119 protein-coding genes and 1 tRNA gene (2 of these 120 running past the window's edge) are annotated in these 115343 nt (G+C 31.4%); 48 read left to right on the forward strand and 72 right to left on the reverse strand.

Going from position 1 to position 115343, the window contains the following annotated elements:
• The 12 genes from C8269_RS02190 to C8269_RS02245 form a co-directional block, all read left to right on the forward strand.
• Positions 1–325, forward strand: the 3' end of a protein-coding gene (locus C8269_RS02190) for a RelA/SpoT family protein (protein WP_106460221.1). 1856 nt of this gene lie to the left of the window's left edge; 325 of the gene's 2181 nt are visible here — the last part of the coding sequence; its start codon lies beyond the left edge, outside the window; the stop codon is at positions 323–325.
• A complete protein-coding gene (gene dtd, locus C8269_RS02195; protein ID WP_106460222.1) occupies positions 325–774 on the forward strand; it encodes a D-aminoacyl-tRNA deacylase in 450 nt (149 codons plus the stop codon). Before C8269_RS02190 ends, dtd begins: the two co-directional genes overlap by 1 nt.
• On the forward strand, positions 774–1376 hold the full coding sequence (locus tag C8269_RS02200) for an MBL fold metallo-hydrolase (RefSeq protein ID WP_106460223.1): 603 nt from the start codon (positions 774–776) through the stop codon (positions 1374–1376). Before dtd ends, C8269_RS02200 begins: the two co-directional genes overlap by 1 nt.
• An 11-nt stretch (positions 1377–1387) precedes the next feature.
• Positions 1388–3136 carry an aspartate--tRNA ligase gene (gene aspS / locus C8269_RS02205; protein WP_106460224.1) on the forward strand — a complete coding sequence of 583 codons (1749 nt, stop codon included), beginning with the start codon at positions 1388–1390 and terminating at the stop codon, positions 3134–3136.
• A 12-nt stretch (positions 3137–3148) separates the two neighbouring features.
• The gene (locus C8269_RS02210) at positions 3149–3556 is read left to right on the forward strand and encodes a SoxR reducing system RseC family protein (protein WP_234025818.1); all 408 of its coding nucleotides are present in this window, start codon (positions 3149–3151) and stop codon (positions 3554–3556) included.
• 43 nt (positions 3557–3599) lie between these two features.
• On the forward strand, positions 3600–4919 hold the full coding sequence (gene der, locus C8269_RS02215) for a ribosome biogenesis GTPase Der (RefSeq protein WP_106460226.1): 1320 nt from the start codon (positions 3600–3602) through the stop codon (positions 4917–4919).
• A complete protein-coding gene (plsY, locus tag C8269_RS02220; RefSeq protein WP_106460227.1) occupies positions 4916–5494 on the forward strand; it encodes a glycerol-3-phosphate 1-O-acyltransferase PlsY in 579 nt (192 codons plus the stop codon). The genes der and plsY overlap by 4 nt, the downstream gene beginning before the upstream one ends.
• Before the next feature lie 8 nt (positions 5495–5502).
• Entirely contained in the window at positions 5503–6486 is a 984-nt protein-coding gene (locus tag C8269_RS02225) for an NAD(P)H-dependent glycerol-3-phosphate dehydrogenase (RefSeq protein WP_106460228.1), read from the forward strand.
• A gap of 66 nt (positions 6487–6552) precedes the next feature.
• Positions 6553–7113, forward strand: a complete 561-nt coding sequence (locus C8269_RS02230; RefSeq protein ID WP_106460229.1) for a cell division protein SepF — start codon at positions 6553–6555, stop codon at positions 7111–7113.
• A gap of 93 nt (positions 7114–7206) precedes the next feature.
• Entirely contained in the window at positions 7207–7908 is a 702-nt protein-coding gene (locus tag C8269_RS02235; protein ID WP_321161872.1) for a YlmH/Sll1252 family protein, read from the forward strand.
• Positions 7905–8345, forward strand: a complete 441-nt coding sequence (lspA, locus tag C8269_RS02240) for a signal peptidase II (RefSeq protein ID WP_106460231.1) — start codon at positions 7905–7907, stop codon at positions 8343–8345. Before C8269_RS02235 ends, lspA begins: the two co-directional genes overlap by 4 nt.
• The gene (locus C8269_RS02245; protein WP_410035497.1) at positions 8332–9027 is read left to right on the forward strand and encodes a uracil-DNA glycosylase; all 696 of its coding nucleotides are present in this window, start codon (positions 8332–8334) and stop codon (positions 9025–9027) included. The genes lspA and C8269_RS02245 overlap by 14 nt, the downstream gene beginning before the upstream one ends.
• Here the strand turns inward: C8269_RS02245 and C8269_RS02250 are convergent.
• A complete protein-coding gene (locus tag C8269_RS02250; RefSeq protein ID WP_106460232.1) occupies positions 9022–9936 on the reverse strand; it encodes a ribonuclease H-like domain-containing protein in 915 nt (304 codons plus the stop codon). The genes C8269_RS02245 and C8269_RS02250 overlap by 6 nt on opposite strands.
• A gap of 68 nt (positions 9937–10004) precedes the next feature.
• Between C8269_RS02250 and C8269_RS02255 the strand changes: the two genes are divergently transcribed.
• The 20 genes from C8269_RS02255 (at position 10005) to C8269_RS02350 (ending at position 24943) form a co-directional block, all read left to right on the forward strand.
• Positions 10005–11114, forward strand: a complete 1110-nt coding sequence (locus C8269_RS02255) for a cysteine desulfurase family protein (RefSeq protein WP_106460233.1) — start codon at positions 10005–10007, stop codon at positions 11112–11114.
• Positions 11114–12277: a tRNA uracil 4-sulfurtransferase ThiI gene (thiI, locus tag C8269_RS02260; protein WP_106460234.1), complete on the forward strand. Its 1164-nt coding sequence runs from the start codon at positions 11114–11116 to the stop codon at positions 12275–12277. Before C8269_RS02255 ends, thiI begins: the two co-directional genes overlap by 1 nt.
• Positions 12278–12375: 98 nt before the next feature.
• The gene (rplU, locus tag C8269_RS02265; protein WP_106460235.1) at positions 12376–12687 is read left to right on the forward strand and encodes a 50S ribosomal protein L21; all 312 of its coding nucleotides are present in this window, start codon (positions 12376–12378) and stop codon (positions 12685–12687) included.
• Entirely contained in the window at positions 12687–13004 is a 318-nt protein-coding gene (locus C8269_RS02270; protein ID WP_106460236.1) for a ribosomal-processing cysteine protease Prp, read from the forward strand. Before rplU ends, C8269_RS02270 begins: the two co-directional genes overlap by 1 nt.
• Complete coding sequence (gene rpmA, locus C8269_RS02275; RefSeq protein WP_072537410.1) at positions 13001–13282, forward strand: 50S ribosomal protein L27; 282 nt, start codon at positions 13001–13003, stop codon at positions 13280–13282. The genes C8269_RS02270 and rpmA overlap by 4 nt, the downstream gene beginning before the upstream one ends.
• Positions 13283–13335: 53 nt before the next feature.
• On the forward strand, positions 13336–14616 hold the full coding sequence (gene obgE / locus C8269_RS02280) for a GTPase ObgE (RefSeq protein ID WP_106460237.1): 1281 nt from the start codon (positions 13336–13338) through the stop codon (positions 14614–14616).
• Positions 14617–14624: 8 nt separating this feature from the next.
• Positions 14625–14909, forward strand: coding sequence for a ribosome assembly RNA-binding protein YhbY (gene yhbY / locus C8269_RS02285; protein WP_106460238.1), 285 nt, complete (start codon positions 14625–14627; stop codon positions 14907–14909).
• Positions 14909–15505, forward strand: coding sequence for a nicotinate (nicotinamide) nucleotide adenylyltransferase (gene nadD, locus C8269_RS02290; RefSeq protein ID WP_106460239.1), 597 nt, complete (start codon positions 14909–14911; stop codon positions 15503–15505). The genes yhbY and nadD overlap by 1 nt, the downstream gene beginning before the upstream one ends.
• Positions 15498–16082, forward strand: coding sequence for a bis(5'-nucleosyl)-tetraphosphatase (symmetrical) YqeK (gene yqeK / locus C8269_RS02295; RefSeq protein ID WP_106460240.1), 585 nt, complete (start codon positions 15498–15500; stop codon positions 16080–16082). The genes nadD and yqeK overlap by 8 nt, the downstream gene beginning before the upstream one ends.
• Entirely contained in the window at positions 16057–16365 is a 309-nt protein-coding gene (gene rsfS / locus C8269_RS02300) for a ribosome silencing factor (protein ID WP_106460241.1), read from the forward strand. The genes yqeK and rsfS overlap by 26 nt, the downstream gene beginning before the upstream one ends.
• 24 nt (positions 16366–16389) lie before the next feature.
• The gene (locus tag C8269_RS02305; RefSeq protein WP_106460242.1) at positions 16390–17037 is read left to right on the forward strand and encodes a DUF655 domain-containing protein; all 648 of its coding nucleotides are present in this window, start codon (positions 16390–16392) and stop codon (positions 17035–17037) included.
• A gap of 8 nt (positions 17038–17045) precedes the next feature.
• Positions 17046–17447, forward strand: a complete 402-nt coding sequence (locus tag C8269_RS02310) for an RrF2 family transcriptional regulator (protein WP_106460243.1) — start codon at positions 17046–17048, stop codon at positions 17445–17447.
• Between the two features lie 9 nt (positions 17448–17456).
• Positions 17457–20075 (forward strand): alanine--tRNA ligase, encoded by a 2619-nt coding sequence (gene alaS / locus C8269_RS02315; protein WP_106460244.1) that lies wholly within the window; start codon positions 17457–17459, stop codon positions 20073–20075.
• A gap of 4 nt (positions 20076–20079) precedes the next feature.
• Positions 20080–20340, forward strand: coding sequence for an IreB family regulatory phosphoprotein (locus C8269_RS02320; RefSeq protein ID WP_106460245.1), 261 nt, complete (start codon positions 20080–20082; stop codon positions 20338–20340).
• Entirely contained in the window at positions 20333–20752 is a 420-nt protein-coding gene (gene ruvX / locus C8269_RS02325) for a Holliday junction resolvase RuvX (RefSeq protein ID WP_106460246.1), read from the forward strand. The genes C8269_RS02320 and ruvX overlap by 8 nt, the downstream gene beginning before the upstream one ends.
• Positions 20745–20987: a DUF1292 domain-containing protein gene (locus C8269_RS02330; RefSeq protein ID WP_106460247.1), complete on the forward strand. Its 243-nt coding sequence runs from the start codon at positions 20745–20747 to the stop codon at positions 20985–20987. Before ruvX ends, C8269_RS02330 begins: the two co-directional genes overlap by 8 nt.
• On the forward strand, positions 20977–21417 hold the full coding sequence (locus C8269_RS02335) for a Fur family transcriptional regulator (protein WP_106460248.1): 441 nt from the start codon (positions 20977–20979) through the stop codon (positions 21415–21417). The genes C8269_RS02330 and C8269_RS02335 overlap by 11 nt, the downstream gene beginning before the upstream one ends.
• On the forward strand, positions 21417–23093 hold the full coding sequence (locus C8269_RS02340; protein ID WP_106460249.1) for a ribonuclease J: 1677 nt from the start codon (positions 21417–21419) through the stop codon (positions 23091–23093). The genes C8269_RS02335 and C8269_RS02340 overlap by 1 nt, the downstream gene beginning before the upstream one ends.
• Entirely contained in the window at positions 23080–23706 is a 627-nt protein-coding gene (locus C8269_RS02345) for an O-methyltransferase (RefSeq protein ID WP_106460250.1), read from the forward strand. The genes C8269_RS02340 and C8269_RS02345 overlap by 14 nt, the downstream gene beginning before the upstream one ends.
• 1 nt (position 23707) lies before the next feature.
• Positions 23708–24943 (forward strand): peptidase U32 family protein, encoded by a 1236-nt coding sequence (locus tag C8269_RS02350; RefSeq protein ID WP_106460251.1) that lies wholly within the window; start codon positions 23708–23710, stop codon positions 24941–24943.
• A gap of 74 nt (positions 24944–25017) precedes the next feature.
• On the opposite strand, the gene C8269_RS02355 is transcribed toward C8269_RS02350, so the two are convergent.
• Entirely contained in the window at positions 25018–25248 is a 231-nt protein-coding gene (locus C8269_RS02355; protein WP_199792143.1) for an elastin-binding protein EbpS, read from the reverse strand.
• A gap of 80 nt (positions 25249–25328) precedes the next feature.
• Positions 25329–26549 carry a peptidase T gene (gene pepT / locus C8269_RS02360; RefSeq protein ID WP_106460253.1) on the reverse strand — a complete coding sequence of 407 codons (1221 nt, stop codon included), beginning with the start codon at positions 26547–26549 and terminating at the stop codon, positions 25329–25331.
• A 78-nt stretch (positions 26550–26627) separates the two neighbouring features.
• Here pepT and dut point away from each other — a divergent pair, with 78 nt between their 5' ends.
• The 6 genes from dut (at position 26628) to C8269_RS02390 (ending at position 34236) form a co-directional block, all read left to right on the forward strand.
• Entirely contained in the window at positions 26628–27053 is a 426-nt protein-coding gene (gene dut, locus C8269_RS02365; protein ID WP_106460254.1) for a dUTP diphosphatase, read from the forward strand.
• The gene (locus C8269_RS02370; protein WP_106460255.1) at positions 27053–27583 is read left to right on the forward strand and encodes a hypothetical protein; all 531 of its coding nucleotides are present in this window, start codon (positions 27053–27055) and stop codon (positions 27581–27583) included. Before dut ends, C8269_RS02370 begins: the two co-directional genes overlap by 1 nt.
• A gap of 64 nt (positions 27584–27647) precedes the next feature.
• On the forward strand, positions 27648–30257 hold the full coding sequence (gene mutS, locus C8269_RS02375) for a DNA mismatch repair protein MutS (RefSeq protein WP_106460256.1): 2610 nt from the start codon (positions 27648–27650) through the stop codon (positions 30255–30257).
• On the forward strand, positions 30257–32035 hold the full coding sequence (gene mutL, locus C8269_RS02380) for a DNA mismatch repair endonuclease MutL (protein ID WP_199792144.1): 1779 nt from the start codon (positions 30257–30259) through the stop codon (positions 32033–32035). Before mutS ends, mutL begins: the two co-directional genes overlap by 1 nt.
• Positions 32025–32969: a tRNA (adenosine(37)-N6)-dimethylallyltransferase MiaA gene (gene miaA / locus C8269_RS02385; protein ID WP_106460258.1), complete on the forward strand. Its 945-nt coding sequence runs from the start codon at positions 32025–32027 to the stop codon at positions 32967–32969. Before mutL ends, miaA begins: the two co-directional genes overlap by 11 nt.
• The gene (locus tag C8269_RS02390) at positions 32959–34236 is read left to right on the forward strand and encodes a methionine gamma-lyase family protein (protein ID WP_106460259.1); all 1278 of its coding nucleotides are present in this window, start codon (positions 32959–32961) and stop codon (positions 34234–34236) included. The genes miaA and C8269_RS02390 overlap by 11 nt, the downstream gene beginning before the upstream one ends.
• A gap of 44 nt (positions 34237–34280) precedes the next feature.
• On the opposite strand, the gene C8269_RS02395 is transcribed toward C8269_RS02390, so the two are convergent.
• The 12 genes from C8269_RS02395 to gmk form a co-directional block, all read right to left on the reverse strand.
• The gene (locus C8269_RS02395) at positions 34281–35270 is read right to left on the reverse strand and encodes a tyrosine recombinase XerC (RefSeq protein WP_106460260.1); all 990 of its coding nucleotides are present in this window, start codon (positions 35268–35270) and stop codon (positions 34281–34283) included.
• Positions 35271–35724: 454 nt separating this feature from the next.
• The gene (rny, locus tag C8269_RS02400; protein WP_106460261.1) at positions 35725–37281 is read right to left on the reverse strand and encodes a ribonuclease Y; all 1557 of its coding nucleotides are present in this window, start codon (positions 37279–37281) and stop codon (positions 35725–35727) included.
• A 102-nt stretch (positions 37282–37383) separates the two neighbouring features.
• Positions 37384–37911, reverse strand: coding sequence for a serine O-acetyltransferase EpsC (gene epsC / locus C8269_RS02405; protein WP_106460262.1), 528 nt, complete (start codon positions 37909–37911; stop codon positions 37384–37386).
• Positions 37898–38815 (reverse strand): cysteine synthase A, encoded by a 918-nt coding sequence (gene cysK / locus C8269_RS02410; RefSeq protein WP_106460263.1) that lies wholly within the window; start codon positions 38813–38815, stop codon positions 37898–37900. Before cysK ends, epsC begins: the two co-directional genes overlap by 14 nt.
• A gap of 136 nt (positions 38816–38951) precedes the next feature.
• A complete protein-coding gene (gene nhaC / locus C8269_RS02415) occupies positions 38952–40490 on the reverse strand; it encodes a Na+/H+ antiporter NhaC (protein WP_106460264.1) in 1539 nt (512 codons plus the stop codon).
• A 263-nt stretch (positions 40491–40753) separates the two neighbouring features.
• Positions 40754–41422 carry a translation elongation factor Ts gene (tsf, locus tag C8269_RS02420; RefSeq protein ID WP_106460265.1) on the reverse strand — a complete coding sequence of 223 codons (669 nt, stop codon included), beginning with the start codon at positions 41420–41422 and terminating at the stop codon, positions 40754–40756.
• A 14-nt stretch (positions 41423–41436) separates the two neighbouring features.
• Positions 41437–42276 carry a 30S ribosomal protein S2 gene (gene rpsB / locus C8269_RS02425; RefSeq protein ID WP_106460266.1) on the reverse strand — a complete coding sequence of 280 codons (840 nt, stop codon included), beginning with the start codon at positions 42274–42276 and terminating at the stop codon, positions 41437–41439.
• A gap of 129 nt (positions 42277–42405) precedes the next feature.
• Positions 42406–43656, reverse strand: a complete 1251-nt coding sequence (gene ftsY, locus C8269_RS02430) for a signal recognition particle-docking protein FtsY (RefSeq protein WP_106460267.1) — start codon at positions 43654–43656, stop codon at positions 42406–42408.
• Positions 43657–43665: 9 nt separating this feature from the next.
• A complete protein-coding gene (gene priA, locus C8269_RS02435; protein WP_106460268.1) occupies positions 43666–46032 on the reverse strand; it encodes a primosomal protein N' in 2367 nt (788 codons plus the stop codon).
• 4 nt (positions 46033–46036) lie between these two features.
• Positions 46037–47209 carry a bifunctional phosphopantothenoylcysteine decarboxylase/phosphopantothenate--cysteine ligase CoaBC gene (coaBC, locus tag C8269_RS02440; protein WP_106461114.1) on the reverse strand — a complete coding sequence of 391 codons (1173 nt, stop codon included), beginning with the start codon at positions 47207–47209 and terminating at the stop codon, positions 46037–46039.
• A gap of 1 nt (position 47210) precedes the next feature.
• Positions 47211–47402, reverse strand: coding sequence for a DNA-directed RNA polymerase subunit omega (gene rpoZ / locus C8269_RS02445; protein WP_106460269.1), 192 nt, complete (start codon positions 47400–47402; stop codon positions 47211–47213).
• Complete coding sequence (gmk, locus tag C8269_RS02450) at positions 47402–48001, reverse strand: guanylate kinase (RefSeq protein WP_106460270.1); 600 nt, start codon at positions 47999–48001, stop codon at positions 47402–47404. Before gmk ends, rpoZ begins: the two co-directional genes overlap by 1 nt.
• 90 nt (positions 48002–48091) lie before the next feature.
• Here gmk and C8269_RS02455 point away from each other — a divergent pair, with 90 nt between their 5' ends.
• Entirely contained in the window at positions 48092–49837 is a 1746-nt protein-coding gene (locus C8269_RS02455) for an Rqc2 family fibronectin-binding protein (RefSeq protein ID WP_106460271.1), read from the forward strand.
• Positions 49838–49887: 50 nt separating this feature from the next.
• Here C8269_RS02455 and C8269_RS02460 read toward each other — a convergent pair whose 3' ends face one another.
• From C8269_RS02460 to rpiB, 9 genes are all read right to left on the reverse strand, one after another.
• Entirely contained in the window at positions 49888–50163 is a 276-nt protein-coding gene (locus C8269_RS02460) for an HU family DNA-binding protein (protein WP_106460272.1), read from the reverse strand.
• A gap of 82 nt (positions 50164–50245) precedes the next feature.
• The gene (locus C8269_RS02465; protein WP_106460273.1) at positions 50246–51154 is read right to left on the reverse strand and encodes a SurA N-terminal domain-containing protein; all 909 of its coding nucleotides are present in this window, start codon (positions 51152–51154) and stop codon (positions 50246–50248) included.
• Positions 51126–52208: a peptidylprolyl isomerase gene (locus C8269_RS02470; protein WP_106460274.1), complete on the reverse strand. Its 1083-nt coding sequence runs from the start codon at positions 52206–52208 to the stop codon at positions 51126–51128. Before C8269_RS02470 ends, C8269_RS02465 begins: the two co-directional genes overlap by 29 nt.
• Complete coding sequence (gene mfd, locus C8269_RS02475; RefSeq protein ID WP_106460275.1) at positions 52209–55700, reverse strand: transcription-repair coupling factor; 3492 nt, start codon at positions 55698–55700, stop codon at positions 52209–52211.
• Entirely contained in the window at positions 55693–56280 is a 588-nt protein-coding gene (gene pth / locus C8269_RS02480) for an aminoacyl-tRNA hydrolase (protein ID WP_106460276.1), read from the reverse strand. Before pth ends, mfd begins: the two co-directional genes overlap by 8 nt.
• Positions 56280–57263, reverse strand: coding sequence for a ribose-phosphate diphosphokinase (locus tag C8269_RS02485; RefSeq protein ID WP_106460277.1), 984 nt, complete (start codon positions 57261–57263; stop codon positions 56280–56282). Before C8269_RS02485 ends, pth begins: the two co-directional genes overlap by 1 nt.
• Before the next feature lie 2 nt (positions 57264–57265).
• On the reverse strand, positions 57266–58651 hold the full coding sequence (gene glmU, locus C8269_RS02490) for a bifunctional UDP-N-acetylglucosamine diphosphorylase/glucosamine-1-phosphate N-acetyltransferase GlmU (protein ID WP_106460278.1): 1386 nt from the start codon (positions 58649–58651) through the stop codon (positions 57266–57268).
• Between the two features lie 2 nt (positions 58652–58653).
• Positions 58654–59373 carry a purine-nucleoside phosphorylase gene (gene deoD, locus C8269_RS02495; RefSeq protein WP_106460279.1) on the reverse strand — a complete coding sequence of 240 codons (720 nt, stop codon included), beginning with the start codon at positions 59371–59373 and terminating at the stop codon, positions 58654–58656.
• A 41-nt stretch (positions 59374–59414) separates the two neighbouring features.
• A complete protein-coding gene (gene rpiB, locus C8269_RS02500) occupies positions 59415–59858 on the reverse strand; it encodes a ribose 5-phosphate isomerase B (protein ID WP_106460280.1) in 444 nt (147 codons plus the stop codon).
• A 144-nt stretch (positions 59859–60002) separates the two neighbouring features.
• On the opposite strand from rpiB, the gene murC reads away from it, so the two are divergent.
• Positions 60003–61400, forward strand: coding sequence for a UDP-N-acetylmuramate--L-alanine ligase (gene murC / locus C8269_RS02505; protein ID WP_106460281.1), 1398 nt, complete (start codon positions 60003–60005; stop codon positions 61398–61400).
• Between the two features lie 75 nt (positions 61401–61475).
• Here the strand turns inward: murC and C8269_RS02510 are convergent, their stop codons facing one another.
• Genes C8269_RS02510 through C8269_RS02570 form a run of 13 tightly spaced genes read right to left on the reverse strand, consistent with a single transcriptional unit; the run spans position 61476 to position 75353 of the window.
• Positions 61476–61826: a type II toxin-antitoxin system PemK/MazF family toxin gene (locus C8269_RS02510; RefSeq protein ID WP_106460282.1), complete on the reverse strand. Its 351-nt coding sequence runs from the start codon at positions 61824–61826 to the stop codon at positions 61476–61478.
• Positions 61816–62925: an alanine racemase gene (gene alr, locus C8269_RS02515; protein WP_106460283.1), complete on the reverse strand. Its 1110-nt coding sequence runs from the start codon at positions 62923–62925 to the stop codon at positions 61816–61818. The genes C8269_RS02510 and alr overlap by 11 nt, the downstream gene beginning before the upstream one ends.
• Before the next feature lie 2 nt (positions 62926–62927).
• Entirely contained in the window at positions 62928–64106 is a 1179-nt protein-coding gene (locus C8269_RS02520) for an NAD(P)H-hydrate dehydratase (RefSeq protein WP_106460284.1), read from the reverse strand.
• On the reverse strand, positions 64106–65368 hold the full coding sequence (locus C8269_RS02525; RefSeq protein WP_106460285.1) for an amidohydrolase family protein: 1263 nt from the start codon (positions 65366–65368) through the stop codon (positions 64106–64108). The genes C8269_RS02520 and C8269_RS02525 overlap by 1 nt, the downstream gene beginning before the upstream one ends.
• 29 nt (positions 65369–65397) lie before the next feature.
• Entirely contained in the window at positions 65398–66816 is a 1419-nt protein-coding gene (gene gatB, locus C8269_RS02530) for an Asp-tRNA(Asn)/Glu-tRNA(Gln) amidotransferase subunit GatB (RefSeq protein ID WP_106460286.1), read from the reverse strand.
• The gene (locus tag C8269_RS02535; protein ID WP_106460287.1) at positions 66806–68218 is read right to left on the reverse strand and encodes an amidase family protein; all 1413 of its coding nucleotides are present in this window, start codon (positions 68216–68218) and stop codon (positions 66806–66808) included. The genes gatB and C8269_RS02535 overlap by 11 nt, the downstream gene beginning before the upstream one ends.
• An 8-nt stretch (positions 68219–68226) precedes the next feature.
• The gene (gene gatC, locus C8269_RS02540) at positions 68227–68505 is read right to left on the reverse strand and encodes an Asp-tRNA(Asn)/Glu-tRNA(Gln) amidotransferase subunit GatC (protein ID WP_106460288.1); all 279 of its coding nucleotides are present in this window, start codon (positions 68503–68505) and stop codon (positions 68227–68229) included.
• A gap of 1 nt (position 68506) precedes the next feature.
• Entirely contained in the window at positions 68507–70507 is a 2001-nt protein-coding gene (gene ligA, locus C8269_RS02545) for an NAD-dependent DNA ligase LigA (RefSeq protein WP_106460289.1), read from the reverse strand.
• A gap of 2 nt (positions 70508–70509) precedes the next feature.
• Complete coding sequence (locus tag C8269_RS02550) at positions 70510–72705, reverse strand: ATP-dependent helicase (protein ID WP_106460290.1); 2196 nt, start codon at positions 72703–72705, stop codon at positions 70510–70512.
• Positions 72706–72758: 53 nt separating this feature from the next.
• Positions 72759–73073, reverse strand: coding sequence for a YerC/YecD family TrpR-related protein (locus C8269_RS02555; protein ID WP_106461115.1), 315 nt, complete (start codon positions 73071–73073; stop codon positions 72759–72761).
• The gene (locus C8269_RS02560; RefSeq protein WP_199792176.1) at positions 73048–73713 is read right to left on the reverse strand and encodes a type 1 glutamine amidotransferase; all 666 of its coding nucleotides are present in this window, start codon (positions 73711–73713) and stop codon (positions 73048–73050) included. The genes C8269_RS02555 and C8269_RS02560 overlap by 26 nt, the downstream gene beginning before the upstream one ends.
• Before the next feature lie 11 nt (positions 73714–73724).
• The gene (locus tag C8269_RS02565; protein ID WP_106460292.1) at positions 73725–75047 is read right to left on the reverse strand and encodes a Mur ligase family protein; all 1323 of its coding nucleotides are present in this window, start codon (positions 75045–75047) and stop codon (positions 73725–73727) included.
• A 36-nt stretch (positions 75048–75083) separates the two neighbouring features.
• On the reverse strand, positions 75084–75353 hold the full coding sequence (locus tag C8269_RS02570) for an acylphosphatase (protein WP_106460293.1): 270 nt from the start codon (positions 75351–75353) through the stop codon (positions 75084–75086).
• A gap of 89 nt (positions 75354–75442) precedes the next feature.
• On the opposite strand from C8269_RS02570, the gene C8269_RS02575 reads away from it, so the two are divergent.
• The 3 genes from C8269_RS02575 to C8269_RS02585 are packed head-to-tail and all read left to right on the forward strand — an operon-like array spanning position 75443 to position 78718.
• On the forward strand, positions 75443–77974 hold the full coding sequence (locus C8269_RS02575) for a heavy metal translocating P-type ATPase (protein ID WP_106460294.1): 2532 nt from the start codon (positions 75443–75445) through the stop codon (positions 77972–77974).
• Entirely contained in the window at positions 77975–78250 is a 276-nt protein-coding gene (locus C8269_RS02580) for a metal-sensing transcriptional repressor (RefSeq protein ID WP_106460295.1), read from the forward strand.
• A 54-nt stretch (positions 78251–78304) separates the two neighbouring features.
• The gene (locus C8269_RS02585) at positions 78305–78718 is read left to right on the forward strand and encodes an Asp23/Gls24 family envelope stress response protein (protein WP_199792145.1); all 414 of its coding nucleotides are present in this window, start codon (positions 78305–78307) and stop codon (positions 78716–78718) included.
• A gap of 42 nt (positions 78719–78760) precedes the next feature.
• Here C8269_RS02585 and C8269_RS02590 read toward each other — a convergent pair whose 3' ends face one another.
• Positions 78761–79261, reverse strand: a complete 501-nt coding sequence (locus C8269_RS02590) for a QueT transporter family protein (RefSeq protein ID WP_106460297.1) — start codon at positions 79259–79261, stop codon at positions 78761–78763.
• Positions 79262–79529: 268 nt separating this feature from the next.
• On the opposite strand from C8269_RS02590, the gene C8269_RS02595 reads away from it, so the two are divergent.
• From C8269_RS02595 to C8269_RS02605, 3 genes are all read left to right on the forward strand, one after another.
• Positions 79530–80405: a C39 family peptidase gene (locus tag C8269_RS02595; RefSeq protein WP_106460298.1), complete on the forward strand. Its 876-nt coding sequence runs from the start codon at positions 79530–79532 to the stop codon at positions 80403–80405.
• Between the two features lie 49 nt (positions 80406–80454).
• Positions 80455–80530 (forward strand) — tRNA-Lys (locus C8269_RS02600).
• Positions 80531–80657: 127 nt separating this feature from the next.
• Positions 80658–81395 carry an ECF transporter S component gene (locus C8269_RS02605; RefSeq protein ID WP_106460299.1) on the forward strand — a complete coding sequence of 246 codons (738 nt, stop codon included), beginning with the start codon at positions 80658–80660 and terminating at the stop codon, positions 81393–81395.
• 72 nt (positions 81396–81467) lie between these two features.
• On the opposite strand, the gene C8269_RS02610 is transcribed toward C8269_RS02605, so the two are convergent.
• The 14 genes from C8269_RS02610 to nth form a co-directional block, all read right to left on the reverse strand.
• Positions 81468–81770 (reverse strand): DUF4298 domain-containing protein, encoded by a 303-nt coding sequence (locus C8269_RS02610; RefSeq protein ID WP_106460300.1) that lies wholly within the window; start codon positions 81768–81770, stop codon positions 81468–81470.
• Entirely contained in the window at positions 81760–82689 is a 930-nt protein-coding gene (locus C8269_RS02615; protein WP_106460301.1) for a serine hydrolase domain-containing protein, read from the reverse strand. Before C8269_RS02615 ends, C8269_RS02610 begins: the two co-directional genes overlap by 11 nt.
• Before the next feature lie 139 nt (positions 82690–82828).
• On the reverse strand, positions 82829–83263 hold the full coding sequence (locus C8269_RS02620) for a GNAT family N-acetyltransferase (protein ID WP_106460302.1): 435 nt from the start codon (positions 83261–83263) through the stop codon (positions 82829–82831).
• A 7-nt stretch (positions 83264–83270) separates the two neighbouring features.
• Positions 83271–83714, reverse strand: coding sequence for an SsrA-binding protein SmpB (gene smpB, locus C8269_RS02625; protein ID WP_106460303.1), 444 nt, complete (start codon positions 83712–83714; stop codon positions 83271–83273).
• On the reverse strand, positions 83695–85812 hold the full coding sequence (gene rnr / locus C8269_RS02630; RefSeq protein WP_106460304.1) for a ribonuclease R: 2118 nt from the start codon (positions 85810–85812) through the stop codon (positions 83695–83697). The genes smpB and rnr overlap by 20 nt, the downstream gene beginning before the upstream one ends.
• A 51-nt stretch (positions 85813–85863) precedes the next feature.
• A complete protein-coding gene (gene secG / locus C8269_RS02635) occupies positions 85864–86091 on the reverse strand; it encodes a preprotein translocase subunit SecG (RefSeq protein ID WP_106460305.1) in 228 nt (75 codons plus the stop codon).
• Between the two features lie 106 nt (positions 86092–86197).
• On the reverse strand, positions 86198–87490 hold the full coding sequence (gene eno / locus C8269_RS02640) for a phosphopyruvate hydratase (RefSeq protein WP_106460306.1): 1293 nt from the start codon (positions 87488–87490) through the stop codon (positions 86198–86200).
• A 42-nt stretch (positions 87491–87532) separates the two neighbouring features.
• Positions 87533–88285 carry a triose-phosphate isomerase gene (gene tpiA, locus C8269_RS02645; RefSeq protein ID WP_106460307.1) on the reverse strand — a complete coding sequence of 251 codons (753 nt, stop codon included), beginning with the start codon at positions 88283–88285 and terminating at the stop codon, positions 87533–87535.
• A 10-nt stretch (positions 88286–88295) separates the two neighbouring features.
• A complete protein-coding gene (locus tag C8269_RS02650; protein ID WP_106460308.1) occupies positions 88296–89492 on the reverse strand; it encodes a phosphoglycerate kinase in 1197 nt (398 codons plus the stop codon).
• A 49-nt stretch (positions 89493–89541) separates the two neighbouring features.
• Positions 89542–90549 carry a type I glyceraldehyde-3-phosphate dehydrogenase gene (gene gap, locus C8269_RS02655; RefSeq protein WP_106460309.1) on the reverse strand — a complete coding sequence of 336 codons (1008 nt, stop codon included), beginning with the start codon at positions 90547–90549 and terminating at the stop codon, positions 89542–89544.
• A 65-nt stretch (positions 90550–90614) separates the two neighbouring features.
• Positions 90615–91541: a thioredoxin-disulfide reductase gene (trxB, locus tag C8269_RS02660; RefSeq protein ID WP_106460310.1), complete on the reverse strand. Its 927-nt coding sequence runs from the start codon at positions 91539–91541 to the stop codon at positions 90615–90617.
• 9 nt (positions 91542–91550) lie between these two features.
• Positions 91551–92009, reverse strand: a complete 459-nt coding sequence (locus C8269_RS02665) for a tRNA (cytidine(34)-2'-O)-methyltransferase (protein ID WP_106460311.1) — start codon at positions 92007–92009, stop codon at positions 91551–91553.
• The gene (locus tag C8269_RS02670; RefSeq protein ID WP_106460312.1) at positions 92002–92844 is read right to left on the reverse strand and encodes an HAD family hydrolase; all 843 of its coding nucleotides are present in this window, start codon (positions 92842–92844) and stop codon (positions 92002–92004) included. The genes C8269_RS02665 and C8269_RS02670 overlap by 8 nt, the downstream gene beginning before the upstream one ends.
• Positions 92837–93481 (reverse strand): endonuclease III, encoded by a 645-nt coding sequence (gene nth / locus C8269_RS02675; protein WP_267895196.1) that lies wholly within the window; start codon positions 93479–93481, stop codon positions 92837–92839. Before nth ends, C8269_RS02670 begins: the two co-directional genes overlap by 8 nt.
• Before the next feature lie 102 nt (positions 93482–93583).
• On the opposite strand from nth, the gene rodA reads away from it, so the two are divergent.
• Together rodA and C8269_RS02685 are read left to right on the forward strand one after the other, a co-directional pair.
• Positions 93584–94750: a rod shape-determining protein RodA gene (rodA, locus tag C8269_RS02680; RefSeq protein WP_106460314.1), complete on the forward strand. Its 1167-nt coding sequence runs from the start codon at positions 93584–93586 to the stop codon at positions 94748–94750.
• An 86-nt stretch (positions 94751–94836) separates the two neighbouring features.
• Entirely contained in the window at positions 94837–96396 is a 1560-nt protein-coding gene (locus tag C8269_RS02685) for an IS1182 family transposase (protein WP_106459992.1), read from the forward strand.
• Positions 96397–96546: 150 nt separating this feature from the next.
• Here C8269_RS02685 and C8269_RS02690 read toward each other — a convergent pair whose 3' ends face one another.
• The 20 genes from C8269_RS02690 to C8269_RS02785 form a co-directional block, all read right to left on the reverse strand.
• Positions 96547–97179, reverse strand: coding sequence for a V-type ATP synthase subunit D (locus C8269_RS02690; protein ID WP_106460315.1), 633 nt, complete (start codon positions 97177–97179; stop codon positions 96547–96549).
• Complete coding sequence (locus tag C8269_RS02695) at positions 97169–98545, reverse strand: V-type ATP synthase subunit B (protein ID WP_106460316.1); 1377 nt, start codon at positions 98543–98545, stop codon at positions 97169–97171. The genes C8269_RS02690 and C8269_RS02695 overlap by 11 nt, the downstream gene beginning before the upstream one ends.
• Positions 98546–98549: 4 nt before the next feature.
• Positions 98550–100292, reverse strand: coding sequence for a V-type ATP synthase subunit A (locus C8269_RS02700; RefSeq protein ID WP_106460317.1), 1743 nt, complete (start codon positions 100290–100292; stop codon positions 98550–98552).
• Positions 100276–100881 carry a V-type ATP synthase subunit E family protein gene (locus tag C8269_RS02705; protein WP_106460318.1) on the reverse strand — a complete coding sequence of 202 codons (606 nt, stop codon included), beginning with the start codon at positions 100879–100881 and terminating at the stop codon, positions 100276–100278. Before C8269_RS02705 ends, C8269_RS02700 begins: the two co-directional genes overlap by 17 nt.
• Positions 100882–100892: 11 nt before the next feature.
• Complete coding sequence (locus C8269_RS02710) at positions 100893–101129, reverse strand: V-type ATP synthase subunit F (protein ID WP_106460319.1); 237 nt, start codon at positions 101127–101129, stop codon at positions 100893–100895.
• 1 nt (position 101130) lies between these two features.
• Positions 101131–101565, reverse strand: a complete 435-nt coding sequence (locus C8269_RS02715) for an ATP synthase subunit C (protein WP_199792146.1) — start codon at positions 101563–101565, stop codon at positions 101131–101133.
• A 17-nt stretch (positions 101566–101582) separates the two neighbouring features.
• Entirely contained in the window at positions 101583–102947 is a 1365-nt protein-coding gene (locus tag C8269_RS02720) for a V-type ATPase 116kDa subunit family protein (protein WP_106460320.1), read from the reverse strand.
• A complete protein-coding gene (locus C8269_RS02725) occupies positions 102931–103824 on the reverse strand; it encodes a hypothetical protein (RefSeq protein ID WP_106460321.1) in 894 nt (297 codons plus the stop codon). The genes C8269_RS02720 and C8269_RS02725 overlap by 17 nt, the downstream gene beginning before the upstream one ends.
• Positions 103825–103826: 2 nt before the next feature.
• Positions 103827–104807 (reverse strand): V0D/AC39 family V-type ATPase subunit, encoded by a 981-nt coding sequence (locus C8269_RS02730; protein WP_106460322.1) that lies wholly within the window; start codon positions 104805–104807, stop codon positions 103827–103829.
• A 121-nt stretch (positions 104808–104928) separates the two neighbouring features.
• On the reverse strand, positions 104929–106281 hold the full coding sequence (miaB, locus tag C8269_RS02735) for a tRNA (N6-isopentenyl adenosine(37)-C2)-methylthiotransferase MiaB (RefSeq protein ID WP_106460323.1): 1353 nt from the start codon (positions 106279–106281) through the stop codon (positions 104929–104931).
• A gap of 56 nt (positions 106282–106337) precedes the next feature.
• On the reverse strand, positions 106338–108410 hold the full coding sequence (locus C8269_RS02740; RefSeq protein ID WP_106460324.1) for a bifunctional 4-hydroxy-3-methylbut-2-enyl diphosphate reductase/30S ribosomal protein S1: 2073 nt from the start codon (positions 108408–108410) through the stop codon (positions 106338–106340).
• On the reverse strand, positions 108410–109003 hold the full coding sequence (locus C8269_RS02745) for a lysophospholipid acyltransferase family protein (protein ID WP_106460325.1): 594 nt from the start codon (positions 109001–109003) through the stop codon (positions 108410–108412). The genes C8269_RS02740 and C8269_RS02745 overlap by 1 nt, the downstream gene beginning before the upstream one ends.
• Positions 108993–109646 (reverse strand): (d)CMP kinase, encoded by a 654-nt coding sequence (gene cmk / locus C8269_RS02750; RefSeq protein ID WP_106460326.1) that lies wholly within the window; start codon positions 109644–109646, stop codon positions 108993–108995. Before cmk ends, C8269_RS02745 begins: the two co-directional genes overlap by 11 nt.
• Positions 109643–110854: an NAD(P)/FAD-dependent oxidoreductase gene (locus tag C8269_RS02755; protein WP_106460327.1), complete on the reverse strand. Its 1212-nt coding sequence runs from the start codon at positions 110852–110854 to the stop codon at positions 109643–109645. Before C8269_RS02755 ends, cmk begins: the two co-directional genes overlap by 4 nt.
• Before the next feature lie 30 nt (positions 110855–110884).
• On the reverse strand, positions 110885–111580 hold the full coding sequence (locus C8269_RS02760) for a pseudouridine synthase (protein WP_106460328.1): 696 nt from the start codon (positions 111578–111580) through the stop codon (positions 110885–110887).
• A complete protein-coding gene (gene scpB, locus C8269_RS02765; protein ID WP_106460329.1) occupies positions 111567–112097 on the reverse strand; it encodes an SMC-Scp complex subunit ScpB in 531 nt (176 codons plus the stop codon). The genes C8269_RS02760 and scpB overlap by 14 nt, the downstream gene beginning before the upstream one ends.
• Complete coding sequence (locus C8269_RS02770; protein ID WP_106460330.1) at positions 112087–112791, reverse strand: segregation and condensation protein A; 705 nt, start codon at positions 112789–112791, stop codon at positions 112087–112089. The genes scpB and C8269_RS02770 overlap by 11 nt, the downstream gene beginning before the upstream one ends.
• Positions 112781–113329 (reverse strand): NUDIX hydrolase, encoded by a 549-nt coding sequence (locus C8269_RS02775; protein ID WP_106460331.1) that lies wholly within the window; start codon positions 113327–113329, stop codon positions 112781–112783. Before C8269_RS02775 ends, C8269_RS02770 begins: the two co-directional genes overlap by 11 nt.
• Positions 113322–115010, reverse strand: coding sequence for a DNA repair protein RecN (gene recN, locus C8269_RS02780; RefSeq protein WP_106460332.1), 1689 nt, complete (start codon positions 115008–115010; stop codon positions 113322–113324). Before recN ends, C8269_RS02775 begins: the two co-directional genes overlap by 8 nt.
• Positions 115010–115343 carry the 3' portion of an arginine repressor gene (locus tag C8269_RS02785; RefSeq protein ID WP_106460333.1) on the reverse strand. The gene runs 119 nt beyond the window's last position, so 334 of the gene's 453 nt are visible here — the last part of the coding sequence; its start codon lies off the right edge, out of view; its stop codon occupies positions 115010–115012. Before C8269_RS02785 ends, recN begins: the two co-directional genes overlap by 1 nt.

Raw genomic sequence — 115343 nt, forward strand, 5'->3', positions numbered from 1 at the left:
AGTCCACGTAAAGACTTGCCCAAATATAATAAATTCTAAGTCACCAGAAAGACTCATAGATGTTTATTGGCAAAATCTAACCACTGACAAATTCCCTGTTAAGATTCAAATAATTTCTCTAAATAGTCCATCAACTTTATTTGAGGTATCAAAGATAATTTCGACATTTGATGTAAATATTCTAAGCATAAATGCGAGAACAGATTCTGATGAAGGAATAATGGATCTTATAATTGAGGTTAAAAGCACACAAGAATTAGAAGATGTAATAAAAAAATTAAAGACGATAAAAACAGTATCGGATGTATTTAGGGTGAAAAATTAATGAGAGCAATTATACAAAAAGTTACAAAAGCTAGTGTTGTAGTGGATGAGGAAAAGATATCTGAGATAAACGATGGTTACTTAATTTTATTAGCTGTTAAAGAAACAGATACAGATGAAGACCTTGCCTATATACAAAGAAAAATAAGCAATTTAAGAATATTTGAAGATGAAGAAGGTAAGCTTAACCTAAGTCTCAAGGATAAGGGAGGAGAAATTTTATTAGTTAGCCAATTTACTTTATATGGAGATGTAAGAAAAGGCAATAGGCCATCCTTTACCCAATCAGCAAATTTAGAAAAAGCAAATGATTATTATTTAAAATTAAGGGATAATTTAATTGGAGAGGGATTTAAGGTAGAAACTGGTAAATTTCAAGCCCATATGCAAGTATCTCTTACAAATGATGGTCCAGTAACCATAATATTAGATAGTGAGAGGATTTTTTGATGAAAGTTAAAAGATTTACCCTAGGACCAGTTATGACAAATATGTATGTGGTTTCAGTAGATGGGAAGGGCTTTTTAGTAGATTGTGCTTATCCATCTCCTGCCGTAGATAAGTATATCGAGGATAATAATATTAAGATTGAATTTATCCTTCAAACCCATACTCACTTTGACCACGTAACAGGACTTAAGTATTATAAAGATAAGTATGTTGTTCCAGTGTATTCTAGCGAAGATGCAAAAGATATAGCTGAAGATAAAAATTATAACCTAGGACATCATTTAGGGAATCTAGAAGTTCCAATTGATATTTATCTAAAAGATAATGATGTATTTAGTAAATATAATATTAGAGCAGTTAAAACTCCGGGCCATACGATTGACTCAATGTGTTTTGTAATAGATAAGGCAATATTTACAGGCGATACACTTTTTAGGTTATCAATAGGAAGGACAGATTTTCCAGGCGGGTCAATGGTAGAAATAATAGATTCTATCAAAAATAAACTTGCAAGCTTTGATAGGGATTATATAATTTATCCTGGACATAATGAAGAAAGCCTTTTGGGCTTTGAACTAGATAACAATCCATTTTTAAATTAATGGGAGGAAATATGGAATTTAAAAGAACAAATATGTGTGGAAGCCTAAGAATTGAAGACTTAGGTAAAGAAGTAGTTTTGATGGGCTGGGTTGGCAAAAAACGTAACCTTGGATCTCTTGTATTTATAGATTTAAGAGATAAGACTGGTATTAGCCAAATTGTGGTCAGAGAAGAAGATGCTGATAACTATCAGGTAGCAAAAAGCTTAGCTCAAGAATATGTAATAGAAGTTAAGGGAAAAGTTTTTGAAAGAGAAAGCAAAAACTCTGAGATTCCTACAGGTGATATTGAAATAATCGCTGATAAGATCAACATCCTTGATAAGGCAAAGACACCACCAATTTATATCAAGGATGATGATGATGTTAGCGAAAATTTAAGGCTAAAATATAGATATCTTGATATGAGAAAACAATCTGTTCAAAGAAATCTAAAGCTTAGATCTGATATTGTTAGGACAATGAGAGAATATATGTATGACAATGATTTTACAGAAGTTGAAACTCCTTTTCTAACAAAACCAACCCCAGAAGGCGCTAGGGACTATCTTGTACCATCAAGAATAAACTCAGGTAAATTTTATGCTCTTCCACAATCACCACAGTTACTAAAACAAATTTTGATGATTGGATCTCTAGATAGGTATTTCCAAGTTGTAAAATGTTTTAGGGACGAGGACTTAAGGGCGAATAGGCAACCAGAATTTACTCAGCTTGACCTTGAAATGAGTTTTTCAAACCAAGATGATGTAATAGCAATGAATGAGGGTTTACTAAAGACTTTATTCGATAAGTACACAGACTATGACTTAAAACTACCAATAGCAAGGATGGATTATAGTGAAGCAATTGAGTCATACGGTTCAGACAAGCCAGATTTAAGGTATGGTTATAAAATTCAAAATGTATCTGATATATTTGTAGATAGTGACTTTAAAGTATTTTCAGACAATACATCAGACGGTAGATCTGTAAGGGCCATTAACTTTACAGGCTTAGAAGATAAATATTCAAGAAAACAACTTGATAAATTAACAGATTTTGTAAAAGATTATGGACTCAAAGGACTTTCTTATATTAAATTTAACTCCGATATGCAATCATCAATCAAAAAATTCTTAACTGATGATATTATAGAAGGATTGAAAAATAATCTAGGAGCAAAAGAAGGCGATTTAATATTCCTAGCAGCCGATAAGGATAAAACAGTTCTAGAAGCCTTGGGAGCCCTAAGAGTAAAGATTGCAAAAGATAATAACCTTTATGAAAAAGAATATGCCTTAACATGGGTAGTAAACTTCCCAATGTTTGAATATAGTGAAGAAGAAGATAGGTATGTTGCACAGCACCATCCTTTCACTATGATGAACGAAGAGGACATAGACCTACTTGAAACTCAACCAGAAAAGGTAAGAACCCAAGCGTACGACATAGTTATAAATGGTGACGAGATGGGTGGAGGCTCAGTAAGGATTAATAATTCAGACCTACAAGAAAGAGTCTTTAAAGCTTTAAAACTAAGTAAGGAAGATATTGAAAATAAATTTGGTTTCTTTATTGAAGCCCTACAATATGGTACACCACCACATGCAGGACTAGCTTATGGTCTTGATAGGTTATTAATGCTATTTGCAAAAACTGATAATATCAAAGACATAATTGCATTCCCTAAGACACAATCAGCAACTTGTCCTTTAACAGAAGCACCATCAATCGTTGATGATAAGGCTTTAAATGAGTTAAATATTAAATTGAGGTGATAAATAATGTCAATGACTAAAGAAGGTTTAGTCCTTGAAAATAATAATGGAAATCTTAAAATTCAAGTTGATAGGAATAGCGCGTGCGGCTCATGTGCAGCAAATGGCTCTTGTGCAGAAAGAAAATCAACTATAATTGAAATGTTTTCAGCGGATGATATAAAAAAAGGAGATACAGTACTATTAGAAAGTGATGCGAATGAAATCAATAAACTTTCTGCTATTGTATATATATTTCCAGTAATAATGGTGATGATTGGAGCTATAGGCCCATCATTACTATTTAAAAATTCTAACTTGGATTTAAATCTTATTTCTTTATTAAGCGTATTAGTATTTTTAGCTATTTCAATCTTAATAATAAGAGGGATAGATAAGAATTTTAAAAAAGAACAATTAATGAAGATAAGAAAATTATGATAAGCGATATTGAATATTCAATATCGAACAATGGAGTGATAAAATGGCCTTACCAATAGTAACCCTAGTAGGTAGAACAAATGTAGGTAAATCTACGCTTTTTAATAGACTAGTTGGCAAAAGAAAATCAATTACTGAAGATATATCAGGAGTTACAAGAGATAGGATTGTCGATAAAGTAGAATGGCAAAATAATGAATTTCAGCTTGTTGATACTGGCGGTATAGATATATCAAGTAAAGAGATGATGAATGTCGAAATCAGAGGGCAAGTAGAAAAAGCTCTTCTTGAGACAAATTTAATACTATTTGTAGTCGATGGTAAAGAAGGAGTCAACCCTCATGACGTCGATATTGCAAATGAAATAAGAAAATATAATAAGCCAGTTATAATCGTAGCAAATAAAGTCGATAATATGATAATGCCAGATGACATTTATGATTTTTATCAATTTGGATTTGATGATTTGAAAATTATATCAGCAGAACAAGCAAAGGGACTAGGAGACCTATTAGATGCAGTTACATCTTATATTGACTTTTCTCAGTTTGATTCACCAGAAGACGAGACAAGAATTGCCATAATAGGTAAACCAAATGCTGGTAAAAGTTCTCTTGTCAATCTGCTTTTGAATGAAGATAGGATGATAGTAACAAACATCGCTGGTACAACTAGAGATGCTGTAGATTCTTATTGGCAATACAATGACAAAAACTATGTCTTAATTGATACTGCTGGCCTAAGGAGAAAGGCAAAAGTTAAAGAAAACATAGAATATTATGCCAATCAAAGGACTTTTGATGCTGTAGATAGTGCAGAAATTTGCTTGTTTTTGATAGATGCTACAGTAGGAGTTACAGAGCAGGATGCAAAGATAGCCGGTTATGCCCACAACAATAAAAAAGCAATAATAATTGCAGTAAATAAGTGGGATTTGGTTGAAAAAGAGACTAATACAATGGCTGATATGGAAAAAAAAATCCGTGAGACTCTATCTTTTGCAATGTATGCACCAATTGTCTTTATGTCAGTTAAGGATAATAAAAGAATAGATACCCTATTAGATATGATAGAAGCTGTAGATAATAACTATAGAATGAGAATTAAGACTGGTGTTTTAAATACAATTTTACAAGATGCAATGCTATTAAATCCACCTCCACAAGATAAGGGTAAGAGACTTAAGATTTACTACATGAGCCAGGTAGGAACTATGCCACCAAAATTCTTGTTGTCAATAAATGATAGAGATTTAATTCACTTCTCCTATACTAGATATCTAGAAAATCAAATCAGACAAAATTATGCATTGACTGGTGTACCTTTTAGTTTTGTATTCAAAGAACATAAGGCAAAATCATGAAATATATATTAGTAATTCTGCTATCCTACCTAATAGGATCAATACCAGCTGGTTATGTGATTGGAAAAATATTTTTTAAACAAGATATAAGGAAAATGGGTTCTGGCAATGTAGGAAGTACAAATGCCTTGAGAAATTTCGGGAAATTAGCAGGTTTAGGAACATTTCTATTTGATTTTTCAAAGGCTATTGTTGCTTGCATAATTGGTAAAAAACTTGCTGGGGAAGAAGGAATTTATCTAGCGATGTTTTTTGTCGTCATTGGGCATATGTATAGCTTCGTCCTTAATTTTAAGGCAGGAAAGGGAATAGCAACAATTTTTGGAGCTTTGGTATATATCAATCCTGTATTTGCCCTAACCCTATTTGCTGTATTTTTAGTAGTTATGATTGCAAGTAGAATAGTATCTCTTGCTTCTATGAGTGCTGCTCTTGTAGCTATTGTATACGGTATATATAAGTTTGGAATTAATAGCTTTACTATATGTTTATCTATTTTGGCATTGATGATAATTTATAAACATAAGGATAATTTTAAAAGACTTATCAAGGGTGAAGAGAAAAAAATATTTTAGGTGATTAAATGACAATATCAATTTTAGGAGCTGGTTCTTGGTCGACAGCTATAGCAAATATTCTAGCAGAAAAAGATGATGTTTTGATATATGCTAGAGATCAAAGATTGGCAGATTCCATAAATTCAAACCATATAAACTGTAAATATTTTCCAGATATAAAACTTAATGAAAAGATAAGAGCTACTTCTGATTTAAAAGAGATTTATGAAAATAAATATATAATCAATGGTATACCAACCCAAAATATAAGGTCAGTCTTGGAAAAATCTAGAGATTATCTATGCAGCAATCATGTTATTATCAACTTATCAAAAGGTCTGGAGCTAAACACTCATAAGAGAATATCAGAAATTTTTAATGATTTTAATAAGGATATTAAATTTGCAGTATTAAGTGGCCCATCACATGCTGAAGAAGTTATTTTTAAGATGCCAACAACAATAGTTTGCGCTTGTGAAGATGAAAGTTTAGCAAAAGAATTACAACAGCTATTTGTTAGAGACTATTTTAGAGTCTACTCATCACAAGATGTAGTAGGTGTTGAATTAGGTGGAGCTATTAAAAATATACTTGCTTTTGGAATAGGTATGTCAAGTGGACTAGGATATGGTGATAATGCGAAGGCAGCCCTCATCACAAGGGGGATTCATGAAATGAATAGGTTTGCGAAAGCATTTGGTGCAAACCCTAAAACTATAAATGGTTTGGCAGGGGTTGGCGATTTGATAGTGACAGCTACTAGTAAACATTCTAGAAATAACAGAGCAGGGATTTTAGTAGGTCAAGGTTTAAGCATAGAAGAACTTGAAAAAGAAATCCATATGGTTGTTGAAGGTATACCTACAACAAAGGCAGTTTATGAATTAGCTAAGGAAAAAAATGTTGAGCTTCCAATAACAAATGAGATATATGAAGTTCTTTTTGAAGGTAAAGATTGTGACCAATCGGTAAAAGATTTAATGAATAGAGAAATTAAGAGCGAATATTAATTTTTACATATATTAAAATTAGGATATAATAAGTGTAAGAATTTAAAAAGAAAAAGGGTGGTTTAAATGTTAGATAGGTTTAAAGAATTCATTGGAATTGATGATAATTATGACGATTATGATGATGAGCAAATGTATTATGATGATGAAGATGCCAAAGAAGAAAAAAAAGAAAGTAAAACTTATAGCAATCTATTAGATGATGACAAGACACCATCATATTCATCAAACACTTTTTCATCAAGCTCTTATGGTAAAAATAATACTAATACTTATAAAAGCTCATATACAAGCAGTGTGGATGATAATGTAGTTAGCATGAACAGTAATAATTTTTCTAGGAGTAATAATATGAGAATTTCAATTCAAGAACCATTAGATTATGATAATGATGGTCCAGTAGTAATAGAAGAAATCCTAAAAAATAGAGTAGTGGTTCTTAATTTAGAGATGGTTGATAATGACCTTAGAATGAGGATATTTGACTTTGTTAGTGGAGCAGTATACGCTCTCAAAGGTAATATGAAGAAGGTTACTAAAGGTATATTTGTAATCACACCTAATGGTGTTGAGATAGATTCTTTTGTAGCTGATCAAATATCAGAAGGTAATTATAACCAATTATAGATCGATTAATTTCGATCTTTTATTTTTATGGCTTTAATATATAATCTCGACCATATTTTAGATAAACAGACAAAAACAAATATAAGGAAAGCCTTGGCTTTTTTAGAAAAAGCTTATTATAGAAAAGTCGAAACAACAAGCTTTTTCTTAGATCCCTATGAACAAAAAGTGATAAGTGATATTGCTACTAAAAATAATATCGATATTGCCTTTATTGGTGGTAACCCTGATGCTGAAAGAAAGATGTTTGTTGCAAACTACTACTATCTACCTCTATATGAGCCTAATTATCTAAGTGTATTAGAATTTGACTCATGCGAAATAAGCCATCCTGATGTACTTGGAGCTTTATTAAGTTTAGGTGTAGATAGAAATCAGATAGGTGATATTTCTATACTAGATTCCAGGGTAGAATTTGTTATCGATAAGGGGATAGCTTCTTTTGTAGAATTCAATTTAACAAAAATTAAAAATGAAAAGATACAATTAAAAGAAAAAGAAGCTGGACAAATTTCTTTAATTCCTTTAGAATATGAATATCATAAAGGATTCGTTTCAAGCCGAAGACTTGATAATCTTGTAGCAGAATTTATATCTACATCAAGAGGCAAGGCCAAAGAACTAGTTGCCGCCAGAATGGTTAAGGTTGATTTTCAGACTATAGATAATCCATCATATAGAGTAAATGAATCTTCCCTGATTTCTATTAGAAAAAATGGAAGATTTATATATGATTCCATAAGCGGTTTAAGTAAAAAAGGAAACTACCACATAGAATATAGGAAAATTAAATGATATATATATTTATAATTATAGCCGGTCTAATTTTAGATAGACTTAGCAAAATTTACGCAATTAATAATTTTATAGGTAACCCAATCGAAGGTCCAATAATAAATCTCACTTATTTAGAAAATAGGGGAGCAGCTTTTGGGATTTTACAAGATAGGAGGATATTTTTCCTGCTTATTACGGTAGGAATAGTTTGTTATTTAATATATTATTTTATTAAAAATTATAAAAATAATCCTCTCATATTAAATGTAGCCCTATCATTTATTATATCAGGAGCTTTGGGTAATTTTTATGATAGAGCCTTTAATGGTTATGTTGTAGATTTTATAGAGATCTCTTTTGTAAATTTCCCAATATTTAATATTGCAGATATCTTTGTCACAATAGGTTGTGGCTTATCAATAATATATATACTTTTTATTCATGAAGAGAATTAAAAACATTATAGGAAATGATTGGGATGAAATATTAGAAGCTGAATTTGCTAAGTCCTATTTTAAAGAAATAACTGATTTTTTAGAAGAGTCTTATAAAGAAAACACTATATTTCCTCCAAAAGATGAAATCTTTAATGCTCTTAGACTATCCTCTTATGAAGATACTAAGGTTCTTATTTTGGGCCAAGATCCTTACTATAATTTTGGCCAGGCAAATGGATTAGCTTTTTCAGTTAATGAAGGTGTAAAGATACCGCCTTCACTTAAAAATATTTATAAGGAATTAAAATCAGATTTAGGCATTCCAATCGCTGATACTGGTTCACTAGTTTCTTGGGCTAAACAAGGAGTGCTTTTACTTAATACAAGTCTAACAGTTGTGGAAAAGAAACCTAATTCTCATAAAAATATTGGTTGGCAAATTTTTACAGATGAAATTATTAAGATACTAAATAAGAAAGAAAGTCCATGTGTCTTCATTCTCTGGGGAAATAACGCCATAGCTAAAGAAAAATTCATAACGAATCCTAAACACTTAATTATAAAATCATCACATCCTTCGCCTTTATCAGCAAGGAGAGGATTTTTTGGATCAAAAGTTTTTTCAAGAACAAATCAATTTCTAAAAAAGAATAATGAAAAAGAGATTGATTGGAAAATAGAGACTCTAGATAGTTTATAGGCTATCGAGAGTCTCTATTATTTTTTTTGCTAATGCTAAGAGATTTTTATAATTATATAAAAAATCTTGTCTGATAATTAAGAGATTTTCGTTAATTTCAGTATTTGAATTATTTGTAATATTTAAAGTATTAATTGCAACATGACCATTTGACCCATCTGGGAAATTTCCGTATAGGACGAATAGGTTGAGTCTGATCAAATTATCTTTTATTACTATTTGATAGTTGTCTTTAACCAAATATGTTTCATTCAGATTATTATCTGATATAAATTCTATATTTGCTATGTCTTTATTAATATTAGCATTAGAGATGTAAATATTACCAAACTTTGTAGCAATTCCTAATTTTTCTTTAAGTATTTCTTTTATATCGGCAAGCTCTGCCGTAGCTATTAAATCATTCTCATTGTGCTTTAATATAGGATAAGGCTTATCTCTTTTTTTAAGGTCATCTTTTAGTTTAGAAATTACCTTGTATCTACTTGGATCATTTCTATTAATACCGATTAGTTTTTCTATATCGATAAGCTTCATAGAATCAAAATAGATAAATTTTGAACTTCTTTTAATTATCCTATAAATGTCGAAACTATCATCTACTATTATTGGAAATTTCTCATGAGCTAATAAACGTGAATTTAAAAATTCGAAGTCAAATATTTCCCCATTAAAGCTAATAACTCTTTTATCTTTAATTTCTCGTAAATATATGTTAAGTAATCTTTCTTCCTCACTATCATCTTCTGCAAAATATTGAAAGATATATGTTTTATTATTTATAAGTTTCACAAGACCAAGCAAAACAAGCTTATCCCTTTTAAAATCTAAGCCAGTAGTTTCAATATCCAAAACAAGGTCGTGACTTGTTATTTTATTTGATTTTAAATATTTTTTAATTGTAATCATAACATTATTATACTATAGATTTGTAATCTAACTTACTTCTAATATAATAGAAATATTAAGGAGTATGTATGATCTATTTAGATAATGCTGCGACTACAAAGATGTATGATGAGGCAATAAAAGCGTATGTAAAAGCTCAAGAAGAGACCTTTGCAAATCCAAGTGCCCTCCATTCATTTGGTATGGAAGCAGAAAATTTAATAAAAAAAAGTAGGAAATATATAGCTAGTGTTATCTCGTCTGCCGAGAGTGAAGTATTTTTTACAAAATCAGCTAGTGAATCAAATAATATAGCCATCAAATCTTTTGATGGGGTGGCGTTAACAAGTAAAATAGAGCATTCTTCAGTGTACGAAGCTTTTAAAAAATCTGATTTTGATAAAGTCATTTACCTAGATAACGATAAATATGGTTTTATTGACCTTAATGATTTAAAAAAACAATTAAATAATGATATCAGTTTTGTATCAATAATATATGTAAATAATGAAATAGGTTGTATTCAAGATATTAGAAAAATTTCTGAAATTATAAAATCTTATAACAAAAATATAATTTTACATATTGATGCAACGCAAGCTTTAGGAAAGATAAACTGTGATGTTAAGTCACTAGGTGTTGATATGATGAGTTTCTCCGCCCATAAATTTCACGGTCCGAAACAAATGGGTGGACTTTATATAAAGAAGGATATAACCGCAAAGGTTAAACCTATTTTGGATGGAGGCTATCAAGAAATAATATCATCTGGAACAAGCGATGCCCCATCAATATATGCTATGGCGATTGCCCTAAGAAAACAAATTGAAGCTAATGAGTATGAATATATTAAAGAAATTAACTTATATTTTAGATCTTTAATAAAAGATAGTATTGATGATTACTATATAATTTCTCCAGAAGAAAATTGTTCTGCATATATTCTAGATGTTGCTTTTGCAAATATTAAGGCTGAGGTTTTACTCCATATGCTGGAAGAAGAGGAAATTTATGTATCAAGCGGCTCTGCCTGCTCAAAGGGTGATGATAGCAGGATTTTATCTGCTATAGATTTAGATGAAAAATATATGGATGGGGCAATTAGATTTTCTTTCAGTGGAGAAATAAGCAAAGAAGACCTTGATTTTACAATAGATATTCTAAAAAGAAGTATTGAACTAATAAGGATGGTAATATAATGGAATGGATGATTGCGGTTAGCTTTGGCGAAATATTTTTAAAGGGTAAGAATAGAAATATTTTCTACAAACAAGCAATTAATAATATAAAAAGAAATATAAGAGAAATCAAACACGGCAAGATGTATACAGAATCCTCAAAACTCTATATTGAAGCTGATAGGCAAGATTTCGACAAATTAAAGGAAAATATCTTAAAGGTATTTGGGATTTCTTATCTTGCTTATGTTTTAAAAACAAATAAAGATCTTGATTCTATATATGAAGCAACAAAAGAGGTTGTTGAAAACTCATATGCTGACAATAAATACACTTTTAAGGTAGAAAGTAGAAGAACTGATAAAACTTTCAAGCTAAAAAGTCCTGAATTAAGTGCAAAAATAGGTGGATTTATGCTAAGGGATTTCCCGAACCTAAGGGTGGATGTTCATAATCCTGATTTTAAGCTTTATATAGATGTAAAAGAAAATGTTTATGTATATGCCGATAGGTTTGAGGGCTTAGGAGGCCTTCCAATTGGTTCTTCAGGAAAGGGTCTATTGCTCTTATCTGGAGGAATTGATTCACCAGTGGCTGGGTTTATGGTGGCTAAAAGAGGAATGAAGATTGACTGCTTACATTTTCATTCATATCCTTTTACTTCAAAAAGAGCCTTGCAAAAAGCGATTGACCTAGGAGAAATTTTATCTGCATATACAGGCAAAATGACAATATATTCGATAAATTTAGCTGATATTTATAAGGCAATAAATCAAAACTGTGATAGGAGGGAAACGACCATCTTATCCAGGAGGTTTATGATGAGGATTGCCAATAAAATTGCTGAAAATAAGGAGTATCAAGCTTTAATTACAGGTGAAAGCTTAGGCCAAGTAGCAAGTCAGACTATAGAATCTATTTCTGTAATAAATGATTCATCAGAAAGGCCGATTTTAAGACCACTAGTTGCTATGGATAAGAAGGATATTATTGATATATCATATAAGATAGGCTCCTATGAAAAGTCTATAGAACCATATGATGATTGTTGTTCAATATTTGCTCCTGATTCTCCACTCACAAAACCTAAGTTAAAATATATAAAGATGTCTGAAGAAAATCTAGATATAGAAAAGTTAGAGAATGAAGCTATTGAGAAGATGGAAATAATAGAAATATCTTGACAAAACTATTAAACAGAAGTAGTATATATAAGTAGACCGCTCAGCTAGGGCTCTGATCCCCGAATGCTGGCGAGAATTTAAGAAATAGGAGGATTTCCATGTACGCAATAATCAAAACAGGTGGAAAACAATATAAAGTATCAGAAGGTGACTTGGTAAGAGTTGAAAAACTTAATTACGAAGTTGGTGAAACTGTTGATTTTGAAGAAGTTTTATTAGTATCTAACGATGGAGATATCAAAGTTGGTAGCCCAGTTGTTGAAGGTGCAAAAGTAACTGCAACTGTTGAAGATCAAAATAAAGCTAAAAAAATCGTAGTGTTTAAATATAAACCTAAAAAACAATATAGAAAAAAACACGGTCACAGACAACCTTATACTTTAGTAAAAATTAATAGCATAAGTCTTTAATGATTAATGTTGATTTATTAATCGATAATAAGGACGAAATAGTAGGATTTGAAATCAAAGGTCATGCTGAATATGATGAATATGGCAAAGACCTTGTATGTTCAGCTGTAACCATACTTGCCTATACTTGTGTAAATAGTCTTGATAAATATGCTGATGATGTGATTTTTACAGATGATGAAGTTATGATGTCTGTAAATATTACTAGTCCAAATAGGGATACAGATGTTATATTTGATTACTTTAAGACTGGTATAGAAACACTTTTAGGTAATTATAGCAGCTATGTAAAATTAAAATATAAGGAGAAATCATGATATTAAATATTAATTTACAAAGATTTTCAAGTAAAAAGGGAGTTTCATCTTCAAAGAACGGTAGAGACTCAAGAGCTAAAAGACTTGGCGTTAAAAGAGCAGATGGTCAATTTGTAAACGCTGGAACAATCATTGTTAGACAAAGAGGAACAAAAATCCACCCAGGTAACAACGTTAAAAGAGGTGCTGATGATACTCTTTATGCATCATGTGAAGGTGTTGTAAAATTCGAAAGAAAAGGCAAAAGCAGAAAACAAGTATCTGTTTATGCACAATAATTAAGAAAAATTAAGCTTGCCTTTGGCAAGCCTTTTTTTATGAAAGGATAAATATGATAGATTTAGCAAAAGTAAGCTTAAAGGCAGGCGATGGTGGTAATGGTGCAGTAGCCTGGAGAAGGGAAAAATATGAACCAACTGGCGGACCTGCTGGTGGTGATGGAGGAAATGGTGGATCAATAATTATAAAAGCCACAAGGAACCTCTCAACCCTTGATGAATTTCGATATAAGAAAAAATTTCATGCAGAAAATGGTGAACAAGGCGGAAAAAATAAGAAATTTGGGAAAAAGGGTGAAAATTTAATAATCCCAGTTCCAGTAGGAACCATTATAAGAGAAGAAGAATCAAATATTATAATAAAAGATTTAAACAAAGATGGTGAAGAATTTTTAATTGCCAAAGGTGGTAGAGGCGGTAGAGGAAATGTTCACTTTAAAAACTCAATTAGACAAGCTCCAAGGTTTGCTGAGTCAGGTAGAAAAGGTCAAGAAATTAATGTTATTTTTGAGCTTAAAGTACTTGCTGATGTTGGCCTTGTCGGTTTGCCAAACGTAGGCAAATCAACTCTTTTATCCGTAATAAGTAAGGCAAAGCCAAAGATTGCTAATTATCATTTTACAACTATCGATCCAAATCTTGGTGTAGTACAAGTAGATAATGAAAGAAGCTTTATAGTTGCTGATATTGCTGGTCTTATTGAAGGCGCAAATGAAGGACAAGGTCTTGGTCATGATTTTTTAAAACATGTAGAAAGATGCAGAATATTAATTCATGTACTAGATATTGCTGGTCTGGAAGGAAGAAATCCAATTGACGATTTTAAACTCATTAATAAAGAATTGGAACTTTATAATGAGGATTTGGGTAAAAAACCTATGATAGTCGCTCTTAATAAGTCAGAGTTGGATTTTAAAAATAATACTGAAGAATTTATAAAAGAATTTGGAAAAACTTATAAAATATTCAAGATTTCTGCTGCTACCACTCAGGGTATTAAAGATATGATAGATTATGTAACATTAGAGCTAGACAAGAGAAAAGATGAAGAGTTTGCTCTAATTGAAGATATTGACGAGAGCTTTTTAGATGAATTTTATAATAAAGAAATTGATTATGATCTAAACTTTACAAAAGAAGATGATATTTATATAGTTTATGGAAAAAGAATTGATAATCTAATAAAAAAAATAGATATAGATGATTATGATTCTAGAATGTACTTTGAGTCAACTTTAAGAGAGATGGAAGTATTTGATAAACTAAAAGAAATGGGAATAAAAGATGGAGACAGTGTTGCAGTAGGCGATATTGTTTTTGAGTACTATGAATAGGAGGAAAAATGTTAACAGGAAAGCAAAGAGCTATGCTTAAGCAAGAAGCTCATGATTTTAAACCAGTGATAAATATAGGTAAATTTTCAGTGACAGATCAATTACTAGAAGCAATTGATGAAGCTTTAGAAGCTAGAGAATTAATAAAAATTAAAATATTAAATAATAATCTAGATGATGCTGATGAAATTATTGATACTATAATTAACAAATTAAATTGTGAGTTTATTTCACATATAGGATCAATAATTACAATTTACAGAAAAAACGAATCAAATTCTTATAACTTATAATGAGGATAGGACTTTATGGAGGAACATTTGACCCAATACATTTAGGTCATCTAATAGTGATGGAAAATGTGATTAATTATATGAATCTTGATAGAATTATCATATTACCTTCATCTAATCCTCCTCATAAAAAAGATAAGAAGATTACAGAAGTCAATACTAGAGTTGAAATGGTAAGCGAGGCTATTAAAGACAATGATAAGATAATCTTATCTACCTTTGAATCTACTGATCAGGTAATCAGGTACACCCACGATACAATAAAATATTTTACAGATTCTCTAAAGGAACATGAAATATTTTATATAATGGGCGAGGACTCATTTATGACTATAGATACTTGGAAGAATTATAAATATATATTAGACTCAAATATAATTGTTTTTTCCAGGGAGGGTATAGATCCACATAGCAAACTTGTTGACAAAGTAAAAAAAATCAGGAAAGATAATCCGAATATATTCCTAGTAAATAGTTTAAGTATTAATATATCCTCAACTCTAATAAGGTCTTTAGTAAAGGATGAGAAAAGTATTAAATATCTTGTAAAAGATGAAGTTGACTACATTATAAAACAGAGGAATTTGTATGCATAATCTTGATCATATTAAAGAAAAAATATTAGAAGATATAGGCGAAAAAAGATACAACCACAGTCTAAGAGTAGCCAAAACAGCGAGTGATTTAGCAAGGGTCTTTGGAGTAGATGAAAACAAAGCTTATCTTGCAGGAATCCTACATGATTGTGCAAAATACAATGAAAAGAGAATTATAAATAAGCTAGGAATTGATATTAAAAAGTATCCAGTTAGTTCAGAAAATGACCCAGTTCTTCATTCGTTTTTAGGAGCAGAATTAGCAAAAAAAGTGTATAATATTAACGATGAGGATATATTATCAGCAATAAGTTTTCATACTACTGGCAAAAAAAATATGACCAAATTAGAGAAAATAGTATTTATTGCTGATGCTATAGAACCTAATAGGGATTTTAAAGGAATTGAAGATATTAGAAGAAAATCGGTTGTTGATTTAAACGACACTATGCTTATGCTGCTTGACAGCAGTATAAAGTTTTTAATATCAAAAAAATCAATTATAAATCCACTAAGTATTGAAGCAAGAAATTACTTAATAGAGGAGAAAAATGCAAAAACTAGACATAATAGTTAAAACACTTGAAGACAAATTAGCCGATGATATAAATGTAATAAAATTAGAGGACTCTTCTGTAGCTGATTATTTTGTTGTAGCCACAGGTAACTCTGTAAATCAAACTAGAGCCTTAGCTGATTATATAGAAGAATCTTTGGCAAAAGAAGGCTATGATGTCTTATCGAACGAAGGATTAAGAGAAGGTGAATGGATTTTAATAGATGTAAGTGATGTTATTGTCCATATATTCACTCATAAACAAAGAGAGTTCTATGATATAGATAATCTATGGGAGAATTAACCCCATAGATTATTAGGAGTAAGTATGCCTAAAGATAGAAAAGACAAATTTATATTTGCAGCTATCATAGCTTTAGCCTTTTTAGTAGCCAATGTTTTTTCAGATAATAGTATAATTGATAAATTTACTAAAAAGGAAGAAAGCATAATTGTAAAAGAACCTGACCAGAAAAATAAAAATCAAAAAGAAAATGAAAAAGATGTAGACTCAGATTTAGAAAATCTTGATAAAAAAGTATACATATCTGGAGAAGTATTACATTCTGGTGTTTATGCTATAGAAGATGGTGATAGATTAGATGATTTAGTAAAAAAGGCAGGTGGGCTAACAGAAAGGGCAGATATAAATGCGATAAATCTAGCCTTAAGGTTAGAAGATCAGATGAAAATATACATACCTAATATTGATGAGAATCAAAACATAAATGCTGATAACCCACAAACATTAGGGCAAAGTCAATCTATTTCCAATCAAAGCTTACAGGCTAAAATTAATATAAATATAGCTAGTAAAGAAGAACTTATGACCCTACCTAACATAGGTGAAAAAAGGGCGGATGCTATTATAGAATATAGGAAGCAGAAGCGATTTGAGAAGATTGAAGAGATAAAAAATGTTAGTGGCATAGGTGATAAATATTTTGAGGCAATGAAAGATTTGATAACAGTATAGGGGTATATATGAAATTATCAACAAGAGGCAGGTATGGGCTTAGAGCAATATGCTATATAGCAGAAAATGAAAATAAGGGCTATATACCTGTTTCTGAAATTAGTGAGAATTTAAACTTATCAGAAAATTATTTAGAACAATTAGTAAGAATGCTAAGAAAAGATGACTTGATAAAATCAAGCCGTGGTCCAAAGGGCGGATACAAGATAAGTAAGCCACTTAAAGAAATTTCCATTGGTCAAATTCTAAGGAGCTTAGAGGGTGACTTAACAATGAGTGAATGCGTAAGTGGAAAAGTTGAGTGCGCTGAAAAATGTGATGCATATGATGTATTTACAAAATTAGACAGTCTAATAAATGAGGCTGTAGATTCCATAACTTTGGATAATATTGTCAAACATGAAATTTAAGGAGAACAGATGAAAAACTTAGGAATGAATGAGCTTAGAAAAAGCTACTTAGAATTTTTTGCAAATGAAAAAAAACATACACTTTTAAAATCATTTCCATTAACACCAATTGATGATGATACTCTTTTATTAATAAATGCTGGTATGGCACCTCTAAAGAAATACTTTACAGGTGAAAAAAAGATGAAGAATAACAGAGCCACTTCATCTCAAAGATGTGTTCGTACTGGTGACATAGAGAGAGTAGGAAAAACTGAGCGTCACGGTACATTTTTTGAGATGCTAGGTAACTTCTCTTTTGGTGATTATTTTAAGAGAGAAGCAATTAGCTGGGCTTATGAATTTCTAACTGATAGATTAGGTATAGACAAAAATGATTTATGGGTAACTGTATATAAAGACGATGATGAAGCCTATAATATTTGGCATGACGAAATAAAAATGCCAGCTGAAAGAATTCTTAGACAAGGAAAAGATGATAACTTCTGGGAATTAGAAGTAGGACCTTGTGGACCATGCTCTGAAATCTTTGTTGATAGGGGAGTTGAAAGAGCTATTGACGAAAATGACAATATGCCTGGCAACGATGATTCAGACAGATTTATGGAAGTATGGAATCTTGTATTTACTCAATTTAATAAAGATAACCAAGGCAATTATACAAATCTAGCCCATCCAAATATTGATACAGGCATGGGTCTAGAAAGAATTGCAATGGTTCTTCAAGGAAAAGATAATATTTTTGAAATTGATGTAATGACAGAGATAATATCTGAAATTGAGAAATTATCTAACAAAAAATATAAAGAAAATAAAAAAGACGATGTATCAATCAGAGTTATAGCAGATCATGCTAAGGCAATGACATTTTTAGTTTCAGATGGGGTTATTCCATCAAATGAAAAGCGTGGATATGTTCTAAGAAGACTTATAAGAAGAGCATACAGACATGGTAAATTATTAGGTATTGAAGGCTCATTCTTAAATAAAATTGTTGACAAGGTAGTAGAAACATATAAGGCTGAATATGATGAATTAGTAGATAATCAAGATAATATTCATAAAGTTATAAGTGATGAAGAAAATAGATTCCAAAAAACAATAAACCAAGGATTGGATATACTTAATGATCTTATAGCTACAACAAAAGCAAACGGACAAAAGGTATTAGATGGGTCAGATGCTTTCAAATTATATGATACTTATGGATTCCCACTTGATCTTACAAAGGAAATACTTGAGGAAGAAAATCTTGAAGTAGATGAAAAGAAATTTGAAGAAGAGATGGAAAAGCAAAGAAATCTTGCAAGAAATGCTCGTAAGGTTGACAAGGGTTCAAACCATGATAATCTAATTACAGATCATATTGAAAAGACAGAATTTGTTGGTTATGATGAATTTGACGTCAATGCTAAAATAATAGCAATATTTGTAGATAATGAAGAAAAAGAATCGATAAAAAATTCTAACAAAGGTATAGTAATAAGTAATAAAACTTCGTTTTATCCAGAAGGTGGCGGACAAGTAGCTGATACCGGATATATATTAACAGATAATGGTAAGGCAAAAGTCATAGATGTACAAAAGAAAAATGATATAATTTTCCACTATGTTGAAATAGTAGAGGGTGAGCTTGTTGTTAATGACGATGCAGAATTCAAAATTAATTTGGAAAGAAGATATGATATTCAAAGAAATCACTCTGCAACACACTTACTTGATCAGGCACTAATCGATGTTTTAGGAAAGGATATAAAACAAGCGGGCTCTTTAGTTGATCAAAATAAACTTAGATTTGATTTTTCACATAATAAAGCATTAAGCAATGAGGAAATTTTACAAATAGAAAAAATAGTTAACGAAAAAATTAGAGCTGAACTTCCTGTTAAGAAGGAATACATGGATTATAAAAAATCAGAAGAAATCGGTGCTATTGGACTATTTGAAGATAAGTATAAAGAAACCGTAAGAGTTGTATCTATGGGTGATTATTCTAAAGAGCTATGTGGTGGTTGTCATGTTAATAACACATCTGAAGTCTTAATCTTTAAGATAGAATCTGAATCATCTGCAGCAGCTGGTGTTAGAAGAATCGAAGCTATCACAGGAAGAGCTGTTTATGATTTAATATTAGCTCAAGAAAATAAATTAAAGAGTATTGCTGATAGCTTAGATACTAAGGTTAATAATATTGAATCTAAAATAAAATCTATTAAAAATGCTTTGGATAACAAAGATGATGAGATTAAGAGATTAAAATCTCAATCAAATAAAGATTTATTTGGAGAGTTAAAAGAAAAAATCGAAGAAGTAAATGGCATTAACCTATTAGTAGCTAAATTTGATAATGTAAGCGTAGATGAATTAAGAGATTTGGAAAATAGGATTAAAAACCAATATTCTAATTTAGTCATTGTATTTGCAACTGTTACAGATAAGATCATATTCACTGTATCAGTAGATGATAATTTAACAGACAAATATAATGCAGGTCAAATTGTAAAAGAAATGGCAAAAGTTGCCGGAGGTAATGGTGGAGGAAGGAAAAACTTCGCACAAGCTGGTGGAAATGACATATCTGCATTAGATAAAGCCTTAGACAAGGCTTGTGAATTAATCAAGGAGTAATTTTATGACTGATAATAATAAGTTTAATGAAACTATGCTCTTTAAGAGAGAAGATGTAGAGAAAAATGATATTAGAGAAATATTAACTACAGTATATAAAGCTCTTGAAGAAAAGGGTTATAAGCCAAATTCTCAAATAGTTGGATACCTATTATCTGGTGATCCTACTTATATAACAGCACACAACGGCGCTAGAAAGCTTATTAGAGCAGTTGATAGAGATAAGATATTAGAAGAATTATTGAATAATTACATCAATGACTAGAATAATGGCTTTAGATGTTGGAGATAAGACCATTGGGATTGCTCTAAGTGACCCAATGCTTATTACTAGCCAACCATTAGAAACAATAAAAAGAACAAAAGTAAAATTCGATATCGATAGGATAGGAGAGCTTGTTAACGAAAATGAAGTTTCTACGTTAATAGTAGGACTTCCTAAAAATATGAACAATACTATTGGCCCTCAGGCTATGCGAGTTATAAGCTTTGTTGATCTTATCAAGAAAAGATTAGATATAGAGATAATATATCAAGATGAAAGAATGACAACGTTAGAATCTGAGGCAGTTCTTATTGATATGTCTGTAAGACGTGAGAATAGAAAGAAACATATTGATAAAATCGCTGCTAGCTTTATCTTACAAAGCTATTTGGATAGGAGAAATAATGGATAGCATCTTTTTACTGGATGAAAATAATAATGAAGTTGAATTTAATATAGAAGACACTTTCGGAATTGATGATAATAATTATGCAGCTTTAAGAAATCCAATAGACGATATGATATTAATTGTAGAAGTAATAAATGAAGCTGATGAAGTTATATTTAAATCCATAGAAGATCAGAATCAATTAAATGAAATAATTGAATTTTATGAAGAGATGAAAAGAGAAATTAATGAACATTGAACAAGTAAAGAAGATTTTTGAGAATAACAACCAAAAATTTACTAAACAAAGACAGCTGATATTTACTGTTTTGAAAAATTCTTCACAAAAGCATTTAACACCCGAAGAACTTTTCTCTATTGTTCATCAAGACCATAAGCAGGTTGGAATTGCAACTATTTATAGAACTTTAAATATATTTGAAGAGTTAGGTATAGTTAATAAGCAAGAATTTACCGACCAAGCTTATACTTATGAATTAATAGACCCAGAAAGTGATCACCATGATCATATCATTTGTACAAAATGTGGGAAAATATTAGAAGATGAGTTTTTATCCGTGGATGAAGTAAAAAACTCATTGAAAGAAAATTATGACTTTGATTTGTCTTATTATTCTTTGAGGATTTATGGAGTATGTTCCGATTGTCAGAAAAATGAGGAGAAATAATGACAAATGAAAAGAAATTAAGAATAATCCCAATGGGGGGATTACATGAAATAGGAAAAAACTGCACAGTAGTAGAATATGGAAATGACATGATCATGATTGACTGCGGTCTAACATTCCCAGATAGCGAAATGTTAGGTGTTGACATAGTTATTCCAGACTTTACCTATGTAGAAGAAAATAAAAATAAATTACGAGGTATATTTGTAACCCATGGTCACGAAGACCATATAGGTGCAATCCCATACTTTTTAAAAAATGTTGATACAAATGTCTATTGTTCTAAGTTGACTAAAGGACTTTTAGGAAACAAATTTAAAGAGCACGGATTAAATACTAACAAGATTAAAATGGTAAATGTAAATAATACAGTTAAGGCAGGAAGCCTAAGTGTAGAATTTATAAGAGTAAGTCACTCTATACCAGATGCTTGCGCTATAGCTGTTAAGTCACCAGTAGGAACAGTAATCTTTACAGGTGACTTCAAGATGGATTTCACTCCAATTGATAACGATCCAACAGATATACAAAGACTTGCTGAACTTGGAAGAAAAGGTGTATTAGCCCTATTTGCTGACTCAACAAATGTTGAAAGAGAAGGATTTTCTGTAAGTGAAAAGACAGTAGGCGAAACCTTTATAAAAATATTTGGCCAAGCTAAGTCAAGAATTATAGTGGCTACCTTTGCATCAAATCTTCACAGAGTCCAACAAATCATTACAGCAGCAGAAAAATACAATAGAAAAGTTGCCCTATCAGGTAGGTCAATGTTAAATAATGTCAAGATTGCAACTGAGTTAGGTTTCCTTAAGATTAAAAAGAACACCTTAATAGATATGAAAGCAATTAAAAAATATGCTGACGATGAGCTTGTAATTCTATCTACAGGAACCCAAGGTGAACCTCTCAGTGCCCTAACAAGAATGGCAAATAAAGAACACAGACAGATTAGTTTAAACGAAACTGACACAGTTATCCTATCTTCATCACCAATTCCAGGCAATGAGATGGCAATTAATACAACAATTAACAACCTTACAAAAATTGGGTGTAAGATAATATATTCTTCTCTAGCTCAAGTCCATGCATCTGGGCACGCTTGCCAAGAAGAAATTAAACTTATGTACCAGTTAGTTACACCAAAGTATTTAATCCCTGCTCACGGTGAGATAAGAATGCTTAAAAAACATGCTGATATCGCAGTAGATATGGGCCAACTAAGGGAGAACATCTTTATAGTTGAAAATGGGGATGTAATCGAATTTAGTAAAAAATCTGCCCAAATTAAAGGTAAGGTTCAAGCAGGAAATGTACTTGTTGACGGATCAGGTATAGGTGATGTTGGAAATATTGTATTGAAAGATAGAAAACATCTATCTGAAGATGGGCTAATGGTTGTATCCATAACCTTTGATAAACATACACAAGAATTACTGGCAGGACCTGAGATAGTATCACGTGGTTTTGTTTATGTAAAAGAAAACCAAGATATAATCGAAAATGCAAGAGATATCGTGTTAAGATCTATAGACAAATGTAAAAAAGACGATATTAAGGCCTTAAGTCAAATAAAATATCAGATTAGAGAAGACCTAAAATCATATATTTATAATGAACTAGGTAGGGATCCAATGATATTACCTGTAATATCTGGAATAGAAAATGGGAAATATTAATTATAAATACAGCTCCCAATTTATAGAAGATTTGCTTGAAGATGTAGATTTTATTGAATTAAGAAAATATGCCAAGGAAAATAGAGTTCCTATTATGAATAGCCAGACAAAAGAATTACTGGTAAGTCTAGTAAAAATTGCTAAGCCTAAAAAAATACTTGAAATAGGCACAGCTATTGGTTATTCTTCCTTAATTTTTTCTAAGTATTCTGATGCGCAGATTACAACTATAGAATTAGATGAAAACACAGCAAAAATAGCAAATAATAACTTTAAAAAATATAAAACAAACATCAAATTAATAAATGATGATGCTATGAAAGCCTTGAGAAATATTGATCAAGGCTTTGATTTTGTTTTCATTGATGCTAATAAGTCTAGATACCTAGACTATTTTAAAATTACAAGCAAATTACTTAATGAGGGAGGGATCATTGTAGCAGATAATGTACTTTTTAGAGGTGAAGTTTGTAACGATGATCTGATAGAAAAACGAAAGATAACTTTAGTTAAAAATTTAAGAAAATTTTTAGCCTATATAACAAACAACGAAGATTTCATAAGTTCAATTATCCCCATAGGTGATGGACTTACAATCAGCGTAAGGAGATAAAATGGAAAATAAAAAAGTAGAACTACTTGCCCCCGCGGGAGATTTTGAAAAACTACAGACTGCTATAAAATTTGGGGCGGATGCAGTTTATCTTGCCGGAGATAATTTTGGTTTAAGGGCAAATGCGAAAAACTTTAATGATGAAGAATTAAAAAAAGCTGTAGAATATGCTCATTCTAAGAATGTCAGAGTGCATGTTACTATGAATATTATGCCCCATGATGGTGATATGACTGGTATTGTCCAATACCTTGAACACTTAAATACAATAGGTATAGATGCCTTAATAATATCTGATCCAGGTATATTTAATTTAGCTAAAAAACATACAGATATTGATTTACACATTTCAACCCAGGCTTCTGTAACAAACTCAGCTACTGTTAATTTTTGGTACGAAATGGGTGCTAAAAGAGTAATATTAGCTAGAGAGCTATCTTTAAAGGAAATAACTGAGATTAGAGCGAATACTCCAAAAGATATGGAAATTGAATGTTTCATACATGGGGCAATGTGTATATCTTATTCGGGAAGATGCTTATTATCATCATATATGACTGGAAGAGATGCTAATAGGGGAGATTGCGCACAACCTTGTAGGTGGAAATACTCTCTTCAGGAAGAAACCAGACCTGGCGAATATTATCCAATAGAAGAAGATGGTAATGGTGGAACTTTTATCATGAATTCTAAAGACCTATGCCTAATTGAGGAAGTAGATAAATTAATAGAAGCTGGTATAGATAGCTTTAAAATCGAAGGAAGAATGAAGACTCCTTTTTATGTTGCAACCGTAATTAGGTCATATAGACAGGTAATTGATGCATATTATGATGGCAATTTTTCAAAAGAATTAGCAGAAAAATATTTTGAAGAAATAAACAAAGCAAGCCATAGGCACTTCACTAAAGGATTTTTCTATAATAAACCAGATGAAAATGATCAAATTTATGGTACATCTTCTTATATAAGAAATTATGATTTTATAGGTCTTGTCAAAGCTTATGATAAGGATACTAAAATTGCAACAATTGAACAAAGAAATAGGTTTTTCAAAGGTGATAATATAGAAATATTTGGTAATAGTAAGGATTTCTATGATTTTAAAATCGACTATATGGAAGATGAAAATGGCGAAGAAATTGAAGTTGCAAACAAGCCAAAACAGCTAATTAGAATTAAAATCGACTTGCCTTTAGAAGTAGGAGATATTTTAAGAAAAGAGATAGAAAAATAAGATGATTTTCATATAAACATTAAAAAAGACGAGATTTTGTTTTCTCGTCTTTTTTTAATAATAAGTATCCGCTATTAATCTTCAGAAGGATTTTCTGAAAAATCTGATCTTGTTCTTCTTGCTTCAGCACCAACGTTTGAATTTTCATCAGCTTCATCAGAAATTGATCTAAGATTTTCTTGGTCAGGACTTAGTTTTTTATCTAAAGATTCACCACCGGTTTCTTTGTTTTCTTCTCTAATTTTTTTATCTAGTTCTTTGTTTCCTCTGTATTGGTTGTCATTTGTAACTTTGTTATCTGCCATAATATCTCCTTTTTTTATCTACATTAAGCATTCTTATATTAATATGATAACACATTTAAGAAAAATTTACAATCATTTTCCTAATATGACTTCTCTATTAATTTAATAATTTCGACTATAACATCACTTGCTTTTTGCATATGTTCAATTGGAATAAGTTCGTATATACCGTGGAAATTCATACCACCAGTGAATATATTAGGTGTTGGTAGGCCCATAAAAGAAAGTTTAGATCCATCCGTACCGCCTCTTATTGGACTAACAAGTGGAATGATATCTAGGTTTTCCATGGCATTTTTAGCAATATCCACTATATCCATATGATTTTTTATAACATCACCCATATTATAATAAGAGTCTGATAGATTTACATCGATAATATTACCATATTTTTTGTTTAGGTAAGAAGCATTATCTTTAATTTCTTCCTTCATTTTTTCAAAAGTATCTCTATCGTGATCACGAATAATATAGTGCAGTTTAGTAATTTCTGTTTCACCCTTTATATCTAATAAATGGAAGAAGCCCTCATATCCTTCTGTATGCTCAGGACGTCTAACATCACCTAATAGCCTATCAAATTCATTTGCAACGCTTATAGAGTTAATCATAGTGTTTTTAGCAGAACCAGGATGTATAGATTTACCTCTTATAGTAATTTTTGCGTCTGCAGCATTAAATGATTCGTATTCTAATTCACCTAAAATTCCACCATCAATAGTATAGGCAAAATCAGCTCCAAACTTTTCTACATCAAAAGAGTCACAACCGGTACCTATTTCTTCATCAGGGGTAAAGGCAATTTTTATATCTCCGTGTTTAATATCAGGATTGTTTACAATAAAATCTATCGCATGCATGATAGCAGAAATTCCAGCTTTATCATCAGCACCCAATAGAGATTCACCTCTTGTTGTAATTATAGTAGTACCTATTAGCTTATTTAAGTAAGGAAAATCTTCAATCTTAATAGATTTTTCTTCATTTAGTTTTATATCTCCACCTTGGTAATTGATAATTTGTGGATTATCAATCTTTCCATACATTTCTGGCGAAGTATCAATGTGAGATATAAAACCAACCTTTGGTAAATTTTTCTTTGAGTTTGATTTTATCTCAGAGAATACAAATCCCTCATCATTTATTTCTGCTATAAGACCTAAGTCCTCAAGTTCTTTTTTTAATTGTCTTGCTAAAACTAATTGGCCTTCTGTGGATGGTTTTTGAAATTCACCTTTTTCTGGGTCGCTTTTGGTATCAAAACTTATATAATTTAAAAATCTTTCTTCTATTTTTTTCATAGCATCTCCTTTGTTATAATTATACTTGTAATTGTAAAATGAGCTAAAATTGGTATACTAAATAAGGAAGGTGATAGGATGAAATTAAAGATTATAACAGACAATCAAGTACCAGCTTATGCTACAGAACATGCAGCTGGTATTGACTTATATTGTAAGACTAAGGATGACATTACCATTAAACCTAATGAAACTGTTAAGGTACATACGGGGTTAAAAGTAGAGATACCTGAAGGATTTTTTGGTGCAGTTTATCCAAGATCATCTACAGGAGTAAGAAGACAGCTTATGCTCGCCAATACATTGGGTGTAATTGACTCTGACTATAGGGGAGAATTAATGATGTTTTTTTATAATTATGGTAAGGAAGAACAAATTATTAAAAACGGAGAAAGACTTGCTCAGTTAGTAATTCAGCCTTATTTAAGATGTGAAATTGAAGAAGTAGAAAATCTATCAGCAAGCCAAAGAAATGAAGGCGGATTTGGTTCTACAGGAAGATGATGAATAAGTATTATAAATTATTTAAAAAGAATAAATACAAACTCTTTCTATTGGGATTATTTGCTATAGTACTAGTCTTTGTTGCCATATTTATTAAGAAAAAGTATGAAGATATGACAATGTCAAAATATAATAATAATATTGTAATAATAAAGGGAAATGGCGATGAACTAAAGTCTTTTTCGATCAAAGAATTGAAATCTTTAGGCTCAAATAAGACAGAAGTATACATTAATAACGGCTTAGAGAAAGTCGAAATTGAAGGAATATCATTAGAAAAGCTAATAGGAAACTTAGATTATAACTTTAGGGATAGACCAACTATAGAAATAGAAGATACTAATGGAAGTGCAACAAGATATCCTATGTCAGTAGCGCTTGAAGTAGATAGAATATATTTAGTTTATAAAATAGAGGGACAACCTCTGCTTGAATTTAATCCTTCATATGGCACTTTAGCAATAATCGATACAAACTCTAAGAGTGCAAGTAGCTGGATAACAAATGTTAAAACCTTAAACTTACAATAACTAAGCTCATGATAATTCATGAGTCTTTTTTCTTAAGAGGTATAGTAGAATAGAGAGGTATAAGATGAAAAGCAAGTTTAAATATGAAAAGTTAACTCCAATGTTAAAGCACTATGTAGATATGAAAAAAGATTTTAAAGATGCCTTACTCCTTTATAGAGTAGGTGATTTTTATGAAACTTTTTTTGATGATGCTATAATAACTGCTAAAGTATTGTCTTTGACCTTGACAGGAAAAGAATGTGGTCACGAGGATAGGGCGCCTATGTGTGGTGTACCTCATCATGTAGTTGATTCTTATGTAAATAAACTTGTGAAAAAAGGATATAAGGTAGCCTTATGTGATCAGGTAGAAGATCCAAAAGAGGCTAAGGGCCTTGTAAAGAGAGCTATAACTAAGGTAATAACTCCAGGAACTTTAACCGATATAGAGTCTCTTGATAGAAAAGAAAACAACTATCTTTTATCAATTTTCGAAAATGAATATGGTATAGCTATGTCTTATTGCGATATATCTACAGGAAAGCTTGTATGTCTTGAAATAAAAGCCTTAAGCAAGGGCTTAGGTAAAAAAGCGATTGATCAAATTGAAAAGATAAATCCAGCTGAATTAGTTATAAATTCAAATTATTCCAATCAAGATTTAAAACAATACTTTAATTTAAATAACAATATTTTTCTTAATTACATTAATTTTACTAGTGATTTTGAAAATAGGATAAAAACCATAGTCAAATATTTGGGTAAGGAAAATTTAGAAAAGATATCAGATAAGAGACTTGCAATAATTTCTTTAGCAAATCTACTTGACTATATATATAAGTACTACAATGAAAAATTAGAACATATTAATAATATTGAACTTTTAAAGATCAATGAATATATGGAAATAGAAGCTAATACGAGAAAAAATCTAGAGCTTACTAGAAACCTAAATAACAACAGCAAGGAAAATACATTAATCTCCCTGTTAGATGAGGCAGATACAGTAATGGGATCTAGGCTAATTCACGATTGGCTCGAAAGACCCTTAATAGATAGAGAAAAGATACAACGAAGGCTTGACTTAGTGGATGGATTTTATAAGGATAATATTTTATCTAGGAATGTGTCTAATATTTTGGATAGCATATATGATTTAGAAAGAATACTTGCTAAAATCTCTTATAAAAGAGCAAATGCAAGAGATTTAATTTCCTTAAAAAATTCATTGAAGGATATACCTAAATTAAAAGATATACTAATAAATTCAAATAATAAGCTAATATCAGCCCTAGGTATAAATTTACCGGATATAGATGATATTTATAATTTAATAGATAAGTCAATAGTAATTGAGCCGCCTATAACAATAACTGAGGGCAATCTTATAAAAGAAAAATATAGCCAAGACCTAGATGATCTTAAAAATTTATCAAATAGCGCAGAAGAAAGACTTTTAACTTACGAGAAGGAACAAAGAGAATTAACTGGAATTAAGAATTTAAAAGTTATTTACAACAAAAATAATGGTTATTCTATTGAGGTTACCAAAGCAAATACAGACAAAGTTGATAAGTCGTATATTAGAAAGCAAACATTAAAAAATCAAGAAAGATACACTACAGAGGAGTTGGAAAATATTAGCTCTATAATTCTTAATGGAAAAGATAAGATAAATACCCTTGAATACCACTTGTTTAATGAAATTATAGATAAAATATTAGAATCGACTTCAAGACTTCAAGCTTTATCAAAACTTATAGCAAATGTTGACTCTCTAAATTCATTTGCAAAAATTGCTTTAAAATACAATTATGTAAAACCGATAATAAATGATGAACCAGTAATAAATATAAAATCTGGAAGGCATCCAGTAATAGAGCGAAATCTTAAAGAAAATGAATTTATAGCAAATGATACAGATATAGGTCAAGATGATAATTTAATTCAGATAATAACTGGTCCAAATATGGCGGGTAAATCGACATATATGAGACAAACAGCCCTTATAATAATAATGGCACAAATCGGTTCGTTTGTACCTGCGAGTAAGGCCCAAATAGGCATTTGCGATAAGGTATTTACAAGGATTGGAGCAAGCGATAATATATCAAAAGGTCAGTCTACTTTTATGCTTGAGATGAATGAAGTTTCCAATATTTTAGAAAATTCAACAGATAGATCATTTGTGATATTAGATGAAGTTGGAAGGGGAACAAGCTCTGATGATGGCCTAAGCATTGCTATGGCCTTGGTTGAATACTTGTCAAAGCATAAAAAGGTTAAAACTGTTTTTGCTACTCATTTTCATGAATTAACTATTCTAGAAAATGAACTTGATAATGTAACAAATCTTAAAATAGAAATACTTGAAGAAAATAATAACTTAGTGTTTTTAAGAAAGATAAGTAAGGGAAAATCTGACAGGTCCTATGGTATAGAAGTCGCTAAACTAAGCGGGTTACCTGATGAGATAATAAATAATGCAAATAATATAATGAATAGGTTATCAAATGAGGATTTCTACGAGGTAGACAAGCAAAAAGAGCTTAAAAATTCAATTGATGAAATAAAGGATAAAAAATTAGAAGATTTAAGAAATCTATCAGAGGAGATAAATATTAATGAACTTACTCCTCTAGAAGCACTAAATAAACTTAACATATTAATAGAAAGAATAGGTGAATTATAGTGCCCATAATTAGACTCGACAAGGATACAATAGAAAAGATCGCAGCAGGAGAGGTAATAGAATCTCCACTTTCTGTTGTCAAAGAACTAGTTGAAAATTCGATTGATGCAAATAGTAAAAATATAACCATTGAAATAAGAAATGGTGGCAAGTCATATATAAGGGTTACTGATGATGGTTCTGGCATCGAAAGTGATCAGCTGGAACTTGCCTTTAAAAAACATGCTACAAGTAAAATTACTGCTTTTGACGATTTGTATAAGATTTCCTCATTGGGTTTTAGAGGTGAAGCACTTCCAAGCATAGCAGCCGTGAGTAAGCTTACCGCTATTTCTAAGACTGAAGATTCACCTATAGGTAGTAAGCTTGTGATAAACTCAAAAGATGCCAGCAAGAGCTCGATTGCTACAAATAAAGGTACAAGTATTATAGTAGAAGACTTATTTTATAATATACCTGCTAGGAGAAAATTCTTAAAATCTGACCTAGCAGAGTCAAATAAAATTACAAAGCTTCTATATGCTTTTGCTATAGGTTATCAAGATATATCATTTAAATATATAAAAGATGATAGATTACAATTTAGATCAAGTTCAAATACATCATTCAAGTTAAGTATTGCAGACCTTTTAGATAGTTTACTTGAAGAAAATTTGATAGAATTAAGTGATAATAATGATATTTTTAAGATAAAAGCATATATATCAAACTCAAACTATTATCGTGGAAACAGATCGATGCAATATATATTTGCAAATAAAAGGTTGATTGAAAATGATGAAATAAATTGGGCAATAGAATATCAATATCAAGGCTTGATTCCAAGTGGAAGGTACCCAGCCTTCTTCTTATTTATAGATACCAATCCCAAAAATATAGATGTAAATATTCATCCTAATAAAAAAATAGTTAAATTCTCCTACGAGGCAGAACTTATTGATCTCATAACTAATTCAATTAATAAGACTTTTCAAAAAAATAAAGATATAAAAACCATTAGACAGGAAAGTCCCAAGGAAAATAAAAGTCTTGATTTTAGTGATTATAAGGCTATACTTGACAAATACTCTCCAGTTGAAAATTTAATTAGAGAAAGTCCGAGGGATTATTCGACTGAATATTCTGATAACTTTTTTGATGAATCTTTACCATTGGATTTAGGGGATTTAGAAGATAATAATGATTTTCATGAAGAAGTTATCGAAGAGAAATTTATAGACGATATACCAACTTATAAGACAAGTTTATTTTCAAGGTATTCAATCTTTGAAGAAAAAGGTAAAGCCTATATACTCGATCATAGAAGAGCGGATGAGAAAGTTAGGATGTCTAAATATATTAGGGAATTTAAAGAAGGGAATATAGCAAAACAGGTTCTCACAGATCCAATAGTCATAGAACTTAAAGTCGATGATGTAAAAAGAGTTAAAGATAAGGTCCAACTTTTTGAGAATATGGGTTTTGATTTAGATTTTATTACGAATAGTAAATTAATAATAAGAGAAATGCCTTTGATATTTGATTTACCAGAAAATGGAGATTTCTTTTATGATTTGCTAGATCTAGATTATGATGACTCAAATAAATTTTTATATAAAAAATTTAGAAAATTAGCAAAGGCTTTATCATTTAGAAAAGGCCACACAATAAACGAAGAAGAGGCTTTATCACTTTATAAAAAGCTTATGGACGAGGAAAATCCATATAAAAATTACGATGGACAAGCTACTTTAATTATGATAGAAAGTAAAGATTTGGAGAAATATTTTGAAAGATAAACTTATAATAATAACAGGTCCTACTGCAAGTGGAAAGAGTGATATAGCTATAAATTTAGCTAGAAAAATAAACAGCCAAATAATTTCTTCTGATAGTCAACAAGTCTACAGATATATGGATATAGGAACAAACAAGGTTGATGATTTCACGGTGGATCATCATCTAATAAATCTTGTTAATCCAGATGAGAATTTTACAGTTGAAGATTTTAGAAATGAGGCCCTTAACATTATTAGAAAATTAAATGATAATGGTCTTACCCCGATTATGACAGGTGGAACTGGATTTTATATAGATTCTATTTTATTTGATATGAATTATGGGAATGTTAGTAAAAATCAAGAATTAAGAGATAAGTTAGATTCTGAAGCAGATGAATTTGGAAATGATTATTTATTTGAGAAACTAAAGGAGGTTGATCCAGAAAGTGCAAGTAAATATCATCCGAATGAGAGGAATAGAATAATAAGAGCTCTTGAAATTTATAAGGAAACAGGTGTAAAGGCTTCAGTTCAAAGGACTGGAGAAAGAGTCCTAAATAATGATATAGACCCTATTTTGTTTTTCTTAAATTACGAGAGTAGAGATATATTGTATAAAAAAATCAACATTAGAGTTGAGCAAATGATTGACCAAGGCCTTATTGAAGAATTTAAATATTTGATTGAAAGGTTTAATCTTACACCTGATAACCAGTCTATGTCTGCAATAGGATACAAGGAAATATTTCCATATATAAATGGAGAAATAAATAAGGATGAGTTAATAGAAACTATCGCTCAAAATACAAGACGATACGCCAAAAGACAAATAACATGGATGAAAAGATATAAGAATTATCCATTTTGCCACGAGATACTAATGGACAAACTTAGTAAAGAAGACGCAGAAATGATAATAGAAAGCATAATAAAGGATGTTTATGGACTATAATGATATTTACAATAATTATAATTTAGATGATTCTTTTGATAAAATTATAGAAGACTCAGAGAAAGAATTAAGAGAAATATTTGAAAAGCACGAGGCTATTAGTGAATTTAACCAAGCTAAGGTTCTGAGTGCTTTTAATAAGAATGCTTTACAAACAAGTGATTTTAACTCTTCCACAGGTTATGGATATGCAGATACTGGTAGGGATACTATAGAAAATATCTTTTCAAGTATCTTTAAGGCTGAGGATAGTTTGGTAAGACCCTCTATTGTATCAGGTACTCATGCTCTATCTATTGTTTTATTTTCACTATTAAACTATGGTGATAAACTTTTATCTATAACTGATGATCCATATGATACAATGCAGCAAGTAATAGGTATAGCTGGAAATAAAAAAGGAACCTTGCTTGAAAAGGGAATCTTGTATGATAAACTTGACTTAAATGATGATGGATCAATCAAATATGAAGAGATTAAAGATAAAATAGATGATAAGACTAAGGTCATTCTAATTCAAAGATCGACTGGTTACAGCCAAAGAAGAGCCTTTACAATAGAAGAGATAAAAAAGGCTATAGATGAGATTAGAATATCCAACAAAGATGCTATTATTTTTATTGATAATTGTTATGGAGAATTTACTGAAGATAAGGAACCTATAGAAGTTGGCGCTGATATAATAGCAGGATCATTAATTAAAAATCTTGGTGGGGGAATAGCGGTGACAGGAGGTTATATAACTGGGAAAAGTGATCTCATAGAATATTGTTCAAACACCCTTACAGCCCCAGGCATTGGTAAGGATGAAGGGTTAAGTTTTGGAACAAATAGATTGGTTGCAGAAGGTTTATATTTTGCCCCTCATGTGGTGAAAGAATCAATAAAGGTAGCATTATTATTTGCATCTGTATTTACTAAATTAGGCTATAATGTAACTCCTAGATTAGAGGATCCAAGGTCTGATATAATATTGGCTATAAGGCTAGAAGACCCAGACAAACTTAAAACTTTCTGCAAGGCAATCCAAGAAGCTTGCACTGTTGATTCAACCTTTGTACCTGAAGCCTATCCAATGCCTGGATATGAAGATCCGGTTATAATGGCAGCAGGTGGCTTTGTCGAAGGTGCCACATCTGAATTGTCAGCAGATGGACCATTAAGAGAGCCATATATGGCTTATTTGCAAGGTGGACTTAATTACTATCATGGGAAATTAGCTCTAAAGATAGTCTTAAACAGATTAAAAAATAATAATTTAATATAAATTTTATCGCCCAAAGAGCTTCTTGCTTATAAGGGCGATTTTTATTATAAGTTCAGTTTAGATAAAGGGTTCTTATTAATTGCATTCTTAAGATCTTCATCATCTAGGTGGGTGTAAATTTGTGTGGTAGATACTGAGACATGTCCTAAAATATCTTTTAGGGCTCTTATGTCAACATCTCCATACTTATACATTAGAGTTGCAGCGGTGTGTCTTAACTTATGGGTTGAGTATATACTTGTGTCAAAGCCGGATTTCTTGAGGTATTTGTCTATTGTAGCCTGGACAGCTCTATTTGAAATTCTCTTTTTCCTAGTAGATATAAATAGTGCATTTATATTATCGTCTTTAAGATAATCAGACCTAATTATAATATAGGAATTGATGAGGTCTAAGCAATTTTTGGTTAAATAAACCGTGCGCTCTTTATTCCCTTTTCCTATAATATTGAAACTATCTTTATTAACATCAGATAAGTCTATACTTACTAACTCTGATAGACGCATGCCGGTGGTTAAGAAGGTAAAAACCATAGCAAGATCTCTAGATCTTAAAAATTCATTCTTTTCTTTATTTATTTCGTTAAGTAAGACCTCAGTCTCTGCAAGAGTTAAATAAACAGGTTGTCTTTGGCTGATTTTAGGGTTTGTGAGTTTGATGGCGTTGTTAGTATCTATGATTTCAATTTCATTGTACATATATTTATAGAAAGATTTGATAGCTGAAATTTTTCTTGACCTAGTGGTAGCTGAATCATTTTTATCATTGTCTAGATAAGAGAGGAATGCATAGAAATCTTGCATGGACATCTGTTCGAAAAACTTACTATCTATATAGGAATTTATTTTGGTAAAATTAAAATTTTTAATGTAAGAGTCTTTGTCTCCAGAATATATTTTTCTTATAATTTCAAATTCGATAAACATCATAAGATCATATTCATATTCCTTAATGGTAGATACAGAAAGACCTTTAATGGATTTTAAATAGTTTAGGTAATCTATAAGTATAAGGGGTTTAACAAATTTTTCCATAATTACTCCTGATAATATTTATAAAAATCTTAAAAATGACTTCACATTAATATTTATATAGGTATTATACTCAAAGTTTAATCAAAAACAAATTATTGCACAAAATTGTTATTTTGTGCAATAATTATTCGGCTTAAGTACATCCTATTCTCAGACTTTTTTGAAGAAATGTTTCATTGGATAAGGTGATTTTCATGATGCACTTCTACGGATTTTTTAGTATGATTGTATCATTTGTAATTTAAACTTTGATCAAGTTGGAACTTAGATTTGAATTTTTTTATTTTTTCAAGTTAAAATCCTTAAAACTAATTTTCATTAGAGATTGAAAATATACACGCTCTATTTTGACTTCTAAGCGATTTTAAATTTTTAATGGTGTATTTATACCTTTAAAATTCCACTAAAAAACTGCCAAATCACTTGGCAGTTTGTTTAAATAATTAATTAAACATTATTTTGCAAAATCTATCGCTTTGGACTCTCTTAATAAGTTCACTTTGATTTCACCTGGATACTCTAATTCATTTTCGATTTTCTTTGCAATATCTCTAGCTATTACAACCATTTCGTCATCTGATACCTTGTCTGGTTTGACTAATATTCTTAGCTCTCTACCAGCTTGTAGAGCAAATGATTTTTCAACACCATCGAATGAATTTGCAATTTTTTCTAGATTCTCAAGTCTCTTGATATAATTTTCAAGACTTTCACGTCTAGCACCTGGTCTAGCAGCGCTTATTGCATCTGCTGTTTGAACTAGGATTGATTCAACGCAATTTGGTTCAACATCTCCATGATGTGATTCTATAGCGTTAACTACGTATTTGTTTTCGCCGTATTTAATAGCTGCTTCCACACCCAGTGTGATGTGTGTACCTTCTTGTTCTTGGTCTATAGCTTTTCCAAGATCGTGTAGCAACCCACCACGTCTAGCTAATTGAGCATCGGCACCTATTTCTTCAGCTAGCATTCCAGCTAAGAGCGCTACTTCTACAGAGTGATTCAAGATATTTTGACCGTAGGATGTTCTAAATTTCATCTTGCCCACCAGCCTTATTAACTGTGGATGAAGATTCATTATTCCTACTTTTTCTGCAGCTGCCTCACCATCTTCTATGATTCTAGCTTCTACTTCGTCTGTAGCCTTTTGAAGCATTTCTTCAATTCTAGATGGATTTATTCTTCCATCTTGAATTAACTTCTCTAGTGCAACTTTGGCTATTTCGCGTCTTACAGGTTCAAAACATGATATCACTACTGCTTCTGGAGTATCATCTATTATAAGGTCTACTCCTGATGCTTGTTCGAAAGCTCTTATATTTCTACCTTCACGACCTATAATTCTACCTTTCATTTCATCTTTTGGAAGGGAGATTACAGATACTGTATTCTCTGAAACTTGCTCTGGGGCAAATCTTTGGATAGTGGTAGCTAATATTTCTGTTGCAATCTTCTTACTTTCAGATTTAATTCTTTCTTCAGCTTCCTTTATCATTCTAGCTGATTCGTGAATTGTCTCTGATTTTACTCTAGCTAATATAATTTCTTTAGCTTCATTGTTGGTTAGTCCAGCGATATTTTGTAGCTCCAACTCTTGTTGTTCTATTAACTTGTCAATTCTTTCTTCTTTTTGTTTCAATTTTTTCTGATCACTAGAGATTTGATCAGACTTCTTGTCAATCAATAAAGATCGATTGTCTAAACTTTCTTCTTTCTTTATCAAACGTGCTTCTCTTTTGTTAAGTTCGGCTCTTGTTTGATTTAGCATTTCTTCATTTTCAGATTTCAACTTTGATATTTCATCTTTAGCATCGATTAGAGTTTCTCTTCTTAATGCTTCTGCTTGTTTATTAGCGTCATCTATGATTTGCCTACTTAAATTTTCGGCACTACCAATCTTAGATTCACCAATTTTCTTACGATAAAGATAGCCAAAATAAAAAGCTAACAATACGAAGGCGACAACTATGATGAGAACAACTATTGGATTTAAATTATCAAACATCATATCACCTCCAATAATATGGAAAATTCATTCCAATAATTATTATACCCGATTTTTATAATTATACGAAATAGTTTTCATTTGAAATAAAAAAAGCAGCCTAAGCTACTTTTTGTGAGGTATTATCCTTGCAGGAGAGCCAACTGCAGTTGAATCATTTGGAACATCAGTAAGAACAACAGAGTTTGCCCCAATCATGCTGTTATCTCCTATGTGAATATTGCCTAGCAATACAGCACCAGCTCCTATCATTACATTGTTACCGATAGTTGGATGCCTTTTAACTTTTTTATTTGTAATTGCGCCTAGAGTTACTGAATGATATATTAAGACATCATCACCAATTTCAGCTGTTTCTCCAATAACTGTTGCCATTCCATGGTCTATGTAACATCTGCGTCCTATTTTAGCTCCTGGATGGATTTCAATACCAGTTTCCATTCTAGCTTTATAGGCGGTTTCCTCTGCCTCATACAATTTACCCTCTAGATATAAATTATGAGCAATATAATGGGCTAGTAGAGCCTTAATTCCAGCAGAGAAGAGGACTGCCTCCTCTTTACTCTTTAATGCTGGATCTTTTTTTAGGGCGTTTTCTATTAATTCTTCTTTATATTGGTTATAATTTAACATTTCCGTATAACTCAGTTGATAGATATCTCTCACCCGTATCAGGTAGAACAGTTACCACAACTTTCCCCTCTCCTAATTTATCTGCTATCTCTATAGCGCCTTTAACATTGGCACCCGATGATATACCAACAGCTAATCCTTCATTATTTGCTAAAAATCTAGACATTTCTATTGCATCATCACCTTTTACATCTACTATTCCATCGACTATATCAAAATCAAGGTTCTTTGGTATGAAGTTACCACCTATACCTTGGATCTTATGGCCGCTGGCCTTGCCTCCTGATAAAAGTGGACTTTCAGCAGGTTCTATAGCGTATATTTTAGTGCTTGGATTTACTTCTTTTAATTTTCTACCAACTCCTGTTACAGTTCCTCCTGTACCTACTCCTGCTATAAAGGCATCTGGACTAATTTCAGCTAGAATTTCAGGCCCAGTTGTTTCATAGTGTGCTTTGATATTAGCAGGATTTGAAAATTGGTCCGGCATGAAATAGCCGTTTTCTTCAGCTAATTCTTTAGCTTTATCAACGGATCCTTGTAATGCGCCTTCTGTAGTTCTTATGACTTTAGCGCCATATGCCATAGCAAGTTTTGCTCTTTCTATACTCATAGATGCAGGCATAGTTAGGATTAAGTTGTAACCTTTTGCAGCTGCTAGAGCAGCAAGGGCTACACCAGTGTTACCGCTAGTAGGTTCTACAATTGTTCCGCCTTTTTTTAATTCTCCACTTTTTTCTGCTTCTTCTATCATGTAAAGAGCAATCCTATCCTTGATTGAACCAGCTATATTGTTTTTTTCTACCTTTACATAAATATCAGCTCTTCCCTCTTTTTTAAGAGAATTAAGCTTTAGTAAAGGTGTGTTTCCTATTAGTTCTGTTGGATGATTTTTAATAGTCATAAATATCCTTTCTTTTTATATATAATCATTAACAAATGATTTAAAGTGTTATTTCTTACATTTTTACTATACTTTAAAAAGCAATCTTTTAAAATTTTTATAAAAAAAGAGCACAAGGCTCTCTATATTAAGTATTTTAATTTAATTGAGGTGCTTTCCCAGCTTTTCTTAATTTATCTAACTGTTCCAAGGCGAATTTTAATGAGTCTTCAGGTGCTTTTGCTATTTTTTTCATTTTTGTTTTACCAAATAGGTTTGTATAAGAACCATCTGCCCAAAAGATATTTCTTTTAAACATTGCTGTAATTAGAGCATAAATTGGATTTAGAAGATTTACAAATGCAAAAGGGAAGAAGTTTATAGGGCTTACACCTAGAGTTTTCATTTGGTATGCACCGCAAGCAGTCCAAGGAAACATTACAGCCCATAGGGTGCCTGCATCTTCTAGAGTTCTTGATAACATATTACGAGAAAGTCCAAGTTCATCGTACTTATCTTCGTATAAAGGAGCTGGTACTCCAATTCCTAAAAATTGGTCACACATGGTAGCATCACAGAAAATTGATGTAAGCATGGTTAAACCTACTAGACCACCAACTGTATCAATTTTTTCTTTTAAGTGAGAGAAAAGTTTCTCAATTATACCAGCTTTTTCTAATGCTCCTCCAAATGAAACTGCCAGGAGTATGAGATTAACTGTCCACATTTGATTATCCATTCCTCCTTTTGCAAGTGCCTTGTCTACAAAGTCGTTTCCCGTTTCTATACTTGGTCCGTAGTGAAGGATAGTAAATATTTCAGCAAGTGATCTTTGCTTTTGAAAAATCATTGAAAATACTAAGCCAACGCATACAGAAATAATTACTCCAGCAAGACCTTCAATTCTTAAAACACAAAGTAAAATAATTAATAATATTGGCAAAAGAACTAGTGGATTTAAATTAAAATTGCTTACGAGTGCACTTTTTATTCCTTCAGCTATATTTGGATCATAGTTTACAACATTAGCCCTAAGTCCTATTAGGCTATAAAGGATAAGGGAGATTATAAATACAGGGCCTGTTGTAGAAACCATTGCTGTTACGTGATCAAATAATCCTGTCTTAGCAACACCAGCTGCAAGGTTCGTTGTATCTGATAATGGAGAAAATTTATCTCCAATGTAAGCTCCTGATATTACCATGCCAGCAGTTATTGCAGGATTTATTCCAAGGCCTTGGCCTATAGTCATAAAGGCTATACCTATTGTAGCTGTTGCAGTCCAAGATGATCCACATGACAGACTGACAAGAGCTGTTATTATACACCCAATTGGTAGAAAAAGTTTTGGATTTAATAACTCTAAACCGTAGTAGATTAGGGCAGGTATTGTTCCAGAAATCATAAATGATGATATTAATAAACCAACAGTTAATAATATTAAAATGGCATCGAGAGTTGTTTTAATTCTATCTATCATTCCATCAAGCATTTCTCTAAAGCTTCTTCCACACATAAGCCCTACAAGAGAAGCTACCATAATTCCGCAAATAAGTGGAAGGTGAGCTGCATCATAAATATTTTCCTCACCATTTTTGGCGATTATAAAGACATAAATCATTAGACTTACGATGGTAAATATTGGAAGAACTGCTTCAAATAAATTTGGTAGTCTAATTTTAGTTTCATTTTTCATAATAACTCCTTAAATACATTATTGTAATAAATTATCTCTATATATACTACACTTTATTGATAAAAAAATCAACTATTAATTTAATTTATTATTTAAATAACTCATTACTTAGATTAGTGAACATCAATAGTCATTAGCTTCTCCTACTATATAGGCTGAATTTAGAGGCCTAAGCTTATATTTTTTAATAAAAAAATCTCTCACAAGGCATTATTCTACACCTTATGAGAGATTTATTAGAGATATAATCTCCTAATATTAAATTATAGGTTCATTTGACCTGCTACTTCTGCTGCGAAGTCTTCTTCTTTCTTTTCAAGACCTTCGCCTACTTCAAATCTAGCAAATCTTCTAATTTTGATGTTTTCTCCAACACCATTAGCTGTATCTCTTAGTAATTGTTCTATTGTTTGATCAGGATTTTTAATGAATGCTTGATCTAATAGGCATACTTCAGAGAACCATTTTTTAAGTCTTCCTTCAACCTTTTTCTCAGCTATCATTTGTTTTTTATCTTCTGGCATATTATCATTTGCCTCATTCATAGCTTGTTTGATTAGGATTTCTTTTTGTTCAGCTACATCTGCTTCATCAGCATCTGCTTCTGATATATATTTAGGATTGCTTGCAGCAATGTGCATAGCAAGGTCTTTAGCAAATTGTTTAACAGAATCTGTGTTAGCTGAGAAATCTGTTTCAGTATTGATTTCTACAATTACACCAATTTTATCATTGTGGATGTAAGAACCAATTACACCTTCTGCAGCAATTCTACCTGCTTTTTTATCAAGTGTAGCTTGACCTTTTTCTCTAAGGATTTTTTGAGCCTTATCTATATCGCCGCCAGCTTCTTCAAGGGCCTTTTTACAGTCCATCATTCCAGCGCCAGATCTTTCTCTTAATTCTTTAACTAATTTTGCACTAATTGCCATCTTTTACCCCTTTATTATTCTGCTTCGTTTTCTTCGAAAGCTTGTGTTTCGATTTCTTCAGCTGCTTCTTTTAGATCTTCATCAGAAACTTCATCTTCTGTTTCTACAGCTTCATCAGCTTCTTCTAATTCTTCTTCATATGCATCTTCATCTGCTGATGGATCAAATTCGTTACCTTGATTAGCTTCTATTACAGCATCTGCCATTACTGATGTTATTAGTTTAACTGCTCTTATTGCATCGTCGTTTCCTGGTATTGCAATATCAACTAAATCTGGGTCACAGTTTGTATCAACAATTGCAACTACAGGGATTCCAAGAATCTTAGCTTCGTGTACTGCTATTGATTCTTCACCTGGATCTACTACGAATAACACATCTGGTAGTTCAACCATATCTTTGATACCACCAAGGTTTCTTTCTAGTTTATCCATTTCTTTTTGGTATTGTAGAACTTCTTTTTTTGGTAGAAGATCAAATGTGCCATCTTCTTCCATTTTTTCATATCTTTGAAGTTTTTCTACGCTTTTTCTGATTGTTTTAAAGTTTGTGAGCATTCCGCCTAACCATCTGTGAGATACATAGTATTGACCAGATCTCTTTGCTTCAGTTTGGATAGAGTCTTGTGCTTGTTTTTTTGTACCTACGAATAGAACCTTACCTCCGTCAGCTACTATATCTCTAATAGCTTTGTAAGCATCTTCTATTTGGTTAGCTGTCTTTTGAAGATCAACTATATAGATACCATTTCTTTCTGTGAAGATGTATTTTGCCATTTTAGGGTTCCATCTTCTAGTTTGGTGTCCAAAGTGTACACCGGCTTCTAATAATTTTTTCATTGAAACTACTGCCATATTTACCTCCGTTTGTTCTTCCACTTATTTCAACTGGTTATATAACCTTTTAGGCAACGATATAACCATCCCTAAGTGTGATTGTTGTAGTACTGATATAGTATACCCTTAAAAACCTATATTTCAACACTAAAACATAGCTTCTACAAAAGATTTTGAATCAAATTTTTGTAAGTGATCTATTCCTTCACCTACTCCTATATATTTTACAGGTACTTTTACCTCTACTTGAAGTGGGAATATTACCCCTCCTTTGGCTGTACCATCAAGTTTTGTAAGGATGAGTCCTGTTATATCAGTAACATTTTTAAATTCGCGCAGCTGACTTACTGCGTTTTGTCCAGTAGCTGCATCAAGAACTAAAAGATTCTCTCTATGTGCATTCACAGCGTGGGTGTCTATAGTTCTATTAATTTTATCAAGCTCCTGCATAAGATTTTTCTTATTATGAAGTCTACCAGCTGTATCGCATATTAGGACATCAACATCATTACTTCTAGCAGATTTAATAGCATCAAATATTACTGCCGAAGGATCAGCTCCTTCTTTATCAGCAATCATCTCTACATTTGCTCTATCAGCCCATTCACCTAGTTGCTCTATAGCTGCTGCCCTAAATGTATCAGCTGCTGCAAGCATAACTTTTTTGCCTTCTTTTTTGAAATTATTCGCAAGCTTACCTATAGTTGTTGTCTTTCCTACTCCATTTACTCCTATTACAAGTATAACAGTTAAATCTCCATCCTTATAGGTGATTGAATTATCAAGGTTGTTTTCATCTAGCTTGCTAATCATTATTTCTTTAAGAAGAGGATAGATTTGATCACTTTCTTTTATTGATCTTTTCTTTATTTCATCTCTAAGTGTATCTACAATTTCAACGGTAGATGTCATACCAATATCAGCTGATATTAAGATTTCCTCTAAGTCATCATATAAATCATCGTCGATTTTAACATTTCTTGTAAATAAATTTTTAAGATTTGATGTAAAACTATCTCTAGTTTTTGTAAGTCCTTTTTTTAGCCTATCAAAGATTGATTCGCTCTTTTCTATAGGTTCATCTTCTTGGTATTCTGAGCTTGAATTAGAAACACCCTCATCCTTTGTTAGGTCGATGAACCTTCCTGACTTTTCTTTATTATCATTATCTTTTTCTAAGTTTTGATTTTCTTCTTCTTTTTGGTCATTGAATTTATTGTAGTCATTATAGGAATTATAGGCATTGTAATCATCATTATCTATATTATTATCAATAATTTCAGCTTCTTCTTTTTCAGAATTTTCTTCATTAGAATCTAACTCTGATTTTTTATCTATTATTTCTTCCTTTTTTTCAATTTCATCTTTTTTCTTTTTTCTTCTTAAAAAATCAAACATTTATACTCCTTAATTCATATTAGCTGGATTGATAGAAACTATAAAAGAAGTATCTTTATTTTCATTAATGAAATCATTTCTTACCAATTTTATACACTCTCTAACTTCTTCTATATCCTTATCAAAGACCTTCATAAGAATATTATACCTGAATTTATTATTTATTCTGGATATCTTACATGGATTAGGTCCTATAATTTCAACATCTAGTAGTTTTGAAGTTATTTTTCTTAATTCATCTGTCATTCTTTTTGATATTTCTATAGTTTTTACTCTATCTGTATTTACTACTCTTATAGATATTAAATTTTTATATGGTGGATAGGCAAATGCGCTTCTAATATTTAGTTCACTCTTTAAAAAGCTAGAATAATCATTATTTTTAACTGCTTGAATAACAAAATTATCAGGTTTATAAGTTTGAATTATCGCTCTTCCTAATTTAGCTGACCTTCCTGCCCTGCCAGAAACCTGGGTTAGGAGCTGGAAGGCTGTTTCTTGTGCTGAAAAATCGCCAACATTCAAGGAAAGGTCGGCTGCGATAATACCAACTAGAGTTACATTTTCAAAGTCAAGACCCTTTGCTATCATTTGCGTGCCAATAAGTATATCAATATTTCCATTTTTCATATTTTTATACATATTATCGTATTTGGCTCTACTAGTTGCGACCATAGAGTCCATTCTAAGAATATTTGCACCTTTAAATAAGGACCTTACTTCCTCTTCTAGTTTTTCAGTACCAGCTCCAAATTCCTTTATTTTTTTTGAATGGCAGTTTGGACAAATTGTAACTTGGTTTTTAGTTCTACCACAATAATGGCAAACAAGCTTATTAACATTTTTATGATATGTCATTGCGACATCGCAGGCTTCACACTTTACGACATAGCCGCAAGATCTACAAAAAGTAAAGGAATCATGTCCTATTTTATTTAGAAATAAGATGGTTTGTTCGTGGTTTTTAAGATTTTTCCTTATTTCTTCTTGTAATCTCAATGAAAGCATAGAATAATTAGAATTTTTAAGCTCTTCCCTCATATCGATAATTGATAAATCAGGCATGACTTTATTTACCCTTTGTTTGAGAGTTAAGATTTCATATTTTCCATCCATAGCATCTTTCATCGTATTTATCGATGGTGTAGCTGATGCTAGTATTAGTTTGGCTTTTTGGTAGTTTGCTCTAAAGTTTGCTATATCACTTGTATGATACTTTGGATCTTGGGCTGATATATATGATTTGTCATGTTCTTCATCTATTATTATGGCGCCCAAATTTTTAAATGGAGCAAAGATTGCTGATCTGGCCCCTATGGCTATTTTTACTTCACCATTTTTTATCATTCGCCATTGGTTAAATCTTTCTTTTGGAGTTAGCCTTGAGTGCATAATTGCTATTTTTTGTTTAAATCTACCCACAAATCTCTCTATGGTTTGAGGTGTTAGGGAAATTTCCGGGACCAAAATGATGGCTTCTTTACCTTCTTTAATAGTTTCTTCTACAACTTGTAAAAATATTTCTGTTTTACCAGATCCTGTTACACCGAATAACAAATATTTACCACTATCTTTTGACTCTATTTTGTTAAAAGCCTTTGCTTGCTCTTCATTTAAAACATGGCTTTTGTAGTCTTTGTGGTCGACTATTAGGGATTTTTCACTTTCTTTTTCAAATTTTTCAATAATATTTTTATCTTCTAGAGATTTTATTGATGAAGTACTTGCAGAGGTGGCCTGTAAAAGAATTTTTTGTTCACTAGTACCATTTTCCTTAAGATATGATACAATTTCTATTTGTTTTTTAGCATTTTTAGGCAGTGAAGCTTTATTATCTATAAGCTTAATAAAGGTATCGTAGGATACTTTATGTTTATCTTTAGCATCATATATAAGCTTTACCATATCTTTTTCTAAATAGGAGTAAAGTTTATCTAATTTATCTGGAAATTTTTCTACAAATTCTTCTTTAGATTTTTTACGGGATAAGAATTGTAGTATTTCGTCATCGCTTTTTATTTTACTCTGATAATAAGTATTGATTTTATCAATGCTAGTTGTTGGCAAAACTTGCTTTAAAGATAGCTGAATTGGAGAAAGATATGTCTTTGACATATAGAAAGCTAGGTCGATTAATTCATTATCAATTAGCTTATTTTCATCAATTATAGATATAATATCTTTTGTTTTAAAATCTTCATCAAGTTCATCAATTATTTCATAAACAAAAGCAACGCTAGTCTTATTGCCCTTACCGAATGGCACTAAAACTCTCATTGCTCTTTTTAATTTATTATTTAATTTTTCTGGTATATGATAGGTAAAAGACCTATTTAAAAATCGGCTCTTACTATCAATAATTACTTTTGCGTACAATATATCACCTTAACAAATCCAATATTTTATTTGCTAGCTCACTTTTTGGCATTATATCTAAATTTTTGACTTCATCCTTAGATATAATAGATGCAACATTAGTATCTACATCAAATCCTGCCCCCCATTTTGTTAAGTCATTAGCTATTATATAATCAAGATTTTTCTCATTTAATTTTTTATTAGCATTTTCAATTAAATTATCTGTTTCTGCTGCAAAACCTATAATTGCTTGTTTATTCTTAATTGACCCAAAATATTTTATGATGTCTTGATTTTCAACCAATTCAAGATTGAGGCTATTACCAGTTTTCTTTAATTTTTTATTGCTTACATACTTAGACCTATAATCTACTGGAGCAGCTGACATTATTAAAGCATCAGAATCTTTAAATTCTCTTTCGATAGCCTTCTTCATTTCTAAATTTGTTTTTACTTCTATTCTCTTTATGTCATTAACTTTAAATGGATTTACGGGTCCTGATATAAGTACTACATAGGCTCCACGTTTTCTAGCTTCATTTGCTATATTATAGCCCATTTTACCACTAGAATTATTCGATATGTACCTTACAAAATCTATTGGTTCGATGGTAGGTCCTGCCGTAACTATTATTTTTTTACCTGCTAGATCCTTGTTTGTAAAATAGGAATCTAAGTAGTCAACGATTTCGGATGGCTCTTCCATTCTACCATCTCCTACAGTATTACAGGCTAGTAGACCTGGTTCAGGTTTAATTATCTTTACTCCATCATCTTCTAAGGTCTTTAGATTTCGCTGTGTAGCCTTTGCCTTAAGCATATTGGTGTTCATTGCTGGTGCAATAATTACATCCTTATCACAAGCTAAATAAGATGAGGTGAGAAAATTATCAGCAACACCATTTACCATTTTTGCTATAGTATTTGCACTTGCAGGAGCTATGAGCATTAAATCAGCCCATTTTACTAATTCGATGTGGTGGACAATTTCGTGGTGGCCTTCAAATAAATCGGTATATACCAAGCATCTTCCCATTGTTTCGAAAGACAAGGGACTTATAAACTCAGTAGCAGATTTTGTCATTATTATTTTAAGATTTACATCTCTTTTTTTTAGCTTTGAGCAGAGGTCTAAAACTTTATACGCTGCTATTCCTCCGCTTACTCCTAAAAGTATATTTTTGCCCTTAAGCATCTTATCTATTTTTCTTAGTAACTTTGCCTTCAATTATTTCATGAAGTGCTTGGGTAACTGGTTTTGCTTCGACTTCTTTTGTAAGTGGAGCAGAACCGTTTACTATTCTTCTTGCTCTTTTTGCGCACATCATACAAATTTCATATCTACTTGGGCTTACTTCTGATAATGTTTTAAATGATGGGTTTTTCATTAATTCTCCTCAAATTCAATATTTTCTTCTCTAAAAACTTTGTGTTTTTCAGCATTGATTATTTCATTTACTGAAGTAATTGCTGAGTTTAAGTGATCGTTTACTACTAAGTAGTCGTAATCTTTGATATGTTCAAGTTCTTTTCTTGCATTAGTCATTCTGATATTTATATCTTCGTCTGTCTCTGTACCTCTACCTACAATTCTTCTTTTAAGTTCTTGCAAGCTAGGCGGTGCCAAAAAAATAAAGACTCCATTATCAGTATTCTTCTTGACATTAAGAGCTCCCTGGACATCTATTTCTAATATTACTATTTTTCCTTCGTTAATTTTATTTTCCACAAATTCTCTGGGAGTACCATAGTAATTGTTATGGACATGAGCGTATTCAAGGAAAGCACCTTTTGAAATCATATCTTCGAATTCTTCATGCGTCTTGTAAAAGTAGCTGACTCCTTCAATTTCACCATCTCTTTTTTTTCTTGTGGTTGCTGATACTGAATAAACTAAATTACTTTGTGTATTCATCAAGTCATGAAGGACGGTTCCCTTTCCTACTCCTGACGGACCTGATATTACCAATAAAAATCCCTTTTTCATCGCTCCCCCTTGTTTAAATTATTTTACTTTTATATGGATTTACTTCAAGTATGATGTTATCTTAGTGTATAATATAAATGAGGTGAAAATATGAGTTTTGATGGAATAGTTACTAGAAAAATTGTAAACGAATTAAAAAAAGAGATTCTTGGAGGAAAAATTCAAAAAATTTCTCAGCCTTCTAGATATGATTTAGTCTTAGATATATATTCTATGGGTAAATCTTATAAATTATTGATAAGCGCTAATAATAATGAGGCAAGAATTAATTTTACAAATAAAAAATATGAGAATCCCGAAGTTCCTGATAATTTTTGCATGGTTTTAAGGAAACACCTAAAACAAGGCAAGATACTAGATGTTAAACAAATAGGTCTGGATAGAATTGTGGAAATATCTGTAGGATCTATAGATGAAATGGGATTTGACACTAGCAAGAAGATTATTGTTGAAATTATGGGTAGACACTCAAATATTATTTTGACCAACGAATCCTATAAGATAATTGATGCAATAAAAAGAGTAAACCAGGAAATGTCTTCTATTAGAGAGATATTCCCGTCTTTAGAATATCAAAGAATACCTAGTGATAAGATTGATATAACCGATGATAACTTTAATCTAGATATCCTTAGCCTAGATAAAAATATTCCTGATAGCCAGGTGCCTTTTAAATTATTTTATCAAAACTACGAGGGTTTTTCTCCTATAGTTGGAAAAGAATTAATTTATAGGGCTAGTATTGACCCTAGAATAAATTGGGGTCTTGTAAGTGAAGATGAGAAAACTAGGCTAAACACATTGTTTTTAGAGCTTAGAGATAATATTATTAAGGGAAATTTGTTAGCTTTTGATTATAGGGATGATAAAAAAATTAAAGAATTTCATTGTCTGAAATTAACACAATTAAATTTTAAAGAAAATGAATATGAATTTATGAGCCAAGCTATAGATGATTTTTATTCTTTAAATAAAGCGAATGATAGGTTAGATCAGATGAAGTCTGAATTGTTAAAGAAAGTTTCTAGTCATAAAAAATCAGTCAATAAAAAAATTAATATTCTGAATAATAATATCTCAAAGTTACAAAGTGCTGATGAAGCTAGGAAAAAAGCTGACTTACTAGCAGCTAACCAATATAGGATTGAAGAAAAATCTAGAGAAGTAGTCTTGGAGGATTTTTATAACGATAATAAAGCTATTAAAATTAGTTTAGATCCTATGAGATCTCCATGGGATAATATTAATGATTATTATAATAGAGCTAAGAAAATAAAATCGTCTGTAAGCTATGCAAAAAAAGATTTACCAAAACAAGAAGAATTATTAAATTATCTAGAACAACTTTATGATTTCATTAATAGAACTAGCTCAATATCTGACTTAAATGAAATCAGAGAAGAAATGATTGATAATAAACTTATTAAAAGAAAGACTAAAAAGAAGAACAAAGTTAAGTTGTCAAAACCTATGCATTTTAAGACTATAAATGGATCTGATATATATGTTGGTAAAAACTCTAAACAAAATGATTATATAACTCTTAAACTTGCTAGAAAAGATGACTTATGGTTCCACGTAAAAGACCTTCCAGGTTCTCATGTAATTTTAAAAGCTGATAAGATCAATCAAGAGGATATAATAGTTGCTTCCTACCTAGCTGCACTAAACTCCTCGGTTGCTAGTGAAAATAAGGTGGATGTAGACTATACTGAGAAGAAAAATGTTAATAAAGCTAAAGGTGCTAAAGAAGGAATGGTTTATTATGAAAACTTTAAAACTATAACAGTAGACATGAGTTTTGACATAAGTCAAAAAGTTGAAAAATTGGCATAAAAAAAAGCGGTTCTTTATTTCAAGGACCGCTTTTTTAATATTAGATTTAATTAATTAACTGCTTCTTTAAGAGTTTTACCAGCTTTGAAAACTGGAGCTTTTGAAGCTGGGATTTGAATTACTTCATCAGGTTTTCTTGGGTTTCTACCTTCTCTAGCTTTTCTGTCTCTTACTTCGAATGTACCAAAACCAACTAATTGAACTTTGTCTCCTGCTACTAAAGCTTCTTGAACTGATTCTAAGAATGCGTTAAGTGCTTTTTCAGCTTCGACTTTTTTAAGCCCACTTTTTTCTGATATACTATTTAATAATTCTGATTTATTCATATTTCCTCCTATAAATCAACATGATATCTGTTTAACTCTAAGAATGATTATACATAACAAATTAAATAATTTCAAGCATTCATCAAATAAAAAGCTTTATTTTACTAGATTTAATTAATTTGTTTAGATATTTTCTGTATGCATCTTTTAAATAAATTTCTTTTGCTTGCATCAAGAGTTCATTTTCGTTCTCATTATATGAGTTAACCATTAAAATATTGTATTTTCCGTCATATTCAAATATTTCACTTACTTTATCTTTTTCTTTTACTTTGGATGCTAAAAGAATGGGATCATCTTCATATACAAAATCTGAGTTAAAAACATCGTAGGATTTTATAGAGTTTGTAAGAAGCTTTCTAAAATCTAACTGTGATTTTATTATAGATTTTATCCTTTCAGCTTCGATTTTATCATCAAATTTAAGCATATTATACTTATACATTTTGTGAAGTTGTTCATTCTCTTTGTAATGTTTAAGAATCTCAGAATCTTTAATACCGCTATTTGAAAGAAAGAAATCATAATGCATCCTTCTAATTGAATCATTAAAGATAATGTCAGAAAACTCACTATCACTCACATTTAAAGCTTTAATATTAGCTTTTAGTGAATCCTTATCTCCAAGTTTTTTCTCCATTTCACTTCTTATTTTATTTGCGGTATTATCATCTATTTCAATTTTATGTTTTTCAAGATCATTTAGCATTACCTGATCTTTAATCATTGATTCCAGAAGCTTTTCTTGAAGTGATTCCTTTTTTGTTTTACCAGCTTTATCTTTACTTTCAAGATAATTTGGACCGTATTTGTTGCTATAGTAATTTAAATAAAACTCAAGTTCACTATTATAAGTATCTTTATCAATAGCCTTATTATCAACAAGGGCAACTGCACTTGAAGTATCAGGGCCCTTGTTGCAAGAAGCTAATAAAAATGATATACAAGTTAGGTATAAAAAACTAGTTATTATCTTTCTTATCGGCTTCATCTTCTTTTGTTTCAGCTTCTTTTTCGTCTGATTTTGAATCTTCTTTATTACCTTTTTCTGTAGCTTCTTCAGTATCTTTCTTATCTTCTTTGTTGGCCTCATTTAGCTTTTCTTCTGTAGATTTATCTTTAGCTAGGCTTGTCTCTGTTACAACATTTGCCTTTTCATTTAACTCTTTGATGTAATCGGAATACTTTTTATCTTCAAGGGTTTTCTTAATAGCTTCTTTATTATCTTCTAGAGAATCTGCAATTTTGTTTAGTTTTATTATGTGATATCCAAATTGAGTCTTTACTGGATCAGAAATCTCACCTTCTTTTAGTGCAAAAACAGCGTCTTCAAATTCTTTTACCATTTGACCTTTAGAAAAAGTTCCAAGTTCTCCGCCATTTGCTGCATTAGCAGTATCTGTTGAGTATTCTTTAGCAAGAGCTGCGAAATCTTCACCATTGTTTAGTTTTTCTTTGATTTCTTTGGCTGTGTTTTCATCTGCTACTAGGATATGAGCGGCATCTCTTTTTGCAAATTGATCCTTATTATCTTCATAATATTTCTTAATTTCATCATCTGTAACAGGGTGTTCTTTATTAAACCATTCTCTATGTTTTTGGTACATTAAATCTTTTTTTACAGTTTCTTTGAATTTTTCAACGTCCATATTATAGTCATCGAGCATTTTATCAAATTGTTCTTGACCACCAAATTGTTTTACAGAGTTCATAAATGAGTCATTTACATCTTTATCAGCAACTTCAATTTTATTTTTCTTCATATCGTCCGCTATAAGTTTATCTTGAACCATCATCTGAACTATTGAATTTTTAAGGTTTTGTCTGCTTGCTAGCATTGCTCCATAAAATTGCATTTCTTTTTTATAGTCGTCTTTGCTAATTTTTTCGCCATTTACGATAGCTATGTTATCTTTACCTAATTCTTTAGCTGCTTCTTGGCTACTTACTTTTTGATCTGCATTCTTTTCATTACTTGCTTGATTTCCGCAAGCTCCTAGCACCATTGTTGATGCTAACATAATTGTTAATAATTTCTTTTTCATTTAATTTCTCCTTATTTTGTTAATTGTATCTAAAAGTTCATATGTGTCAAGTAATTTACTTCTGCTTGATGGAATTTTGAAGGCTGGCTTATTTGATAAATCAAGACTCATTTTACCCTTATATCCTTCGTTAATTAACTTCAATTCATCAAAACTATAGTAATCTCTTGATTGGAAATACAAATTGATTTCGTTATTAACTTCCCTAATCTCTGTTATACCATTGTATGATGCTAAAGATTTAATCAAAGATACATACATTATATTATCCACTATTAATGGAATATCTCCATATACATCTATTAATTCTTCAACTAAAAGTTCATAATCTTCCTTATCAGAAATATTTGCTATTCTGTTATAAATTTCAATTTTTTGGCTGGGATCGCTTATATAGGAATTAGGTAGGTAAGCGTCGATTTTTATGTCTATATAAGTTTGGTTTATTTCTTTGATTTTTACTTCTTTACCACTTGCTTTTTCTACAGCTTCTTGTAAAAATTTAACATATAGGTCATAACCAACCGCTTCAACATGACCTGATTGGCTTTCTCCTAGTAGGTTTCCAGCGCCTCTTAGTTCTAGATCTTTCATTGCAATCTTATAACCTGAGCCAAAATCAGAAAAGTCTTTAATTGATTTGAGACGCTTTTCACCAATTTCTGTTAAGACTTTCCCCTGCCTATAAGTAAAATAAGCGTAGGATGACCTATATCCCCTACCTATTCTCCCCTTTAGCTGATAAAGCTGAGATAGACCCATTAGGTCAGAATCATATATTATTATGGTATTTACATTTTTTATATCCATACCAGTCTCAATTATTGTAGTTGAGAGCAATATATCAGTTTTACCCTCTAAGAAATCAAGCATAATATTTTCAATTTGTCTTGGACTCATTTGTCCATGGATGATGTCAATACTTGCTTCAGGAACTAAGTCCTTGAGCATTAAGTAAATTTTTTCTATATCATTTACTCTATTGTATACGAAAAATACTTGGCCATCTCTATTGATTTCTCTCAAAATTGAGTCTCTTATGATACTATGGTCAAATTCTAAAACATAGGTATTGACTGGTAGTCTTTCCTCTGGAGGTTCATCAAGGGTCGATAAATCTCTAATTCCAGATAAAGACATTTGTAGGGTTCTTGGGATTGGGGTTGCTGATAAGGTTAAGACATCTATAGATGATTTAAACTTCTTAAATTGTTCCTTGTGTTTGACACCAAACCTCTGCTCCTCATCTATTATCAAAAGACCTAATTTTTTAAATTTAATGTCTTTTGACAAAAGCCTATGGGTACCGACAACTATATCAATTTTTCCAGTTTTTATACCCTTTAATATTTCCTCATCTTTCGTTTTTGTATTAAATCTTGATAGGACTGCAGATGTGACTGGAAAGTCTTTAAACCTCTCGATCATTGTATGGTAGTGTTGGTTGGCAAGTATTGTAGTTGGGACTAAGAATGCTACTTGATAGCCATCCATAATAGCCTTAAATGCAGCTCTTAAAGCAACTTCAGTTTTTCCATAGCCTACATCACCGCATAATAGTCTATCCATCGGTAAGTCGCTTTCCATATCGGCCTTTATTTCATCTATACTTCTTAATTGAGAATAGGTTTCATCATAGGCAAATGAATTTTCAAATTCCTCTTGCCAGGTTGTATCCTTAGAAAAAGCATGTCCTTTTTGCTTAGCTCTTTCAGCGTATAATTTAACTAAGTCATCAGCTATCTCGTCAACAGCTTTCTTGGCTTTTAGCTTTGACTTCTGCCACTGGGTAGATCCAAGAGCGGATAATTTAGGTTTTTCTCCCCTATTTCCTATATATTTGCTAACAAGGTTCATCTGATCGACTGGGATATATAGCTTATCATTACCCCTATACTCTATTAGAATGAAGTCTTTTTCAACATCATTTCTTTCGATTTTTGTAAGACCCTTATAAATCCCTATACCGTTATTTTCATGGACAACATAATCCCCTATTTCAAGATCTGAGTAATTTATAATACTTTTAGAAGTGGTCTTTTTATTTGCTTTCTTCTTAGATAGGTTTGATTTGCCGAATATTTCCTTGCTAGTAAATACGTTTAGATTTATATCTTTAACGTAATATCCTTCACTAGCCTTTTTTTCTGATACTATAATCGGAATAGTATCAAAGTTAGGGTCGTTATTTTCATCACCAACTAGAGCGAATGAGTTTTCAATAAATGCTTTTAAAATATTATCTTTTTTAGTTTCAGATCCAGAAAATATGAAGACTTTGCTATCCATATTGACGAGCTCAATACAAGTATCTATAAAAGATTTAATATTTTTATTGAAACTTTCTGCTTCGATTGACTTCAATTCTATAATTTTTCGTGGTGAAAAAAGTTTTGATCTTTTTAAAATTGATGTGAAGTTAACTATTTCAAAATCTTCAATTTGCTTGTAAATGTCATTTGTGCTAATTGAATACTTTTCAAAAGTTCTAAAAACTTCACCATTTTCCATTTGATAGGCAAGATCGTAATCAAATTTTTCATCTAACTTTAATGTAGATTCATATACTCTTGATACATCATCAAAGATAAAAACTGTGTCCTTATCTAAATAATCAAGCATAGAAGAATAACTATTATCTCTATAGGCAGTGATTAAATCTTTATTTGCGATATACATGCTTTGATCTAGATATGAGATAATTTGTTTATATTTATCTACAAGCTTTTGATCTCTACTATCTTTTATTTTTTTCTTTTTGATATCGGAATTGATAAGATTTATTACTGATTTATAGTCGTCTTTATCATAAAGAAGCTCACTAGCTGGATAAATTTTTACTGATTCTAGCTTATTTATTGTCCTTTGGCTGTCATTATCAAAAACTCTTATAGAATCAATCTCATCGTCGAATAGCTCAATTCTAACTGGTTTTTCATAATTTATTGGCCATAAATCTATAATCGAGCCCCTTTTTGCAAAATCTCCCTTATCCTCAACAAAATCACTAGGATTATAGTTGAGCTTTATAAGTTTATTTATTAAATCATTTACACCAATTATAGATTCCTCGTTAATTATAACAAATGACTCATTAAATTTCTCTAAAGGTGTTAGTTTATTTTTTAAAGCTTCAATTGTTGTTGCAGTGATAAACTTTTCTTTATTAGCTAAGCTAATTAAGACATCAAGTCTTTTGTCTAGCTTTGAATCATCAATACTTTTTATATTATAAAAGTTAGTCTCAAGTCCTGGGTAGTTTTTAGCTATATCTTTTATTTCATTGATACTTGAGACAAATTTTTCGCTTGTTTTGTTATTTTCGCATATGATTACTATATTTTTATCTAATAATTCAAACAAAGCTAGAGCCAGGTGAGTTTTTATACCTTCACTTAGGCCCTGAATATATATTGGACTATTAAATCCTATATTGTCTTTTATGTTTTTTACTTGATCGAGATTAATTAATTTTTCAATTAATTTATTCATTATCTTCTTCCAATAGTTTAATAGAATTGAATTTATTCATGGACTTGTCAATGCTGTCAGCTAAGATAGTTTCGATTGCATCAGATGCAAGTCTTATCTCATCTTCTATTACACTTACTTCTTTTTGGCTAAATCCTGATAGGACAAAATTAGCCAGATTCATATACTCAGGTTTTTTACCAACTGCTATCTTAATTCTTGGAAAATTATCATCTTGAATTTGGTAAATTATAGATTTCATTCCATTATGGGTACCTGCAGAACCTTTTTTTCTAATTCTAATCGTGCCAAACTCTATATCAATATCATCATATATTACAATTAGCTTGTCACTATCAAATTTATAAAAGTTTTTAATTTCTCTTACGGCTTCCCCAGAGTTGTTCATAAAAGTTTGGGGCTTAATGAGCATAACTTTTTGGCCAGAGATTTCTCCCTGACCATATAAAGATTTAAATTTAGACCTTCTTACGTCTATATTGTATTTAGATGCAATATAATCTATTGTTAAAAATCCTGCATTATGCCTGGTATTTTCATATTGTAAACCTGGATTGCCTAGTCCTACTATAAAATACATTATTCAAGAACCGAAAATAGTCCGCTTATAGATTCGTAGGTGTTTATCCTATGAATGGCTTCTGCAAGTAAAGGCGCTATTGATAATTGAACTATTTTATCTATTTTCTTTTCTTCAGGTAATTCTATTGTATCTGTTATTATTACCTCTTTGACTGATGGTTTTTGAAGTTTCTTGATTGCATCTCCTGAAAATACTCCGTGAGTTGCAACTAAGTATACATCTTTTGCACCATGCTCAACTAAGAAGTCTGCAGCGTTTGTAATTGTTCCTGCTGTATCAATCATATCGTCAACAATTATAGCATGCTTTCCTTCAAAGTCACCGATTACTGACATTACTTCAGAAACATTTGGCATTGGTCTTCTTTTTTCTATAATTGCTATAGGAAGTTTTAGATAATCAGCAAATTCTCTTGCACGTCTTACTCCACCTAAGTCAGGACTTACTACAACAAATTCTTCTGGTTTATCATAGGCAAATGATTTAAAGTGAGTAGATAGCAGCCTGATTGCTGAAAAATGGTCCACTGGTATATCAAAGTATCCTTGGATTTGTCCAGCGTGAAGATCCATTGTTATTACCCTGTTAGCACCTGCTACTGTTAATAAATTTGCTACTAGTTTAGCTGTTATCGGCTCTCTTCCTCTGGTTTTTCTATCTTGTCTTGCATATCCATAGTATGGTATTACAGCGTTTATATAACCGGCTGAGGCCCTCCTACAAGCATCAATCATTATTAACAATTCCATGATATTATCGTTAGTTGGTGCTGAGGTTGGTTGCATTATAAATACATCTTTTCCCCTTATAGATTCGTTGATTTTGATGCTTATTTCTCCATCTTTGAATTTGTTAATATCTGCTTCAGTTAAATTTATTCCAAGATTTTTTGCAACACTTTGTGCAAGTTTAATATTAGAATTACCAGATAATAGTTTTAGTTCTCCCCTTTGAACGTAGGTGTTTCTTGTTAGTGTCATTTCTACTCCTTATGATTTTTATCCCTTTGTTTCTTTTTTTCGACGTAGCCTTTTACATGCTTTTGTTCAGCTCTTTCAATTATTAATTCCCCAGAATCAACATCTTCAGTTATTGTAGAACCAGCCGCTACAAAACCTTCTTTTTTGACATGAACAGGTGCTACAATGTTTGCATTAGATCCTATAAAAGCATCATCTTCTATTATTGACCTATGTTTATATTTACCGTCATAATTAACAAATACAACCCCGCAGCCAATATTTATATTTGATCCTAAATCACTATCACCTATGTAAGCTAAGTGTCCAGCTTTTGTGCCATTACCAAGGCTTGAATTTTTAACTTCTACGAAATTACCAATGTGTACAGCTTCCCCTATATGAGCATTTGGTCTTAATCTTGCAAATGGTCCGATGTTGCTATCTTTTTCCATATAAGCATTATCTAATATGGCATTATCAATTCTAACATTGTCTTCAATGATAGAATTAGTAATTCTTGAAGTTCCGTCTATATAGCAATTTTCACCGATTTTACTTTTGCCATATATTTTTACAAAACCAGATATTATAGTGTCCTTACCAATTTCAACTCCTGGCTCAATAAAAGTTGTTTCTGGAGATTCAATTATTACTCCATCAAGCATGTAGGCCTTGTTAATTCTTATTTGAAGGATTTTGTTTGCCTGATTTAGTTCAAATTTGTTATTTATGCCATAAAATTGATCGGTATCAGAATTTACATATGCACTTACTTTTTTACCAGCTGATTTTAAAATCCCTATACAATCTGTTAAGTATAGCTCGTTTTGATCGTTGTTTGAATCTATTTTTGCAAGAGATTCTTTTAAATCTTTTGCTTTAAAGATGTATATACCAACATTTATTTCTTTGATATCTCTTTGCTTATCTTCAAGGTCCCTATCTTCTATAATTGCAGTAAACTCATTATTATCATTTCTGATTATACGACCATAACCTTTTGGATTATCTATGGTTGTAGATAGGATAGTACAAGCACTTTTATTTTGCTTGTGATATGAAACAAATTCTTCTAAAGAATCTTTTTTGATTAAAGGGATATCACCATTAAGTATTAATACTTGGTCATTATCCTCTATTAGGTTCATAGCTAGGCTTACAGCATAGCCTGTGCCATAAGGTATACCAGGACCGATTTTTTGTTCAACAATTTTAAAATCTGGAAAGAGACTTTCTAGTTTGGGCTTATTTTTACCTGCTATCAATATTGTTTCTGAGTCTTCAAAATTACTAGCATCTGTTACATATTTTATTATTTCTTTATTGAGCAGTTTGTGAAGTACCTTAGAAGTATTTGACTTCATCCTGGTACCTTCTCCTGCTGCCATTATTATTGTTTTAATCATTATTAATCTTCTGCTACTTCTAGGGCTAGTTCCATCATATTTGTATAAGATTTTTGTCTATTTTCTGCACTGTCTGCTACATTTTCTATTAAGGAGTCAGATATTGTAAATATTCCAAGACCTTTTTTGCCATGTTTTCTAGCGGCCATAAACAAACCATATGATTCCATTTCTACACAAAGAATACCGTATTTTCTAAGGTTTTCAAAAACTTTTGGTTCCATTTCAGAATAGAATTGGTCTGAAGAATGTACTTGACCACAATGGGTTGTGTATCCAAGATCGATTGATTTATTATAAGCTTTCATTAGAAGCTCAAAATCAGGGGTTGATGAAAAATGTATGTTGCCAAATAAGTTATCATTTATGGATGATTCTGAACAAGCAGAGGTAGCAATTACAATGTCATGTAGTTTTACATCTTCTTGCATAGAACCAGCAGTTCCTACCCTAATGATGCAATCTACATCATAGAATTTGAATAATTCGTTGTAATAAATCATTGATGATGGTATACCCATACCTGAGCCCATCACAGAAACTCTTTTTCCCTTATAATAGCCAGTATATCCAAGCATTCCACGAGTTTCATTAAATTGTTCAACATTTTCTAAGAAGTTATCAGCTATAAACTTGGCTCTTAGAGGATCTCCAGGCATAAGTACAGTTTTTGCAATTTGGTCTTTGCTTGTTGCTGAAATATGAGGTGTTGGTATTGTCATTAATCTCTCCTTTATTAATAAAAATAGAGACTTCAAAAGTCTCAGTTATTCTCTTCTATTTTACTTATTTTATCTATACGTCTTTGGTGGCGATCGCCTTCAAAATCTGTAGTAGCAAATTCTTCTACTATCATCTTACATAATTCAGAACCTATTACTCTAGCACCTAAGCATAATACGTTTGCATTATTGTGTGCTCTAGACATTTTAGCTGAAAATGGTTCAGAAACACATGCAGCTCTTATTCCTTTGATTTTATTGGCAGAAATACTCATTCCTAGACCTGTTCCACATATAAGTACGCCAAAATCAGCCTCGCCGGCTTTGATTTTTTCGCAAGCTTTTACAGCAAAGTCACTGTAATCACAAGAATTTTTATCGAAAGTTCCAACATGAATGACTTCATGGCCTAGATCTTCAAGCTTTTCTTTAACCACTGGCTCTAAATCAATTCCCCCATGGTCATTGGCTAAAACAAATTTCATGAACCCTCCTTTTTTACTTTATATTCTATAATAAATATACGTCATCCTTTGATATATTCAAAGTATTACTTGACAAGATATCAAGATTAAATATGGTATAATATAATAAAATTACTTATGATTAGACTACTATAAGGAGAATATATGTTTGAATTTAATTTAAATGAACATGATTATAATCGTGTTCATTTTATCGGTATAGGTGGAATATCAATGAGTGGACTAGCTCACTTACTACTTGAAAAAGGATATGAAGTCACTGGTTCTGATAGAAGCCTTTCTGATTCTGTAAAGGGTCTCATTAAACTTGGAATAGAGGTTTATATAGGGCAAAGAAAAGAAAATATCCAAAACCCTGATTTAGTTGTATACACTGATGCTATCGCAGATGATAACGAGGAATTAATAGCAGCAAAAATGCTTGATGTTCCGGTAGTTACTAGAGGAGTTTTCCTTGGAGCTCTTATGAGAAATTACAAAAACTCTATAGCTGTATCTGGTTCGCATGGCAAGTCAACAACAACTTCTATGATATCTAAGATCTTGCTTCATTCTGATGAAGATGCCACAATTTTATTAGGTGGAAATTTGGATGAAATGAAGGGTAATGTTAAAGTTGGTAGTGAAGATTATCTAGTAACAGAAGCTTGTGAATATAAGGGTAATATTAGATACTACTTTCCTCAAACTGTTATAATTTTAAATATAGATGAAGATCATTTAGATTATTATAAAGATTTGGATGATATAGTAAATACATTTAAGGAATATCTTAGAAATCAAGACAAAAACTCTAAAACAATACTCAACTTAAATGAAGAGAATAATAAGCTTATCCTAGATGCTGTTCAAGGTCAGCTTATAACTTATGGTCAAGAAAATCCAAACGCAGATTATAATGCAACAAATATAGTATTTGATGATATAGGAAGACCAAGCTTTGATCTTAAGCTAAGAAATGGTTCTTTTGAACATTTCTCCTTAGGTGTAATAGGTAGACATAACATAAACAATGCAATGGCAGCTATAATTTCAACATATGAAAATGGAATTGATATAGAGACTATTAAAGAAAATATTAAAAAATACAAGGGCCTCGATAGAAGGATGCAGATAATTGGACATGTAAATAATGTTACCATCATGACTGATTACGGTCACCACCCTTCTGAAATTCTAGTAACCCTAAATGCTATAGCAGAGCATACAAAAGGAAGGTTGATTTGTGTGTGGCAGCCTCACACTTATTCAAGAACAAAAACTTTATTTAATGATTTTTTAAATAGTTTTGATGCAGCAGATGAAGTTATTGTCACAGATATTTACGCTGCAAGGGAAAAATTTGATCCTAGTATACATTCAAAGGATGTCGTAGATGCCATGGTAAAAAAAGGCTTAAATGCTAAATATCTATCTACATTTGAAGAAGCAAGAGATTATATTTATGAGATTATAAGAGATGATGATCTAGTTATAACAACAGGATGCGGTAATCCAGACGAACTTGCTAAGATGATAGTGAATGACTTTAAAAATAAATAAGAGATAAAAAAAGGACTTATGTTTATATAGCTATAAATTCTTTATAGCGTCATTTACAAAAGTCCTTTTTATGTATTAATCATTTTCTAAAGCTAAAGAAATAGATATCGCTTCATTTATTTTATTCATTATGTCATTTGAGAAGCTTCCAATTTTTTCCCTTAGTCTTTTCTTATCTATGGTCCTTAATTGTTCCATAAGGGCTACAGAATTTTTAGGAAGCCCATATTTATTTCCCTTAATTTTAACATGGGTTGGAAGTTTAGCCTTATTCATTTGACTTGTAACTGGTGCAACAATAATTGTCGGAGAATACTTATTACCAACATCATTTTGCACTACAATAACAGGTCTAACGCCACCCTGCTCACTTCCTACGACAGGAGATAAGTCAGCGTAATATAGATCACCTCTTCTAACTTTCATAAATTTCTCCTAAATCAATGTGCGTATTTAACTCTTTACCATTCCTAATATAGATTCTATTAACTCTTAGAGAGATATTAGTCATAAGCTCATAAGAAATTGTAGATGCCTTACTTGCTTCAAGGTCTATATCTTTGTATATTTCTACCCTATCACCAATCTTAACATCCAAACCACTTACATCAACCATAATTTGGTCCATACAAACTCTACCAAGAACCCTACATGGCTTACCATTAATATAAACTTCTCCTACATTGGAAAATGATCTTAAATATCCATCTGCATAACCAATAGTGACAGTAGCAATTTCCATATCCTTATCTGCTATGAAGGTTCTACCATAGCTTACACCAGTCCCTTTTTTTATCTTTTTGACAAAGGATACAGTTGAATAAAGATTAAATGATCTAGATAATTTTATAGTAGTATCTTTTTTCACAACATCCGATGGATATAAGCCATACATGGCAAGACCTACCCTTATCATATTCTTATAGATATGATGTTTAATAGCTCCTGCAGAATTTGAAATATGTACAAAATCGAAATTTAAATCAATAGCATCCAGCATTTGATTAAATACCTTATATTGTTCATCTGTATAGTTGGTGTCTTCTTCATCTGCTGTGGAGAAATGACTGAAGGCAGCTATTATATTAAGATTTTTTAAGTATTTTAGCTTATTAATTTTATCGATTTCAAACTCTCTAAATCCAAGCCTACTATGACCTGTATCTAGAGCTAGATGGCAATTGACTTTATAATCTAAGTTGTTAATTTCCTTAGCAAAATCTAAGTCATATATCGTTATATCAATATTATAGTCATGGCAAAGTTTAATATCATCAATTCCTACATAGCCTAGAACTAGTATTGGTTTAGTAATATTGTTTTTTCTTAATTTTAAAGCTTCTTGTAATCTTGCGACAGCAAAATAATCAACAATATCTTCGATATTTTGGCTAATTTCAACAGAACCTAATCCATAAGCATTAGCCTTTACAACTGCGCAAAACAAAGAACCAGACTCATTTTTTATGTTAATTATATTTTCTCTTATTTTATCTATGTTAACAACTAAATAATTTTCTAGCATAACTACCTCATAAGCCTTATAGCTCTGGCTAAATAAGCTATTATATCGCTAGCAATAAGAGAATCTTCACATAAATCTGCTACTGCCAAATCTCCTGCTAGGGAATGAATATAAACACCAAGTTTTGCGGCATCAAATGGTTCTAATTTATGTAAAATGCCGCTAATGACACCAGTTAGGACATCTCCGCTTCCGGCTGTAGCCATGCCTGGGTTTCCTATTTCGTTTATATATAGTTTATTACCATCAGTTACAAGGGTATTTTCAGACTTAAGAACCAATATAACTTTATGTTCTTTGGCAAAGTTTTTTGCAATATTGACTCTGTCTTCATTTATTTTATTTATTGTTAGCCCAGTAAGTCTAGAAAATTCCTTTAAATGAGGAGTTAGTATAATATTTTTCTTATTCTTCAAAATACTCAAATCCTTGCTTAAGGCATTTAAACCATCTGCATCGATTATTATTTTCCCATTGAAATTATCTATCACTTCTGAAATTAATTTATTAAGAGACTCATCTCTTCCCATACCTGGGCCAATAGCAAGTACATCCTTATCTTCAAGTGAAGATAAGATTTGCTTAATTATGTTTTTATTATACTTTAATATATTAGAATCAATAGTTTTTATTATTTGCTCAACCGATTTTATCTCTAAGATATTAGAAATAGATTGTGGGACTAAAAGATAAACAAGTCCTGCTCCTGCTCTTAAACATGCAAGGGATGTAAGATAGCAAGAGCCAGCCATGCCGGGAGATCCTCCTAAAATTGCTATTTTTCCATAGTCTCCCTTATGACTTTGGTGGGGTCTATTTGGTAATAAGTTCTTCATTTTATTATCTATAGATATCATATTTTCTTTTTTATAGCAGACTCCAATTGCATATTCACCGTCGTGTGATATCGATAAACCTGAATTAAGTTTATTTCCATCAAGGTATGCAATTGGATTATTATTGCTTACAATTTCTATTCTTTTTTTAATAATATAGGACAATTTTAGGTCGTAAGCCTTGATAATTGCTTCTTTCAGAGCAAAAATACCTGCAAGGGTTTGGTAGGGATTTTCCTTACTATAAGCATAGGTAATTTCATTTTCTGTAAAAACTTTCCTTAGGAAATTACTTCTACTTTTATTTTTTATTTTTTTTATTGAAAGAATATCTATCCCAATCATTAGTCCATAATCCTTTGGGAAGTTTTTAATATATCATTTGATATTGTAGCTTGATCAATATTTAATATCTTTCCATCTCTTGCTACTATGTTTCCATTTACAATAGTACATTTAATGTCTTTTTCATAGGTTGAATATATTAGAGATGACAAAATATTGTTTGTAGGTGTGTGATTTACATTAGATAAATCTATTAGTATTAGATCAGCTTCTTTACCCACTTTTATACTTCCAATTTTATCATCTAAGCCTAGGGCCTTTGCACCATTTATAGTTGCCATCTCCAGTATTTCTCTTGCTGTAACTATCCTAGATGAATATAGCTTTGATACTAGTGCCGCAAGCTCCATCTCTCTAAGGATAGAAAGTTTGTTGTTACTAGCGGATGAATCAGTACCTAGACATACATTTATCCCCTTATCAAGTAATCTAGATAAGTTCATGAATCCTGATTTTAATTTTAGATTGGAAGAAGGGTTGTGAACTACTGATACCTTGTTTTCTTTTATTATATCTAGGTCATTATCTGTTAGGTAAATGCCATGGGCTGCAATGGTTTTATGCTTAAATATCCCAGCTTTTTCAAAGACTTCAGTTGGTGTCATACCAAAGCGCTCTATACAATCCTCATTTTCTTTTTTAGTTTCTGATAGGTGGATGTGGATAGGCATCTTATACTTATAGGCTAGATCAGATATCTTTTTAAGGTAGTCAAGATTTGATGTGTAGATGGCGTGTGGCCCAAGTCCAATATCTATTAGATCATAATCTTTATATTTCTTATATAGGTATATATTTTCTTTTAACCTATAATCATCATCATCTGGTACAGATAAGCCTCTTGAGATCTGGGCCCTAAGTCCAATTTCCTTGCAAGCTTTGATAGTTGCTTCAGAGAAAAAGTACATGTCAGCAAAGGTTCCTATGCCATTATTAGCCATTTCAATTAGAGAAAGCATTGATGCAAGATAGGTTTGTCTATTATCAAGCCTTTCTTCTAGTGGCCATATATAATCATTTAACCAGGTATAAAGGTCTACCTCTTCTCCATAATTTCTAAATAGACTCATTCCAACATGACTATGGCTGTTGATAAAGGCAGGCATAAGAACCATGTTACTTGCATCTATTGTTTGGTCGGCTTCATCGCTTATATTTTTTTCTATTTTTTTTATGTATTTACCTTCAATGAATAAGTCTGATGTAAATATATCAGCCCCATCCATTGGAAGTATTTTCGCATTTTTAATTAATATAGTCATTTGAAAAAAAGAAAGTGCTTTAACACTTTCTATTCTCCTATCTTTTCTTTTAGTAATTTGTTGATTTCTTGAGGATTACCCTTACCCTTGGTTTTTTTCATAGCTTGACCTACTAAAAATCCAAAGGCTCTATCTTTACCATTTTTGATATCTTCGATAGATTCTGGGTTTTCACTAAGAACCTCATCTACTATTTCTTCTAGGTATGAAGAATCAGATATCTGTAATAGATTTCTTTCTTGGGCAAGAACTTCAGGATCTTCATTAGAAAGGTAGATTTCACGCAACAATTTTTTTGCTACGTTGTTATTTATCTTATTGTCTTTAGCAAGATTTATTAATTTTGCAAAGTTTTCTACAGACAATTTCATTTGATCAGCAGTTTCTTCTGCCTCATTAAGTCTTCTTGAAAGTTCTGTTAATATCCAATTTGCACTGGTATTTGCATCTTTTACTAGTATGTTAGTTTCTTCAAATAATTTAGCTAAGTTTCTATCATGGCTTAGAAGGTTTGCATCATAAGCTGATAGACCATACTCAGCTATATATCTTTTTTCTTTATCTTTTGGAAGTTCAGGAAGCTTTTTTGCTACATCGTTTATATATTCGTCTGATAAATAGATGTCAGGTATATCGCCATCAGCAGAAAATCTATAATCATTTCCTACTTCTTTATTTCTCATATGAATTGTTTCAAGCTTTATATCATCCCATCTTCTTGTTTCTTTATCACCAGTTTGATTATTTTCAAGAAGGTCTCTTTGTCTTTTTACTTCAAATTCTAGGGCGTTTTCTATAGCTTTAATTGAGTTGATATTTTTAATTTCTGCAATTTCTGTTCTAAGGCCTGTATCTTCGTCTTTTAAGTTGACATTTACATCGACTCGCATTGAACCTTCAGCCATAATACAGTCACTTACCTTTAGGAATTTTAGAGTTGAAGCTAATGTTTCTACAAACTCTCTTGCTTCTTCTGGTGAAGAAATATCAGGATCTGTTACTATTTCTATTAGTGGAACTCCAGCTCTGTTGTAGTCCATTAGTACTGTGTCATCATCATTGTGGTTAGATTTTCCAGTATCTTCCTCCATGTGGATTTCCCTAATATTTATATGCTTACCGCTAGTTAGTTCAAGATAGCCTTCATAAGCGTATGGCTTATCAAATTGTGTTAGTTGGTAGCCCTTTACAAGGTCTGGGTAGAAATATTTCTTTCTATCTACTTTTTGATTGTTTCTAATCTTACAATTAAAAGCAAGGCCTGCCATTACAGCTAATTCTACAGCTCTTTCATTCATTGCTGGTAGGGTGCCTGGATGGCCAAGACATATTGGGCATACATTTGTATTTGGAATTGCTCCGAATTCATTTTTACAGGAGCAAAACATCTTTGTTTCAGTTGATAATTCAACGTGAATCTCAAGTCCTATTATTGTTTTAGTTTTCATTGATTCTCCTTAAAAATTCTTCGCTAGCATTTAGTAATTTTTTATCTTCATAACTATTAGCAATGAATTGACAAGCACCAGAGATACCTTTCCTTACTGGAAGGGATATACCACACATGCCTGCTAGATTAACTAATACGTTAAATCCATCTGACTTAAAATCAGAAAGTGGATCACTATAATCATCATCTAAAAATGGTGGTAGATTTATTGTTGTTGGTGTAATTATTAGATCAAAGTCTTCAAATACACTCTCTAGCTCTTTTTTAATTAAGTTTCTTAATTTTAGACCTTGTCTATAAACTCTTTGATCATCATCAGCTGAGAGATACATGGTACCTAGTGCAATCCTTCTTTGAACCTCTTCTCCTAAGCCTTCTGACCTTGAATTTATAAATAATTCATCAACTGATGTATAAGTTTCACTTTGGTGGCCAAATCTTATTCCATCAAATCTTGACATGTTTGAAGAAACTTCTGAACTCATTACGACATTGTATACTTGGTTTGCATATTTAGAATATTTTAAACTTATTTCTGTAAGCTCAGCACCCATATTTTTAAGCATATCTAGACCAATCTTGTAGTCATTTTTAACTTCTTCTTCTATTCCTTTATTTAAGAAATCACTGGTACTGATATAGGCAATCTTCTTTCCCTCGAAATCATAATCTTCTCTACTGTAGTCATAAGCATCTAACCTAACTGTCATATCATTTTCATCAGGTCCAGCGATTATACTTGCTATATTTCTAAGGTCTTCGATGTTTTCTGCAAAAACAGATACTTGGTCTAGGGTATTTGCCATCGATACTACACCATTTCTGCTTACCATACCATAGCTTGGTTTATAACCAAGAATATTACAATAGCTAGCAGGTCCTCTTACAGAACCACCAGTATCTGTTCCAAGTGAAACTAAGACATCGCCCTTGCTTACTGCAGCCGCTGATCCTGATGATGATCCACCGGTTACTCTTTCTGGATCAATTGGATTTTTTACTGGACCAAAAACTGAGGTTTTACCTCTAGCTCCCATAGCAAATTCATCCATGTTTGTTTTAGCGATGATGATCGCATCTTCTTTGAGAAGATTTTCTATAACTTTTGCATCAAACATTGGTCTAAATCCTTTTAGCATATTGGAAGCGCAGGTCATATCCATATTTTTATATGATATATTATCTTTAACTGCTACAGCTATACCAAAAAGCTTGCCAAGTTTTTCATTGTTTGCTAATTTTTTATCTAGGTATTCCGCTCTTTTGATAGAGTCTTCTTCATCAAAAGTTATATATGCATTTGTTGTATCATTTTTTATCTTTTCTAGGACTTTTTTAGTGTTTTCAACAACGCTAATCTTACCCTCTTTATAAGCTTCTATTGATTTTTGTATATCCATTATTGCTCCTATAATTTCCAGTCTAATCTAAAGTAGCCATATTCAGTATCTTTAGCATTTTCAAGTGCCTTTTCCCTATCAAGCGATTTTCTTGGCTCATCTTTCCTAAAAACCGCCTTGTGTCTACTGATATATTCACACATATCTACATTTGTAGTATCTTCATCAAAGATCACCTCAATAAAATCTAAGACTTTATTGAATTTTTGAGCTATAAGCTCTTTATCAGAATTTTCTAGGCTTAGATTACTGAGGTTATATATCCTTTCTACTTCTTTTATATTCATTTTATTCTCCTTTTAATTCAGATAAGAATTTGTTTAGCTTCTCACCTTCATATATCTCGATTTCAAGCTCTAGGGCTTTTTTCTTTTTTGAACCAGCTTTGTCACCAGCAAGAACAACATCAGTATTTTTTGAAACAGAACCTTTTACACTAGCTCCATTTTTTTCTAAAAGTTCCTTAATATCTTCTCTATTAAAGCCGTCAATACTTCCTGTGATTACAAAGCTTAAATCTTTAAGCTTATCAGATTTATCGTTTGTTTGTGGATTATTGATGCTAATTCCTTTTGCCAGCAACCTATCAATTGATGAAGTTATATTTTCATCTGAGAAAAACTCTACGATGTTTTCTGCGGTTATTTCACCTATATCTTCAACTTCTATAAGTTCACTAGCTTTGGCCAATCTTAGTTTCTCAAAACTTCTAAACTTATTAGCTAAATCTCGTGCTGTTCTCTCACCAACATTGGGTATACCAATTGCATAGATGAAGCTATTAAGATCACAATTTTTACTAGCTTCTATTGCTGTTAACAAGTTGTTAGTTTTCTTTGGCCCAAATCTATCTAGGTTTATTAAATCATCATACTTTAAATCATATATATCATCTATTTCATTAATGCCTAATTCTTCTATTAGCTGGCCAATTGTTTTTTCTGAAAGACCTTCTATATCCATTGCATTTCTTGATGCAAAATGCTCCATTCTAGCAAGTAGTTGTGGTTTGCAGGAAATGGAATTAGGACAAATTATGTGGACATTTCCTTGTATCAGTTCGCTGTGACAATAAGGGCACTTAGTAGGTTTTTCTATTTCTGTAGTTCCTTCTTGGTTTTCATCTACCACGCCAAGTATTTCAGGGATAACGTCATTTGACCTTCTAATGAATACTTCAGAACCAATTTTTACCTTTTTTCTTAGGATATCATCATAGTTATTTAAAGTTGCTCTAGCAACTGTTACTCCAGAAAAATCTACAGGCTCAAGTATGGCAGATGGTGTGACCTTACCTGTCCTTCCTACATTCCAAACTACATCTAATAGTTTTGTTGTAAACTCTTCTGCTTCAAATTTATAAGCTATCGACCATCTTGGGAATTTATTTGTGTATCCAAGGGCTTCTTGAGTTTTTTTGTCATTAATTTTTATTACAACCCCATCAGTTAGGATATCTAATGTTTTTCTTTCCTTTTCTATTCTTTCAAGTTCTTCTATAATCTGATCAATATTTTTGACTTTTTTATGATAAGGGTGTACATTTAGTTTCATTTCCCTTAAGAAATCTAGCATATCTTCTTCGGTTTTAAAATCTAAAGAATTTGTAGGTACTGCATAGAAAAATGCAGTCAATCTTCTTTTAGCAGTTTCGCTAGTATCTAGGTTTCTGATTGCACCAGCAGCAGCATTTCTTGCATTTTTAAGTTGCAGGGAGTTTTCTTTATTATATCTCTCTAGTTCTGATAAAGGCATCAGAGCTTCTCCCTGTATTTCTAGTAGAGACTCTTCATTAATTCTTAGTGGAATTGATCTTATCGTCTCTACCTGGGCCTTAACTTCTTCACCTACAGAGCCGTTTCCCCTTGTTGCTGCAGTCTGTAGTAGGCCATTTTCATAGGTTAAATTTATCGTTAGTCCATCAAATTTATATTCCATGATGAATTCTAGTTCAGCTAATTTAACTGAGTTTTCTCTTTCGTAATTTTCTTTAAGGCGTTTACACCTATCTATCCAGTCCCTAAGTTGGTCATATGATTGAGCTTTATCTTGACTTAATAGTCTTGTAAGGTGGTAGTGCTTTTCGAACTTATCAAGAACTGCTCCTCCGACCCTATTTGTTGGTGAATCATCTGGTATATAATCCAGTTCTTCTTGAAGTCTTACAAGCCTATCATATAGCTTATCATATTCTCCATCAGATACTGAAGGCTTATCTAATGTATAATACCTATAGTCTAGTGTATTTATTTGCTCTATTAAATTTTCAAGTTCTTGTCTTTTATCCATATTTATACCTTTGTTATTGGTGCATAATCTTGGTTTAATTTCTTAAGGCCTTTTTTATCAAAAGCTATTACTAATTCATTGCCATCTTCACTCTCTTTGATTTGAACGACCATTCCCTTTCCCCATTTGCTATGCATAACTGTATCTCCTACTTGATAGGTTGAATCATCCTTTTTGTAGGCCTTAGCCTTTAGGTTTAGGACAGATTGTCTAGCCTTTTCTCGCATATAATCTTCATTTAAAGATTTTTCGTAAGTCTTAGAGTTAAAGTCTATAAATTCCTTATTTGTTTGCATTTTTATTTGATCATCTATTTCTTCTATAAATCTTGATGGCTTATAATATGTTACTTTACCATAATTTCTTCTTACTTGAGAGCTGGTTAGGTAAAGTTTTTCCTTTGCACGGGTAATTCCTACATAAAAGAGCCTTCTTTCTTCTTCTAGATTACCCTCATCTAAACTTCTTTTGCTAGGAAACAGTCCTTCATCCAGGCCAACTATAAATACTACTGGATATTCAAGACCCTTAGCCTGGTGCATTGTCATAAGAGATATAGAATTTTCCGAATCTTCGGTCTTATCTATATCAGATAAGAGAGAAAGATTTTCTAAGTAATCTCTTAAATTATCATCTGGATTATTTTCTTGGTATTCAGCAGCAGATGATATAAATTCATTTATATTATCGATTCTTGCCCTATCTTCTACTGCTAGGGATTTTTCGAGATTTTTAAGATAGTTGGATTTTTCAAGGACTTCATTGATTAAATCGACAATCTTATATTTATCTACATTTTCAAAAATATCTTTAAGTGGCAGGTAGAACTTATCAGCTAATTTTCTATACCTATCAGTTAGAAGAAGTGAAAAATTAGGATCTATTATCAAATCAAGCATTGAAACCCCATGACTTCTGGCTATATTTTCAATATTTTCTACTGATTTAGCACCGATTCCTCTTTTTGGTTCATTTATAATTCTCTTTAGACTTATATCATCCTGGTGGTTGACTAATATATTTAAATAGGATATTAAGTCTTTAATTTCTTTTCTATCATAGAATTTTAAACCACCTATAACTTTGTAAGCCATTAAATTTTTCAAAAGAATTTCCTCAAAAGGTCTTGATTGAGCATTTGTCCTATAGAGAATCACTATATCATTTTCCTTATATCCTTCGGATATGAGGTCTTTAATTGTTTCAATTACAAATTGGCTTTCTTCACTTTCTACAGAGGTTTCTTTATAAATTACATCTGCTCCCTCATTTTGATCAGTCCAAAGATTCTTTTCTTTTCTCTCGAGGTTATTAGTGATTAATTTATTTGCAGTATTTAAAATTTTTGAAGTCGACCTATAATTTTGCTCAAGTTTTATAGTTTTTGTTGCTGGGAAGTCTTTTTCGAAATTTAAGATATTTCTAATATCTGCTCCCCTAAATGAATAGATAGATTGGTCTGCATCCCCTACTGCAACAACGTTTTGATTTGCCCCTGCTATGAATTTTATTAGTTCATATTGAGAGTTGTTTGTATCTTGAAATTCATCTACAAATATATAATCAAATTTATTTTGGTAATAGGCAAGAGTTTCCTTATCTTTTGAAAATAAGTCCAAGACTTTTTCTATCAAATCATCAAAATCTAGCGCATTGTAATCAAATTTCTTTTTCTCGTATTCTTTATAAATCTCAGCAATGGCATCCGCATCTTGCATATAGAAATTTAGCTTTAAGAACTCATCGGGTCCTATGGATTTATTTTTTGCATTTGATATTACATTTTGAGCAAGCCTGTAATTTATTTCATCTTTGAGGCCAAGGTCATTTATTATTTCTTTGATTAGGGTTCTCTGATCTGTAGTATCATATATTGTAAAATTACTGGAATATCCAATTTTTTCTATGTTCATCCTTAATATTCTAGCACAGATTGAGTGAAAGGTTCCTATCCATAAATAAGAAACATCCATATCTAGCAAATCAGCTATTCTTTCTTTCATTTCTCCAGCTGCCTTGTTGGTAAAGGTTATAGCTAAAATATGGCTAGGATTTATAGATTGCTCCTTGATTTTATAGGCTATACTTGTGGTTAAAACGGAGGTTTTTCCACTTCCAGCTCCTGCTAAGACTAATAAAGGGCCATCCCTATGTAAAACCGCTTCTTTTTGCCTATCATTTAACCTATCTAAGTTCATAAGACCTCACTTTCTCGACCTATATATTATACCACAAAAAAAGAGTAAGTAACTTACTCTTTTGATTCTTTAAGGTCTTTTTCAATTAGTTTTTCAAGAACTAAATCGTAACCACCTTCTCCATAGTTAAGTGATCTATTAACTCTTGAAATTGTGGCTGTAGAAGCGCCTGTTTCTTCTTCAATAACTGAATAGGTTTTTCTAATCTTTAATAATTTAGCTACATGTAATCTTTGTGAAATTGATTGAATTTCCCTTGCTGTACAGATGTCTGTAAAAAATTGATAGCATTCCTCAACATCTTTTAGCATTAAAATCGCTTCGAAAAGTTCATCTGCTTCTTTAGTTCTTAGTTTTGATTCTGACATCATAATTATTCTCCTTAAATATTTTTTCTATAATTTTTTTGCACAGGTTCTCGTTCCTAGCAAGAATTGGACCATGCAAATAAGTCCCTATGGTATTTTTATAAATAAAGCCTTCGCTATTATCTTCACCGTTATTACCGTTACCTTCCAAAACTTTTCCAAAAGCGTTTTGCTTGTCTGACAAAAATGTTCTACCGCCGTGATTTTCAAAACCTAGGCATATTTCATCAAAGCTTTCCACTTGTATTTTTATTTGGCCGGTAAACCTATTTTTAGAATCCTGATTGACTGTATAGTGATCGAAGATAGACAGACCATCTATTTTGTTTCCATAAGCGTCATAATAGTACTTGCCTAGCAGTTGATAACCACCGCAAATTGCTAAAAATAAGCCGTTATTTTCGATATATTTAACAATCTCATCTTTTTTCTTTATTAAATCATTTTTGACTATGGACTGTTCATAGTCCTGGCCACCACCAAAGAAAACAAAATCATAATCAGATTCTTTAAAATCATCACCTATAGAAACTATCTTCCTTTCTGTTTGTATACCCAACTTTTTAAGTTCATACTCAAAAGCCATTAAATTTCCTACATCGCCATAAGTATTCAATAGATTTCCATAAAGGTGGCATATTCTAAATTTTTCTATAAATCAAGCACCTCCCTTAGTCTTAGCATTGCTGTATATGTGGATAAAACATATATATCACTAGTATTAATCTTATCGATTACATCATAAATCTCATTTTCATAATCAAATTCGACTATTGGTTGATCAATAAGCTCTGCTATTTCAAGCCTTCTTTTCATATCCTTTGACCTCATACCAGATACATATATTTTTTTGATATTAAGTTTTTTTAATTTCTCATAATTAGCATCATATATCCATGACACATCGAGTCCATCAGCATAATTATCATTGAGTAGACAAATTAAACTAATATCTTTATCTTCCAATAGCATAAGATCAATAACTTGATTGAGCCCTGTTGGATTTTTGACAAGGTTTATTATAAGATTCTTATCTTTGATTTTAATATTTTCTTGTCTACCAAATACATTCTTTTGTTTTTTTAGGCCTTCTTTTATCTTTTCTTGAGATACACCTAATTCTCTGGCTACAGATATAGCAGTAAGTGCGTTATAAATATTATATTTACCACCGACATTTACTTCATAATTGTAGCCATCAATAACAAATTCAGAATGGTCCGGATTTTCCTCTGTTATTTTATCTATGCGATACTTTATCTTTGGTGACTTAAAGTCACAATTAGGACACGAAAAGTCTCCTAAAGATGAATAATTTACACTTTTGTACTTTAATACTGAATGACAATGAGGACACAAAATTCCATCAGAGTTAAATTCTGCATCTAAAACATAAGCACCTTCTTCATTTTCTCTAATAGCATAATATACTGGATAAAATCTACTTAAAGAATCATAGGAAAATAAGGGGAGATCACCATTTGCTATAATTTTTGAATCAGGCATCAGGTCAATTCCTTCTATTATCTTATCTAGGATATTATAAATCTCACCAAACCTATCCATTTGATCTCTAAAGATATTTGTAAGAGCTATATAATCAGCTTTTAGATAATTACCTATTCTTACTAAGTTAGCCTCATCCACCTCTAGGACAGCAATACTTTCTTTATCACTAGGATTATCAAGTAGGGATGTTATTATGCCCTGAACCATATTTGAACCAGATTCATTTGTAAGAACAATAGGGTACTCCTCTTTTAGGATACTTACAAGAAAGTGAGTAGTCATTGTTTTGCCATTTGTTCCGGTTACAAATATGAATTTAGTATTTTTTGATAATTCTTTAAGAATATCTTTATCTAATTTATAAGCAATATAGCCTGGTAGGCTCGTTGCATTTCTATTTAGTAATCTTAATGAAGACCTTATCGATTTTGCTAATACTTTAACTAGTTTGCTTTTTAAACTCATAATATTATTAAACCTTATTATGCTAATTTTTCAAAGTTAATAAATTATTTCAAATTCACTTTCATTGGGCTTAATATCAACTACTTCTACAAATTTATTCTCAATTCTTGCAAAATTAATATTTTCTAATCCCTCAAAAAACTTATATAAAGTTATTTTATCTGCTTGGATAAAGACTTCAACACTCCCATCGTATAAATTTTTAACTGTACCAGTAATATTTAGTGAGTCTGCAAGCATCTTTACCTGAAATCTAAAGCCTACTCCCTGAACCCTACCTTTAAAAATAATGTGATATCTTTTCATATATACTCCTTATGCCTTATTATACTTGACAATGACTCATGTAAAAATATAATAATTATATACCCCCTAGGGGTGGTAAAGGAGGTTTAATGAAACAAAGATTTGATATAGAAGGTATGACTTGTTCTTCATGCCAAGCAGCTGTCAGCAAGGCTGTAAGCAAGCTTGGTGTTACAGAAGTAAACGTCAATCTAATAAATGAATCGATGACCGTTGATTATAATCCTAGCAAATTAAATGATGAAAAAATTATAAAGGCTGTTGTAGATGCTGGTTATAATGCTAGGGTTAAGGGGAAAAATGAGTCAGTATCAAAGGATTTGCTTAAAGAATCAGAAGAAGATAATACTAAGTTTAGGCTTAAGGTATCCTTTTTCTTTATGATAATACTCATGTATGTAGCAATGGGTCCTATGGTAAATCTTCCCCTACCGAGGTTTTTAGAAGGAACTAGTGGAGCGATAAATAACGCTTTTGTTCAATTTTTATTAACAATTCCAGTTATATTTGTTAATAGAAAGTTTTTTATTTCAGGTTTTAAATCACTAAAAAATGGAAGCCCGAACATGGATACCCTAGTTGCTTTAGGTTCTTCGTCAGCTCTTATGTATGGTATCTTCGTGATAATGAGAATGGCCCATGCAGCAGGTCTATCAGAATTTGATGTGATTGATCATTATAGACATAACCTGTATTTTGAATCATCAGCAATGATTCTTACCCTAATTACTCTTGGTAAATTTTTTGAAGCAAGAAGTAAGGGCGAGACAAAAGCATCTCTTAAGTCTCTTATGGACTTATCACCAGATAAGGCAAATATCATAAGGGATGGTGAGGAAATAACTATAGATACTGCTGATATAAAAAAAGGTGATGTGGTAGTTATTAGGCCTGGTAACAGGATTCCGGTAGATGGTGTAATTATTGAAGGAAGCTCTCTTGTTGATGAGGCAGCTATTACTGGCGAGTCAATACCAATAACTAAAGAGGTTGGTGATGAAGTTATTTCTGCTACTATTAACAAACAAGGTTCTTTTAAGTTTGAAGCTACTAGGGTCGGTGAAGATACTACCCTATCCCAAATCATAAATCTTGTAAATGAAGCCAATGAAACTAAGGCTCCAATCGCACAATTAGCAGATAAGATATCAGCAATATTTGTGCCAGCAGTAATTATAATTTCAATCCTTACATTTATTGGTTGGTATTTTTATAGCAAAGACTTTGAATTTGCTTTAAATCTGATGATATCTGTACTTGTTATTTCTTGCCCTTGCGCACTAGGGCTTGCCACTCCAATGGCAATAATGGTTGCAACAGGTAAGAGTGCTCAAATAGGCTTATTATTTAAAAATGCAGAAAGTCTTGAAAACTTGCATAAGGTTGATACTATACTCCTTGATAAGACTGGAACAATCACAGAAGGAAAGCCTGTAGTAACAGATATAATGACAGATATGGACCAAAATGAATTTTTAAAGATAGCTTCTTCAATCGAGCACCTATCTGAACATCCTTTATCAGAAGCTATAATCAATAAAGCAAAAGAAAGAAATATATATAATATCCCTATTGATGACTTTACATCTTTTCCAGGTAAAGGTATTGCAGCAAAAATTGATGGTCAAACTTATTTTGCTGGTAATTTTAGGTTGATGGATGAAAATAATATTTCTACTGGAAAATATGAAACAATTCATAAAGATCTATCAAAAGAAGGTAAGACTTCTATGTATTTTTCTGATTCTGATAAGGTCCTAGGATTGATAGCTGTCCAAGATCAGGCAAAGGAATCATCTAAAATAGCAATTGACCTGCTAAAAAAAGATTCTTATAAGATAACTATGCTAACAGGTGATAATGAAAATACGGCTGAAGCTATAAGGGCAAAGCTAAATATAGATGAGAAATTTGCAGAAGTTTTGCCTCAAGATAAGGATAAAGTAGTTAAAAGACTACAAGCTGATGGCAAAAAAGTAGCTATGGTTGGAGATGGAATAAATGATGCCCCTGCCCTAGCTAGAGCTGATATAGGGATAGCAATAGGAAGCGGCGCTGATGTTGCTATAGATTCTGCAGATGTCATCCTAGTTAAAAATTCACTACTAGACATAGTCAAGGCCATAGAATTATCTAAGGCAACAATAAAAACTATAAAAGAAAATCTTTTTTGGGCTTTCTTTTATAATATATTATTAATACCTGTCGCAGCAGGTCTACTCTATCCAGGCTTAAATATAAGGCTTAATCCGATGTTCGCATCAGTTGCTATGAGTTTATCATCAGTATTTGTTTGTCTAAACTCTTTAAGGCTTAGAGGATTTAAGTCAAGTGCATCTGGATATGAAGAAAGTAAGAATGTCACTATCGAAGAAAATATTTTGGAGGATAAAATGAGTGAACTTAAAAAAGTAATCGTAAATGTTGATGGAATGAGCTGCAATAATTGTGCAAAACACGTTAATAAAGCCCTAAGTGAAATTGAAGGTGTAAAAGAAGTTGATGTAAACCTTGAAGGTAAACAAGCAGAAGTATCTTACGAAGGAAATATTGAAGAGGAAACTTTAAAGTCTGCAATCGATGAAGCAGGATATGAATACAAAGGAATCGAATATAAGTAAATGCATGCTGATAAAAGCAAAACTATAAGGAAGCTTAAAACAGTTGGTGGACAAATTGACGGTCTAATAAAAATGGTTGAAGATGATAGGTACTGTGTAGATATATCCACCCAACTAATGGCTTCAATTTCTATTCTTAAAAATATCAATAAGGATGTCTTAAGAGGCCATCTAGAACATTGTGTTTATGATAGTCTCAAGCAAAATAATGAAGAATCAATAAAAGAAAAAATTGATGAAATAGAGAAAATTATTGATAAACTTAACAAGTTATAGTTTCAATATTTACTAGCTGGGTATCTTTATAGTATAAAGATAAAGGAGATATATATGACAGAAAATAACATGAATCAACCATTTCAAGATGAAATTAGTGAATATACAGTATCAGATAAGGTTCTTGCAAAAATCACAAAGAAAGTTGTAGACAAGGTAGATGGTGTATTAGACCTTCAAGGTGGACTATTAAACTCAATTACATCAAGTTTTACTAACAAGGAAGAAGAATCTACATCTGGAATCTCTATTAATCAAGAAGAAAGACAATGCATTGTTGAAGCTTCATTAATATTAGAGTACGGAAAAAAAGCAGCGCTAGTTTTTAAAGAAATAGACTCTTTAATCAAGCAAGAAATATATGAACTTACAGGTATAAAAGTCGCAGCTGTAAAAGTTGATATAGTTGATGTTTTAACTAAAGAAGAATTTGCTAAAAAAAATCAAGATAAAAAAGAAGAAAGATAAATATTGAACTAAAAAGGGACTGCCCAGCAGTCCCTTTTAAAATTAAAAATTATTTATATATGACATGAATCCTTGGTTTTTTTCAAGAATTTTAAATATTCCTACACCAATGATTGATACCATGACAAATTCACTAAGCATAAATTGGAAAATCATTACAAGTAGGGCTTCGTTATTAGCAAGAATAAACCAGGTACCAAGTGCAGGAACGATCATTAAAAGCACTGGGAATAAGGAAGCTATAAATAAATTATTAGCTTTCTCCATTAGTTTAAATGCTACAAAAGATGCAAGAGTACCAAATATTACATCAAATGCAGCCATTGGGCTCATAAAGTTAGCAAGGGCACATCCTAAAAGTAGACCTGGGATAAATCTCTTGTTATAAAATACTAATAAAACCAAAATTTCACTAAATCTAAATTGGATAGGTCCATAAGATGCCACAGGCATAAAGATTGTAAGCACTGCATAAAGGGCCGCTACTACTGCTGATTTCACTAAAAAGTTAGTGTCAGTAAAACTAAAATATTTCTCATTCATTTTTTCATCTCCTTGATTTTTTTATAATGGGTGCCAAGAAACATTACTTGTTTATTATAACATAAAATAAGGTTTTTTCAAGAAATATAAAAAGAGATATTCACATTATAATTAATCAGTCGATATTTTTATATAAAAATCCATTATATAGAAATAAATAATAGATATGACAATATTTAAAATGTTATAAAAATAAATCTACCCTTTTACATTTAGTTTTATATTTTATCATATTGAAGACTTAATCAAAATCTAGTAAAATAGAGGTATGAAAAAGCTATGTATAATACTTCTATCAGCAATTGTTTTAAGTGCATGTCATAAAGAATCAGATAGTGACTTAAAAGGATTTATTGATGAAGAAAGTGTAAAAATAATTGAAGATTTAAAATCTTTGGCAAGTAATACCTTTAATACTAAAAGTTTACTAGATTTTAAATATGAAATAAAACCAAAATTAAAATCTGATGTAAAAGAAGATATCATTAAAAACGTAGAAGCCGAAGCTAAAAAAGATAAAAAAGCAGAATGGATATATAATAATTTTTACAATCTAAATAATGTTGATGCCTATCTTACCGGAAATGATCCAGACACCATAGAATTTATTTATAATATGAACCACGATATAAAAGATTTTGAATTTTATGAAGGAGAATCTGTTAATCTTAAAAGAGAGACACCATATTTCTTGCAATGGGATAATAGATGGGCATATGATACCCTCTACCCTACTAATATTGGAATTTCTGGTTGTGGACCTACTTCTGTTGCTATGGTCTTATCTAGATTTGAAAATAAACTAATATATCCAAAAGAAGTAGCCAAAGATGCCGCTAAATTTATGAATGATGGAGGAATGGATTGGGCTTTTATAGAGCATGAGGCGAAAAAATATAATTTGAATGTAAAAGATATTGCTCTAGATAAGAAAAAAATGATTGAGGCCTTAAAAAATGGTCCTCTTATTGTATCAGTTAAAAAAGGATATTTTACGCTCTATGGTCATATTTTGGTTATAGATTCTGTAAAGGGTGATAAATTTATAATAAATGATCCAAATAGTGTCAAAAACTCAGTTATAGAGTGGGATTTCGACCAGATTTCTAATCAAATTGCAAAAATTTGGGAAATTTCAAAATAAAATTTGACAAAAGCTATAAATGGTGTTATACTATAAAGGTAGTTAGCGAGCACCATTAGCTCAGTTGGTAGAGCACCTGACTCTTAATCAGGGTGTCCAGAGTTCGAGTCTCTGATGGTGCACCAAATTTTGAGGAGTATTTACTCCTCTTTTTTTATTACCTTTATCAAATCAATAAAATTTTAAATTTCTCCTTTACAATTTTCAAAAAGACGTATAATATCATAAAATATTTATTTCCAGGAGGAATATATGAAATTTGATACAAGAAACCTAACTAGTGTTGGAATTTTAGGAGCTATTGTAATAATGCTCGGTCTTACACCGCTAGGATTTCTACCCCTAGGAGTCCTTACCGTTACAACCTTACATATACCTGTAATAATAGCTGGTATTTTGGAGGGTCCTTTGGTTGGAGGCCTGGTTGGATTAATTTTTGGTTTATTTAGTATTTTTAATGCTATTACAAGACCAGGTCCTATATCATTTGTATTTTACAATCCACTAATATCTATCATACCAAGGATTTTAATTGGTGTAGTTACAGGACTTGTTTATAGGGCTTTAAAAAATAAGGATAACTCAAAATTAAGACTCTTTATGAATGTTTTTTGGTCAGTTGTTGCCATAGTTTTAGCGGTAGTGACTCTTAAATCTTTTGTTGGAGATGTTAAGCTTGTAAATAAGATATTCTCATTAGTATTTTTAATTCTTGCAATAGTTATGCTTTATTTATCTGTGAAGAATAAAAAAGCTAATTTTGCTATTGCTGTATCATCTTTTATGGGAACTTTGACAAATTCTGGACTTGTTTTGGGTTTGATATATCTCATCTATGCTAAATCATATGCAGAAGCTATTGGAATCAGCCCAGATTTAGCTATGAATGCTATATTCTCAGCCTTCATAACCAATGCTATTCCAGAAGCTATAGTTGCAATCTTAATAGCAAGTGCTGTTGTAACATCTTTATCAAAGAGAAGAAAGTAAGAAAATTAAAAATGCACACTCCCAAGATTTGGGAGTGTGCATTTTTAATTTGGAAAATATTATAATAATAAGTTATTTTTGTTGGATCATCCTGTTAGCTAAGTCTAAAAATCTTAAGGCAAGATAATAATCATCCCCCATAAGGTCATATATAGCATCTTCTGTCAATATTCCTTGATTTATTGATGGGTCAATCTTGCCTTCATTTGAGTCATCAAAATCTTTTTTAAACTGCTCGCTATAATAATATTCTACCAGTTTATCAAAATCTTCCCTATCCTTATCAAGCTGATCTAGGATTTCGTTAATCTTTCCTAAGAGCTCTTTATAGTTTTCATAAGTTTGAGTGTATTTTTCAATGTGTTTATAGTCCATTTTCTTCCTCTTTCAAATTTTTAATTATTTCATCTAATTCATTCTTAATTAGATATGCCTTGTTTACATTGCTTTTATTTGTACTTATTATTATTATACCCAAATCTTTTAGAAAAATAATGTATTGTCCACCAGTTCCGCTGGCATATTTTATATTATCCTTTCCAGTCCAAAGGCTATAGCCATAATAGTCATCTGATAATAAATTTGTACTTTCATAATCTTTGTTTGATTTATATAAATTTGCCTGCATCTTTTCTATCCAAGAATTTGATACTATTTTTTGGTTCCTGTAATATCCATCATTAATTATTATTTTCCCTAATTTAAGCATATCATCAGCAGATAGATATAGCTTAGTAGCTCCTGCCAAGTACTTTCCATAATAGTCCCATCTTGGAATTTTTATATCAATTTTGTTAAAGATATTTTCATCGATAAAAGTGTATAAGTCATAGCCTAGGTATTCTTGCATAGCAGCAGCTAGGACATAATAACCAGCATTGGAATACAAAAATTTTTGACCAGGATTAAAATATATGGGATATGATAAGGCATAATCAAGGAGATTATCCTTATTAAGTTCAGCTATATCTTTACTCATTAAAATTATATCCCTATAGCCCATGGTGTGGGTTAAACAATCTCTTACCCTAATTTTCTTAAGTTTTTCTATATTTTTTGTATTAAAAATTCTTATCTTATCTTTTAAAATATCATATATTAAAGTATCTTCATTAAAATTCCCATTCGATTTATCAATCAGTATCCCACAAGAAAGGCTTGTTACAAATTTTGCAATAGATCTTATATTTATAATATCATCACTAGCATCTTTATATAAAATCCCCCTTTCCATTGAATATATTATCAAAGAATCAATATTGTTTTTTTTAATATTTAGTAATTTATCAATCATATCCACCCTCAATTTTACTATACAAGTCTACCTTAAGAAATAAAGATTAGTTCATATGATAATATTAAAATGTTGTATTTTAATGATTTGTTTATATAAGAAAATTCCTCTTTTTAGATTAACTAAGAAGAGGAATTATTTATATAAACTTACTCATAATTCTTAAATTAGAAGAATTTTTAAATTCTAGGTCGCCATAAAACTTATCGTGTTTTTTATCATTTATAGAGAGTAATTCTATAAGGCTAACATTTTTATATAATAATTGTTCTTCTAATTTTTTTATAAACAATTTTCCAAGCCCATTATTTTGAAATTCTTTAAAGATAACTATTTCTTCTAGCATATATGATTTTAAGTCGTCATATTCTTTTATATATCCCATTAAAAAACCTGTATACTCATTTCCATTATTTTGTATAAGGCAAAGAGAATCGGGGGTTATGAAAACTTGCCTAATCCTCTTATAGGCTTTTTCATAAGTCCAAGATCCATCTTCATTTTCGTTATAATATTTAACATAAAGACTTGTAATTATATCCAAATCTTTTTCAGTCATACTTATATAATTCATAAGCTTACTAATAATTTTTAAGAGCTCTTTCGATTTTTCTCTTATCTTCTTTCTTCTTCAAGCTATCTCTTTTATCATATAATTTCTTACCTTTAGCAAGGCCTATTTCAAGCTTAATTAGCCCGTCACGCTCATAAACTCTAAGGGGTACTATTGTATAGCCTGTCATGGTTTTCTTGCCTATGAGCTTATTTATTTCCTTTTTATGAAGGAGTAGTTTCCTAGTTCGTGTTGGATCTATATTTTGATCTGTTGCTTGGCTATAAGGGGTAACGTGCATGCCATATACGAACATTTCCCCTTTCTTGTCGGAAATAAATGATTCTTTAATTGATACATTACCAGCCTTTATGGATTTTACTTCGCTACCTATTAGGGCCAGTCCTGCTTCGTATTTTTCTTCTATAAAATAATCATGGTAAGCCTTCTTATTATTGGCTAAAAGTTTCATCTCTTTCCTCCAAATAAAAATCTATATCTTTCTTGTATAGGTCTACATTAGTCACCATTACCCTTACTTCTTGACCTATTTGGTAATATTTTTTAGTATCGACATTAAAAGTTTGTAGGCTATCTTCTATATATTCGTATCTATCATCAGAAAACTTGTACATAAATAGACCTTCAACTGTATTTTCAAGCTCTATGAACATACCGAATTCTGTAATTGAAGATATTCTACCTGTAAATATTTCTCCAATATATTTTTTCATGTATTTACATTTATAGAAATCTTCTACTTCTCTTTCAGTTTGCTCACTTCTTCTTTCTGTTATGGAAAGGTGGTCTGCAGCATCTTCTAACCTATTTGTTAATGATATTTGATTTTTACCCATAAGTTTGTTTTCTATATAAGCCTTTAATAGTCTGTGGACTATTAGGTCAGGGTATCTCCTAATAGGGGCTGTAAAGTGGGTGTAAAAGCTCGTAGATAGTCCAAAGTGTATGTCGCTATAGTTTGCATACTTAGCTTTTTTCATGGTCCTTAGCATCAAAATATTGACAATTTGCTCTTCTTTTTTACCTTCTACTTCTTTTAAGATATTTTGAAAGTCTTTTGGGTGAAGTTCTGAGCCTCTGATATTATAGCCCATAGCATTTAATGCTTTTTTAAAAGCTTCTATTTTTTCATCAGCAGGCTTTTCGTGAATTCTGTATATAAATGGAAAATCCATGTAGGCAAAAAGTGTGGCGACAGTTTCATTTGCTATAAGCATGAACTCTTCTATCATCTTATTGCCTGGACCCCTATCTAGGGCTTCTATATTTAAAACCTTGCCTGTATCTGACACATCTATTTGACTTTCTTCAAAATTAAAATCTATGGAACCTCTTTTATCTCTAGATTTTTTTAAGATTTTGTGAAGCTTATTAAAGTCCTTTAGTTTTTCTTTTAATAGATCATCATCATATACTCCATCATCACCTTCTAAGAAGTTATTTACATCATCATAAACTAGCCTCTTATCAGACTTAATATATGATTTATAAAATTCGTAATCTAAAACCTTGCCTTTAGGATCTATGGTCATCCTTGCTGTTAGTGTTAGTCTAACTTCTCCTGGATTGAGTGAGCAAATTCCATTTGATAATTTCTCTGGGAGCATTGGAATTACAATATTATAAAGGTAGGTAGAATTTCCTCTATCGTAGGCATCTTTATCAAGGGCTGTACCTTCTTTTACATAATGACTTACATCTGCTATATGCACATATAGGTCATAATTATCGTCAGATTTTTCTATTGAGATAGCATCGTCAAAATCTTTAGAATCCCTACCGTCAATTGTGACTGTGTAAAGCTCAGACAAATCTTTTCTATCCTTAAGTTCATTTTCACTAACTTGATCAGCTATATATAAGATTTCTTTTTTTGTTTGCTTTGAAAATTCTGTAGGAATTTTATTTTGCCTGATTATTGATAAGACATCAATATTTTTATCATTTTTGCTGCCGATTATTTCTGTAATTCTTCCCTCAGGGTTGTTATTTTTAGGATAGGAAATAATTTCAACAACTACCTTATCCTTATCTTTTGCACCCTTGGAATATTTTTGATCTACATATATATCATCAGAAAATCCCTTATCTGCAACAACAAAACCAAAGCCTTTGTTGGCCTGATAGGTCCCTATGATTTCCTCATTGGCTCTTTCTAAGATTTCTATAACCTGGCCTTCAGCATTCTTGTCATCTTCCTTATCTCTTAGGATTTTGATTTTTACCTTATCATTATTATGAGCACCACTTAGTTTATCTTTTGCAATATATACATCATCAAAGTCTTTATTGTCGGATATAAAAAATCCATATCCACCAGAGGCTAGTGAGATTGTACCTTTAAGATTTATTTCTTCTTCAGTTAAAGGCATTATCCTTTTTTTATTTGATATACGAATCTTGTCATTTTTTTCTAGCTCGTCTACTATGTCCTTTATTCCCTTTTTAGTATACTTATCTGCTTTAAGATAGGTTTCAAGTTCTTTTAAGGTCATTGGTATATAGTCTTCATCATATACTAAATTTAGGATTAATTCTTTTATATTCATAAAATCTCCTTAGGATTTAATAAAAAAAGAGTCAAATTTCTTTGACCCCTCTTAGTTTAATGCTATAAATACTATACTTCCTAAAAATAAAAGTACTCCTCCAAAAATTACAACTTTGTCAAGCATTTCATTTTTTGATTTATGTGCACTTTTACCAAAAACATTAGTCTGTGTACCAGATAATGCTCCTAGTCCGTCAGTTTTAGGATCTTGTAGTGTTACTGCAACTATTACAATTGCAGATGCAATCATCATTATTACTGCAAGAAAATTAGACATATAGACACCTCCGTTCATACTTTTTTATAATACCGCAAATGGGCTATTTTTTCAATATTTATTATAAAAAGACTTGCTCATTATATAAGCAAGTCTTTTAAAGATATTATTTTAAGTTGTATAGTGCGTCAAGACCTTTAAATCTTGCATCTTCCCAAAGCTCATCTTCTATTCTTAGAAGTTGGTTATATTTAGCAACTCTATCTGTTCTTGAAGGTGCACCTGTTTTGATTTGTCCTGCATTTACAGCTACTACAAGGTCAGCTATTGTAACATCTTCTGTTTCACCAGATCTGTGAGAAACTATTGCTGTGTAACCAGCTTCTTTTGCCATTTCTATAGCATTTAGTGTTTCTGTTAGGGTACCGATTTGGTTAACTTTGATTAGGATTGAGTTTGCAACGCCTTCAGCTATACCTTTTTCAAGTTTGCTTGTATTTGTTACAAATAGGTCATCACCTACAAGTTGTACTTTCTTGCCAAGTCTTTCTGTAAGTTTTGCCCAACCTTCCCAGTCATTTTCATCTAGACCATCTTCAATTGAGATAATTGGATATTTGTTAACTAGTTCTTCTAACCAGTCGATCATTTCATCTTCTGTTTTAACTGTTCCTTCTCCGTCAAGGTGGTATTTACCATCTTCCTTGTTGTAGAATTCAGATGAAGCACAGTCCATTGCTATATAAACGTCTTTTCCTGGTTCATATCCAGCTTTTTTGATTGCTTCACAGATGATTTCAAGAGCTTCTTCGTTTGATTTTAGGTTTGGCGCAAATCCACCTTCATCACCTACAGCTGTGTTGTAGCCTTTGCTTGAAAGTACTGATTTAAGGCTGTGGAATACTTCTGTACCCATTTGTAGAGCGTGTGCAAAGCTTTCAGCTCCTAATGGGAAAATCATGAATTCTTGGATATCTACTGAGTTATCAGCGTGTTCTCCACCATTAAGGATGTTCATCATTGGTGTTGGAAGAAGTTTAGCGTTTGTTCCACCGATGTAGTTATATGGTGGCATACCTAGTTCATCTGCTGCTGCTTTTGCTGCTGCTAGTGATACACCTAGGATTGCGTTAGCTCCGAAGTTTCCTTTGTTTTCTGTTCCATCAAGTTCGATCATTCTGTTATCAATACCGATTTGATCTGTTACATCATAGATGCCTACAAGTTCATCAGCTATTTTATCATTTACATTTTCAACAGCTTTAAGAACTGATTTTCCAAGATAATAATCTTTATCTCCATCTCTAAGTTCTACTGCTTCCCATTCACCTGTAGATGCACCTGATGGTACTGCTGCACGACCGAAGCCGCCTAGTTCTGTTTCTACTTCAACTTCTACAGTTGGGTTTCCTCTTGAGTCAAGGATTTGTCTTGCATATACACTTGTAATTAAACTCATAAATATCTCCTTTTTATTTATAATATTTTTAAATAATTTAAACTATTTTGCGAAGTTTACTAAAGCAGCAAAGTCGCTTGCTTTTAGGCTCGCTCCGCCTACTAGGGCTCCGTCTATATTTTCTTTAGCCATAAGCTCAACAACATTATTTGGTTTTACTGATCCACCATATTGGATTCTTACTTTTTCAGAAGCTTCTTTTCCAAACATATCAGCTATTAGGCTTCTAATATAGCCGCACATTGCATCAGCATCATCACTAGATGCAGTTTTGCCTGTTCCTATTGCCCAGATTGGTTCATATGCTATGATTACTTTTTCTATATCTTCAGCTGAAACATCTTTTAAATCTTTTTCTATTTGAGATTTAACTTTTACTTCGTGTTCATTTGCTTCTCTTTCTTCTAAAGTTTCACCACAACAAAGAATTGGTACTAGGTCATGAGCGAGAGCAGATTTAACCTTTTTGTTAATTAGGCAATCACATTCTTTAAAATATTCACGTCTTTCTGAGTGACCTAAGATTACATATCTTGCTCCGATATCTGTAAGCATTAGTGGAGAAATTTCTCCAGTATATGCACCACTTTCTTCGTAGTACATATTTTGTGCACCGAAAGCAACATTAGTACCTGCAAGTTTTTCTTTTGCAATTACTAAGTCTATAGCAGGTGTACAAACTCCAGCTTCTACATTTTCATCTAGGTCTAAATTTTTGATTTCTTCAAGTAGCTTTTCTGCTTCAGAAACTGTCATATTCATTTTCCAGTTTCCTACTATAACTGGTTTGCGCATTTAAGACTCCTTATTTGTTTTCTATTGCTGTTATACCTGGTAGGTCTTTACCTTCTAGGAATTCTAAGCTTGCTCCACCACCAGTAGATACGTGTGTAATCTTATCTTTTAGGCCAGCCATCTCTATAGCTAGAGCACTGTCTCCACCACCTACAATTGTTATTGCATCTGATTCAGCTAGAGCTTGGGCAACTTTGTTTGTACCATCTGCGAATTCTTTTATTTCAAATACTCCCATTGGTCCGTTCCATACTACTGTCTTTGCTTCTTTAATTTTTGATGCAAATAGTTCAGCTGTCTTTGGCCCTATATCTAGGGCTTCTTTATCTGCTGGAATATTATCTATATCAACAACTTCTGTATCTACGCCTGCTTCTATCTTATCTGCTATTACAACATCAACTGGTAGTAGGATTTCTACGCCATTTGCTTCAGCTTTTTTGATTAATTCTAGAGATAGATCCATCTTATCTTCTTCAAGAAGTGATTTTCCTATTTCTTTACCTTGAGCTTTAAGGAAGGTGTAAGCCATACCACCACCGATTAGGATTGTATCAACTTTTGTTATAAGATTTTCTATAACACCAATCTTATCTGATACTTTAGCTCCACCAAGGATTGATACAAATGGATGTTCTGGTGCTTCTAGAGCCTTGCCCATTATGTCAATTTCTTTTTCTATTAGAAGACCTACAGCTGATGGTAGGATGTTTGCAACTCCAACATTTGAAGCGTGTGCTCTGTGGCTTGTACCAAAGGCGTCATTTACATATAAATCTGCAAGTGAAGCTAATTCTTTTGCAAAATCTTCACCATTTTTTGTTTCTTCTTTTCTATATCTAGTGTTTTCTAGTAAGGCAATTTGTCCATCTTCGAGTTTATTAACTTCTTCTTTTACTTTTTCATCAACTACTACTGGTGATGGTAAAAATTTAAATTTATCGCCATAGACATTTTCTAAGTAATCTGCTACTGGTTTTAATGCGAATTCAGGATTTGCCTCTCCCTTTGGCCTACCTAAGTGGCTCATAAGTATAACTTTTGCACCATTTTCTGAGAGGTAATCTATAGTAGGCATAGCTGCTTTTATTCTTGCATCATCTGCTATTTTACCTTTTTCTTCTTTTGATAAAGGTACGTTGAAGTCTACTCTTACTAAAACTTTTTTTCCCTTTACATCTAAGTCTTTTACTGTTTTTTTATTCATTATTCACCTCGAAAAAAAGGCGAGATTGTATCCCGCCTATTTAATAATCTTAAAGATTTGCTAGATAATCAAGTGTTCTAACTAGGTTAGATACGTATCCCATTTCGTTATCATACCAAGCAACTGTTTTAACTACTTGTGTGCCATTTGCACCTTCAACTATTTTTGTAAGTTGTGAGTCAAATACAGATCCTGCTGGGTATCCAACTATATCACTTGATACTATATCATCTTCTGTATATGCAAATGCATCAGATTCGTATTTTTTCATTGCTGCATTTACTTCTTCAACTGTTACTTTCTTTTCAAGTACAGAATAAAGTTCTGTTATAGATCCTGTTATTGTTGGAACTCTTAGAGCTGAACCATCGATTTTACCTTCTACTTCAGGAAGTACTTTACCTACAGCTTTTGCTGCACCTGTTGAAGCTGGAATTGTGTTTTGAGCTGCTGCTCTTCCGCCTCTAAGGTCTTTTTTAGAAGCTGGTGTATCTTGGATAGCTTGAGTTGCTGTATATGCGTGGATTGTTGACATTTGTCCAGAAACAAAGCCAAATTCTTTAGCTAATACATTTACCATTGGTGCAAGGCAGTTTGTTGTACAGCTTGCGCCTGAAACTACTGTTTCTGATCCATCAAGTATGTCGTGGTTTACACCAAAAACGATAGTTTTCATATCACCTTTACCAGGTGCTGAAATAAGAACTTTCTTAGCTCCGGCTTTAAGGTGAGCTTCTGCTTTTTCTTTTTCTGTAAAGAATCCTGTACATTCAAGTACGATATCTACGTTTAATTCTCCCCAAGGAAGATCTTCAGGATTTCTTTCTGCAAAAACTTTGATGTCTTTACCATTGATTTTGAAGCCTTCGTCTGTTAATTCAGCTTCTCCATTGAATCTGCCTTGTGCAGTATCATATTTGAAAGCATATAGTAGACCTGCTTTATCAATAAGGTCATTGATTGCTACAACTTCGATGTTGTCTTCTACTTCTGCGATTCTTCTTAAGGTAAGACGTCCTATTCTACCAAATCCGTTAATTGCTACTCTTGTTGTCATTATTTCCTCCTAAATTCTTTCTACATATTAAATATACTGACTTGTTATTTGCTTGTCAATATTATTTACCAGCTTTTGCTTTCAATATACCTATTTGCCATTACAGCAGCTATACATCCGTCGCTTGCAGCAGTCACTGCCTGTCTAACTGATTTCTTTCTTGTATCGCCTACTGCAAAGACACCTTCTATATTGGTTTTCATGTCTTCATCTGTTATAATATAGCCCTTTTCCATATCAAGTTTACCTTCAAATATTTCTGTTGAAGCTACATTACCTACAAATATAAATACCCCAATTGGTGAATTATTATCACCTTTTATGATTTTTTCTTCATTTGTTTTAACATTTTCTAAAACTAATTCTTCGACTTCCTTAGAACCACGGATTTCCTTTAGTACAGAATTTAATTCAAATTTAATTTTAGGATTTTTCTTAACATTTTCTATTACTACACCGCTAGCTCTAAATTCATCTCTTCTATGCACAATTGTTACAGATTTACCATATTTTGTTAGGAAATTTGCCTCTTCTAGGGCACTATCTCCCCCGCCTATAACGTATATATCAAGACCTTGGTAAAATGGTCCATCACAAGTAGCGCAATATGACACTCCCCTATTTGCAAACTCTTCTTCACCAGGCACACCAAGGTGTCTATGTCTTGCACCAGTTGAAATTATAATAGTCTTTGCCTCATAGGTGTTAGAATCAGTTGTTACTTTTTTTATTTTACCTTCAAGCTCAACTTCTTTAACATTTTCAAAGACAATCTCAGCATATTCCTTTGCTTGTTCTTCCATTCTTTCTGATAGAGCCATTCCTGTTGGATCTTCAATTGATCCTGGATAATTTTCTACAAAAGCTGTTCCAGAAATTTGGCCGCCAGCTATATCTTTTTCAATTATTAGTGTCTTTAGAATACTTCTACCTGCATAAAGACCAGCAGTAAGTCCAGCTGGACCTCCACCTATTATTATTAAATCGTACATATATCTCCTTTAAAAATTAAAATCTACTTGTCTTAAGGCTTCATAGACCACTATTGAAACTGAATTAGCAAGATTAAGCGATCTATTAAGCTTTTTTGTCATCGGTATAGTTATGATTTTGTCCTGATATCTCTCAAGTAAGTTAGAATCAATCCCTTCCTTTTCCCTTCCAAATATCAAAAAATCACCATCCTTAAAATTTATATCGGTATATTTTTGCTTACTTGGTGTTTCAACTAAATAAAAGTTTTTTCCATCAAGATAGGATAAAAATTCTTCCAAACTGTCATGAATAACTAAATCTACCTTATCCCAATAATCTATACCAGCCTTTTTAAGGTATTTATCTGATAAGTTGAATTTGAATGGCCTTACTAAATGCAATCGTGACTCTGTTAAGACACAAGTTCTTGCTATGTTACCAACATTACCAGGATGCTCTGGCATTAATAAAACGACATTATACATTTTTATTTAACCTCAGAACATAATCACAAGCCTCTACAATTCCTGAGGAGTCATTATCTCCTACAATTATATCAGCATATTTTTTTAGAGTTTCATTGGCATTGCCCATAGCAAAACCAAGCTTAGCATTTTTCACCATAGGAATATCGTTGTATGAATCACCTATAGCAGCTACCTCTTCTATACTTATACCCAAAATCTCACAAATCTCACTTATTGAATTCCATTTGCTAGAATTTTTATTTGATAGTTCAATAAGGTTTGAACCGGAAGATGTTATATAAAGTTTATCAGCAAACTTCTCATTCACCTTTGAAACGATTTCTTCTTTACTAAGTTTATTTTTATCTATACCTGAAATTTGAAATTTATTAGCAGACTTACCTTGAGATAATAGATAAGAAACTGGGTCTTCTTTTATTATCAAATCCACTTGGTAATTCATTCCATAATTATTATCAATTTTAAGATGTTTGATTCTATCCAAATTTACCCTATTTGTATAATAATTTTCTTCATCATAAAAATGAAATTCAAGTTTTAGTTCTTTACAAAATTCGAATAATTCTTTTAAAATATCGTCATCAATATAATATGTTTTATAAATATTGTTAGATGCAAGAGCAATCATAGAGCCGTTTGTAGCTACTATTGGATTATCATAACCTATTATTTTTTGATAATATTTTATAGATGATAAGACTCTTCCACTAGCGAAAATTGTCTTGATACCTGAATCATTTAATTTTCTAAGGGCTTTTATATTATTATCTGGCATTTTAATAGAGGAATCTAGCAAGGTTCCATCAATATCGAAAGCAAATAATTTAATCATTTTGCCTCCTGTAATATTCGCATAATTTATTTAATTGGCATTCTTCACATAGTGGATTTCTAGCCTTGCATAAGGCCCTACCATGAGTAATTATTTGATGGTGAGTTTTTGTCCACCTTGACTGCTCTATATTTTTTTCTAATTGGTCTTCTGTCTTATCAACATTATTAGCATTAGCAAGACCAATCCTATTAGAAACCCTAAATACATGTGTATCTACTGCAATAGCTGGAATCCCATAAGCATTTGATACAACAACATTAGCTGTCTTTCTACCTACTCCAGGTAGTTTTTGTAATTCTTTTTTATCTTTTGGTACTATTGAATTATAATCATTAATAAGAATTTTGCTTGCAGCTTGTATATTTTTCGCTTTATTTCTGTATATACCAATAGATCTAATATAATTTTCTAGTTTCTTTATATCCATGTTTGCAAAATCTTCTGGTGTATTTGCCTCTATAAACATTTCCTTTGTCACTTTATTTACACTAACGTCTGTTGCTTGGGCAGAAAGTATCGTTGCCACCAAAAGCTCAAAGGGTGTTGTAAAGTCAAGCATCGAATGATCCACATCTGGATACATTATATCTAGAAGATCTAATACTTTTTTTATGTTATTTTTAGATAAAATAATATCACCAACTTTCCCAATTATTATACTTTACTTATTTTTGCCTGCTAAGAATTGTTTTTGTTCATCATCTGCTATATAATAAATAAGAATTGGAGTGATAATATGTTTAATTTAAAAAAGAAAAATTTTAAAGACTTTGATATAATTTTACTATTGGTAACGATTTGTCTTTCTGTCTACGGATTAGTAGTTTTGTACTCAGCTTATGGCGGCAATCTGAGCGCAATAAAAACTCAGATTTTTGCTACAATATTGGGATTTTTGATTATAGGTGCACTTTGTACAATTGATTTAGATGTTATTAAGAAGCCCTATATGATTATGTATGCTGGAATGATTATAATGCTAATATCAACGCTATTTTTAGGTAGAGGTCTTGATGAATGGGGAGCTAGAAGCTGGATATATATTGGATCTTTTTCCTTCCAGCCAGCTGAAATAGCTAAAGTTATTCTGATATTTTGCCTAGCAGCCTTTCTAGATAAATATAAATATTCGATAAACTCTATAAAGACTCTAGTTTTGACTATCTTATTTGCCGGCTTTCCAATATTCCTTATACTTTTGCAGCCAGATTTTGGAACATCCATGGTATATTTGTTTTTTATAGCTGCAATGATATTTATAGTAGGAATCTCTTGGAAGTGGATTGGAATTTTACTTGCTATTGGTCTTGTGGTAGGAATAATACTTCTTACAAATCTGAGTGGCTTTAGGGCTGATAGGATTGAAAACTTCCTAAATCCTAATAGAGATACATCAGGATCGAACTGGCAGCAACAACAAGGTATGATAGCTATAGGATCTGGTATGATTGGTGGAAGAGGATACCTTAACGGAAGCCAATCTCAATATGGTTATATACCCGAGAAAGAAACAGACTTTATTTTTTCAGTCTTAGCTGAAGAACTTGGTTTTGTTGGAGCAATTATTATGCTAGTCCTTTTTACAGTCTTGATACTTAGACTTGTATTAATCGCAAAAACTTCAAATAATACTTTTATAAGCCTACTTGTAACAGGAATTGCTGGATTAATCTTCATACACGTTTTTGAAAATATCGGAATGACTATAGGACTTATGCCTGTTACTGGTATACCTCTTCCATTCTTTTCAAATGGAGGTACCTTCCAGTTAATTACCTTATCTTGTGTGGGACTGGCGCTTTCATCATCTATGCAAAAGACCCAGTATGATGATGGTATTGTTGATAATAATCGAGTTTCACCTCTTGAAGTTACAATGGTTAGACCATCTAAAAGAAAATAATAAAGTAAAGGGGCTGTTGCAAAAGTCCTAACATAGAAAAAGACGAGGAAAGTGAAATCCTCGTCTTTTTCTGATACAATGTATTTATGAAACAAAATAGTAATACATCATCATTAACTAATCTTACACTAGTTGGTGATACAATTCAATTAAAATTAAACTTTAACACAGAAGTATACATCCAAGATGACATAAAACTAAGGCTTGTAAAAAATATAATTGAAAGGATAGACCTAACAGAACTAAGAAAAGTCTACTCATCATTTGGGAGAAAACCTACTGTAAATCCAGTAACAATGCTTCAAATAATAATATTCTGCTACTCTGAAGGAATATTCTCATCAAGAGAAATAGAAAAATCATGTAAATATGATCTAAGAATAAAATATCTTCTTGACGGACAAACCCCACCAGATCATAGCACAATAAATAGATTTAGACAGAAAATAGTAAATCTAACACCTAATCTACTAAGTCAAATAGTAGAAATACTAGTAGAAGAAAAGCAAATAGATCTATCAAGTATATACATAGATGGAACAAAAATAGAAGCTTATGCCAACAGATACAGCTTTGTCCGGAGAGGAAGCACAGAAAAATGGCAAGAAAAACTAAGAATCAGAATAATAAAGCACTTCAATTTAAATAAAGACTTAACACCATCCCAAGTATTAGAAGTAGTAAAGATATCATTTAATCAAGTAAGTAAAGAATGTATAGAAAAGAAAATAAACTTCGTACATGGTCAAGGAAAAAGAAAACATCAACTCCAACGAGACTATGAACAACTAAAAGATTGGAAAAATAAGTTAGAAACTTATCAAGAACACCTAGAAATAATGGGAGATTACAGAAACTCCTACTCAAAAACAGACCATGACGCAACCTTCATGAGAATGAAAGAAGACCACATGAGAAATGGTCAACTAAAGCCAGCCTACAACATTCAGCTTGCAAGCGCATCAGGTTTCATCATAGGTGAAAATATATCCCACCATACAAACGATATGTACACCCTAAAACCATTCTTAAAAAAACTACAAGAAAACTATCCAAACAAACTAGACAAAATAGTAGCAGATGCAGGATATGAAAGTGAAGAAAACTATGTATATCTAGAAGAAAATAAGCTAACATCGTACATAAAACCATCAAACTATGAGCAATCAAAAACACGAAAATATAAAAAAGAGCAAGAATTTAAGGGAAGTCTAATCTATGATGAAAGTCAAGACAAATATATATCACAAGAAGGCAAAGAATTCATAAGATGCAAGGACAGATACAATAAAAGAAAAAGTGGATATATAACAACTACAAAGGTCTATAGGTGTTTTGATTGGAACAAAGATGGTCAAAAAACTAAAGGAATCTACATAGCAGAAACCTTCCAAAAATATAGGAAAGAATCATTAGAAAACATAATATCTGACCAAGGAATAGAAGAAAGATTAAATAGATCAATCCAAGCCGAAGGAGCATTTTCCAAAATAAAGTCAGGCTTAAACTACAACAGATTCCACCATAGAGGAAAAGAAAATATAATAAGTGAAATATGCCTCTTATCAATAGCACTAAACTTAAATAAACTGTCATCAAAAATAGAAAATAAAGATTTAAACATCATAAAATACAAAGCTGCTTAAGAAAAAAATATTAATTTCATAAGCTCTATTAAGTGAGCCTATTTTTAATAAAAATGTGGAAAAATTCATTCTCAACTTAAAAACTTCTATAAAAATTAATGGCTTGATACAGATATATAATAAAAAAAGCAATGCGCAGAATAGATTTACCTATTCTGCAACATCACCTTTTTCTTTATTTCTTTTAACAATTTTTGTTTTAGAGAATTCTTCTCTTTCTTTTTCTTCAATACTTTGAGAAATACTTTTGATAAGTTCTGACTTTTGTGGTATCTGTATTTTTTCCAAAGAATTAACTTTTTTATTTGATTTTCTTATTTCTATTTCCAAGTTATTTATTGTACTATCAAGCTCTGCTAATTTAAAAATATCTGCTTTTAATTTATTAAAAGCTATTAAAGCTTCATCAAATAGAGAATTTGTCTGATAAAATGAATAAGATAAAGATAATTTCTTAGGAGTAAATCTTATTTCTGCTATGTCAGTCTGCATGAATTTTGTATTCTTTGTTTCTATTGAATTATCAATCGGTATAAGACCGGCTAAATTTTCTAGCTTAGCCTGGCCTATACTTGTCATAGCTTTATTGAAATTATGACTTACTTCATTCATTGTTTGGTTTACTTTTTTATTTAAAGCATCCCTATCCTTAATTTTACTCTCATGAGCATTCATCAAGGCCTTTCTTTTTTTATCTAGAATATCAAGACCAACATCTAATAGCTTTAGTTCTTCCTTAGCTTTTATTAGATTGGCTTTACTTGCTATTTGTTCATTGTTCATCAGTCTTACCTATAAATTTATCAAGATTTTTCTCAGATACCCTGTGAAGTTCGTTTCTTGGTAATATTTTTAATATATCCCAAGCTAAATCTAAACTTTCTTCAAGTTCTCTATTTTCACTTTGATCTTGTGATAGAAATTTGCTTTCAAATACATCACCGAATTCTAGGTATTTCTTATCAACTTCTGACAAATCATCCTCACCGACAATTTGTGCAATGTTTCTAACATCTATGACCTTGGAATATGATTCATATAATTGGTTCATTACATCTTCATGATCACTTCTTGTATAGCCCTCACCAATGCCATCTTTCATAAGTCTTGATAAAGAAGGCAAGACATTTATTGGTGGGTAGACTCCCTTACTTGAAAGGTTCCTATCTATTACTATTTGTCCTTCTGTAATATAACCAGTCAAGTCTGGAACTGGGTGAGTGATATCATCATTAGGCATGGTTAGGATTGGAATAAGGGTTACAGAACCTTTCACTCCCTCAATCATACCTGCCCTTTCATAGAGACTAGCTAGATTTGAATAAAGGTAACCAGGGTAGCCTTTTCTTGAAGGTATCTCTCCTCTTATAGAAGATACTTCACGTAGGGCCTCACAATAACTTGTCATATCGGTTATGATTACAAGCACGTGGTAGCCTTTCTTGTAGGCAAGGTATTCAGCAGCTGTAAGGGCACATTTTGGAGCAAGAAGTCTTTCCATTATTGGTGAATCGGCTAAGTTTTGATACATTACTAGCTTGTCCTTTACTCCAGCTTTAGAAAAAGCATCTTCAAAGAACATTGCCTCATCTTTTTTAATACCCATAGCAGCAAAGACAAAGGCAAAGTCTTCATCAGTTTTTAGTTTAGCTTGTCTAATAATTTGAGCTGCAATTTCGTTATGTGGTAGACCTGATCCTGAAAAAATCGGCAATTTTTGGCCACGGATTAGGGTGGTCAAGGTATCAATAGCAGAAATTCCTGTTTGTATGAAGTCTCTTGGATATTCCCTTGCAACTGGATTTAGTGCAAGACCTTCGACAGGATATGTTTCTTCTGAATAAATGTCTCCACCATTGTCAATAGGTTGACCTATACCATTAAAAGTCCTACCTAGAATACTCTCATTGAGAGGTAATTCTAATGGTTTTTCGTAGAAACTAACAACAATATCTTCTACAGAGAAATTATCTGTATTTGCATAAACCTCAATTGTTACAGTATCATCATCAACCATTACAACTGATCCTACAAACTCCATTCCTGCTGCATGAACAGAAACTAGGGCGTTGTAGGCTATATCACTTACTTTTTCAATTTCTATGATAGAAGATTCTATTTTTTTGATTTTTGTATATTCTTTTCTCAACAGCTTACCCCCTCAAATTAGCAAAATAATTCTCAATTTTAGAGCCTAGCTGGTTAAGCTTTTCTAATTTATCATTTTCAACATTGTATTTCATCTGGCTTATTTCATTTAATAAGTCTGAATCATATATCTTTTTATATGAAATACCATCTTTAAGAGCTTGGTTACTTAAATTATTGTATTTATCTATTATATCAAGCATCATAATTTGCTTATCCACAGGCACATACTTATCTATAGCGTTATAAGCATTTTGTTGTAGGAAACCATTTCTAATTAGGGCAGCCACATCTAGGGTATTTTTTTGTTCATCTGATAAGGCATCTGATCCAACTAACATCATTATTGATTTAACTTCTTCTTCAGAAATCAATACATTCATAAGTTTATTTCTTATAGCGATAATATCAGAATTGTAATGCTCTTTGTAGTAGTCTTGCATCTTTTCTAAGTAGTTAGTATATGAAGTTAGCCAGTTTATAGCTGGGTAATGTCTTGAATAAGCAAGTTTCCTATCAAGACCTAAAAACACATTTACAGAACGTCTGGTTGCTTCAGTTACTGGTTCTGAAAAGTCTCCACCCGATGGAGATACAGCCCCTATTAAGGTTACTGAACCTTTTGTTCCATTTAGGTTTTCGAAATATCCAGCTCTTTCATAAAATTTGGAAAGTCTTGATGCAAGATAGGCAGGATAGCCCTCTTCTGCAGGTATCTCTTCTAGCCTTGCGGAAATTTCCCTTAATGCCTCTGCCCATCTAGAAGTAGAATCTGCCATTAGAGCCACATCATAGCCCATATCCTTATAGTATTCTGCGATAGTTATACCTGTATATATACTTGCCTCTCTTGCAGCAACTGGCATGTTTGAAGTGTTAGCAATCAGGATTGTCCTTTGCATAAGGTCCTTACCTGTATTTGGGTCGATCAGGTCTGGGAATTCCTCAAGTACCTGAGTCATCTCATTCCCTCTTTCACCACAACCAATATATACTATGATATCAACATCAGAATATTGGGCAAGCTGATGTTGGAGCATTGTCTTACCTGTACCAAATCCTCCAGGAATTGCAACTGTACCTCCCTTTGCTATTGGGAAAAATACATCTAATACCCTTTGGCCAGTAACTAAAATATTTTGTAAGGTTAAGGCTTTTTTAACTGGCCTAGGATTTCTTACAGGCCAATATTGGTAAAGTTTAAGGTCAAAAACACCTTCATCATTTTCTACCTTTAGTATGGTATCTTCAAGCTTATATTTACCATCTACCTTAGCTTCAACTATTACACCAGTAAAGCTAGACATTAGTCTATGCTCTATTACTTCTGTCTCTTTTATAGTGGCGTAAATATCTGCTTTTTTAATCTTGTCACCTTTTTTAAATTTAATTTTAACATCCCATTCTTTTTCAAGATCAAGGTTGTCAAAACCAATACCGGATGGTATAAAGGCTCCGTGTTTATCCATTATATCTTTAAGAGGTCTTTCTATACCATCAAACATATTTCCTAATAGACCAGGACCTAGTCTTACTGATAAAGGCATTGATGTAGAGATGATATCCTCTCCTACTTTTAGACCTGATGTATCCTCGTATACCTGAATAGTTGCAAGGTCACCTTCAACGGAAATAACTTCCCCAATTAGTTTTAAATTACCAACTGAAACCATCTCTCTAATTTTAAGGCTTCTTGCGTTTTGAGCATAAACAACAGGTCCATTAATTGTTTTAATTATTGGATTCATTAAAACGCTCACTTTCAAGAACTTGGTATAATTTTTTACCAAATTCATATTTTTTATCTCTAATTCTTTCTTTATAGCTAAAATTATATCTGAATTCATTATTGATATCTTTTAGTATAAAGCCACCTATATAAGTGTTATCCATCGCTTGCTTATTTTTAAAATCTATTAAAGCTAAGTCATCTTCTAACACACATACTACAATCTCATCTTCTGATAAAGAAAGTTCTTTCATAACCATTTTTATTTCAGTAGATAAAGATTTTTTATAAGCATCTGTTTGTTTATATGCCCTTAGTTTACTAATTAATCTATTATAAAAATCATCAAGCAATTCTTCCTTGTAAGCAAAAAAGTTATTTTTTTCTTCTTGCTTAATTTTTGATATTTCTTCGTTTTTTCTTATTTTTAGAAAGTTTTTACGATCTTTAAGCTTTTCTTCAAATTCTTTACTTCTTTGTTTATTCTTATTATCGATATAGGATGAATTCTTTTCGGTAGATAGGAATAATTCCTCATCCGTTTTTATCTTTTCTTCATCCCAAACCATCTTTCTAAAACTTGATAGTTTTGCTTCTAAGTCTAGCATAATCAATCCTTTCAGCCATCAATAATTACAATTAAAGGCATTGTGTAATCTCTTCTATAATTATCAATCCTATTATTATTTTTATTATAAACTGATCTTGTAATTATCAATATAGCAAGATTCTCATCCTTGTATGAATTCCTAAATTCCTCTTCAAAATTATTCTCATCAACCAAGCTTGCTTCAATAGCTCCAAGACGAAACATTGTAAGCAAGTTGTTTGAATCAGTTAGAATCTTTGCTTTCATTTTATGCGTATAGGATTAGGATTGAAATAATTACACCAAAGATTGCAATACCTTCAGCAAGACCAACAAAGATGATTGTTCTACCAAGTATTGATTGGTCTTCAGAAATTGCGCCAAGTGCTGCAGATCCTACTGTACCAACTGCATAACCAGTACCGATTGTAGCAAGTCCTGTAGATAGAGCTGCACCTATATATTTAAGTCCATCGCTTGCTGTAGCTGTTGCAGCTGCAGCTTCTCCTGCTGCTTTTGATGTTGATGGAAGAATTAATACCATAATCATCAACATTAGTGGTACAAAGGTAAATAAATTTATCTTTAATGCTTTTTTTATTTTTGCTTTTGAGCTATCTTCGTTATTTTTTAGTAGGTATAAACCTGAATAAATTGTCATAATGACAACTGCTAGTGCAAGTAATGCTGTATATTTAATCATATTCTTCTCCTTTTAAATTAGTTTTCCTTAATTGGTCTAAATTTACGACCGTTTCCTTGATAATACTTACTAAACATTTCATAAAATTCTAGTCTTAGACCTTGGATAAAGACAATCATTCCTTCAAGGCCAATGATTAAAACATTACCAAATATTAATATTATTATTCCAAAAATCCCGCCACCAACAAGTTTGCTCATAACTTCAAAGGCCATGTATAGACCAACGTGGTTGATAGCAAAGGCTCCAACCCTAGTAAATGAAACAAGATTTGAAAATACTGAAAGCAAGGCTTCTATTATTGAAAATGAACTTTCAACATAATAATCTGAGGCACTTGATTCAAAGACCTCATCTCTCTTTTCAATTTTAGCTGATATTGGTTTAGAAAATACTATCATTATTATTGATAGAATCAACAGACAAAGAGCAAAAGGCATTGGAAGTGGATTTACTTTTACAATGTTAAGTATTAATAAAACAAATGAAATCATCATCAAGAGTCCTGCAAGGCCTTCCTTACCAAAGATTCCTTCTTCGATATTTTTTTGTTTTACTAATTTGTTATAAATACCTAGACAATATGCAATTACAAGTAGCATTATACCAAAGGCTACTGATGCTATAAGGACTTTCATGATATTATCAAATGGTTTAATCAATAATGTAGGAATCAATGTCTCTATTCCAAAAAATGATCCATACATCAAACCAAAGAAACAAGCAGAAAATCCAATTCTTCTTATTAGTGATCCGAAGGTTTTATTAATCTTATCTACAAAAAAGCTTAGAAGAATAAAAACTAAACCTTGTCCTAAATCACCAAACATCATTCCATAGAGGAGCATATAAGTTACTGCGAAAAATGGAGTTGGGTCAATTTCGTTATAATTAGGTGCTCCATACATATTTACTAGGAATTCGAAGGGTCTAAAGAGCTTGTTATTTCTTAACTTTGTTGGTGGCTCTTGATTATATTTTTTTTTTACTTCTACGTTTGTTTTGTCGTATTTTTTGGATAAAGATTCAAATTCTTTTACCTTAGAATTTGGAACCCAACCAGTTAAGTATAAATATTTTTCACCCTTGGCCATCTTACTAATGATATTTTCGCTTTTTTCATAGTATTCAACAGTACTTGGTAAAGATTCGAAAGTTTCTTCGTTATTATCCTTAAAATCTTTGATATCTTTTTCTAGATTATCTAATTCCTTTCCTATACTACTTAACTTAGCATTTATTGTATCAAGATTCTCATCAGGAAGTTCCATATCGATAAAGCCCATTGTGTTTACAGCCCTACCTATATCTTCACTAACCTGTTTTGGATAGACTAATAGATAATTTTCTTTAGAGTTTTTTATTTTATCTGTCATTGCCATCCTCCTTGATTATTTTTTCGAATGCTTCATCTACGAGCATGTCAACCTCATCCTTGTATAGGCTTTCAATGCTAGATTTCTTGTCAGAAAAAGATTTTTTAATTTCACTAGCTTCTTTGCTTATTTCTTCATCGTTGTTTTTATTTAACTCCGCAACTTCTCTTGTAATTTTTTCAAGATAGGTTTGATCAATCTTATTAGCAACTTTTAAGCTTTCAGCTTTTTCATTTTCAATTATAGCATCAACACTTCTTCTTCTTTCACTAGTTTTATTGTCTAGCTCAATCAAAGTGTTAATCGCATCAGCACTTTTAGTATCTTCATCGTTTAAGTGGATGATTAGTGATGGTATATTTTCGTAGTTATTTTTTAGAATAAATCTACCATCTTTTGTCACCTCGCCATATCTAAAATCGAAATAGTTTAAGTGCTTAATCTTATCAATATCAACATCTGCCCTATTTAGAATCTCCAAATTATTTTTATAAGTTAATAATTTTTCTTTTTCTTCAACAAGGCTTTCTCGTCTTTTAATCATCGGCTCAAGTCTAGTATAGAGTCTGTCAAGTTCATCTTTCTCAATAACTTTAGTTATTTTACCGATTTTTTCATCATCTTTAATATCAAAGAATTTCTTTAGATAATCAAGTTTTTCAAGTTCTTCTTTGCTAAGACCTTGAAAGCTTGTAATACTATTCATATCCTCAGTCAGTTCGACATTTTCGCTACTAGCCTTGACAGAGAAAGCTCTACTAGCCACTTGACCAAAAGCATCAATTGGTTCGATTTGACCTATATTTATTACATCCTTTAATAAATCGGTAAGATTTTCTAGTCTGGATGTAATATTAACTAGGTTCATTTTTTCTACTGCCATATCTACCTTCCTATTAACAATTCTCTTTTCTGATTGTAATCATATCGTCCATCCATCTCTAGTATGGAAATAATATTTTTAATATCCAAGTATAAAAGATTTATTGCAGAGATAACATAAAGGATGTCACAATTCTCACTGATTATTTCATCTCTAGAATTCTTCCATCTTCTATCTTGTATTCTTTTGTAAACCAAATCTTCATTTTCAAAAATATTTTTATACCTACTATCAGAAAAATACTCTATAAATTCGTCCTTATTGAGATTAGATATCTCTCTAAGTCTATCTGCATTAAACAGATATCCACCCTCTATAAGATAGTTAAAAACTTCGTTATTATTTATTTCAAAAAAAGATTTTAACCTGTAAAGCATTTCAAAATTCAACAAGTTGATTTCTTCAGCTATATATCTGTTGATGTACTTATAATCATTGCTAGGGAACTTTTCGCTCATTTTTAGTAAGTCTCTATAATACAATTTTATAAGAGCATTAGAAGATAAAAATATCAATTGGTCTTGATCCATATTTTCATTTAAAAACGGCTCCAAGACCCTTTTTATATGTTTATCTTTAATAGATTCAACAAAATCATGTAAAGAAAAACTAGCTGATAGCTCCATTCCTTCAAAAAACGGGCTGTTTACGAAGTATTTATAGTTATCTGATAAAGAATCATTTAATATACTTGTAATTATTTCTTGTATCAAATAAATTTTGTAAATTGAGAAATATAATTCATAAAATTTTTTATCTAAGCCTCTTAAAAAGAAGTCAATTGACCTTACTTGCTTGAAAAAATAATTATTTAATTTTTCTTCAACAATTAGTTTATCATCATCAGCTGATAGAAATTCATAATTTTTCTTTAAATATGAGATTTTTCTATCAAAATCATTCTCATTTATAGTTCTTTCTAGCAAATAATCATCTAAAAGTTTCCCCAATTTAGCCTTAGCTTTTACAGAAACATCTTTCATAAAACCTCCTTTCCTGACATTAACATATTGTACCTTAAATTCTTTTATAAAAAAAGCTTTTTAAATAACTAATATCATTTATATATATCTGGAAAAGGACTTAAGCCCAGCTAAGGCTGGGCTATTCAACTAAGTCTCCTGATATTGTAAAGGATGTATTGTCATTTATTTTTACTTTTACAAATTCTCCAATTAAACTCTTATCGGCTTTCACATGAACTAACTTGAAATCATCAGTTCTACCTGTAAGAACTTCAGGATTATTTTTACTTTCTGATTCTAATAATACCTCTACAGTTTTACCTATATAAGTCTTATTCTTTTCATAAAAATGTGGATATAAGACATCTAAAAGCCTATCAAATCTATCTTGGATTACATCATCATCTAATGGAGTAAGTTTTGCAGCCTTTGTCTTTGGCCTAGGTGAATATTTGAAAGTAAAGGCTGTGTCGTAACCTACTATATCACATACCTTAAGTGTTTCTTTAAAATCTTCTTCTGTTTCTGTAGGATAACCTACTATTATATCTGTTGAAATTGCGATTTCTGGTATTTCTTCTTTAAGTTTTCTAACTCTTTCAAGATACTTTGCCTGATCATAATGACGATTCATGTCTTTTAGAATTTTTGATGAACCAGATTGAAGTGGTAAATGAAAATACTTACATATATTGTCGTTTCTTTTAATTACTTCTACAAGTTCATCGGATAAATCTTTTGGATGACTTGTTGTAAACCTAAGTCTTTTTAGATTTGGTATTTGAGCCACTTTTTCTAAAAGCTCTGGGAATGTGTGTTTGAAATCGGCTTTGTTGCCATAAGAATTAACATTTTGACCAAGTAAGGTTATTTCTTTATAGCCATTGTTAACCAAATATTCTACCTCTTCTATAATTGATGAAGGGCGTCTAGATTCTTCCCTACCTCTTGATTCAGGAACTATGCAATAGGAACAGAAATTATCACAACCGGTCATTATATTTACATAGGCTTGAAAATCATTTGGGGTGTTATATTTTACAAAATCATCTTTTACATTATCTGTTGATATATCGACGACTCTTTCATTTGTTTCAAGATATCTAAAGATTAAATCCTTAAGGGAGTTGATGTTTTTAGTACCAAAGATGATATCTACTTCCTTATGTTTATCAATTATAACATTTCTAGCTACTTCAGTTTGCATCATACATCCTGATACAGCAATTATTTTTTCGGGATTTTCTTTTTTCAGTTTCTTTAATGATGAAACTTGACCATATAGCTTTAGCTCTGCATTTTCTCTTACTAAGCATGTATTGAATAAGATAAAATCTGCCTTATTCCTATCCTCTTCATATCTATAACCCAAATCTTCTAGGATATAGGATATTCTTTCAGAATCATGCTCATTCATTTGACAGCCAAAGGTTGTTATATTGTAGGTCTTTCCTCTAAAGAAATCTTTGTATTTATCTAATTTGTCAGACATGTTCCTCCTTTAAGTAAAAAAAGAGATGATAAAAATCATCTCCATTTTTATTAATCTTACTCAGCGTCTTCTTCAATAGATCCAAGTAAATCTTCTGAACCTTGTGCTGATAGAGCTTGTGCAAGCATATCTCCAAGGTTGTTATTTAGGTCATCATCACCAAATGATGAAGAAGAATTATCTTTTTCTACTTTTCTTCTTGGTCTATCGTTAGTTCTAGATTGTCTTCTTGGTTTTCTTTCTGGTCTTTCTGGAGCTTCTTTTAAAGCTTTAATGCTAAGACCGACTTTTTCATCTTCAGTATCTATTGAGATTATCTTTACTTCGATTGTGTCACCAACTGTAAGCTCATCAGATGGTTTTTCAACGTGATCCCAAGAAATTTCTGAAACATGAACAAGACCTTCTACACCATCAGCTACTTCTACAAATGCACCAAAGTCAAGTAGGTTTACTACTTTTCCTTCAACTACATCACCAACTTTGTGGCTATTTACAAAACTTTCAAATGGTTTGTCTAGAAGTTGTTTGCGACCTAAAGATATTCTATTTTTTTCTTTATTTAATTTTAGGATTTTAACTTCGATTTCATCATCCACATTTAGGACATCTGATGGGTGTTCAACTCTTGTCCAAGCGATATCTGAAACATGAAGTAATCCGTCAAGTCCGTTAACTTCTACGAATGCACCAAAGTCAGTTAGTCTTGCTACCTTGCCTGTAACAACTTGGCCTTCTTCTAAATCTTCCCAAAGGTCATCAAGTTCTGCTTCAAGTACATCTTTTCTAGATAGAACAAGTCTATTTTTTCTTTCATCGATGCTGATGATCTTAAGATCCCATTCTTCACCAACAAATTTCTTAAGATTTTTTACAAAGTAAGTTGCTATTTGGCTAGCAGGTACGAAACCATTTACACCATTAACTTCAACAGTTAGGCCACCCTTGTTAAAGCCAACAACTTTACCATGTACTAATTCGTCATTTTCAAACTTTTCAGCAAGTTCTTTCCATGCTTTCATACCTTCTACTCTTCTAGTAGATAGGCTAACATTACCTTCACCATCATCAAGTTTGATAACGAATACGTCTATATCATCACCAACTTCAAAACTGTTTTTAGGATCTTTTTGTTCCTCTTCAGTCATTTCGTCTAGTTTAACAATACCATCTGCACGATATTGGATATCTACAAATACCTCATCATCTTTAACATTGATTACTGTACCTGTGATCACCTCTTTAGGGTAAATCTTCTTTAAACTATCCTCTAGACTGTTCATAAATTCTTCTTTTGTGAATTCATCCATACTACTTACTACCTCCTTAATAATCGAATCAGGCGTAGATGCACCTGCGATTATTCCTAATTTTTTAAATTTAGAGAGCTTTTGCAAAGGTAGATCTTTAACAGTTTCAATCCTTAAAACATTTTTACAATACAAACTAGCTACTTGATATAGCTTATTTGTGTTAGAACTATTAAAACCACCAACTACAATCATACAATCTACATAATCCGCTAATTTTTTAGCAGACTCTTGCCTTAATTTTGTAGCATTGCATATTGTGTTTTCTATTACTACACTATCATTATTTTCTTCTAACTTGTTAGCAATATTTACAAAAAATTCAAACCTATTTGTAGTCTGGCTAACTACATATAGCTTCTCATAATTCTTAATATTTTTTGCTTCAGTCTCATCTGATACTACTATACCATTGTTTATAAAAGATTCCATAGCAATTATTTCTGGATGCTTCTTATCTCCAACAATTATTACCTGATAGCCTTCTTTTTCTTTATCAGAAATCTTCTTATATATACTATTTAAAACAGGACAAGTTGCATCATAAAGCTCGTTGCCATTAGCAATAAGCTTATCTTTAAAGCTTTTGTATTCTCCATGGGCTCTTATGACTATTAAGGAATCTTTGATTTTTAGAGCCTCTTCATGATCAATAACTTTTAGTCCTTTTTTTTCGAAATCTGCCACTAATTGTGGGTTGTGGATTAAAGGACCTAAAGTATATTTATTTTTTTTTGATTTTAGAGCTTTTTCGGCAAGGTCAACACTTCTTTTGACTCCAAAGCAAAAACCAGAATTATCTGCAATAATAATTTCCATTATCTACTCTCTTTCAATTCTTTACTATGTTCATATAAATTTATGAAAATGTGGTCAGAAATTTCTTTCATCGCTTCTTTATTTTTTAGGTTTGAATACTTTTCTATCCTCATTGGTTCCTTAACATAAATATCTACCCTTGAGAACAGCTTATAATTTGTGACAATCTCAATTGGCAATATATCAGCCTTAGCTTTCAAAGCTATGAATCCTACTCCCTCTTTCATATTTTCCCTATCAATGGTTTTGACTCTGGTTCCCTCAGGGAAAATTCCTAGGGTATGGTCTTCCTTAATTAGGTTTATAGCATGTCTTAAGGCCTTGAGGTCATTTCCTTGTCTATCTACTGGAAACATTCCTGCTTTTTTTAATAAAGTTCTAAGTACAGGGATTTCAAAAAGTTCTTTTTTTGCCATAAAATAAAATCTTATAGGTAAGGATATAGCAAGGAAAAAAGGGTCAAGATTAGACCAGTGATTTGCACATGCTATAAAATTTGCATCCTTTGGTATAAATTCCTTACCATGAACGTGGATCCTATAAAAAGGAAAAAGTAAAATCCTTACAAGTATAACCAAAAAATTATAAAACATCAGTTTTCTCCACATACGAAAGTATCAATTCAATTGTTTGGTCAATATTAAGTTCTGAGTTATCAATTAATATTGCCCCTTCTGCTAGCTTTAATGGAGAAATTTCTCTATGGGAATCATAGTCATCCCTCTTTATAATTGCCTTTTCAATCTCTTCTACACTTAGTTCTGATTCACCCTGATCAAATCTTCTTTTAGCCCTCGTTAGGGCAGAAGCAGTTAAGTAAAATTTATATTTAGCATTTGGAAATACTACACTTCCTATATCCCTACCATCTAGGATGAAAGATGTATTTTTAGCTATTTGTCTTTGAAGGTCTACCATCTTCTCCCTAACATAGGATTTGGCTGAAACCCAAGAGACATTAGCTGTAATTTGATCATTTCTTAGGTCTTTAGTGACGTCACTTCCTAAAAGATATAATTTTTCATCCTTAAAATCGATCTCTATTTCATCAATTAACCTTATTAAAATCTGATCATCAGTTTTTTCATCCATACCCTTATCTAAGAAAAACTTAGTAACAGCCCTATACATTAGGCCTGTATTTAAGTATTCTATTCCTAATTTTTTAGCTAAAATTTCAGAAATAGTTGATTTTCCAGAACCACTTGGCCCGTCTATCGCTATTATATATGTCATATCCTCTCCCTTATATATTGTGAGCAAGCATAAGCTGTAGAAAAGTAGATTTGAAGATTGTACCCTCCAGTAAGGCTATCTATATCAAGGTTTTCGCCTACAAAAAATAAATTATCAATTTTTTTAGACATCATGCTGCTTGGATTTATTTCAGACAAGTCTACCCCACCCCTGGTAACAACTGCTGATTCATAGCCGCCTAATTTAAGAAAATTTAGCTCGAATTTCTTTAAATTTTCTATTATTAGCATCCTCAAGTCCCTACTAAGCTCACTCGCCCTTAGGTCTTTATCAATTTTAAGTCTTTGACCAATTACCCCTACTAAGCTATCGTTGATTATAGATTTTAGAATATTTAGAATAGATTTTTTGGGATTTTGATTTATTAAATCAAGTAAAAGGTCGTCTAATTCATTATAAGTGTATTTTGTAAAAAAATCTATATAAATATGATTTACCTTGTCATTATCAATTAAGGAACTTGCCCTTAGGACTACTGGTCCTGTTATAAAATCAGAATTTATTAATATATCTCCAACCTGATATACTGAATTTTCATCAGACTCCAGACTAAGGCCCACATCTTTTAGAGATAGGGCCTTGATATTAAGTTTATCTTTAATGAAGATAGGAACCAGCACTGGACTAATTTTGCTAATATGGTGACCAAGTTTTTTGCATAGGTCATATCCTAGTCCATCTGATCCAGTTTTAGGATACGACTTACCTCCAGTAGCTATAACAAGACTATCAAATTCAAATTTATGATCATCAGTTTTGACAATAAACTTTTTATTCTTCTTAATATCTACAACTTTTGTATTTGTTAATAAATTTATACCTAAGTCGTTTATTTTTTTATAGAAAAAGTCAATAAGGCTTTGTGACTGTTGGGATTTAGGAAATACCCTCCCATCTTCTTCTGCTATTGTTGCAATGCCTTCACTTTCTAAAAAGTCTATTAAGTCATAATTATTAAATTTAGCATAGGAAGAGTAGACAAATTTTTTATTTCTTACAACTTTATCGAGGAAATCTCCATCATATGACATGTTCGTGATGTTGCACCTTCCTCCACCTGTCATTTTGAGTTTCCTAGCTATTTTAGAATTCCTCTCAAGAATATATATTTCATTATTTTCGTTTTTTGCAAGAATGGCTGTCATAAGTCCAGCTGGTCCTGCTCCAATAATTCCAATTTTTTTCATATAATTTTTCCCACAAAAAAAGATAGTTGCCTACCTTTTAACTTTTTTAACAAAGAGCATTTCTTCTTTGTCAAAGTATTTATAGTCTTTTTCTTTAAGATCAGATAGGCTAATATCTCCTATCCTTATCCTTTTAAGCCTTTTAACACTGCTATTAAAATATTCAAACATTCTCCTTATCTGTCTATTATATCCCTGATGAATTATGACTTGATATTTTTTATTACCGATTAGTTTAATATAAGCATCTGATGTATGTTCACCATTTCCTATATCTAGACCTTGCATAAAAAGATTTTCTTCTTTTTTGCTAAGGGTTTTATCAACATCTACAATATATTCTTTGTCTAGTTTGAATTTAGGATGAATAATATTATTGGTGAATTCCCCATCATTTGTAATAATCAAAAGACCTTCGCTATCTTTATCAAGTCTTCCAGCAGCATAAAACCTCTTATCAATTTCTAACAAGTCATTTAAGTCTAATTTATTATAAGGATCAAAATTAGAAGTTATATAACCAACAGGCTTATATAGTTTAATATAAAATTTCTCTTCTAACTCAAGTAATTGACCATCGATTGTAACCTTATCAGTATCTTCTACTTTAAATCCTGGCTCAGTTATTAAGTTATCATTAACCGTTACTCTACATTCTTTGATTAAGTCGTCTGCTTTTCGTCTAGAAGTAAAGCCTGTATTTGCTATATATTTATTTATTCTCATTATCATCACCAATCTTTATTTCAGGTAAATCTTCTAGTGAAGATATAGAAAAATATTTTAGAAACTCATCTGTTGTGCCAAATATTATTGGTTTTCCTATCTTATCTAACCTTCCCTTTTCAACAATTAGTCCCCTATCAAGTAGTGAATCAATTGTCGATTGAGAGTTAACTCCCCTTATTTTATCTATTTCCGCCCTTGTAATTGGTTGCTTATAAGCAATTATAGAGAGGGTTTCTAAGGTTGAGTTAGTTAGTTTTTTTTCTGACTTGGCTACTAATTTTTCTAAGTATTTATCAGTAGACTTTCTTGTAGAAAATTGATAGGTGTCACCATATTTTCTAATAATTAGGCCAGTATTTTTGTTATTTCTCTCCTCAATAGATTCCTTAAGGGCAGTTTTTATGTCTTTTTTATCAATATCAAATAATATCTTTGATAGGTCAGCAAAATCTAGGGGTTCACCCCAAATATATAAAATTTCTTCTATGAGTCCTTTAATTTCGTCAACTGTCATTTTCCCTCTTAACTATTTTAAATGAATTAATATCTTCTTGACTTAAATAAATCTCTTTAAGCTTTACCATTTCTAGAAGAGCTAAGAAAGTAGCTATACATTCTGCTTTTGTAATGATCCTTTTTGTTATATCGTTTAACTTTAATTCTTTAGAAAAATTCAGTGTTTTCCTAAGGCTAATAAGGTAATCATTAACATCTGGCATTATCTCTTGCTCAAATATTCTGGATTCAGATTTTTCTTCATTTTTTAGTCTATTAAGAAGCTTTTTAAATTCTCTTGAAAGTATATCTATATCTTGATTAATGATTATTTCATCTTTTTCAAAGCTAGTCAAATCTTCTTGAAATTTAACATGTATTTTACGAGCTTCTTCTTCTAAATACTTGAAATCCTCTTGGACGGACTTGATTTTTTTATACTCGATTAGATATGCTAAAAAATCTTCTTCTAAGCCTTCATTTTCCTCTTTTGGTAAGAGCTTGTTTGCCTTAATTGTTAAAAGAATAGATGATGTGTATATAAACTCAGAAAGAGAAGGCAAATCTATATTCATTTTAGCTACTTCTTCTAAAAATGGACTTGTTATATCTTCAATCTTAACATCATATATATCAATCTTTTGTTTATCAATTAGCTTTAATAAAAGGTCAAAAGGCCCCTCAAAGGCCTCTAGTTCAATATTAAGCTTCATTTAATAACTTTATACAATATAAGATCGCTATAATTGTTTTGGCATCTTTAATTTCACCATTTTCCACCATCTTATATAATTCTTTTATCTCGATTGCGCATGCTTCTACATTCTCATCCTCATCTTGCTCAAGACTTGATTTAACTAAATCTTTAGCTAAGAAAAATGATAATTTATCATTTGTAAATCCTGGTGAAGCATGCATATCAAATAAGTAGGAAATAGTTTCTGGTAAATATCCTACTTCTTCTTGTAATTCTCTTTTAGCTGTTTCTATTGGCATCTCACCCGGATCAACTAATCCTGCAGGAATCTCTAAGGTTATTTTATCAATTGCCTTTCTATATTGTTTTACCATCCAAATCTTGTCATTACCATCAAATGCTATGATACCAACACCTTTTTGGTGATCAACTATCTCTCTTTTAGAATACCTTTTATTTTCAAGCTCTACGGTTTCAACTCTTAATTTAAGTATTTTACCATCATAAATTGTATCTGACTTAATGGTTTTTTCATAAAATTTTTGCTCATTCATTTCTTAATTCCTCCGCCATCTCCAAAATTTCTCTTGCTGACTTTTTAGTAGTTTCAGTTATATCAACACCTGCAATTAACCTTGCTATTTCAAGAGTTCTTTCTTCCCCTTTTATTGTTTTTGAGTAAGAAATAGTAGCATCTTTTTCATCTTTTTTACAAACCAGTATATGGTTATTAGCAAGTGAAGCTAGCTGTGGCAAGTGAGATATAGCTATTACTTGTCTTTTCTTAGATAAATCTAAGATTTTTTCACCAACAACTTGTGCTGTCCTCCCACTTATTCCAGTGTCTATCTCGTCAAAAATCATCGTATCTATATCATCAAAACTTGCAAAAACTTCTTTAAAGGCAAGCATTATTCTCGAAATCTCACCGCCTGATGCTGTCTTGGTTAAAGATGATAGGTTTTCTCCTTTATTGGTTCTAATCAAGAAATCTACATCATCATAACCATTTTTATCAATTAAATCAGTCTTATTAAGGTCAACTTTAAATTTACCATTTTTTATATTTAATTCCACAATTTCTTTGTTGATTGATGACTCAAGTTCTTTTATCTTTTTAACTCTAATGGCATGTAACTTATCAGCCTTATCTAACATTTTTTTATCTATATCCGCTATTTTAGAGTCTATATTTATTCTTAGGTCTTCAATTTGATTGAGCTCATCCAGGCGGTCTTTCATTCCTTCATAATAAACTTTGATATCATCTATGCTATTGCCATATTTCCTCTTAAGATCAAAGAGTTTTTTATTTAAATCATCAAGCACTTGTAATCTTTCTGGATCAGTGGACAAAATTTCTACATAGGAATCAGCTTCTGAATATATATCGTTAAGTTGATCTGATATTGATATTAGTCTGTCATATATGTCCTCAGATTTTTTATCTATACCTACATAATTTGATATTGAAGAAGAAGCTTCATTTAATAAACTACTAATAGATGGAATTTGATAATCATCAGAGTCAATGATTTCAATCATTTGATAATAGCCGTCTCTCATACTTGATATATTTGATAGCCTCTGATATTCACTTTCTATTTCATCTTCATCTAAATTAAATAAATCTATGGCTTCAATCTCTTTTATTTGATAATCAATAAGATCTCGTTCCCTGCTTAACTCTTCATCGGTTAAGTCTAAGTCTTGAAATTTTCTTATAAATTCTGTTTTCTCTCTATATAATTCTTTCAAGGAATCTCTTAAAGACTTAGTTTCTTTGTCGTTTTGATAAGAATCTATTAAGTTTATATAATTAGACTTATTCATATAGACGTTGCTATCACCTTGTCTATAGATATCAATTAAAAATTCCCCTATATCTTTTAAGATATTTAAATTTGAAAGTCTACCATTTATCCTTATCGATGATGACTTATCGCTTATTTTTCTGGTAATAATAAGCTTGTCATCATCAAAAATTATATCTTTATTCTCAAGATATAATTTTTGATATTCATCTATGATAAATACTGCTTCAATAATTGTAGTGTCCTTAAATTTGCCGATAATATCTTTGCTAGCCCTCTTTCCTAAAAGCAAATTTATTGCTTCAAGTATAATGGACTTTCCTGAACCAGTCTCGCCAGTTATTACATTAAACCTATCCTCAAAAAATATATGATCTTTTTTGATTATTATAAAATTATCTATATAAAGCTCGGCAAGCATTATTTTACAAGATCTCTTAATTCTTCTACTAAATCGTCAATAGTTTTTGAATCTCTTGGAGTAATAAAAATTGTGTCTATACCTGTTACGATACCTCCAACATTTTCAAGCTTTGCATTAGTAATATATTGTCCGCAAACAGTTGCACAGTAAGATATAGTTTTTATTACTACAAGTTGAGAAGATTTTTCTACTGATAAGACTGCTTCCTTGAAAATTTTTTCAATTCTTTCTGTAAGTGTGTCATAAACCGCATCAACTACTGTGTATTTATATTCGTAGTCATCACTTTGAACCTTGGATATTCTAAGTTCTTTTATATCCCTAGAGATT

The sequence above is a fragment of the Anaerococcus sp. Marseille-P3915 genome (genome assembly GCF_900258475.1).
Lineage (GTDB): Bacteria > Bacillota > Clostridia > Tissierellales > Peptoniphilaceae > Anaerococcus > Anaerococcus kampingae.

Bases quoted from the DNA above. Each gene is read 5' to 3' on its own strand.
- pepT (WP_106460253.1), bottom strand. From the start codon at position 26,549: ATGAAAAAAATAGAAGAAAGATTTTTAAATTATATAAGTTTTGATACC.
- C8269_RS02590 (WP_106460297.1), bottom strand. From the start codon at position 79,261: ATGAATGAGAAATATTTTAGTTTTACTGACACTAACTTTTTAGTGAAA.
- C8269_RS02455 (WP_106460271.1), top strand. From the start codon at position 48,092: ATGAGTTTTGATGGAATAGTTACTAGAAAAATTGTAAACGAATTAAAA.
- C8269_RS02225 (WP_106460228.1), top strand. From the start codon at position 5,503: ATGACAATATCAATTTTAGGAGCTGGTTCTTGGTCGACAGCTATAGCA.
- rodA (WP_106460314.1), top strand. From the start codon at position 93,584: ATGTTTAATTTAAAAAAGAAAAATTTTAAAGACTTTGATATAATTTTA.
- yhbY (WP_106460238.1), top strand. From the start codon at position 14,625: ATGTTAACAGGAAAGCAAAGAGCTATGCTTAAGCAAGAAGCTCATGAT.
- C8269_RS02700 (WP_106460317.1), bottom strand. From the start codon at position 100,292: ATGAATCCAATAATTAAAACAATTAATGGACCTGTTGTTTATGCTCAA.
- C8269_RS02305 (WP_106460242.1), top strand. From the start codon at position 16,390: ATGCCTAAAGATAGAAAAGACAAATTTATATTTGCAGCTATCATAGCT.
- mutS (WP_106460256.1), top strand. From the start codon at position 27,648: ATGAAAAGCAAGTTTAAATATGAAAAGTTAACTCCAATGTTAAAGCAC.
- C8269_RS02320 (WP_106460245.1), top strand. From the start codon at position 20,080: ATGACTGATAATAATAAGTTTAATGAAACTATGCTCTTTAAGAGAGAA.
- tpiA (WP_106460307.1), bottom strand. From the start codon at position 88,285: ATGCGCAAACCAGTTATAGTAGGAAACTGGAAAATGAATATGACAGTT.
- C8269_RS02775 (WP_106460331.1), bottom strand. From the start codon at position 113,329: ATGAATGAGCAAAAATTTTATGAAAAAACCATTAAGTCAGATACAATT.
- C8269_RS02760 (WP_106460328.1), bottom strand. From the start codon at position 111,580: ATGAGAATAAATAAATATATAGCAAATACAGGCTTTACTTCTAGACGA.
- C8269_RS02370 (WP_106460255.1), top strand. From the start codon at position 27,053: ATGAATAAGTATTATAAATTATTTAAAAAGAATAAATACAAACTCTTT.
- rnr (WP_106460304.1), bottom strand. From the start codon at position 85,812: ATGAATATAAAAGAATTAATCCTAAATTTAGTATATGATGAAGACTAT.
- C8269_RS02345 (WP_106460250.1), top strand. From the start codon at position 23,080: ATGGGAAATATTAATTATAAATACAGCTCCCAATTTATAGAAGATTTG.
- rpoZ (WP_106460269.1), bottom strand. From the start codon at position 47,402: ATGAAAAACCCATCATTTAAAACATTATCAGAAGTAAGCCCAAGTAGA.
- C8269_RS02610 (WP_106460300.1), bottom strand. From the start codon at position 81,770: ATGGACTATAAACACATTGAAAAATACACTCAAACTTATGAAAACTAT.
- eno (WP_106460306.1), bottom strand. From the start codon at position 87,490: ATGAGTTTAATTACAAGTGTATATGCAAGACAAATCCTTGACTCAAGA.
- smpB (WP_106460303.1), bottom strand. From the start codon at position 83,714: ATGAAACTTTTAGCCAATAATAAGAAGGCTTACCATGATTATTTTATA.
- C8269_RS02650 (WP_106460308.1), bottom strand. From the start codon at position 89,492: ATGAATAAAAAAACAGTAAAAGACTTAGATGTAAAGGGAAAAAAAGTT.
- C8269_RS02715 (WP_199792146.1), bottom strand. From the start codon at position 101,565: ATGATTAAATATACAGCATTACTTGCACTAGCAGTTGTCATTATGACA.
- nadD (WP_106460239.1), top strand. From the start codon at position 14,909: ATGAGGATAGGACTTTATGGAGGAACATTTGACCCAATACATTTAGGT.
- glmU (WP_106460278.1), bottom strand. From the start codon at position 58,651: ATGATTAAAACAATAATAATGGCAGCAGGAGAAGGTACCAGGATGAAG.
- C8269_RS02465 (WP_106460273.1), bottom strand. From the start codon at position 51,154: ATGAAGCCGATAAGAAAGATAATAACTAGTTTTTTATACCTAACTTGT.
- C8269_RS02270 (WP_106460236.1), top strand. From the start codon at position 12,687: ATGATTAATGTTGATTTATTAATCGATAATAAGGACGAAATAGTAGGA.
- C8269_RS02755 (WP_106460327.1), bottom strand. From the start codon at position 110,854: ATGAAAAAAATTGGAATTATTGGAGCAGGACCAGCTGGACTTATGACA.
- dtd (WP_106460222.1), top strand. From the start codon at position 325: ATGAGAGCAATTATACAAAAAGTTACAAAAGCTAGTGTTGTAGTGGAT.
- C8269_RS02200 (WP_106460223.1), top strand. From the start codon at position 774: ATGAAAGTTAAAAGATTTACCCTAGGACCAGTTATGACAAATATGTAT.
- ftsY (WP_106460267.1), bottom strand. From the start codon at position 43,656: ATGTTTGATTTTTTAAGAAGAAAAAAGAAAAAAGATGAAATTGAAAAA.
- C8269_RS02740 (WP_106460324.1), bottom strand. From the start codon at position 108,410: ATGGAAATTATTATTGCAGATAATTCTGGTTTTTGCTTTGGAGTCAAA.
- C8269_RS02670 (WP_106460312.1), bottom strand. From the start codon at position 92,844: ATGATTAAATTATTTGCTTTCGATATTGATGGAACCTTGCTAGATTCC.
- C8269_RS02665 (WP_106460311.1), bottom strand. From the start codon at position 92,009: ATGTATAATGTCGTTTTATTAATGCCAGAGCATCCTGGTAATGTTGGT.
- C8269_RS02245 (WP_410035497.1), top strand. From the start codon at position 8,332: ATGAAGAGAATTAAAAACATTATAGGAAATGATTGGGATGAAATATTA.
- coaBC (WP_106461114.1), bottom strand. From the start codon at position 47,209: ATGCTTAAGGGCAAAAATATACTTTTAGGAGTAAGCGGAGGAATAGCA.
- C8269_RS02460 (WP_106460272.1), bottom strand. From the start codon at position 50,163: ATGAATAAATCAGAATTATTAAATAGTATATCAGAAAAAAGTGGGCTT.
- alr (WP_106460283.1), bottom strand. From the start codon at position 62,925: ATGCTAGAAAATTATTTAGTTGTTAACATAGATAAAATAAGAGAAAAT.
- C8269_RS02340 (WP_106460249.1), top strand. From the start codon at position 21,417: ATGACAAATGAAAAGAAATTAAGAATAATCCCAATGGGGGGATTACAT.
- murC (WP_106460281.1), top strand. From the start codon at position 60,003: ATGTTTGAATTTAATTTAAATGAACATGATTATAATCGTGTTCATTTT.
- gatB (WP_106460286.1), bottom strand. From the start codon at position 66,816: ATGAAAACTAAAACAATAATAGGACTTGAGATTCACGTTGAATTATCA.
- mfd (WP_106460275.1), bottom strand. From the start codon at position 55,700: ATGAATAAATTAATTGAAAAATTAATTAATCTCGATCAAGTAAAAAAC.
- rsfS (WP_106460241.1), top strand. From the start codon at position 16,057: ATGCAAAAACTAGACATAATAGTTAAAACACTTGAAGACAAATTAGCC.
- pth (WP_106460276.1), bottom strand. From the start codon at position 56,280: ATGTATTTTATAGTAGGACTAGGCAATCCAGGTTTACAATATGAAAAT.
- C8269_RS02620 (WP_106460302.1), bottom strand. From the start codon at position 83,263: ATGAATTATATAAGTATGACTGAAAAAGATTTGGATATAATTACAAGT.
- C8269_RS02395 (WP_106460260.1), bottom strand. From the start codon at position 35,270: ATGGAAAAATTTGTTAAACCCCTTATACTTATAGATTACCTAAACTAT.
- tsf (WP_106460265.1), bottom strand. From the start codon at position 41,422: ATGGCAATTAGTGCAAAATTAGTTAAAGAATTAAGAGAAAGATCTGGC.
- C8269_RS02690 (WP_106460315.1), bottom strand. From the start codon at position 97,179: ATGAACAATGAACAAATAGCAAGTAAAGCCAATCTAATAAAAGCTAAG.
- dut (WP_106460254.1), top strand. From the start codon at position 26,628: ATGAAATTAAAGATTATAACAGACAATCAAGTACCAGCTTATGCTACA.
- C8269_RS02585 (WP_199792145.1), top strand. From the start codon at position 78,305: ATGACAGAAAATAACATGAATCAACCATTTCAAGATGAAATTAGTGAA.
- C8269_RS02230 (WP_106460229.1), top strand. From the start codon at position 6,553: ATGTTAGATAGGTTTAAAGAATTCATTGGAATTGATGATAATTATGAC.
- C8269_RS02770 (WP_106460330.1), bottom strand. From the start codon at position 112,791: ATGAAGCTTAATATTGAACTAGAGGCCTTTGAGGGGCCTTTTGACCTT.
- ruvX (WP_106460246.1), top strand. From the start codon at position 20,333: ATGACTAGAATAATGGCTTTAGATGTTGGAGATAAGACCATTGGGATT.
- thiI (WP_106460234.1), top strand. From the start codon at position 11,114: ATGGAATGGATGATTGCGGTTAGCTTTGGCGAAATATTTTTAAAGGGT.
- C8269_RS02390 (WP_106460259.1), top strand. From the start codon at position 32,959: ATGGACTATAATGATATTTACAATAATTATAATTTAGATGATTCTTTT.
- scpB (WP_106460329.1), bottom strand. From the start codon at position 112,097: ATGACAGTTGACGAAATTAAAGGACTCATAGAAGAAATTTTATATATT.
- lspA (WP_106460231.1), top strand. From the start codon at position 7,905: ATGATATATATATTTATAATTATAGCCGGTCTAATTTTAGATAGACTT.
- C8269_RS02745 (WP_106460325.1), bottom strand. From the start codon at position 109,003: ATGTTTTATAATTTTTTGGTTATACTTGTAAGGATTTTACTTTTTCCT.
- deoD (WP_106460279.1), bottom strand. From the start codon at position 59,373: ATGACAATACCAACACCTCATATTTCAGCAACAAGCAAAGACCAAATT.
- obgE (WP_106460237.1), top strand. From the start codon at position 13,336: ATGATAGATTTAGCAAAAGTAAGCTTAAAGGCAGGCGATGGTGGTAAT.
- C8269_RS02595 (WP_106460298.1), top strand. From the start codon at position 79,530: ATGAAAAAGCTATGTATAATACTTCTATCAGCAATTGTTTTAAGTGCA.
- gmk (WP_106460270.1), bottom strand. From the start codon at position 48,001: ATGAAAAAGGGATTTTTATTGGTAATATCAGGTCCGTCAGGAGTAGGA.
- C8269_RS02250 (WP_106460232.1), bottom strand. From the start codon at position 9,936: ATGATTACAATTAAAAAATATTTAAAATCAAATAAAATAACAAGTCAC.
- C8269_RS02685 (WP_106459992.1), top strand. From the start codon at position 94,837: ATGAAACAAAATAGTAATACATCATCATTAACTAATCTTACACTAGTT.
- C8269_RS02710 (WP_106460319.1), bottom strand. From the start codon at position 101,129: ATGAAAGCAAAGATTCTAACTGATTCAAACAACTTGCTTACAATGTTT.
- C8269_RS02470 (WP_106460274.1), bottom strand. From the start codon at position 52,208: ATGAAAAAGAAATTATTAACAATTATGTTAGCATCAACAATGGTGCTA.
- C8269_RS02550 (WP_106460290.1), bottom strand. From the start codon at position 72,705: ATGAACTTAGATAGGTTAAATGATAGGCAAAAAGAAGCGGTTTTACAT.
- miaB (WP_106460323.1), bottom strand. From the start codon at position 106,281: ATGTCTGACAAATTAGATAAATACAAAGATTTCTTTAGAGGAAAGACC.
- plsY (WP_106460227.1), top strand. From the start codon at position 4,916: ATGAAATATATATTAGTAATTCTGCTATCCTACCTAATAGGATCAATA.
- C8269_RS02520 (WP_106460284.1), bottom strand. From the start codon at position 64,106: ATGATTGGGATAGATATTCTTTCAATAAAAAAAATAAAAAATAAAAGT.
- C8269_RS02555 (WP_106461115.1), bottom strand. From the start codon at position 73,073: ATGTCAGAATCAAAACTAAGAACTAAAGAAGCAGATGAACTTTTCGAA.
- rpmA (WP_072537410.1), top strand. From the start codon at position 13,001: ATGATATTAAATATTAATTTACAAAGATTTTCAAGTAAAAAGGGAGTT.
- C8269_RS02575 (WP_106460294.1), top strand. From the start codon at position 75,443: ATGAAACAAAGATTTGATATAGAAGGTATGACTTGTTCTTCATGCCAA.
- C8269_RS02255 (WP_106460233.1), top strand. From the start codon at position 10,005: ATGATCTATTTAGATAATGCTGCGACTACAAAGATGTATGATGAGGCA.
- C8269_RS02355 (WP_199792143.1), bottom strand. From the start codon at position 25,248: ATGGCAGATAACAAAGTTACAAATGACAACCAATACAGAGGAAACAAA.
- C8269_RS02210 (WP_234025818.1), top strand. From the start codon at position 3,149: ATGACTAAAGAAGGTTTAGTCCTTGAAAATAATAATGGAAATCTTAAA.
- C8269_RS02350 (WP_106460251.1), top strand. From the start codon at position 23,708: ATGGAAAATAAAAAAGTAGAACTACTTGCCCCCGCGGGAGATTTTGAA.
- C8269_RS02570 (WP_106460293.1), bottom strand. From the start codon at position 75,353: ATGAAAAGATATCACATTATTTTTAAAGGTAGGGTTCAGGGAGTAGGC.
- C8269_RS02725 (WP_106460321.1), bottom strand. From the start codon at position 103,824: ATGGCAGTAGAAAAAATGAACCTAGTTAATATTACATCCAGACTAGAA.
- ligA (WP_106460289.1), bottom strand. From the start codon at position 70,507: ATGGATAAAAGACAAGAACTTGAAAATTTAATAGAGCAAATAAATACA.
- epsC (WP_106460262.1), bottom strand. From the start codon at position 37,911: ATGTTAAATTATAACCAATATAAAGAAGAATTAATAGAAAACGCCCTA.
- C8269_RS02720 (WP_106460320.1), bottom strand. From the start codon at position 102,947: ATGGCAATGACAGATAAAATAAAAAACTCTAAAGAAAATTATCTATTA.
- rpsB (WP_106460266.1), bottom strand. From the start codon at position 42,276: ATGGCAGTAGTTTCAATGAAAAAATTATTAGAAGCCGGTGTACACTTT.
- C8269_RS02580 (WP_106460295.1), top strand. From the start codon at position 77,975: ATGCATGCTGATAAAAGCAAAACTATAAGGAAGCTTAAAACAGTTGGT.
- der (WP_106460226.1), top strand. From the start codon at position 3,600: ATGGCCTTACCAATAGTAACCCTAGTAGGTAGAACAAATGTAGGTAAA.
- C8269_RS02330 (WP_106460247.1), top strand. From the start codon at position 20,745: ATGGATAGCATCTTTTTACTGGATGAAAATAATAATGAAGTTGAATTT.
- C8269_RS02485 (WP_106460277.1), bottom strand. From the start codon at position 57,263: ATGACACTAACAAGAAACACCTACGTTCAAAGGGGAGAACTAAAACTA.
- C8269_RS02605 (WP_106460299.1), top strand. From the start codon at position 80,658: ATGAAATTTGATACAAGAAACCTAACTAGTGTTGGAATTTTAGGAGCT.
- rny (WP_106460261.1), bottom strand. From the start codon at position 37,281: ATGATGTTTGATAATTTAAATCCAATAGTTGTTCTCATCATAGTTGTC.
- C8269_RS02615 (WP_106460301.1), bottom strand. From the start codon at position 82,689: ATGATTGATAAATTACTAAATATTAAAAAAAACAATATTGATTCTTTG.
- cmk (WP_106460326.1), bottom strand. From the start codon at position 109,646: ATGACATATATAATAGCGATAGACGGGCCAAGTGGTTCTGGAAAATCA.
- yqeK (WP_106460240.1), top strand. From the start codon at position 15,498: ATGCATAATCTTGATCATATTAAAGAAAAAATATTAGAAGATATAGGC.
- aspS (WP_106460224.1), top strand. From the start codon at position 1,388: ATGGAATTTAAAAGAACAAATATGTGTGGAAGCCTAAGAATTGAAGAC.
- alaS (WP_106460244.1), top strand. From the start codon at position 17,457: ATGAAAAACTTAGGAATGAATGAGCTTAGAAAAAGCTACTTAGAATTT.
- secG (WP_106460305.1), bottom strand. From the start codon at position 86,091: ATGTCTAATTTTCTTGCAGTAATAATGATGATTGCATCTGCAATTGTA.
- gap (WP_106460309.1), bottom strand. From the start codon at position 90,549: ATGACAACAAGAGTAGCAATTAACGGATTTGGTAGAATAGGACGTCTT.
- rplU (WP_106460235.1), top strand. From the start codon at position 12,376: ATGTACGCAATAATCAAAACAGGTGGAAAACAATATAAAGTATCAGAA.
- C8269_RS02525 (WP_106460285.1), bottom strand. From the start codon at position 65,368: ATGACTATATTAATTAAAAATGCGAAAATACTTCCAATGGATGGGGCT.
- rpiB (WP_106460280.1), bottom strand. From the start codon at position 59,858: ATGAAATTTGTTTTAGCCAATGACCATGGGGGAATTGATTTAGAGCCA.
- gatC (WP_106460288.1), bottom strand. From the start codon at position 68,505: ATGAATATAAAAGAAGTAGAAAGGATATATAACCTCAGTAATCTAAGC.
- C8269_RS02705 (WP_106460318.1), bottom strand. From the start codon at position 100,881: ATGCTAGACTTAGAAGCAAAACTATCAAGTTTTAGAAAGATGGTTTGG.
- C8269_RS02535 (WP_106460287.1), bottom strand. From the start codon at position 68,218: ATGGATATACAAAAATCAATAGAAGCTTATAAAGAGGGTAAGATTAGC.
- nhaC (WP_106460264.1), bottom strand. From the start codon at position 40,490: ATGAAAAATGAAACTAAAATTAGACTACCAAATTTATTTGAAGCAGTT.
- C8269_RS02310 (WP_106460243.1), top strand. From the start codon at position 17,046: ATGAAATTATCAACAAGAGGCAGGTATGGGCTTAGAGCAATATGCTAT.
- recN (WP_106460332.1), bottom strand. From the start codon at position 115,010: ATGCTTGCCGAGCTTTATATAGATAATTTTATAATAATCAAAAAAGAT.
- trxB (WP_106460310.1), bottom strand. From the start codon at position 91,541: ATGTACGATTTAATAATAATAGGTGGAGGTCCAGCTGGACTTACTGCT.
- C8269_RS02565 (WP_106460292.1), bottom strand. From the start codon at position 75,047: ATGAGTTTAAAAAGCAAACTAGTTAAAGTATTAGCAAAATCGATAAGG.
- C8269_RS02335 (WP_106460248.1), top strand. From the start codon at position 20,977: ATGAACATTGAACAAGTAAAGAAGATTTTTGAGAATAACAACCAAAAA.
- C8269_RS02730 (WP_106460322.1), bottom strand. From the start codon at position 104,807: ATGAAAGATGTTTCTGTAAAAGCTAAGGCTAAATTGGGGAAACTTTTA.
- cysK (WP_106460263.1), bottom strand. From the start codon at position 38,815: ATGACTATTAAAAATCATCCAACAGAACTAATAGGAAACACACCTTTA.
- C8269_RS02510 (WP_106460282.1), bottom strand. From the start codon at position 61,826: ATGAAAGTTAGAAGAGGTGATCTATATTACGCTGACTTATCTCCTGTC.